At 60.7% G+C, this 115,343-nt stretch carries 95 protein-coding genes, 2 tRNA genes, 1 pseudogene and 1 riboswitch (2 of these 99 cut by a window edge); of the genes and pseudogenes, 46 read left to right on the top strand and 52 right to left on the bottom strand.

Going from position 1 to position 115,343, the window contains the following annotated elements; translation table 11 throughout:
- The 3 genes from OHL13_RS12125 to typA form a co-directional block, all read right to left on the bottom strand.
- A protein-coding gene (locus OHL13_RS12125; RefSeq protein ID WP_263410383.1) for an LOG family protein crosses the window boundary here: on the bottom strand, window positions 1-226 show its 5' portion. Its footprint begins 719 nt before the window's first position; only the first 226 of its 945 coding nucleotides appear in the window; the start codon lies at window positions 224-226; its stop codon lies off the left edge, out of view.
- An 80-nt stretch (window positions 227-306) separates the two neighbouring features.
- Window positions 307-609: a hypothetical protein gene (locus tag OHL13_RS12120; RefSeq protein WP_263410382.1), complete on the bottom strand. Its 303-nt coding sequence runs from the start codon at window positions 607-609 to the stop codon at window positions 307-309.
- 36 nt (window positions 610-645) lie between these two features.
- Entirely contained in the window at window positions 646-2,469 is a 1,824-nt protein-coding gene (gene typA / locus OHL13_RS12115) for a translational GTPase TypA (protein WP_263410381.1), read from the bottom strand.
- A gap of 133 nt (window positions 2,470-2,602) precedes the next feature.
- On the opposite strand from typA, the gene OHL13_RS12110 reads away from it, so the two are divergent.
- Window positions 2,603-2,980 carry a hypothetical protein gene (locus OHL13_RS12110; protein WP_263410380.1) on the top strand — a complete coding sequence of 126 codons (378 nt, stop codon included), beginning with the start codon at window positions 2,603-2,605 and terminating at the stop codon, window positions 2,978-2,980.
- A gap of 99 nt (window positions 2,981-3,079) precedes the next feature.
- Window positions 3,080-3,919 carry a manganese catalase family protein gene (locus OHL13_RS12105; RefSeq protein WP_263410379.1) on the top strand — a complete coding sequence of 280 codons (840 nt, stop codon included), beginning with the start codon at window positions 3,080-3,082 and terminating at the stop codon, window positions 3,917-3,919.
- 55 nt (window positions 3,920-3,974) lie between these two features.
- Here the strand turns inward: OHL13_RS12105 and OHL13_RS12100 are convergent, their stop codons facing one another.
- Both OHL13_RS12100 and OHL13_RS12095 read right to left on the bottom strand, forming a co-directional pair.
- Window positions 3,975-4,670 (bottom strand): lipid-binding SYLF domain-containing protein, encoded by a 696-nt coding sequence (locus OHL13_RS12100; RefSeq protein ID WP_263410378.1) that lies wholly within the window; start codon window positions 4,668-4,670, stop codon window positions 3,975-3,977.
- Between the two features lie 133 nt (window positions 4,671-4,803).
- The gene (locus OHL13_RS12095; RefSeq protein WP_263410377.1) at window positions 4,804-6,474 is read right to left on the bottom strand and encodes a hypothetical protein; all 1,671 of its coding nucleotides are present in this window, start codon (window positions 6,472-6,474) and stop codon (window positions 4,804-4,806) included.
- Between the two features lie 104 nt (window positions 6,475-6,578).
- Here OHL13_RS12095 and abc-f point away from each other — a divergent pair, with 104 nt between their 5' ends.
- Window positions 6,579-8,549: a ribosomal protection-like ABC-F family protein gene (gene abc-f / locus OHL13_RS12090; protein WP_263410376.1), complete on the top strand. Its 1,971-nt coding sequence runs from the start codon at window positions 6,579-6,581 to the stop codon at window positions 8,547-8,549.
- A 3-nt stretch (window positions 8,550-8,552) separates the two neighbouring features.
- On the top strand, window positions 8,553-11,351 hold the full coding sequence (ppc, locus tag OHL13_RS12085; protein WP_263410375.1) for a phosphoenolpyruvate carboxylase: 2,799 nt from the start codon (window positions 8,553-8,555) through the stop codon (window positions 11,349-11,351).
- A 53-nt stretch (window positions 11,352-11,404) separates the two neighbouring features.
- Here ppc and OHL13_RS12080 read toward each other — a convergent pair whose 3' ends face one another.
- Window positions 11,405-11,617, bottom strand: coding sequence for a hypothetical protein (locus tag OHL13_RS12080; protein WP_263410374.1), 213 nt, complete (start codon window positions 11,615-11,617; stop codon window positions 11,405-11,407).
- A 33-nt stretch (window positions 11,618-11,650) separates the two neighbouring features.
- Entirely contained in the window at window positions 11,651-11,872 is a 222-nt protein-coding gene (locus tag OHL13_RS12075) for a hypothetical protein (RefSeq protein ID WP_263410373.1), read from the bottom strand.
- A gap of 96 nt (window positions 11,873-11,968) precedes the next feature.
- On the opposite strand from OHL13_RS12075, the gene nadC reads away from it, so the two are divergent.
- From nadC to OHL13_RS12045, 6 genes are read left to right on the top strand one after another with little or no spacing between them, the layout of a single operon-like run.
- Window positions 11,969-12,862 (top strand): carboxylating nicotinate-nucleotide diphosphorylase, encoded by an 894-nt coding sequence (gene nadC, locus OHL13_RS12070; protein ID WP_317889924.1) that lies wholly within the window; start codon window positions 11,969-11,971, stop codon window positions 12,860-12,862.
- The gene (locus OHL13_RS12065; protein WP_263410372.1) at window positions 12,862-13,635 is read left to right on the top strand and encodes a biotin--[acetyl-CoA-carboxylase] ligase; all 774 of its coding nucleotides are present in this window, start codon (window positions 12,862-12,864) and stop codon (window positions 13,633-13,635) included. The genes nadC and OHL13_RS12065 overlap by 1 nt, the downstream gene beginning before the upstream one ends.
- Before the next feature lie 26 nt (window positions 13,636-13,661).
- Window positions 13,662-14,489, top strand: coding sequence for a type III pantothenate kinase (locus tag OHL13_RS12060; RefSeq protein WP_263410371.1), 828 nt, complete (start codon window positions 13,662-13,664; stop codon window positions 14,487-14,489).
- A gap of 2 nt (window positions 14,490-14,491) precedes the next feature.
- A complete protein-coding gene (locus tag OHL13_RS12055; protein WP_263410370.1) occupies window positions 14,492-15,208 on the top strand; it encodes a hypothetical protein in 717 nt (238 codons plus the stop codon).
- A complete protein-coding gene (gene rlmD, locus OHL13_RS12050) occupies window positions 15,205-16,491 on the top strand; it encodes a 23S rRNA (uracil(1939)-C(5))-methyltransferase RlmD (RefSeq protein WP_263410369.1) in 1,287 nt (428 codons plus the stop codon). Before OHL13_RS12055 ends, rlmD begins: the two co-directional genes overlap by 4 nt.
- 21 nt (window positions 16,492-16,512) lie before the next feature.
- Window positions 16,513-19,218 carry a DNA internalization-related competence protein ComEC/Rec2 gene (locus tag OHL13_RS12045; protein WP_263410368.1) on the top strand — a complete coding sequence of 902 codons (2,706 nt, stop codon included), beginning with the start codon at window positions 16,513-16,515 and terminating at the stop codon, window positions 19,216-19,218.
- Here OHL13_RS12045 and OHL13_RS12040 read toward each other — a convergent pair.
- Window positions 19,208-19,948 carry an SDR family oxidoreductase gene (locus OHL13_RS12040; protein WP_263410367.1) on the bottom strand — a complete coding sequence of 247 codons (741 nt, stop codon included), beginning with the start codon at window positions 19,946-19,948 and terminating at the stop codon, window positions 19,208-19,210. The two genes, OHL13_RS12045 and OHL13_RS12040, sit on opposite strands and share 11 nt — an antisense overlap.
- A gap of 13 nt (window positions 19,949-19,961) precedes the next feature.
- Window positions 19,962-21,290 carry an FAD-binding oxidoreductase gene (locus OHL13_RS12035; RefSeq protein WP_263411654.1) on the bottom strand — a complete coding sequence of 443 codons (1,329 nt, stop codon included), beginning with the start codon at window positions 21,288-21,290 and terminating at the stop codon, window positions 19,962-19,964.
- 139 nt (window positions 21,291-21,429) lie between these two features.
- Here OHL13_RS12035 and OHL13_RS12030 point away from each other — a divergent pair, with 139 nt between their 5' ends.
- A complete protein-coding gene (locus OHL13_RS12030; RefSeq protein ID WP_317889923.1) occupies window positions 21,430-22,023 on the top strand; it encodes a biliverdin-producing heme oxygenase in 594 nt (197 codons plus the stop codon).
- Between the two features lie 28 nt (window positions 22,024-22,051).
- Window positions 22,052-24,613: an ATP-binding protein gene (locus tag OHL13_RS12025; protein WP_263410366.1), complete on the top strand. Its 2,562-nt coding sequence runs from the start codon at window positions 22,052-22,054 to the stop codon at window positions 24,611-24,613.
- Between the two features lie 246 nt (window positions 24,614-24,859).
- On the opposite strand, the gene rplT is transcribed toward OHL13_RS12025, so the two are convergent.
- Window positions 24,860-25,234, bottom strand: a complete 375-nt coding sequence (gene rplT / locus OHL13_RS12020) for a 50S ribosomal protein L20 (protein WP_263410365.1) — start codon at window positions 25,232-25,234, stop codon at window positions 24,860-24,862.
- A gap of 185 nt (window positions 25,235-25,419) precedes the next feature.
- Window positions 25,420-25,617 carry a 50S ribosomal protein L35 gene (gene rpmI, locus OHL13_RS12015; RefSeq protein WP_263410364.1) on the bottom strand — a complete coding sequence of 66 codons (198 nt, stop codon included), beginning with the start codon at window positions 25,615-25,617 and terminating at the stop codon, window positions 25,420-25,422.
- 156 nt (window positions 25,618-25,773) lie between these two features.
- Window positions 25,774-25,912: riboswitch (cobalamin riboswitch) on the top strand.
- A gap of 170 nt (window positions 25,913-26,082) precedes the next feature.
- On the opposite strand from rpmI, the gene metE reads away from it, so the two are divergent.
- Complete coding sequence (gene metE, locus OHL13_RS12010; RefSeq protein ID WP_263410363.1) at window positions 26,083-28,344, top strand: 5-methyltetrahydropteroyltriglutamate--homocysteine S-methyltransferase; 2,262 nt, start codon at window positions 26,083-26,085, stop codon at window positions 28,342-28,344.
- 222 nt (window positions 28,345-28,566) lie between these two features.
- On the opposite strand, the gene OHL13_RS12005 is transcribed toward metE, so the two are convergent.
- Window positions 28,567-29,109 carry a GNAT family N-acetyltransferase gene (locus tag OHL13_RS12005; protein WP_263410362.1) on the bottom strand — a complete coding sequence of 181 codons (543 nt, stop codon included), beginning with the start codon at window positions 29,107-29,109 and terminating at the stop codon, window positions 28,567-28,569.
- A 152-nt stretch (window positions 29,110-29,261) separates the two neighbouring features.
- Between OHL13_RS12005 and gyrB the strand changes: the two genes are divergently transcribed.
- The 4 genes from gyrB to OHL13_RS11985 all read left to right on the top strand — a co-directional run bounded on the left by gyrB (window position 29,262) and on the right by OHL13_RS11985 (window position 33,960).
- Complete coding sequence (gene gyrB / locus OHL13_RS12000; protein WP_263410361.1) at window positions 29,262-31,889, top strand: DNA topoisomerase (ATP-hydrolyzing) subunit B; 2,628 nt, start codon at window positions 29,262-29,264, stop codon at window positions 31,887-31,889.
- Window positions 31,890-31,974: 85 nt separating this feature from the next.
- Window positions 31,975-32,757: a sulfite exporter TauE/SafE family protein gene (locus tag OHL13_RS11995; protein WP_263410360.1), complete on the top strand. Its 783-nt coding sequence runs from the start codon at window positions 31,975-31,977 to the stop codon at window positions 32,755-32,757.
- Between the two features lie 112 nt (window positions 32,758-32,869).
- Window positions 32,870-33,304 carry a DUF971 domain-containing protein gene (locus tag OHL13_RS11990; protein ID WP_263410359.1) on the top strand — a complete coding sequence of 145 codons (435 nt, stop codon included), beginning with the start codon at window positions 32,870-32,872 and terminating at the stop codon, window positions 33,302-33,304.
- The gene (locus tag OHL13_RS11985; protein WP_263410358.1) at window positions 33,283-33,960 is read left to right on the top strand and encodes a ferredoxin--NADP reductase; all 678 of its coding nucleotides are present in this window, start codon (window positions 33,283-33,285) and stop codon (window positions 33,958-33,960) included. The genes OHL13_RS11990 and OHL13_RS11985 overlap by 22 nt, the downstream gene beginning before the upstream one ends.
- 74 nt (window positions 33,961-34,034) lie before the next feature.
- Here OHL13_RS11985 and OHL13_RS11980 read toward each other — a convergent pair whose 3' ends face one another.
- The 4 genes from OHL13_RS11980 to OHL13_RS11965 are packed head-to-tail and all read right to left on the bottom strand — an operon-like array spanning window position 34,035 to window position 36,399.
- Window positions 34,035-34,859: a LytR/AlgR family response regulator transcription factor gene (locus OHL13_RS11980; RefSeq protein ID WP_263410357.1), complete on the bottom strand. Its 825-nt coding sequence runs from the start codon at window positions 34,857-34,859 to the stop codon at window positions 34,035-34,037.
- A gap of 54 nt (window positions 34,860-34,913) precedes the next feature.
- Window positions 34,914-35,447, bottom strand: coding sequence for a zinc ribbon domain-containing protein (locus OHL13_RS11975; RefSeq protein ID WP_263410356.1), 534 nt, complete (start codon window positions 35,445-35,447; stop codon window positions 34,914-34,916).
- Complete coding sequence (locus tag OHL13_RS11970; protein ID WP_263410355.1) at window positions 35,447-35,770, bottom strand: hypothetical protein; 324 nt, start codon at window positions 35,768-35,770, stop codon at window positions 35,447-35,449. The genes OHL13_RS11975 and OHL13_RS11970 overlap by 1 nt, the downstream gene beginning before the upstream one ends.
- Window positions 35,770-36,399: an RNA polymerase sigma factor gene (locus tag OHL13_RS11965; RefSeq protein ID WP_263410354.1), complete on the bottom strand. Its 630-nt coding sequence runs from the start codon at window positions 36,397-36,399 to the stop codon at window positions 35,770-35,772. The genes OHL13_RS11970 and OHL13_RS11965 overlap by 1 nt, the downstream gene beginning before the upstream one ends.
- Before the next feature lie 162 nt (window positions 36,400-36,561).
- Here OHL13_RS11965 and rlmB point away from each other — a divergent pair, with 162 nt between their 5' ends.
- On the top strand, window positions 36,562-37,347 hold the full coding sequence (rlmB, locus tag OHL13_RS11960) for a 23S rRNA (guanosine(2251)-2'-O)-methyltransferase RlmB (RefSeq protein ID WP_263410353.1): 786 nt from the start codon (window positions 36,562-36,564) through the stop codon (window positions 37,345-37,347).
- Between the two features lie 30 nt (window positions 37,348-37,377).
- Window positions 37,378-39,183 (top strand): M1 aminopeptidase family protein, encoded by a 1,806-nt coding sequence (locus OHL13_RS11955; protein ID WP_263410352.1) that lies wholly within the window; start codon window positions 37,378-37,380, stop codon window positions 39,181-39,183.
- Window positions 39,184-39,214: 31 nt separating this feature from the next.
- Here the strand turns inward: OHL13_RS11955 and OHL13_RS11950 are convergent, their stop codons facing one another.
- On the bottom strand, window positions 39,215-40,147 hold the full coding sequence (locus OHL13_RS11950) for a LysR substrate-binding domain-containing protein (protein WP_263410351.1): 933 nt from the start codon (window positions 40,145-40,147) through the stop codon (window positions 39,215-39,217).
- A gap of 116 nt (window positions 40,148-40,263) precedes the next feature.
- On the opposite strand from OHL13_RS11950, the gene OHL13_RS11945 reads away from it, so the two are divergent.
- Window positions 40,264-41,052 carry an SDR family NAD(P)-dependent oxidoreductase gene (locus tag OHL13_RS11945; protein ID WP_399255676.1) on the top strand — a complete coding sequence of 263 codons (789 nt, stop codon included), beginning with the start codon at window positions 40,264-40,266 and terminating at the stop codon, window positions 41,050-41,052.
- Between the two features lie 283 nt (window positions 41,053-41,335).
- Here the strand turns inward: OHL13_RS11945 and OHL13_RS11940 are convergent, their stop codons facing one another.
- The 7 genes from OHL13_RS11940 to OHL13_RS11910 form a co-directional block, all read right to left on the bottom strand.
- On the bottom strand, window positions 41,336-42,958 hold the full coding sequence (locus tag OHL13_RS11940; RefSeq protein ID WP_263410350.1) for an AsmA family protein: 1,623 nt from the start codon (window positions 42,956-42,958) through the stop codon (window positions 41,336-41,338).
- A complete protein-coding gene (lepB, locus tag OHL13_RS11935) occupies window positions 42,959-43,756 on the bottom strand; it encodes a signal peptidase I (protein ID WP_263410349.1) in 798 nt (265 codons plus the stop codon).
- Window positions 43,757-43,936: 180 nt separating this feature from the next.
- On the bottom strand, window positions 43,937-44,722 hold the full coding sequence (gene lepB, locus OHL13_RS11930; protein WP_263410348.1) for a signal peptidase I: 786 nt from the start codon (window positions 44,720-44,722) through the stop codon (window positions 43,937-43,939).
- On the bottom strand, window positions 44,715-45,473 hold the full coding sequence (gene rnc, locus OHL13_RS11925) for a ribonuclease III (RefSeq protein ID WP_263410347.1): 759 nt from the start codon (window positions 45,471-45,473) through the stop codon (window positions 44,715-44,717). The genes lepB (OHL13_RS11930) and rnc overlap by 8 nt, the downstream gene beginning before the upstream one ends.
- A 31-nt stretch (window positions 45,474-45,504) precedes the next feature.
- Entirely contained in the window at window positions 45,505-47,277 is a 1,773-nt protein-coding gene (locus OHL13_RS11920; protein ID WP_263410346.1) for a tetratricopeptide repeat protein, read from the bottom strand.
- 61 nt (window positions 47,278-47,338) lie between these two features.
- On the bottom strand, window positions 47,339-48,019 hold the full coding sequence (locus OHL13_RS11915) for an anti-sigma factor (protein WP_263410345.1): 681 nt from the start codon (window positions 48,017-48,019) through the stop codon (window positions 47,339-47,341).
- Window positions 48,016-48,699, bottom strand: a complete 684-nt coding sequence (locus OHL13_RS11910; RefSeq protein ID WP_263410344.1) for an RNA polymerase sigma factor — start codon at window positions 48,697-48,699, stop codon at window positions 48,016-48,018. The genes OHL13_RS11915 and OHL13_RS11910 overlap by 4 nt, the downstream gene beginning before the upstream one ends.
- Window positions 48,700-48,975: 276 nt before the next feature.
- Between OHL13_RS11910 and OHL13_RS11905 the strand changes: the two genes are divergently transcribed.
- A complete protein-coding gene (locus OHL13_RS11905; RefSeq protein ID WP_263410343.1) occupies window positions 48,976-49,278 on the top strand; it encodes a hypothetical protein in 303 nt (100 codons plus the stop codon).
- A 133-nt stretch (window positions 49,279-49,411) separates the two neighbouring features.
- Window positions 49,412-49,487: transfer RNA gene (locus tag OHL13_RS11900), tRNA-Ala, on the top strand.
- Between the two features lie 136 nt (window positions 49,488-49,623).
- Here the strand turns inward: OHL13_RS11900 and OHL13_RS11895 are convergent.
- Entirely contained in the window at window positions 49,624-49,899 is a 276-nt protein-coding gene (locus OHL13_RS11895) for a hypothetical protein (RefSeq protein ID WP_263410342.1), read from the bottom strand.
- A gap of 324 nt (window positions 49,900-50,223) precedes the next feature.
- On the opposite strand from OHL13_RS11895, the pseudogene OHL13_RS11890 reads away from it, so the two are divergent.
- Both OHL13_RS11890 and OHL13_RS11885 read left to right on the top strand, forming a co-directional pair.
- Window positions 50,224-50,550: pseudogene (locus tag OHL13_RS11890) on the top strand (transposase); the annotation flags it as partial.
- A gap of 275 nt (window positions 50,551-50,825) precedes the next feature.
- Window positions 50,826-51,818 carry a zinc-dependent alcohol dehydrogenase family protein gene (locus OHL13_RS11885; protein WP_263410341.1) on the top strand — a complete coding sequence of 331 codons (993 nt, stop codon included), beginning with the start codon at window positions 50,826-50,828 and terminating at the stop codon, window positions 51,816-51,818.
- Window positions 51,819-51,832: 14 nt separating this feature from the next.
- Here OHL13_RS11885 and OHL13_RS11880 read toward each other — a convergent pair whose 3' ends face one another.
- The 3 genes from OHL13_RS11880 to OHL13_RS11870 all read right to left on the bottom strand — a co-directional run bounded on the left by OHL13_RS11880 (window position 51,833) and on the right by OHL13_RS11870 (window position 54,223).
- Window positions 51,833-52,486 (bottom strand): response regulator, encoded by a 654-nt coding sequence (locus tag OHL13_RS11880; protein ID WP_263410340.1) that lies wholly within the window; start codon window positions 52,484-52,486, stop codon window positions 51,833-51,835.
- A 106-nt stretch (window positions 52,487-52,592) separates the two neighbouring features.
- Window positions 52,593-53,339, bottom strand: a complete 747-nt coding sequence (locus OHL13_RS11875) for a Crp/Fnr family transcriptional regulator (RefSeq protein WP_263410339.1) — start codon at window positions 53,337-53,339, stop codon at window positions 52,593-52,595.
- Between the two features lie 263 nt (window positions 53,340-53,602).
- Window positions 53,603-54,223, bottom strand: coding sequence for a TetR family transcriptional regulator (locus OHL13_RS11870; RefSeq protein ID WP_263410338.1), 621 nt, complete (start codon window positions 54,221-54,223; stop codon window positions 53,603-53,605).
- 147 nt (window positions 54,224-54,370) lie between these two features.
- Here OHL13_RS11870 and OHL13_RS11865 point away from each other — a divergent pair, with 147 nt between their 5' ends.
- From OHL13_RS11865 to OHL13_RS11845, 5 genes are all read left to right on the top strand, one after another.
- Entirely contained in the window at window positions 54,371-55,642 is a 1,272-nt protein-coding gene (locus OHL13_RS11865; protein ID WP_263410337.1) for an efflux RND transporter periplasmic adaptor subunit, read from the top strand.
- Between the two features lie 12 nt (window positions 55,643-55,654).
- Window positions 55,655-58,816, top strand: a complete 3,162-nt coding sequence (locus tag OHL13_RS11860; protein WP_263410336.1) for an efflux RND transporter permease subunit — start codon at window positions 55,655-55,657, stop codon at window positions 58,814-58,816.
- Window positions 58,813-60,546, top strand: a complete 1,734-nt coding sequence (locus tag OHL13_RS11855; RefSeq protein WP_263410335.1) for a TolC family protein — start codon at window positions 58,813-58,815, stop codon at window positions 60,544-60,546. The genes OHL13_RS11860 and OHL13_RS11855 overlap by 4 nt, the downstream gene beginning before the upstream one ends.
- Before the next feature lie 389 nt (window positions 60,547-60,935).
- Window positions 60,936-63,251, top strand: a complete 2,316-nt coding sequence (locus OHL13_RS11850) for a TonB-dependent receptor (protein ID WP_263410334.1) — start codon at window positions 60,936-60,938, stop codon at window positions 63,249-63,251.
- Window positions 63,248-64,417, top strand: a complete 1,170-nt coding sequence (locus OHL13_RS11845; RefSeq protein WP_263410333.1) for a PepSY-associated TM helix domain-containing protein — start codon at window positions 63,248-63,250, stop codon at window positions 64,415-64,417. The genes OHL13_RS11850 and OHL13_RS11845 overlap by 4 nt, the downstream gene beginning before the upstream one ends.
- 8 nt (window positions 64,418-64,425) lie before the next feature.
- Here the strand turns inward: OHL13_RS11845 and OHL13_RS11840 are convergent, their stop codons facing one another.
- On the bottom strand, window positions 64,426-65,478 hold the full coding sequence (locus OHL13_RS11840; protein WP_263410332.1) for a LacI family DNA-binding transcriptional regulator: 1,053 nt from the start codon (window positions 65,476-65,478) through the stop codon (window positions 64,426-64,428).
- Window positions 65,479-65,546: 68 nt separating this feature from the next.
- On the opposite strand from OHL13_RS11840, the gene OHL13_RS11835 reads away from it, so the two are divergent.
- Entirely contained in the window at window positions 65,547-66,368 is an 822-nt protein-coding gene (locus tag OHL13_RS11835; RefSeq protein WP_263410331.1) for a GDSL-type esterase/lipase family protein, read from the top strand.
- On the opposite strand, the gene OHL13_RS11830 is transcribed toward OHL13_RS11835, so the two are convergent.
- Genes OHL13_RS11830 through OHL13_RS11820 form a run of 3 tightly spaced genes read right to left on the bottom strand, consistent with a single transcriptional unit; the run spans window position 66,369 to window position 69,388 of the window.
- Window positions 66,369-67,301, bottom strand: coding sequence for an alpha/beta hydrolase (locus OHL13_RS11830; protein WP_263410330.1), 933 nt, complete (start codon window positions 67,299-67,301; stop codon window positions 66,369-66,371).
- A gap of 11 nt (window positions 67,302-67,312) precedes the next feature.
- Entirely contained in the window at window positions 67,313-68,065 is a 753-nt protein-coding gene (locus OHL13_RS11825) for an SDR family NAD(P)-dependent oxidoreductase (protein ID WP_263410329.1), read from the bottom strand.
- A gap of 30 nt (window positions 68,066-68,095) precedes the next feature.
- Window positions 68,096-69,388, bottom strand: a complete 1,293-nt coding sequence (locus OHL13_RS11820; RefSeq protein ID WP_263410328.1) for an MFS transporter — start codon at window positions 69,386-69,388, stop codon at window positions 68,096-68,098.
- Window positions 69,389-69,512: 124 nt separating this feature from the next.
- Here OHL13_RS11820 and OHL13_RS11815 point away from each other — a divergent pair, with 124 nt between their 5' ends.
- The 3 genes from OHL13_RS11815 (at window position 69,513) to OHL13_RS11805 (ending at window position 76,966) form a co-directional block, all read left to right on the top strand.
- A complete protein-coding gene (locus OHL13_RS11815) occupies window positions 69,513-71,507 on the top strand; it encodes a DUF4962 domain-containing protein (protein ID WP_263410327.1) in 1,995 nt (664 codons plus the stop codon).
- A gap of 48 nt (window positions 71,508-71,555) precedes the next feature.
- A complete protein-coding gene (locus OHL13_RS11810; RefSeq protein ID WP_263410326.1) occupies window positions 71,556-74,936 on the top strand; it encodes a TonB-dependent receptor in 3,381 nt (1,126 codons plus the stop codon).
- Window positions 74,937-75,103: 167 nt separating this feature from the next.
- Complete coding sequence (locus OHL13_RS11805; protein ID WP_263410325.1) at window positions 75,104-76,966, top strand: M14 family zinc carboxypeptidase; 1,863 nt, start codon at window positions 75,104-75,106, stop codon at window positions 76,964-76,966.
- A 21-nt stretch (window positions 76,967-76,987) separates the two neighbouring features.
- Here OHL13_RS11805 and coaBC read toward each other — a convergent pair whose 3' ends face one another.
- From coaBC to panB, 3 genes are read right to left on the bottom strand one after another with little or no spacing between them, the layout of a single operon-like run.
- A complete protein-coding gene (gene coaBC, locus OHL13_RS11800; RefSeq protein WP_263410324.1) occupies window positions 76,988-78,217 on the bottom strand; it encodes a bifunctional phosphopantothenoylcysteine decarboxylase/phosphopantothenate--cysteine ligase CoaBC in 1,230 nt (409 codons plus the stop codon).
- On the bottom strand, window positions 78,214-79,074 hold the full coding sequence (gene panC, locus OHL13_RS11795; RefSeq protein WP_263410323.1) for a pantoate--beta-alanine ligase: 861 nt from the start codon (window positions 79,072-79,074) through the stop codon (window positions 78,214-78,216). The genes coaBC and panC overlap by 4 nt, the downstream gene beginning before the upstream one ends.
- A 3-nt stretch (window positions 79,075-79,077) precedes the next feature.
- Complete coding sequence (panB, locus tag OHL13_RS11790) at window positions 79,078-79,986, bottom strand: 3-methyl-2-oxobutanoate hydroxymethyltransferase (RefSeq protein WP_263410322.1); 909 nt, start codon at window positions 79,984-79,986, stop codon at window positions 79,078-79,080.
- Window positions 79,987-80,109: 123 nt separating this feature from the next.
- On the opposite strand from panB, the gene OHL13_RS11785 reads away from it, so the two are divergent.
- Both OHL13_RS11785 and OHL13_RS11780 read left to right on the top strand, forming a co-directional pair.
- The gene (locus OHL13_RS11785; protein WP_263410321.1) at window positions 80,110-81,771 is read left to right on the top strand and encodes a rhamnogalacturonidase; all 1,662 of its coding nucleotides are present in this window, start codon (window positions 80,110-80,112) and stop codon (window positions 81,769-81,771) included.
- Between the two features lie 21 nt (window positions 81,772-81,792).
- The gene (locus OHL13_RS11780) at window positions 81,793-82,869 is read left to right on the top strand and encodes an FUSC family protein (RefSeq protein ID WP_263410320.1); all 1,077 of its coding nucleotides are present in this window, start codon (window positions 81,793-81,795) and stop codon (window positions 82,867-82,869) included.
- A gap of 29 nt (window positions 82,870-82,898) precedes the next feature.
- Here the strand turns inward: OHL13_RS11780 and OHL13_RS11775 are convergent, their stop codons facing one another.
- Complete coding sequence (locus tag OHL13_RS11775; RefSeq protein ID WP_263410319.1) at window positions 82,899-84,119, bottom strand: acyltransferase family protein; 1,221 nt, start codon at window positions 84,117-84,119, stop codon at window positions 82,899-82,901.
- A gap of 113 nt (window positions 84,120-84,232) precedes the next feature.
- Window positions 84,233-84,826, bottom strand: coding sequence for a KdsC family phosphatase (locus tag OHL13_RS11770; protein ID WP_263410318.1), 594 nt, complete (start codon window positions 84,824-84,826; stop codon window positions 84,233-84,235).
- Window positions 84,827-84,893: 67 nt separating this feature from the next.
- Here OHL13_RS11770 and OHL13_RS11765 point away from each other — a divergent pair, with 67 nt between their 5' ends.
- On the top strand, window positions 84,894-89,294 hold the full coding sequence (locus OHL13_RS11765; protein WP_263410317.1) for a DEAD/DEAH box helicase: 4,401 nt from the start codon (window positions 84,894-84,896) through the stop codon (window positions 89,292-89,294).
- 4 nt (window positions 89,295-89,298) lie between these two features.
- Window positions 89,299-89,448, top strand: coding sequence for a DUF5522 domain-containing protein (locus tag OHL13_RS11760; protein ID WP_263411651.1), 150 nt, complete (start codon window positions 89,299-89,301; stop codon window positions 89,446-89,448).
- On the opposite strand, the gene OHL13_RS11755 is transcribed toward OHL13_RS11760, so the two are convergent.
- Both OHL13_RS11755 and OHL13_RS11750 read right to left on the bottom strand, forming a co-directional pair.
- Window positions 89,445-90,338 (bottom strand): tetratricopeptide repeat protein, encoded by an 894-nt coding sequence (locus tag OHL13_RS11755; protein ID WP_263410316.1) that lies wholly within the window; start codon window positions 90,336-90,338, stop codon window positions 89,445-89,447. The genes OHL13_RS11760 and OHL13_RS11755 overlap by 4 nt on opposite strands.
- A 91-nt stretch (window positions 90,339-90,429) precedes the next feature.
- Window positions 90,430-90,888, bottom strand: a complete 459-nt coding sequence (locus OHL13_RS11750; RefSeq protein ID WP_263410315.1) for a MarR family winged helix-turn-helix transcriptional regulator — start codon at window positions 90,886-90,888, stop codon at window positions 90,430-90,432.
- Window positions 90,889-91,016: 128 nt separating this feature from the next.
- Here OHL13_RS11750 and OHL13_RS11745 point away from each other — a divergent pair, with 128 nt between their 5' ends.
- Window positions 91,017-91,421, top strand: coding sequence for a VOC family protein (locus OHL13_RS11745; RefSeq protein ID WP_263410314.1), 405 nt, complete (start codon window positions 91,017-91,019; stop codon window positions 91,419-91,421).
- A gap of 66 nt (window positions 91,422-91,487) precedes the next feature.
- Here the strand turns inward: OHL13_RS11745 and OHL13_RS11740 are convergent, their stop codons facing one another.
- The 3 genes from OHL13_RS11740 to OHL13_RS11730 form a co-directional block, all read right to left on the bottom strand.
- Window positions 91,488-93,671, bottom strand: a complete 2,184-nt coding sequence (locus tag OHL13_RS11740) for a VWA domain-containing protein (RefSeq protein WP_263410313.1) — start codon at window positions 93,669-93,671, stop codon at window positions 91,488-91,490.
- A gap of 46 nt (window positions 93,672-93,717) precedes the next feature.
- Window positions 93,718-97,164: a TonB-dependent receptor gene (locus OHL13_RS11735; RefSeq protein ID WP_263410312.1), complete on the bottom strand. Its 3,447-nt coding sequence runs from the start codon at window positions 97,162-97,164 to the stop codon at window positions 93,718-93,720.
- 96 nt (window positions 97,165-97,260) lie between these two features.
- Complete coding sequence (locus OHL13_RS11730) at window positions 97,261-98,034, bottom strand: DUF5666 domain-containing protein (protein WP_263410311.1); 774 nt, start codon at window positions 98,032-98,034, stop codon at window positions 97,261-97,263.
- 106 nt (window positions 98,035-98,140) lie between these two features.
- Between OHL13_RS11730 and OHL13_RS11725 the strand changes: the two genes are divergently transcribed.
- The 3 genes from OHL13_RS11725 (at window position 98,141) to egtD (ending at window position 101,198) form a co-directional block, all read left to right on the top strand.
- The gene (locus OHL13_RS11725; protein WP_263410310.1) at window positions 98,141-98,842 is read left to right on the top strand and encodes a VIT1/CCC1 transporter family protein; all 702 of its coding nucleotides are present in this window, start codon (window positions 98,141-98,143) and stop codon (window positions 98,840-98,842) included.
- A gap of 89 nt (window positions 98,843-98,931) precedes the next feature.
- Window positions 98,932-100,218, top strand: a complete 1,287-nt coding sequence (egtB, locus tag OHL13_RS11720) for an ergothioneine biosynthesis protein EgtB (protein WP_263410309.1) — start codon at window positions 98,932-98,934, stop codon at window positions 100,216-100,218.
- Complete coding sequence (gene egtD, locus OHL13_RS11715) at window positions 100,215-101,198, top strand: L-histidine N(alpha)-methyltransferase (RefSeq protein WP_263410308.1); 984 nt, start codon at window positions 100,215-100,217, stop codon at window positions 101,196-101,198. Before egtB ends, egtD begins: the two co-directional genes overlap by 4 nt.
- A gap of 175 nt (window positions 101,199-101,373) precedes the next feature.
- Here the strand turns inward: egtD and OHL13_RS11710 are convergent, their stop codons facing one another.
- From OHL13_RS11710 to OHL13_RS11680, 7 genes are all read right to left on the bottom strand, one after another.
- Window positions 101,374-102,549, bottom strand: coding sequence for a glycoside hydrolase family 27 protein (locus OHL13_RS11710; RefSeq protein ID WP_263410307.1), 1,176 nt, complete (start codon window positions 102,547-102,549; stop codon window positions 101,374-101,376).
- Window positions 102,550-102,636: 87 nt separating this feature from the next.
- Window positions 102,637-102,713: transfer RNA gene (locus OHL13_RS11705), tRNA-Pro, on the bottom strand.
- A gap of 114 nt (window positions 102,714-102,827) precedes the next feature.
- Window positions 102,828-103,625, bottom strand: a complete 798-nt coding sequence (locus tag OHL13_RS11700) for a DUF3108 domain-containing protein (RefSeq protein ID WP_263410306.1) — start codon at window positions 103,623-103,625, stop codon at window positions 102,828-102,830.
- A 27-nt stretch (window positions 103,626-103,652) separates the two neighbouring features.
- Entirely contained in the window at window positions 103,653-104,216 is a 564-nt protein-coding gene (locus OHL13_RS11695; RefSeq protein ID WP_263410305.1) for a methyltransferase family protein, read from the bottom strand.
- Window positions 104,213-105,226, bottom strand: coding sequence for a glycosyltransferase family 9 protein (locus tag OHL13_RS11690; RefSeq protein ID WP_263410304.1), 1,014 nt, complete (start codon window positions 105,224-105,226; stop codon window positions 104,213-104,215). The genes OHL13_RS11695 and OHL13_RS11690 overlap by 4 nt, the downstream gene beginning before the upstream one ends.
- Before the next feature lie 61 nt (window positions 105,227-105,287).
- Complete coding sequence (gene lpxK, locus OHL13_RS11685) at window positions 105,288-106,241, bottom strand: tetraacyldisaccharide 4'-kinase (protein ID WP_263410303.1); 954 nt, start codon at window positions 106,239-106,241, stop codon at window positions 105,288-105,290.
- Window positions 106,238-107,521: a 3-deoxy-D-manno-octulosonic acid transferase gene (locus tag OHL13_RS11680; protein ID WP_263410302.1), complete on the bottom strand. Its 1,284-nt coding sequence runs from the start codon at window positions 107,519-107,521 to the stop codon at window positions 106,238-106,240. The genes lpxK and OHL13_RS11680 overlap by 4 nt, the downstream gene beginning before the upstream one ends.
- A 58-nt stretch (window positions 107,522-107,579) precedes the next feature.
- Here OHL13_RS11680 and OHL13_RS11675 point away from each other — a divergent pair, with 58 nt between their 5' ends.
- Genes OHL13_RS11675 through OHL13_RS11660 form a run of 4 tightly spaced genes read left to right on the top strand, consistent with a single transcriptional unit; the run spans window position 107,580 to window position 111,167 of the window.
- Window positions 107,580-108,236: a hypothetical protein gene (locus OHL13_RS11675; RefSeq protein ID WP_263410301.1), complete on the top strand. Its 657-nt coding sequence runs from the start codon at window positions 107,580-107,582 to the stop codon at window positions 108,234-108,236.
- 17 nt (window positions 108,237-108,253) lie between these two features.
- Window positions 108,254-108,736 (top strand): GNAT family N-acetyltransferase, encoded by a 483-nt coding sequence (locus OHL13_RS11670; protein ID WP_263410300.1) that lies wholly within the window; start codon window positions 108,254-108,256, stop codon window positions 108,734-108,736.
- On the top strand, window positions 108,673-110,070 hold the full coding sequence (gene trmFO / locus OHL13_RS11665) for a methylenetetrahydrofolate--tRNA-(uracil(54)-C(5))-methyltransferase (FADH(2)-oxidizing) TrmFO (protein WP_399256079.1): 1,398 nt from the start codon (window positions 108,673-108,675) through the stop codon (window positions 110,068-110,070). Before OHL13_RS11670 ends, trmFO begins: the two co-directional genes overlap by 64 nt.
- Window positions 110,071-110,090: 20 nt before the next feature.
- A complete protein-coding gene (locus OHL13_RS11660) occupies window positions 110,091-111,167 on the top strand; it encodes a DUF7544 domain-containing protein (RefSeq protein ID WP_263410298.1) in 1,077 nt (358 codons plus the stop codon).
- Between the two features lie 47 nt (window positions 111,168-111,214).
- Here the strand turns inward: OHL13_RS11660 and OHL13_RS11655 are convergent, their stop codons facing one another.
- Together OHL13_RS11655 and serA are read right to left on the bottom strand one after the other, a co-directional pair.
- Complete coding sequence (locus OHL13_RS11655) at window positions 111,215-111,508, bottom strand: FmdB family zinc ribbon protein (RefSeq protein WP_263410297.1); 294 nt, start codon at window positions 111,506-111,508, stop codon at window positions 111,215-111,217.
- Window positions 111,509-111,511: 3 nt separating this feature from the next.
- Complete coding sequence (gene serA, locus OHL13_RS11650; protein ID WP_263410296.1) at window positions 111,512-113,119, bottom strand: phosphoglycerate dehydrogenase; 1,608 nt, start codon at window positions 113,117-113,119, stop codon at window positions 111,512-111,514.
- Window positions 113,120-113,334: 215 nt separating this feature from the next.
- On the opposite strand from serA, the gene OHL13_RS11645 reads away from it, so the two are divergent.
- On the top strand, window positions 113,335-115,212 hold the full coding sequence (locus OHL13_RS11645) for a fused MFS/spermidine synthase (RefSeq protein WP_263410295.1): 1,878 nt from the start codon (window positions 113,335-113,337) through the stop codon (window positions 115,210-115,212).
- Window positions 115,213-115,237: 25 nt separating this feature from the next.
- On the opposite strand, the gene OHL13_RS11640 is transcribed toward OHL13_RS11645, so the two are convergent.
- A protein-coding gene (locus OHL13_RS11640) for a hypothetical protein (RefSeq protein WP_263410294.1) crosses the window boundary here: on the bottom strand, window positions 115,238-115,343 show its final stretch. It continues 1,223 nt past the right edge of the window; 106 of the gene's 1,329 nt are visible here — the last part of the coding sequence; its start codon lies off the right edge, out of view — the gene reads right to left on this strand; the stop codon is at window positions 115,238-115,240.

Genomic DNA, 115,343 nt, shown 5'->3' with positions numbered 1-115,343 from the left:
TTTCCAGGAGCCGCATCTGGTGTTCGGCCGCCTCCATACCGACAAAGCGAGCCGAGCCGTAGAAGACGACCGTGTCCTGGATACGTTCCTTACGGAAACGCGCCAGAGGCTCAGAGTATTCGGCCAGAATGCGGAAGATGCGGCCATCCGGCGAGTTGATAAAAGACTGGTTCTCGTAAGCGAGGGAAGCAATTTCGAGCGCGTCGGGTTCCGGGCGAAGACTCATGGAACCATTTTGCACCGGGAGGCAGTTGTCAGTTCTCTGTTTCAGTTGAAACCTGAGAACTGACAACCGTGCACTGAGAATTATCCCCGATAATCCCGGTACTGGATCACTTCGCTGATGCCGATCCAGATATCGAGCAGGCCGATGCCGGAGATCAAGCCCTTGACCGCGCCGTTGCGCAGAATAGCGCCAACGGCGGGGTAGGCATTGAACAGGTTATTGTGGTCCCAGACGCGGGACCACCAGGGAAGAACCATGACCAGCACACCCAGGTACACGCAGAACAGCACCAGGATGAACAGCGAGATGCGCTGCAGCCAGACGGGGGCCGGGCGATCGTGATGCTGCCTTTCCTCGTGTGCTGCTTCCGGCTGTACTGCCATCGCCTCTCCGTGACTTAGGTCTTAGACGTAAGCCTACTACTCAACGTTCTGGTTGCGGCGAGGACGCTTATTGGCCTGCAGCACCTTCTTACGCAGGCGCAGGCTCTTCGGGGTCACCTCGACCAGCTCGTCGTCGGCGATGAACTCAATGCACTGCTCCAGCGTGAGCTGCTTGTACGGCACCAGGCGCAGGGCGTCATCGGCCGAGCTGGCACGCATGTTGGTCAGCTTCTTTTCGCGGACCGCGTTGACGTCCAGATCGTTGTCGCGCGAGTTTTCGCCGACGATCATGCCCTCGTACACTTCCACGCCGTCGCCCAGGAACAGAACGCCGCGATCCTGCAGGCCGTTCAGGGCGTAGGTGGTGGTGGTGCCCGAGCGATCGCTGATCAGCGCGCCCGAAGGACGCTGCGGAATCTCACCCTGGTATGGGGTGTAACCGTCGAAGATGGAGTTCATGACGATGGTGCCGCGGGTCTCGGTCAGCATTTCGCTGCGCAGGCCGATCAGGCCGCGCGACGGAACCTTGAACTCCAGGCGGACACGGCCCTGGCCGTGCATCTTCACCATCTCGCCTTTTCTCGGTCCAAGCTTCTGGATCACCGTGCCGGAGAACTCTTCCGGAACGTCGATGGTCACGTACTCCACCGGCTCCATCAGGGCGCCGTCAATGCGCTTGGTGACGATCTGCGGACGCCCGACCATCAGCTCGTAGCCTTCGCGGCGCATCATTTCGATCAGAACGGCAAGCTGCAGTTCGCCACGGCCCAGCACCTTGAAGGTGTCCGGCGACTCGGTCTCTTCCACGCGGATGGAAACGTTGGTCAGCAGCTCACGGTCCAGGCGATCGCGCAGGTTACGGCTGGTGACGTACTGGCCTTCGCGGCCGGAGAACGGCGAGTTGTTGACCGAGAACTGGATGGCAATGGTCGGCTCGTCGATGACGATCTTCGGCAGCGGCTGCGGATTCTCGATGCCGGTGATGGTCTCACCGATGGTGATGCCTTCGACGCCGGCTACGGCGACGATGTCGCCGATGGTGGTCTGCTCGATGTCGGTGCGCTTCAGACCGTTGAAGCTGAAGAGCTTGGTGATCTTCACGGGCTTCAGGCTGCCGTCGATCTTGGCGACGTTGACCATGTCGCCGGTCTTCAGCGTGCCGTTGAAGACGCGGGCAATGCCCAGGCGGCCCAGGTAGTCGGAGTAGTCCAGGTTCGTCACCAGGATCTGCAGAGCGCCGTCGGCGTCGCCCTTGGCGGGCGGGATGGTCTTGATGACAGTCTCAAAGAGCGGCTTCAGGTCGGTGCCGGGCTCGGCCAGGTCCATGGTGGCGGTGCCCTGCTTGCCGTTGGTGTAGACGACCGGGAAGTCGAGCTGCGACTCGTCGGCATCCAGGTCGATGAACAGGTCATAGACCTCGTTCAGAACCTCCTGCGGACGGGCGTCGGGACGGTCGATCTTGTTGATTACAAGGATCGGAGGCAGACCGGCTTCGAGCGCTTTGCCCAGCACGTAGCGGGTCTGGGGCAGCGGGCCTTCCGAAGCGTCGACCAGCAGGACGACGCCGTCGACCATCTTCAGGGCGCGCTCTACCTCACCACCGAAGTCGGCGTGGCCCGGGGTATCGACGATGTTGATCTTCGAGTGGTCGGTGTACTGCACGGCCGTGTTCTTGGCCAGAATGGTGATGCCGCGCTCTTTTTCGAGCTCGTTGGAGTCCATCACGCGCTCGGCCACAGCCTCATTCGCGCGGAAGGTTCCGCTCTGGCGCAGCATGGCGTCAACCAGGGTGGTCTTGCCGTGATCTACGTGGGCGATGATGGCGATATTGCGGATGGTCTGCGCGGTCGTATTGCTCACTGTAAAGTGGGTCCTGTCTTAGAAAACTGAATGTGTGGGGAAATCGGCAGAATTTGCCGCCTCGGATAGTTTATCAGGACGGCGAGGCGGGGTGTACCGCCGCTCTTGCTTCCACTAATCTTTCCTTACACCCATGGAACCCCGCTTCACCGCCGACCCGCGCTCCGTTCCCGGAGACTTCTATGTCATTCAGAATGAATGCCTGGGCTGTGGCATTCCGCACAGCATCGCTCCGGACCTGGTGAACTGGGTCGACATCTCCCAGCCCCACTGCGGCTGGATCAAACAGCCCTCCAGCAAAAAAGAGATCAAGCAGGCCATCCAGATCCTGCAAAAGCAGGACTTCGGCTGCCACCGCTACGCCGGCGCCGACCCCAGCATTCTGAGAGCCGTCCCCGAGTGCTGCGACTACTTCGTCGACCCCAACGTCGCCGCCCCCGATTTCACCGCCAGCGCCACCGCCCAGGAAAACTGGCTCCGCCGCCTGTGGCGCAAGCTCACCGGACGGTAGGTTTCCGGGCTCAGAAATTCCACGCTCCCTTACTGCTCCCAGCCGTCCGCCTGCATCCCATCCGCCAGCACGCATACCAAAGAGCTGAGGATTTCCCCCATGTATCACCACATCAAGAAGCTGATGTACACCGTCAACATTGACACTCCGGACGTCCGCTTCGGCAGGATGCTGCTTGAGCAGTTCGGCGGAGCCAACGGAGAACTGGCGGCCGCCATGCAGTACACCATTCAGGGCTGGAACTGCGTCGACGACATTGCACGCCGCGACCTTTTGCTCGATATCGGCACCGAGGAACTAAGCCACCTTGAGGTGGTCGGCACCCTGATCCGCATGCATCTGCGCGACCTGAAGACCGATCGCGAGGCAGCGGAGGCCGATCCGCTGGTCACCATTGCCGGCGGCGGAGGTGTTGCCCTGTTCGATTCGATGGGCAATGCCTGGACAGCCAATTACCTGAAGATCACGGGCGAGATCGATGTCGACCTGCGCAGCAATATTGCGGCGGAGGCTCGGGCCAAGATTGTCTACGAACGGCTGATCGACCACACCGATGACCCCGGCACCATCGACACGCTGCAGTTCCTGATGACGCGCGAGATCACCCACCTGAAGTCGTTCACGGCTGCCCTGGAAAGCCTGGAGAAGAAGCCTTTCTCCATTGGCCGTCGGAAGCCGACACCGGTCATTGTGGATGAGTACTTCAACGGCTCCACAGGCGACGGCGACGAAGGCGAGACGGATATGCGCGGCCCGTGGCAGTCCAGCTTCGGACTGAAGCCGGTCGAGTCCGAGATGGCAGGCGGCGAAGGTCTCTCCGTCGACACTATCGATGGCGTCCTCGGCGGCGAAGACCGCGGCAAACAGGATGCTGGACACCCGACCAGCACCGCGCCCGCAAAAAAAGAGTTGATTGGTGTAGCGGAAGCAAAGGTGTAACAGACAACAAAAAGCCTGCTCACAGAGCAGGCTTTTTGTTGCGTTTCGAGTGGTTCTAGCGTGTGGAGTGGAAGTAGCGGCTGACGGTGGACACGAAGGTCCGTGCGCTGCGGGGAGCAGGCGTTCCGCCCTTCAGGATCTTCTCGTAGGAGTTGTCCCCGCCGCCGTACAGCAGGTTGGTATCGTCGGTATTTTGTGAGATCACTGCGCCGTTGAGGTCAATGCCGGCAAACAGGCCCTTGGCGCGCGAGTAGGTCAGCAGCTCGGCATTCAGCAGAATGTCTGTTGCTACCGCTGCATTGCGGCCCACCGGGCCGGCTGCCGCGGAGGCGTCTCCGCCGATCTTGAACTTCGAGTTCAGCAGGTGCTGGAACCCTTTTTCATTCACCGCGACCAGGACGAGGTCCGTGGCCTGGCCGCCGATCTGGAAGCCGAAGCTTCCGCCCGCCAGGCGGATAAACACCGGTGCGCTCCATTTGCCCTGGTTGCGGCAGGTCACAACGCCCTGTCCATAGGAGGCTCCGACGATGAAAGCGCCCTTCTTAACGCTGGGAATCACGGCAATGCAGTTTGCTTTGCTCACAATCGCATCCGGAATTCCGCCGTCGGGGACGGATTCAATCTCACGGACCACCCGAGCCGCCGCGGAAAGACGAGCGTTCAGCTCTGACGCATTCTGCGCATGCATGGGGGTTACGGCAATCGCATTCGCGCTTAAAACAAAGGCACAAGCCCAGATCTTAAAGTTCATAGAAAAACTCCTTACGGGACCGAAATCCAAAGGAGTCTCACGATTGAGAAATTCTTGACCTTGGCCTTACTCGTTTAGATGCGGCGGATGCGTCCGCAACCGTACAGCGTGCAACAGATTTCCTGGTTCCGGCTTATTTCGGTGCTTCCATCCCCTTGCCCAGGTCTTTCGTGCGGTCGTCCTTGAAGTCAGGGCCAAAGTGCGGCTCGTCCTTGGTGCCATTGATCTTGATGGGGATCTCCGCTCCGGCGCCATGCTTGGAGAAGAACGGGTCAGCGGGCTTCAGAAGCCAGCCCTTCCATCCGCTGACCATCTGGCTCAGGTGGGCCTTGGTGCGCACCTTGCCCACGAAGTCGAACTTGTTGCCGTCCGTGGAGTACTCGCCCAGCATCAGTACCTGCGCTCCGGCCATATCGTAACGCAGCGAAGGAATGTGGATGATGCCGTTCTTCAGCTGGAAGCGCCCCCTCATATCGCTGGAGACGTCGAAGTCGGCCGTTGCCTCGGCGTTGGCCTGCTTTGGTTTGCCCTGCGCGCGCATGCTCAGCGCGTCGATCTTCTCCTGGATCTTGTCCGAGGTGAAGTGCGCCCCGCGAATCTCAAAGCTGCCGTCGGCCAGCTCAATCTTCTTTGAGATATCCACGTCGCCCGGCGGAATATGCAGCTTGGTCTTCATGGTGAAGGCGCCGGTCATCAGCGGGGGAGAGGTCTTTACGCCCAGCCGCAGCATATCTTCAATGCGCGCCTTGGGCATTACCACCTCCAGGCGGATGTCCTTGCCCTTGGGGTCTTTGTTGTTGATCACGTGGCCGACGCAGACGAAGTAGCTCCTGGCCAGCCATGCCTCGACCGGCTGCAGCAGAACGTCGCCGTTGGTGCCGTCAATAATGGCGTGGAACTTGGTATGCAGCGGTACCGGGTGCTCGCTCACATCCAACCGGAAGTCCGGGGTGTCGGTCTCGCCGTCGGCGGTAATGTTGTCCAGGGACCCGCCAAAGCTGCCCTTGGACGACAGAATGCCCCCAATGCCCTTGGTCGTCCTCAGGTCAGCATTGTCAAAGCTATAGGTGCCGTCCAGCGGTGTGGCGCCGGGGTCAAAGACGTTCCATGGCCCAAAGTGACCCTTGGAGGCGATATCGCCCAGTGGTTTGGGATTAACCAGCGTGGCCGTGTAATCAAAGGGACGGTCTGCGCCTACATCCACCAGCACCAGGTGGGCAATGTCCCATTCCAGAGGCAGCTTGTCCGGCTTGTTGGTCTCCATCACCAGCGCGGCGTGGTCCACGACGATGCGGTCGACGACGATGGACTCCTTGGGCTTCTTCTTCGGCTCCGGAGGTGTGATTTTGCGGTCTTCCCTGGGCGGCTTGCGGATATGCAGGCCGGTCACATGCACCTCGCCCACATGGGTGGGCGACTTGCGCAGGTCATTCAGCGTAGTGCGGAAGCGGAACTCGTCGATGGCGAGCATGGGCTCGCTGCGCTGCTGGCCCTGGTCGTTTACCTGCATCAGGTACATGATGCGGAGGCCTTTGCCTTCCACACCCAGTCCCTTGGCGATGGTGACGTGAAACTCGTCCAGCTCGACCGGTGACTTGAAGCGGGCTGAAAGCGTGTCAATGATTCGCTGCCGCATGATGGGCTCGGCATTGCGGGCCAGCCACCAGGTGGCTCCGCCAAGCACGAGGAACACCGCAAGTGCGGTGATGCCCAGCCATTTGAAGACAACAAACTTTTTTGAGTGGCGCTTCTTAGGGGCCGTCTCCGCCGTGCCTGCAGTTACATCGCGTTCCAGATCGTCCACGAGCTTTTGTCCTTCTACGCGGGTTGGATGCAGCGCAATCCACAGTGGCTGCTCCCGTTGGCGTCAGATCAAAAAAGCCCTGCACCTGCGAAAATAGAAGCTGAATGCTTCAACTTGCTGCCGCCGGAAAACGATTCGGCCCAAAACTGCTGTTTGACGAAGCCAACTGGCTGATTACCGCCCGCGAGCGTACCGGGCTGGTGGGTGGCAATGGCACGGGAAAATCCACCCTGCTGAAGACCCTGGCCGGCATGGAAACCCTGGATTACGGTGCCCTGCACCGCACCAAGGGCATGACGCTGGGCTACCTGCCGCAGGATGGACTGCACCTGACCGGAAAGACCGTCTTCAACGAGTGCCTGACCGTCTTCCAGTCGCAGCGGGAGATGGAAGCCGAGCTCGAGACCCTCACCAAATCCATGTCCGAGCTGGACCCTGCCGGCAGCGAGTATGCCGAGGTGGCCTCGCGCTTCTCTGAGATCAACGACATTCTGCACACCACCGATGCCTATTCCCTGGACGCGCAGGTGGGTGCGGTGCTGGGCGGCCTGGGCTTCAGCAAGACCGACTGGGCGCGTGACACCAGCGAGTTTTCCGGTGGCTGGCAGATGCGCATCGCCCTGGCAAAATTACTTCTTCAGAGGCCCTCACTGCTGCTGCTGGACGAGCCGACGAACCATCTTGACCTCGAATCCCGCAACTGGCTGGAAAACTATCTGAAGGGCTACCCGCACGGCTTTATCCTCATCTCGCACGACCGGTATTTCCTGGATGTCACCGTCGAAAAGATTGTGGAGGTGTGGAACAAGCGGCTGCACTTCTTTACCGGCGGGTATGAGAAGTACGTGCAGCAGAAGGCCGAGCGCAAGCAGCAGCTTGAGGCTGCCTACAAAAATCAGCGCGACCACATTGAGCAGCTTGAGGCGTTTATCGGCCGCTTCCGCTACCAGGCCACCAAGGCCAAGCAGGTGCAGTCGCGTATCAAGGAACTGGACAAGATCGAGCGGATCGAGATTCCCGAGGAGGAGTCGACCATCCACTTCACCTTCCCGCAGCCGCCGCAGTCCGGTCGCACGGTGTTGGAGGCCAACGGCGTCTCGAAGGCGTACGGGGCCAAGCAGGTGCTGGACAATGTGAGCTTCACCATCGACCGTGGCGACCGCATTGCGCTGGTGGGAGCCAACGGCGCGGGTAAATCCACGCTCATCCGCCTGCTGTCGCAGCTTGAGCCGCCGACCTCCGGCGAGATCAAGCTGGGCCACAACGTCGCTGCCGACTACTTTGCGCAGGACCAGTACAAGGTGCTGAACCCTGCGTCCAAAATGCTGGAAGATATCTCCGCCTCCGCTCCGAAGATTCCGGATGCCGACCTGCGCGGATTGCTGGGATGTTTTCTGTTCAGCGGAGACGATGTCTTCAAGCTGCTGGGCGTGCTCTCCGGCGGGGAGCGCAACCGCTACGCGCTGGCCAAGATGCTGGTGTCGCCGGCGAACTTTCTGCTGATGGACGAGCCGACGAATCACCTGGACCTGCGCGCCAAGGATGTATTGCTGGAGGCGATCCGCAGCTTTACGGGAACAGTGGTCTTCGTCTCGCACGACCGCTACTTTATTGACAATCTGGCAACCCGTGTCTTTGAGGTAGAGGGCGGTCACGTCCACGTCTACCCCGGCAACTACGAGGATTACCTGCGCCGCAAGGACGGGCAGGCTTCCGAGGAATCTGCTCAGAATGGGGTGTCCCACCCTCGCAACGCCAGGGTGGGTTCGGCACCACCCACCCCCACCCAACCGCAGGCCAACCAGCCATCCAGCACACCCTCCAACCAGCCAACCGGAGCGAAGCGCCTTAACCCCATCAAGCTGAAACAGCTTGAAGACCGTCTGGCGACGCTGGAAGAGGAGATTCCGCGCACGGAATCCGCGATTACGACGACGGAGACCGGGCTGGGCAACTTTGTCTCGGCAGAGGAGACGCAGCGCCAGACGGTGCTGCTGGCGCAGCTACGAGAGCAGCTGCAATCCCTCATGCAAGAATGGGAAGAGCTCTCTTTGACCTTAGAAACACAGGCATAATCAATGGCTTCGTTGTGGCAACCGAAGAACTGGAGCGAGCGTCTGGCCGAGATCGAGGCACAGACGGGCGATCTGAAAGAAGCGCCTCTGCGGCGCGATGTGCGCTCGCTGGGCAAGCTGCTGGGCGATGTACTGCGCGAGCAGGTGGGCGATGAACTGTTCCAACTGGTGGAGACGCTGCGTCTCTCCGCGATTGCACGCCGCGAGGCTGACGGCAAAGGCGACGCCGCGCTGGCCAACAGCGATCTGCAGAAGACGATTCTCGCCATCCACTCGCTCGACGAGAAGCAGGCCTACCAGCTTGCACGCGCCTTCGCGTTCTACTTTGAGCTGATCAACCTGGCGGAGACCAACCATCGCAAGCGCCGCCGCGTGGCGCATGAGCTGAACCCGGCCGGCATTCCGCAGCGCGGATCGCTGCGCGGTACCCTGCGCCGCATGAAGCAGGTGGGCTACACCGCAGAGCAGGCGTACGAGTTCCTGGGCAAGCTGCGCGTGACCCCGGTCTTCACCGCGCACCCCACTGAGGTGGCACGCCGTCTGGTCATGTTCAAGCAGCGCCGCATCAGCTACATCCTGTGGCGGCTTGACCGCATCCCCACCGCGCCGGAGCGCCTGGAAGCCCTGGAGCGCGAGCTCACCGCCGAGATTACCGGCCTATGGCAGACCAACGACTTCCGCACCGAGCGTCCCTCGGTCCGCGACGAAATCCGTATCGGCCTGGACTACTACGAGGCCTCGCTCTTCGCCACGCTGCCGCGCCTGTACAACGAGATCTCCGGAGCCCTGGCATCGGAGTACGGCTTGAAGCCTGCTCCTGCCGACCTTCCCATCGTGGTCGATTACGGCTCGTGGATCGGCGGCGACCGCGACGGCAATCCCTATGTCACGCCGGACGTCACCCGCGAAGCCATCACCATGGCCAGCAATCTGCTGCTGAAGCACTACGGCGGCCGGTTGCAGAACCTGTTTGAACAGCTTGGCAGCAGCACGCAGCAGGCTCCTGTTTCAAAGCCGCTGTCTGACCTGTTGGCCGGCTACGTAGCCCAGTTCCACGACGCCGAACATGCCTCACTGGAGCAGCGTTTTGCCCTGGAGCCGGTGCGTCTGCTGGTCATCTGCATCATGATCCGCCTCGGCGCTTCGCCGCGCTCGAGCGTGCCCTTCTCCGGTCTGCCGGTGCTGCCGCCGTACACCAGCGTGACCGAGTTCCAGAACGACCTCTGCGTTCTGCGCACCAGCCTGATGGAGAACCGCGGCTCGCGCCTTGCGGAGATGCTGCTGGATCCGCTGCTGCTGGAGGTCCGCACCTATGGCCTGCACCTGCATACGCTCGACATCCGCCAGCATGCGCGTGTTCACGCCGCTGCCGTGGCGGAGCTTGCCGACGTTCAGCGCGTCACAGACGGTGCTCTGCCAAAGGAACTCTCGCCGCAGACGCTGGAGCTGATTGACACCGTTCGCGCCGTTGCGGAGATCAAGCGCAAGTCGCCGCGTGCCATTCGCCAGTACGTCATCAGCGGAGCCACGGAGAAGGAAGATCTTCTGCGCGTCATCTGGCTGGCCCGCATGGGCGGCGTGGTGGTGGAAGGCCGCGAAGGCGATCCGGGGTTGAAGCCGGTGCCGCTGTTCGAATCGATTGAAGACCTGCAGAACGCACCGCGCATCTGCCGCGACGTGTGGACCAGCGAGGCCTACAAGCCCCTGCTGGAGAGCTGGAAGTACGAGCAGGAGATCATGCTCGGGTACTCCGACTCGAACAAAGACGGCGGCATGATTACCTCCACCTGGGAGATCTATAAGGCACACCGTGCGCTGCACGAAGTGGCCCGCGAGTGCGGCGTGAAGCTGCGCCTCTTCCATGGCCGCGGAGGCACGGTTGGCCGCGGTGGCGGACCAACGCACCGCGCACTGTACGCGCAGCCGTTCGACGGCTTCAACGGCCACTTCCGCATCACCGAACAGGGCGAGGTGATGAACTGGAAGTACTCGGACGTGGTTCTGGCCGAGCGCAACCTTGAGCTGATGCTGGCTGCCTCGCTGGACGCCCTGGCGCGGCCGGACGCAAAGCAGCAGTGCGACTCCTGCCTGACCGGGATCCTGACTCCGGAATGGGAAGAGGCGCTCAACGAACTGAGCGAAACCTCCTACGGCTTCTATCGCAAGAGCATTGTCGAAGACCCCGAGGTCTTCACCTACTTCGAACAGGCAACGCCCGTCGTTGAGCTCGAACACGCCAAGATCGGCTCACGCCCGGCACGCCGCAGCGGCAAGCGCAACTTCGCCGACCTGCGTGCGATTCCATGGGTCTTCGGCTGGATGCAGAGCCGTCACCTGGTTCCGGCGTGGTTCGGTGTTGGCCATGCGCTCGCGACCTTCGCGGAGAAGGGACCGGAGTCGCTCGCCTTGCTGCAGCAGATGATGAAGGAGTTTCCGCTCTTTATTGACATGATGCGCAACGTGGAGATGGCGCTGGTCAAGAGCGACTTCGGCATCGCCCGCATGTACGCCGGCCTGGTGAAGGACGAAGCCCTGCGTGAGCGCGTCTGGTCCAAGCTGCTGGCTGAGTTTGAACGCACGAAGAAGATGGTGCTGGCGGTAACCGGGCAGACCGAACTTCTGGCAACGAACCCCGTGCTGGCTCGTTCGGTTCGTCTGCGCAATCCGTATGTCGACCCCATGAGCCTGATCCAGGTGGAATTGATGCGCCGCAAGCGCGATACCGGGGAAACGGAAGAGTTGAATCGCGCTATCACGGCGACCATCAACGGCATCTCCGCCGGTCTGCGCAACACTGGCTGATACCTGCAGAAAAGCAAAGCAGAAGGCCCGCGCTTTGCGGGCCTTCTGTCGTTTTAGTCGCGTGATTTTCCGGTCCTGCCCTGGTACTCCGGCGCATGCATCTGTGCATTCTTATGCTCTGCCTTGCCATTGCCCGCACCGGCAATGCTCTGCGGGGTCATCGGTTGCATGCCATCGGTTCCGGTATGCGCTGCATAGCTGCGGTTATGGGTGGATTCCATTTTGGCGGGGCGTTGTTTGGGAGAGTGGGGCTGTTTGCTGCTCATACTGCCTCCTGCTTCGGTAACGGGCTGAGCCTGTCAGGCGGCCTCTGCGCGCTCGTCTGTGAGGGGTGGCGCCTTGGTGACTGTGTCACCGAAGTTCTGTGCAGGGCCAGAATCATACTCCCTGCCGCTGCCGTTGTCGCCTTTCATGCGTTCCTGTTCGAAGAGTTGCCAGCCCTGTTCGTGGGCATGCTCCCCGGCCAGGCCGCGCGTGCGTTCGGTGAAGCCGAGGGGTTCCGTGTGCATTGTCTCTGCCATCGTTCGTCACCTCCTTGCAGCGATGTGGGATGAGCCTTCCCGGGGAGAGGATGCCCGGTATCCCGTGTTTCCTCGGGGCAATCTGAAAGCCGTAAAATGAAGCCCATGGACTGGAAGAGCAAGCGCGTGACCGCACTTCTTGAGGCCGCGCTGGTGGAAGACCGCGCGACCGAAGATGAGACAACCCGGCTGACCATTGACCCCTCGCTGCGCGCCTCGGCATCGATCCTCGCCAAGGAGGACTGTGTTGTCTCCGGTCTGGGCTGCATTCCGGCGTTTCTTGAGATCTTTGCGCGCCTCAGTAAAAAGCCCGTCGGCCGCTTTGAGGTCATCAGCCACTCGGAGATCTTCGATGGCGTGCGCGTCAAGAAAGGCCAGGCGCTGGCTGTCATTCGCCACAATGCTGCCTCCATCCTCTCCTGTGAACGCGTCATCCTGAACCTGATGCAGCGCATGAGCGGCGTCGCCACGCTCACCTCGCAGTATGTGCGCGAGGTGCAGGGAACCAAGGTTAAGGTGCTGGACACGCGCAAGACGCTGCCCGGCATGCGCATGCTGGACAAGTACGCCGTCGCCTGCGGAGGAGGCACCAATCACCGGCAGGACCTGCATGACGGCATCATGATCAAGAACAACCACATCTCGCTGGGCGGCGGCATTCCCACCGTGCTGGCCAAGGCGCTGAAAGACCGTCGCGGCAGCCAGAAGGTGCAGGTGGAGGTCCGCAGCTTTGCCGAGCTGGACCAGGCCCTGGAAGGCGGAGCCGAGTCGCTTCTGCTGGACAACATGACGCCCTCCGAGGTCGCAAAGGCAGTCAAGATTATCCGCAAAAAAACTCCCGGAATTCCCATTGAAGCCAGCGGAAACATGAACCTGAAGACCATTCGCAGCTACGCGAAGACAGGTGTCGACTTCATCAGCGTGGGGGCTTTGACCCACTCCGCCGTGGCCGTAGACCTGAGCATGAAGATCACCGCGGACGTGTACTGATGTACGACCTGGCCGCGCTGGAGACGGCGCTTCGCGGATCGATCTTCGACGACAAGCTGGATTACTTCGCGACGATCGATTCGACGAACACCCATGCGTTGGCGCAGGCGCACGAAGGCGCTCCGCATGGCAGCGTGTACCTTGCGGGCGAGCAGACCGCCGGCCGCGGACGCGGCGGCCACCAATGGCACTCGCGTCCGGAAGACGGCATCTATGTCAGCATCCTGGTGCGGCCTCAGCTGCCGGCAGACCGCTCGCTTTGGCTTTCTCTGATTGCAGGCATGGCGGTGAAAACGGCGGTCGCGCAGGCGGCAAAGCTGGAAGCCGATATTCGTTGGCCCAACGATGTGTTGATCGGCGGGAAAAAGTGCGCGGGCATTCTGGTGGAGTCGGCCTTCGCCGGCAACGCCATGCGCCATGCCGTCATTGGAATCGGTCTGAACCTGAATCACGAAAATTTTCCGGAACCTCTTTCGGAAACAGCCACTTCGCTGCGGCTGGCCTCGGGTCATCTGCAGCTGCGGGAGCATGTACTGCTCAACCTGTTGACCGCGCTCGAGCAGGAACTGGCTGCGCTAAACAGCGGCGACGATGTGCTGGCACGCTTCACCGGGGCATCCACCTGGGTGCAGGGAAAGCCGGTCAGCGTGGCCGAGGAAGAGGGCTATACTGGGGTGACGTGCGGTCTGAATCCGCAGGGTTTTCTCCAGGTTGAGACAGCGCATGGCGTGCGCACGGTCCGCTCCGGCGGCGTACGACCCAGCGAACTATAAGAAGGAAAAGAGGCTGAGAGAGCGCAATGCTACTGGCACTCGATGTAGGTAACACCAACATTGTGCTGGGTGTGTATGACCGCCCGGCGGCTGCTGACCAGCCCTCACAACTCATCGCCGACTGGCGCATTACCACCATCCATCACCGCACGACGGACGAGATGAGCGTGCTGTTGCGCGCCCTGTTCGCCCTGCGCGGATTGAAGGTGGAGGATGTGACCGGCATTGCTATCTCCTCCGTTGTCCCTCCCGTGGACCAGGTGTTGCGCAAGGTCTGCGAGACGCTTTTCAAGCTGCGTCCGCTCTTTGTGGAGCCCGGCATCCGCACCGGCCTTGCCGTGCTGGTCGACCATCCCACAGAGGTTGGCGCGGACCGTATCGTCAACTGTGTCTCCGCGTTTGAGCGCTACGGTGGCCCCTGCATCGTGGTGGACATGGGTACGGCCACCACCTTCGACGTCATCTCCGCCAAGGGCGAGTTCCTCGGCGGCGCTATCGCTCCGGGCCTGGGGATCAGTGCCGATGCACTGTTCAACCTGGCCGCGCGCCTGTCGCGTGTGGAGATTCGCAAGCCGGCGAAGATCATCGGCACAAACACGACGGACAACATCCAGATCGGCCTCTACTACGGCTACATCGGCCTGGTCGATGGCATCCTGGAGCGCATGATCGCGGAACTTGGCGGCGAGGTGAAGACCGTCGTCACTGGTGGCCTGGGCAAGCTGATCTCCGGAGGATCGCGCTACCTGCATACCGTCGATGAGATGCTGACGCTCGAAGGCCTGCGCATCATCTATGACCGCAACCAGGAGCGCCGCCGCCGCCAGGGCGAGATTGTGAAGCCGCAGGCGTAGCTGTGCTGAATTACTTTAATTACTTCACTGAGATTGAGCAGCGTTTTCAGCAGCGGCGAGGATCGCTTCTGATGCTGTCGACGCTGGACTGGGCGCTGATTGAAAGCTGGCGCGAGGCCGGAATTCCCCTGGAAGCCGTGTTACGCGGGATCGACGATGCCTTCGACAAGTACGACGAGCGCCAGCGGAAGTCTCCACGCGGTGTACGCAAGGTCAACGGCCTGGCCTGGTGCGCGCAATCGATCATGGAAGTTACCGAGCAGATGAAAGAAGCTGCCATCGGCGCCGCTCCGCAGCTGAAGGAAGAGCAGGATTCGGGCTTCGAAGGCGAAGCGGTGGCGCGCTATCTTGAATCGAACGCAGCGATTCTTGAACAGGCGAAACTCACCGCACCTGCCGATGCCGTCTCGGTGGAGGTCGCAACCCGTCTGCGAACGTTGGCGGCAGAGTTGCGAGTGGAACAGAAGGCCGACATGGAAGGTCTGGATCGCACGTTGACCGTGCTCGAAGAGAAGCTCTTCGCCGGACTGATGACCGCCGCGCCCGAGGCTGAGATGACCGCTCTGCGCGAACAGGCCGCGCGCGAGCTTGCACCCTACCGCAGCCGTATGCAGTCCATGCAGATTCGCCAGGTGGAGCAGCAGTTCCTGCAAAAGCGCATGCTGGAAGCCCGCAATATTCCACGCCTCTCGCTCTTCTACATGACCCACGACCTATGAAGCTCCGCATCGACAAAGCGATCTACGGCGGCAACGGCCTGGCCCGCATGACCGAAGGCGAGCAGGCAGGCAAAGCTGTCTTTGTGCCCTTCGTGCTTCCCGGGGAAGTGGTGGAGGCCCACGTCCGCGCCTCGAAGAAGGGCTTTGCGGAGGCTGCGCTGCTCTCTGTTCCTGAGCCCTCGCAGGATCGCATCGAAGCGCGTTGCAAACACTTTACCTTTTGTGGCGGATGCCAGTATCAGCACGCGACGTATGATGCGCAGCTTGCCATGAAACGCGGCATCCTGGAGGAGACCATGCAGCGCGCGGGTGTTCGCGATCTGCCCACCATCCAGGTGCATGCGGCGGAGCCATGGGGATATCGCAACCGCATCCGCCTGCGTGTTGAAGCGAATCGCATCGGCTACAACCGCCGCGCCTCGCATGCCTTTCTACCTGTCGAAGAGTGCCCCATCGCCGCGCCGTTGTTGTGGCAGGCGGTGCAGGCATTGACGGAGCTTCCGCTGGAAGGCGTGGCCGAGGTGGAGTTCTTCACTGATGCCCATGAAAGCAAGTTGCAACTCACTGTACTTGCGGAGAAGCATCTCTCGCAGAAAAGACTGACGCGGCTTTGCGAAATGTTGCAGCAGCGTATTCCGCAGCTTGCCGGGGCAAGCGTCGTGCAGGCTGACCCGCGTCAGCGTGGGCATCGCGGCCAGCCGGATGAGTCCGTGGAAGGCCACGTGGCGGCGCACTGGGGAGAAGCCTCGCTGCCGTATCTCGCCTCCGGGCAAACCTATCGCGTGCAGGCTGGCGGCTTCTTCCAGGTGAACCGTTTCCTCATCGACACCATGGTGCGGATCGTCACCGCGAACCACAGTGGCGAGCGCGCATGGGATCTCTACGCCGGTGCGGGCCTCTTCACTGCCGCCTTGATGAAGAACTTCGCGCAGGTCACCGCGGTGGAGATCGGCGAGGCCAGCTTCCGCGAGCTCGCCGCGCTCACCACGCCGCCGCATCGCGCGATGCGCGCCACCACGGCGGAGTTCCTCAAGCGCGGCAAACTGGAAGCACCAGACCTCATCGTTGTCGATCCCCCACGCGCCGGCCTCGGAACGGAGGTCGTCGAACGGCTCATCGCGATCAGCGTCCCGCGGATTGTCTCTGTCTCGTGCGATCCCGCGACCTTCTCGCGCGATGCGGCCGGACTGCTACAATCCGGCTACACGCTGGCTGAGCTTCATCTCGTGGACATGTTTCCTCAAACCTTCCATCTCGAAACCGTAGCCGTCTTCACGCGATAGCCGCGCCATCGTGGCCTGTGCATGCGGCCCGCCTCCATTCTCGAAATTCTGTGGCCGCGCTGGGCCATGGAGCCTCTGCGCCTTGCGCGCATGCCCATGTTCGCCGCGGCGGCATGCTTCGCCGCGGGCATCGCGCTGGCAAGGTGGAACTGGGTTCCGGTCGGATGCCTTGTGTGGCTGCTGGTGGTGTGCGTGGTGCTTACCCTTGCCGCGCTGCGCCGCGCATTACGGTGTGCGCTTTTACCCTCATTGCTGCTGTGGTTTATCGCCGGCATGCTCTGCATGGAACTGGAGCCTTTGCCGTTACGGCAGCAGGCAGTCGTGCACGGCGCAGATCATCTTCGACGCCAGATCAGCGGCAGTATTGTGCGCGTGCAGCCGCTCACGGCAGAGGCCTACGAGCCAGCGACGATCGACCCCGAGACACTGGCCGATGACGCCACGCCACAGCAAAACCTCGTCGCCATTGACCTCGCGCTCGATCACGTGGAAGAGGTCACACCAGACCTGTCGCGCATGATGCCCGTAGAGGGCGGCATCCGGCTGTATGTGCGCGGGCGCGATGCCTCCGTTCTTCCGTCATTGCGCTGCGGGGATGCGCTCACGCTCGCGGTGCAGATGCGCGAGCCCGAACGATATCTCGATGCGGGTGTCTGGCAGTTCGCGGATTACCTGGAGCAGCAGGGCATTGCCGCGACGGCGCGCGTCGATGCTGCCGTACTGCATCCGTCTCCAGGGAAAGGCCGTTTTTCCTGTCGAGTTCATGCGTGGTCTACGTGGGCCGCAGGCCGTTTGCAGTGTGTTGTGGACTCACGCGCGAACCGCATGCTGCCTGCGGCCCTGCGGCTGACACGCGACGATGCGGGCATGCTCAGCGCCATGCTCTTCGGCGACCGCACCCTGCTGGATCACGGGCTGCGCCTTGGCTTTGAACGGACCGGCACCTTCCACGTTTTCGTGGTCGCGGGCATGCATCTGGGGCTGCTTGCCGCCATGGTCTACATGCTGCTGCCGCGCCGCCTGCCGGAAGGTCTGCGCGTTCTGCTCACCCTTGCGCTGGCCACACTCTATGCCTTGCTCACCGGCTTTCAACCACCAGTGCAGCGCGCCTTGCTGATGACCGGGGTCTTCCTGCTCACACGCTGGCTGGCGCGCAATCACAGCACGCTCAATGCGCTTGGGGTTGCGGCCATTGTCGTCATGGCCAGCGCACCGCATCTGCTGTTTGAAGCCAGCCTGCAGATGTCCCTGCTGGTCATCGTTGCCATCGGAGGCATTGCCGCGCCGCTGCTGAACCGCACCGTGCAGCCCTATCTGCGTGCGGCCTCGCGCTTGCGGTTCGTGCAACTGGACACCGGCTTCCCGCCGCACCTGGCGCAGTTCCGTGTGCTGCTGCGCATGTACGGCCGGCCGCTTGGATGGATCTTTGGTCGCTCCATAGGCCGATGGGCGCGCAGTCTGCCCGCCTGGTGCGTCCGCGTTGTGCTGCACGTTGTAGAACTTGCTTTCGTCAGCCTGATTGCGGAACTGGTTATGGCCCTGCCGATGGCCATCTACTTTCATCGGCTCACGCTGCTGTCAGTCCCGCTGAACCTTCTGTGCGTTCCGCTGCTTGGCGTGCTGATGCCGGTGGCGATTGTTACCTTTGTCGTCTCGCTGCTCTGGCCCTGGCTGGCCATGCTGCCCGCCGCCGCAACAGCGTTGCTGCTCCACGCCATGACCTCCCTTGCACAACGGGCAAGTTACGCACCGGCGGCGGATCTGCGCATTCCCCCGCCTCCTGTGCTCGCCATCGTCTTCGCCATGCTGGTGTGGGCTGCATGCCTGTGGTTGGTTCGCACACGCGACCGCTGGGTATGGACGGTTGTCGCTCTGCTTCCCCTGGCCATGCTGGCTGTTACGTATCCGTACGCGCGGCACATCCACCCGGGCCAGCTTGAGGTTACTGCCATTGACGTTGGCCAGGGCGACTCGATCTTCGTTACCTCTCCCGAAGGGCAGACCATGCTCATCGATGCCGGTGGCCCGGTCGGCTCTGCGCAGACTGCTGCCGCCAGCAAGTGGGATGTGGGTGAGGATGTCATCTCGCCCTACCTGTGGTCGCGCGGCATCCGCCGTCTCAACATCGTTGTGCTGACACACGCGCACAGCGATCACATGGGCGGCATGGCTGCGGTTCTGCGCAACTTCCATCCGCAGGAGTTGTGGATAAGCGTCGACGCCGGATCTTCGGCCTTCCGCGCACTTCTCGATCAGGTGCGTCAACAGGGCATCGTTGTGCGGCGCCTGCGTGCCCCATGTTTGTTTGCGTGGAGCCGCGTGAATCTCCGCATCCTCGCTCCGCAGCAGAATGTGCCCAACGGCTTCGCGCCCGTGAACAACGACTCGCTGGTGATGGAGATTGACTACGGACAATCGTCCGTCCTGCTGGAAGGGGATGCCGAGCAGCAGAGTGAGGCCACCATGCTCGCCTCGGAGCCGCTGCATCCCGTCACACTGCTGAAGGTAGGCCATCACGGCAGCCTCACCTCCACCACGCCCGCATGGCTGGCCGCGCTCCATCCGCATTACGCGGTCATCTCTGCGGGGCGTAACAACCGGTTCGGGCATCCGCGTATGGAGGTGCTGCAGCGGCTGCAAATGCAACAGGTCCGTACCTGGCGTACGGACCTGTTGGGCGTTTCTACGTTTCTGCTAAGTGAAGACGGCAGCGTAACTACAGATTGAGCTTCTTGAAGATCGACTCCGGGATATGCCGGATCACGAACATGATGATGGCCCAGATGCCCGGCACATACAGCACGTCCTTCTTGGCGCGAATGGCCGCGACGATGGTGGCCGCGACCTTGTCCACGTCGGCAAACTTCTCGCTGCCCTTCATGCCCATGGTCATCGCGGTTTTCACCGGGCCGGGCTTGATGGTCAGCACCGTTACGCCCAACCGGTCCACGCGATTGCGCAGGCCGTCGAGGAAGGCGCTCAGGCCCGCCTTCGAGCTGCCGTAGACGTAGTTCGACTTGCGTCCGCGCTCTCCGGCAACCGACGAGATTACGGCCAGCACGCCACGTCCCTGCTTCACAAAGTAGTTTGACAGCAGCGTGCACAGTGAGACCGGCGACAGGAAGTTGGTGTAGATCACCTGCGCTGCCGCGTCGAAGCTTTCTTCCGACTGCTGCTGGTCGCCCATGATGCCGTGGGCCAGGTAGGCCACGTCCAGCCCGCCCAGTGCGTTGACCGCGTCGGCAATCAGTTGCGGATGCCTGGAGGTCTCATCCAGGTCGCAGACCAGGGTTTCGACAAACTTTGCTCCGCGCGCCTTCAGGTCTCCGGCCACTGCGGCCAGCTTCTCACCACTGCGGCCTACCAGTACAAGGCTTGCGCCCTGCCGTGCCCAGACGCGGCACGTCGCTTCGGCAATCCCGGAGGTTGCTCCCAGTACAAGAATTCGTTCGCTCATCAGGTGTCCTTTTCTATGCTTCTCGTGTCACGCGCTCCCAGAAGCTGGAGGAGAGCAGAGGATCTTTGTACTTCAGGAACTGCTGCCACTGCGGATAGCTCGTCTGGTACTGTGCAGCCGTCATACGGGCGTCCTTGGCCGGATACAGCTTGCCGCCGAACTCCAGCGTCATGCTGGCCAGGCGGTCAAACAGAGGGAAGCTTTTGCCCGGTTTGATCGGGAAGTCCAGCGCCAGCGTAATGCCCGGTTGCGGGAAGCTGAGCATGCCCGGCGACGGTACATCGCCAAAGGCCTTCAGCACGGCCAGGAAGCTTGCCAGGCCGCTCTTGGCAACCTCATTCAGGATGGCGATAGTGCCTTCGCGTGCGTGCTCCCACGGAATGGCGTACTGGAACTGCAGCAGGCCGCTGGAGCCGTACATGCGGTTCCACTTCAGTACCTTGTCCAGCGGGTAGAAGAACGGCTCATAGTCCTGCAGTGCCGTCACACGCTTCTTCATCTGCTTGTGGAAGAAGACGGTGTTGAACGCCGCCACGGAGGCTGAGTTCAGCATGAAGCTGGGTGCTTCGATGGGGAAGACCAGCTTGGGCTCGGGCGATGGCTTCAGTTCGCCGGGATTGCGCGTGTGGTCGCCCTGCATGAAGACGCCGCGCGCAAAGTTCTTGCCGGTGGAGCTGCAGTCAATCCAGCTGACGGTGTACTCCACGTTCTTGCTGGCCTCGGTCAGCGCCAGGAACTCGTCCACGCCGTGGAACTGGATGCCCTCGTAATCGATCTTGCGGCTGACGATGGGTTTCATCTTCAGCTTGGCCCAGGTCATCACACCGGTCAGTCCCATGCCGCCAATTGTGGCTGCGTACCAGTCCGGGTTCTCCGTGGGCGAGCAGATCAGCTTCGTGCCATCGGAGCGCACCAGCTCGAACTCCGGCACGTGGCAGCCAAAGGTGCCGGCTACGTGGTGGTTCTTGCCGTGAATGTCATTGGCAATGGCGCCGCCCAGTGTCACGTACTTGGTGCCGGGGGTAACGGGCAGAAAATAGCCATGCGGAACGCAGAAATCCAGAATCTGCGCCAGCGTCATGCCGGCTTCCGCCTTTAAAATTCCGGTTTCGGGATTCCACTCCAGGATGCGGTTCATCCCGGTGGTCACCATCAGGTTGCCATCCTTCAGCAGGCACACATCGCCATAGCTGCGTCCCATGCCTACGGCCAGTGCGCCGTTGTGCATACCCCCGTTCCGGGAAACAATGGCCGGAAAATCACTTTGCCACTGCAGCGGAACCACCGTGGCGTTGTATTTCGGATAGCGGCCCCATGGCTCAAACGGTGGAGTCCCCGTCATTTGGTCTTCGCTATGGTCAGGTGTGCTCAGTTGGCGTTGTGAAGGTCCGGCAGCAGTGGCCATGAGGACAGCATATCCGATGAAGTTTACGAAATCGAAAAAACCTTCTGTGGCATACAACACTCTATGAGAGAAAAGAATGATGGACTTAAAGCAACTCCGGGCCGCAACAGAAAAAGAACACCGTGCAATTGAGGGTGTTATGCCCATCATGGCGGCCGATCTTTCCCTGTCAACGTACCAGTCCGTGCTGTCGGCGCTTTACGGCATACTGCGCGCCTGGGACGAATGGGCCGAGCGGCATGCTCCCCCGGACTTACGCCAGGAGACCCTCACGCGCCTCCGCTCGCCGTTGCTTGAGGCGGATCTCGCATATTTCCACCTGCCTGTGCCCCAGCAACGCGCCACGCTCGATCTCCCCATGTCCGAAGCCGGCTTTCTGGGCGCCATGTATGTAATGGAAGGCTCCACCCTGGGCGGCCAGTACATCGCCCGCCACGTGGAGCAGACACTTGGTTTGCAGCCGGGCAAAGGCGATGCCTATTTCATTGGATATGGTGAACACACCTCGGAACGCTGGAGAGTATTTCAAGGCATACTTCGTGACCTTCCGGAGCATCAGACCGCAGAAGTGATTTCCGGTGCGCGGGCCATGTTCACGCAATTCCGCCTCTGGATGGTGAAACAATTCGAGAAGGGAATACGCGCAGAACTGCAGACGCATGGGCGGTGAGAACCAAAGTTTCGACGAAAGAGCGCTGTTGAAGGATCTTCAGCACTGCGAGGATGAAAACATCCGCATCCCCGGGTCGGTGCAGCCGCATGGATTCCTGCTGGCGCTGGATGAGGACGATAAGATCGTCGTGGCCAGCGAAAATGCCGCGGATCTCCTCGGCAAGCCACTGAAGCTGATCCTTGGCGCCGGCATCGATGTCCTTTTCGACCGGGAGCTGCTGGCTGCGATCCGGCATCATGCCAGCAGGCCGCCCGCGGGAACCGTACTCTATCTCGGCTCCTTCCATCTGTGCGGTGAGTTGTACAGCGTGGTGACGCACATCGTTAACGGCCGCCGCGTCCTCGAGTTTGAAAAGCAGGATCGTCTTGTTGGCCCGGAGATGATGAACGCGGTCATCACCAACTTTGTCGGCACACTCTCCAAGCTCACCACCGAAAATGACCTGCGACAGTCCATCGTGCAGCAGGTGGCTGACCTTACCGGCTTTGACCGCGTTCTGCTCTACTCCTTTGACGAGTTCGGCCACGGCACCGTGCTGAATGAGGTGAACAACGGACGCCTTCCCAGCTACCTGGATCTTCGCTTCCCGGGAACCGACATCCCGCAGCAGGCACGCGCTCTCTACCTGGCCAACACCGTCCGCATCATTCCGGATGTGTCCTACAAGCCCTCGCCGCTGAGCGGTTTGCCCGGAGAGCATACCCGTTCCTTTGACATGTCCAGCTGCGTTCTGCGCAGCGTCTCTCCCATTCACCTGGCATACATGCGCAACATGCGCACGCTTTCGTCCATGTCGCTCTCCGTTGTTGTGGAGGGCCGCCTTTGGGGCCTGATCAGCGGTCATCACGCGGAGCCGCGCGCCGTGCCTTACCTGGTGCGCTCCGCCTGCGACATGCTGACCAAGATCGTCGGCAACCAGCTCTCAGCCTTCCGCACCTCGACCCAGTTGGAAGAGACCGTGCACTATCACGCCATCCAGCACAAGCTGCTGACGCGCATTGCCGCGACGGTGAACTACATGGACACCCTGGAGGGTGAGGCCGCCGAGCTGCTGGAGGTAACCTCCGCCGGGGGAGCGGCGCTGTGGATGGATGACCGGCTGACTTGCCACGGTAAGACTCCTACCGAGGAGCAGGTGAAAGGCATTATCGACTGGCTGGATACGCAGCCTGAGCTCGAGGTCTTCTCCACGCATTGCCTGGGGACACATCTGCCGTGGGCTGGCTCGATCGCGGATGCGGCCAGCGGCATGATCGCCATCCGTATCTCCGATGTGCGCCGCCGCTACATCCTGTGGTTCCGTCCGGAGATTGTGCAGACCGTAAAGTGGGCGGGTGATCCCGGGGAGAGCCTGGAATCCATCAAGCTGCTGGAACCGCGCCACTCGTTCGAGCTGTGGAAGCAGATCGTCCGTGGCCGCTCCGTCGAATGGTCCGGCATGCAGATCGAGTCCGCGCGCGAGTTCCGTTCCGCACTGATGACCATCAGCCTGCGCCGCGCTGAAGAAGAGGCGCAGCTTGCCGAGGCACGCTTTGACCAGTTGACCCACTCGCTGCCCACCAAGATCTTTACCGCCAATGACAGCGGTGAGTTGACCTATGTGAACCAGCAGTGGCACGACGCCGGCCTGAACGAGAAAGGCCGCTGGTTCGAAGGCGGCCGCCTGATTCCGGAAGACGAAGCCCGCTGCGCCGACGCATGGAGCAACGCCATCCGCGAAGGCATTCTGTTTGAAGAAGAGCTCCGCTTCCAGTCTCCGGATGGCGAACCGCGCTGGAACCTTGTCCGCGCTGTGCCCTTCCGTGGCCTTGGCGCCGTGCGTGCCGGCTGGGTTGGCATGTGCGCCGACCTGACCGAACGTAAGGAGCGCGAAGCCGCCATTCGTATGGCCGAGAAGCTGGCCATCACCGGCCGCATGACCTCCGTCATCGCGCATGAGATCAACAATCCGCTCGAAGCTATTACCAACCTGATGTACCTGCTGCGGCAGGAGGTGGATGAGAGCAACCGCTCGGCCACCGAGTACATCACGATGGTCGAGAGTGAGCTGATCCGCATCAGCGGCATTACCAAGCAGACCCTGCGCTGGACCCGCGAAAACCAGGAGCGCTTCGACTGGATGGCGCTCGACGAGATGTTCGAGGAGGTTCTGCGCCTCTTCCACGGCAAGTCGAACAATCGCCATGTCACGGTGCAGACGCTGGGCGACAGGGGACTGCGCTACTACGGCATGGTCGGCCAGATCCGTCAGGTCGTCGCCAACCTGGTCTCAAACGCCATCGATGCCAGTCACATCGGCGGAACCATCATGCTGCGCGCGCGGTCTGAAGCCAGGGGACTGGTTATTGAAGCCACCGATCATGGCGCCGGTATGGATGACCATGTCCGCAGCCAGATCTTCAAGCCCTTCTTCACCACCAAGGGCGACCTTGGCAACGGCCTCGGCCTCTACATCTCGCATGAGATTGTGGAGCGTCACGGAGGCCACATTGAAGTGGATACGCAGCCCGGTCATGGCACCACCGTCCGTGTGGTGTTGCCTCTGCTGGAGACGGACGTGATACTGCCAGTCAAAGGCCTGCAGTAAAGCAATCTTCAAACCTACACCGGGTGTCCCACCCTCGCGGAGCCAAGGGTGGGTTCGTGAGCCCAAACGCGGTAACCCCTTCATGCGAAGCATGGGGGAAGATCGCGCACAGCACGATCCGGGAGGGAGCACGGCCTTCAGGCCCCCTGAAATGAGACAGCAAGAAACGGAGCTTCAGCCCCGGAGGCGGTTAAAAGCAAAAGACGCGACCGGAGTCGCGTCTTTCACCTGATTTCTGCTGGAAGCTTACGCAGCCTGCTTGGCGGCGGCGTTGGCGTCCTTGGCCTGCTGCGCCAGGGCGGTGAAGCCCGCGGCGTCATGCACGGCGATGTCGGCCAGAACCTTGCGGTCCAGCTCAACGCCGGCCTTCTTCAGGCCGCTGATGAACATGGAGTAGCTCAGGCCATTCAGCTTGGCGGCGGCGCCGATACGGACGATCCACAGCGAGCGGAACTGACGCTTCTTCTGCTTACGGCCGGTGTAGGCAAACTTAAGACCACGCTCTACGGCTTCCTGTGCTGCCTGGTAGAGCTTCGACTTTGTAAGGAAGTAACCACTTGCGCGCTTGAGGATCTTTTTGCGCCGGTCATTCCGCTTTGTGCCACGTTTTACGCGGGGCATCGTGTTTCTCCTTTTGCGTACTGTTCTAGCGGCTGGAGGTGAGAGCACCTCTTCACACGCTTGCTGCTCCAGGTCTGGTATCGGCTTTGCACTGTGTGCTCACCGAGGGGCCGGTACGCTTTTCTTGGCCCGTTGCTGCTTCCAGCGGCTCGACCTGAAATCTACTTCCAGAAGTCCACTTACGCTCAGGCGTAAGGAATCATGCGGCTGACCTTGGCATGATCGCCGTCAGACACATAAGCCGGACCGCCAAGGTGGCGCTTCGTCTTGCTGGACTTCGAGGTGAGGATGTGACGGGTCTTGGTCTGGCCGCGCTTGATCTTGCCCGTGCCAGTCTTCTTGAACCGCTTCGCCGCACCGGAGTGGGTCTTCATTTTAGGCATGTTAATCCTAGAGAATTACTGCATTGAACAACGTTTTTCAGTATACCCCAGAATCGAATCAGGGCCTCCCCATTCCACTCGGTTGCACCATCCGTAGTGCAGCCACCCTCGCTGAGCGAAGGTGGGTTCATAAGCCACCGCTTCCTCGCGGACAAGTACACTAATCCATGTGCAGGTGTTGCCGCTCACGGGCGGCGCTTAATCGGGGAAGCTGGTGAAAATCCGGCGCTGTCCCGCAACGGTGATGGGAGCTCTCTCCCAAAGTCCGAGTACCGGCCTGCCGCCACCACCGAGGAGGAGCGGATCAACCCCTCTCCCACCCCGGCGTGCGTTTGCGAATGCTGGTCTCGTGGAGTGGACCCGGCAGACGATTCCTTTTGTTTTCCGCCGTTTACGGTGGGAGGCACAAGCCTGCGCACGGGTGGTTCCATAGGCGGCAAACCCGCCGGAAGGAACCTGTACCGCATGTCTGTTCTGAATAACGCAAAGCTGAATACTGCCAATCTGGGATTTCCCCGCATGGGCCAGAACCGCGAGCTGAAGTTTGCCCTGGAGGCCTTCTGGTCCGGCAAAAGCCCGGAAGACGATCTGCTCGCCGTCGCCCGCGACCTGCGCCGCCGTCATTGGCTGTTGCAGAAAGAGGCCGGCATCGGCGTTATCCCCTCCAACGACTTCAGCCTCTACGACCAGGTGCTGGACACGCTCGTTCTTCTGGGTGCCACCCCTGCCCGCTATGGCAGCGGCCCGGTCAGCCTGGGCCAGTACTTTGACATGGCCCGCAACAGCGCCCAGCAGCCGGCGCTGGAGATGACCAAGTGGTTTGACACCAACTACCACTACCTGGTCCCGGAGTGGTCCGCCGGTCTGCACCTGATCGCCGATCCGTCGAAGGCTGTCCGTGAGTTTGAAGAGGCAAAGGCGCTGGGCATCGTCACGCGGCCGGTTCTAGTTGGCCCCATCACCCTTCTGCTGCTGGGCAAGAGTGTGGATGGCAGCTCGCGGCTGGCGCTGCTGCCGCGTCTTCTGCTGGCGTACAAGGCGGTTCTGGAGGCGCTGATTGCCGCTGGAGCTGCGGACGTCCAGATCGACGAGCCGGTGCTGGTCACCGATCTTTCCATCGAGTGGAAGCGCGCCTTCGAGGCCGCCTACGCCGAGCTGGGGCAGCTCCCGGTTTCCATTACCGTGGCGACGTATTTCGGCGCTCTGGGCGACAACCTGCAACTGGCGTCGTCGCTGCCGGTTAGCGGTCTGCACATTGACCTGGTGCGCGCTCCGGGGCAACTGGACGAGGTTCTGGCGACGCTGCCGCCGGAAAAGACGCTCTCGCTGGGCGTGGTGGATGGCCGCAACATCTGGAAGTCGGAGTTTGCGACCGTTCGGTCTCTGATTGCTCGCGCCGTCGCCGTTCTGGGGCAGGATCGGGTCGTTCTGGCGCCGTCCTGCAGTCTGCTGCACGTTCCGTTTGACACCGCCGGAGAGGATAAGCTGCCCTCCGGGCTCTTCGAAAGGCTAAGCTTTGCCGTGCAGAAGCTTGGCGAGCTGCGCGACCTGGCGACCGGGGACGAAGCCGCGTTTGCGGCGAACGCCGCGCACTTTGCCGGTCAGCGTGGCGGAGCTTCCAGCCGCGTGCAGCAGAAGCTGGCTGCACTGACGGAGGACGATTTCGCCCGTCCGCAGCCGTATCCGGACCGCGCTCCGCTGCAGCGCGAGGCGCTGAAACTGCCGCTGCTGCCAACGACGACCATCGGCAGCTTTCCGCAGACCGCCGAGGTGCGCCGCCAGCGCGCGGCCTGGCGCAAGGGGCTGCTGGACGATGCAGCCTACGAGAGCTTCCTGGAAGCCGCGACCGAGGAGTGCATCCGCCGCCAGGAGGAGCTGGGGCTGGATGTCCTGGTGCACGGCGAGTTCGAACGCAATGACATGGTGGAGTACTTTGGCGAGCAGCTGGACGGCTTCGCCTTCACCCGCAACGGCTGGGTGCAGAGCTACGGTTCGCGCTGCGTGAAGCCGCCCATCATCTACGCCGACGTAGAGCGTCCTGCGCCGATGACCGTTCGCTGGTCGAAGTTTGCGCAGTCGCTCACGCAAAAGCCGATGAAGGGCATGCTCACCGGGCCTGTGACCATCCTGCAGTGGTCCTTTGTTCGCAACGACATCCCGGAGAGCGAGACCACGTTCCAGATTGCGTTGGCGCTGCGGAAGGAGATTGCCGACCTGGAGGCGGCGGGCATTGGAGTCATCCAGGTGGACGAGCCGGCTTTGCGCGAGGGGCTGCCGCTGCGCATGGGCGACTATGCAGGCTACCTGGACTGGGCAGTGAAGGCCTTCCGGCTGGCCACCAGCGGCGTCCGGGCCGAGACGCAGATCCATACCCACATGTGCTACGCCGAGTTTGAGACGATTCTGCCGGCGATTGCGGCGCTGGACGCGGATGTGATCTCCATGGAATCGGCGCGGTCAAAGATGGCTCTGCTGGCGGACTTCAGGGCGCACGGCTACCCGAACGAGATTGGTCCGGGCGTCTGGGATATCCATGCCACGCGCGTTCCGGGTGAGGAAGAGGTGCGCGGTCTGCTGCTCATGGCGCTGGAGTCTTTGAAAGCAGAGCAGTTATGGGTGAATCCGGACTGCGGCCTGAAGACCCGCCAGTGGCCGGAGACGGAGGCCTCGCTGCGGAACCTGGTGGCGGCGGCGAAGGCGGTACGGGAAGAGTTGGTGGGGAGGTAGTTGCAAAAACAACAGCAGGTCCTTCGCTACGCTCAGGATGACACCCTATATTTCGCGGTGACATCCGAGAGACAGTAAAGGACCTGTTCACCTTTTCGGTTCTTTCCGTAAAGTGTTTCGTTTCTTTCTCCACTGTTTGAGATCGCGCCGAGCCATGAGAACAAAGCCGATTCCGGTGCCAATCAGAACGCTTGCAACTTTCCAGAAGAGGTAGTAACGCATTTACGAAACTCTCTTTCTCATCTTCACAATCTCAATCGACAGGCCGTCGCCGATGGGGGCGTGGTGGCGTTCGGTTTCGACATAGCCCTTTTTCAGGTAGATGGGGTAGCCGGTGAGGGTGGCGCCCATCTCCAATTCGCGGAAGCCTTCGGCGGCCGCAGCGTCTTCCGCAGCTTTCAGGACAAGGGAACCGAGCCCCTGGCGGGCGTGGGCGGGGTGGACGAAGATGGCCCGAATTTTGGCTGCATCTACCGCAGGATCAAGCAGTTCCGGCTCTTTGGCTTCCACCTGGGCATCGCCTCCGTAGAGGGTCTTGCGGCGGCTCCATCCACCGCAGGCGGCGTAGCTGCCGGTCTCGTCTTCTGCGACGAAGTAGGTGCCGTCGGCGACCAGGCGCGTGTCCACAGTGAAGATGGTGCGGACGGCTGCGTCGATCTCGGCCGGGCCGTAGTCCGTGGCCTGCAGGTGACGGACGGACTGCTCGATGAGCTGCTGCAGGGCGGGGATCTCTTTCGGGCGAGCGGTGCGGAGCTTGTAGGGCATGGCTTAAAGTGTCCCATTTTGCACGGAAAACGGCACCTGGAGGCGCTGTTTAAGCGCTTAAACCCGTCTTCCGGACGTGCTAAAATAAGGGTGTAGAAGTCCCTTTAAACGCCCTGCATAAGGCAAGCAATTTCAGTAATTTACGGAGTCTGATGTCCACTCAGAACGTTCCCCTTGTAGAGAATCCCGGCAGCGCTGAGAGCGCGGCTTATACCAGCGACAACATCAAGGTACTGGAAGGCCTGGAGGCGGTGCGTCTGCGGCCGGCCATGTACATCGGTTCGACGACCGAACAGGGTCTGCATCATCTGGTGTACGAGGTGGTGGACAACTCTGTGGACGAAGCGCTGGCTGGCCATGCGACGCGCATCGACGTGGTGATCCACGTGGATAACTCGATTACGGTGGTCGATGACGGCCGCGGTATCCCTGTAGATGAGAAGACGCTGCCGGATGGCACACGTATGCCCGCGGTGCAGGTGGTGCTGACCAAGCTGCATGCCGGCGGTAAGTTTGACGCGAGCACCTACAAGGTCTCCGGCGGTCTGCATGGCGTGGGCGTAAGCTGCGTGAACGCGCTGAGCGAGGAGTTCGATGTCGAGATCTGGCGCGATGGCCAGACCTACGAGCAGACCTACTCGAAGGGTGAGCCAACGAGCCATGTGAAGAACACCGGTGTAACGAAGAAGCGCGGCACCAAGGTGCACTTCCTTCCGGACAAGACGATCTTCAGCGTGCATGAGTACAACTACGACATTCTTGCCAACCGTCTGCGTCAGCTTGCCTTCCTGAACAAGGGCATTGAGATCACGCTGACGGATGAGCGCACGACCGACTCCAAGACCGGCGACTCGAAGACACAGAGCTTCAAGTACAACGGAGGCATTGCCGAGTTCATCAAGCATTTGAACAAGGGCAAGCAGGTGCTGCACGACAAGCCGTTCTACATGGAAGCGGAGAAGGGCACGCTGGTGGTGGAGGCGGCGCTGCAGTACAACGACTCCTACTCGGAGACGGTGTTCTCGTTTGCCAACAACATCAACACGGTGGATGGCGGAACGCATCTCTCGGGCTTCCGCACGGCGCTGACGCGCACCATCAACGCAGCCGGCCAGTCGCTGGGATTGTTCAAGGACCTGAAGGAATCGCTGTCGGGCGATGACGTGCGTGAAGGTCTGGTTGCCGTGGTCTCGGTGAAGATTCCGCAGCCGCAGTTTGAAGGCCAGACCAAGGGCAAGCTGAACTCGGATATCGCAGGACAGGTGCAGGCGTTTGTGAACGAGCGCCTGGGCGCGTTCTTTGAGCAGAACCCGCAGGTGGCCAAGCGTGTGATCAACAAGGCGATTGAAGCTGCCCGCGCGCGTGAAGCTGCCCGCAAGGCACGCGATCTTACCCGCCGTAAGGGTGCGCTGGATGGCGGCGGATTGCCGGGCAAGCTGGCCGATTGCAGCGAAAAGGATCCTTCGCGTTGCGAGGTCTACCTGGTCGAGGGTGAGAGCGCAGGCGGTACCGCCAAGCAGGGACGCGATCGTAAGTTCCAGGCGATTCTTCCGCTGAAGGGTAAGATCCTCAACGTCGAGAAGGCCCGCTACGACAAGATGCTGGGCCACGAAGAAATCCGCGCCATGATTACGGCGATGGGCACGGGCATTGGCAAGGACGACTTTGATTCCAGCAAGCTGCGCTATCACAAGATCATCCTGATGACCGATGCCGACGTCGACGGATCGCACATCCGCACGCTGCTGCTGACCTTCTTCTTCCGCCACATGACGGAGCTGATCCAGCGCGGCCACGTGTACATTGCGCAGCCTCCGCTGTTCAAGATCAAGAAGGGCCGCTTTGAGCAGTACATCAAGGACGAGCGCGAGTTTGTGAAGGTGATGGTCAAGCGCGCCTCGGACGGCATGGTGATTCGTTATGGCGAGAACGCGCAGACGCTGGAAGGCCGTCCGCTGACCGACTTCATGGGCAAGCTGAACGACTACATCGGCTACTTCGACAAGGCGAACAAGCGCTTCCGCAATGAAGCGGTGACGGCTGCCTTTGCCAACCTGTTTGCGCATGAAGGCAAGGACCCGGCCAAGCGCGCGGACTTTGAGTCGCCGGAGAAGATTACGCAGCTGAAAGCGCAGCTTGAGAAGATTGGCAAGGAAGCCAAGTTCAAGGCTGTGTCAGAGCCCGTGCTGGATGAAGAGCACCAGACGTGGTCTGTCAGCTTTACAGACACCAACGGCCAGCAGCGCTGGATTGACTGGACGCTGGCCTCTGCTCCGGAGATGCGCCTGCTGCTGGGCAAGCATGCGCAGATTGCCGAACAGCTACAGCCGCCGTTCCTGATTGAGTATGTGCAGAAGGGCGCAGGCAAGGTTGAGGTGGTCGAGGAAGAGGATGTGGAAGAGCAGGAGACGGAGGGCGTAGCCGATGCGGCTGCTGCTCCTGGCACCGCGGCTGAGGCGAAGGGCACCAAGCGCAGCGCCAACGCCAAGCTTCCGCAGGACCCGGTGGAGAAGAAGAGCGCGCGTGACCTGTTTGAGTATGTGATCGAGCAGGGCCGCAAGGAATACCAGGTGCAGCGCTACAAGGGACTGGGCGAGATGACCGCCGAGCAACTGTGGGAGACCACCATGGATCCCGAACGTCGGACGCTGCTGGAAGTAAAGCTGGAAGACATTGCGGGTACGGAAGAGATCTTCACCACGCTGATGGGCGAGGATGTGGAAAGCCGCCGCAAGTTTATTGAAGAGAATGCGCTGGATGTGAAGAACCTGGATATCTAACAGCAGGGAAGAGCAGACAGGGAACAGCAAGCGGAGGCCTTTGGTCTCCGCTTTGTTTTGCGCTCGTAAGATAGAAGCAGACCTCATGCCTTCCTACCTGACAACACACGGTCACTACCTATGGCTGGTTGCTGCCTCTTTCATCGCCGGGGTGATGAACGCGCTGGCGGGCGGCGGGTCGTTTGTCTCGTTTCCGGCGATGCTGGCGGTGGGGGTTCCTCCTATCCAGGCAAATGCGACGAACACGGTGGCGATCTGGCCGGGGCAGTTGACTTCGCTGGCGGCGCTGAAGAATGACCTGCGGCGCGATGTTGCGTGGGTGGTTGTGCTGGCCTCCATCATTGGAGGCATTGGCGGGGCGCTGATTCTGCTGCGCACGCGGGAGGCGACTTTTCTGCGTGTGCTGCCGTGGATGCTGCTGGCGGCGTCGCTGATCTTTGGCGTGAGCGGACGCATCTCGCGCTGGCTGCGCGGCCGTACGGAACATCCTCACCTGGAGCGGAAACCGTCGGTACTGTACGTGTTGCTGGCGCTGCTGCCGGTGACCTTCTACATCGGCTACTTTGGCGCGGGTGCCGGTTTTCTGATCATGACGGTGATGGCGCTGTTCGGTGTGGAAGAGATGCACCAGTTGAACTCGCTGAAGGTGCTGGGCGCGTGCGTGTCAAACCTGGCGGCGGTGTTCACCTTCATTGTGCGGGGAGCGGTCGTGTGGCATTACTGCCTGGTGGCGATGGTCTTTGCCGGGCTGGGTGGTTGGCTGGGCGCCAGGTATGCGCGGCGGATGAATGGTGACGTGCTGCGGGTGGTGGTGGTGGTGACCGGGTGTGCCGTGGCGGGGTGGTTCTTTTATTTGAACAGCCGGTAGGAATCCTGCATTGCCCACCCATGCTTCGCATGGATGGGGCACCCGGTGTTGTGTTTGGAGAAACAGATCCGCTCAGGATGACAAGCGCGGTTTTGTGAAAGCATAGAAGGGTATGAGTCACGAAGGCATTCGCTTTATCAGCAAGGAAGAGGCACTGGCCGCGGCGGCGCAGGATGACCGTCTGCCGCGCGAGGCGGTAACACCGGCCAAGGTGCGCGTCCACATGACGACCGGTGAGGGCGTTGAGATTGAGTGGAAGGATGGCCATCAGAGCAAGTGGAGCTTCCCGTGGCTGCGCGATGCGTGTCCGTGCGCGACCTGCCATGAGGAGCGTCAGCACACCGGCCGCAAGCTGGGGGAAGCAAAGGCCAAGCCGGCGGAGATGTTTGCCATGTACCAGGCTCCGGCCAAGCCGATGTCGGTGGAGAAGGTGGGCAACTACGCTCTGAAATTCAAGTGGAATGACGGACACGAGGCAGGGATTTATTCGTGGGATCACCTGCGCCGTGTGTGCAACTGCGAGGCATGCCGGAGCAAGCAGGCATGATGACGGCGACGCTTGCCGAAAAGCGGTTGCTGAGCGAGGCCTCGCAGACATGGGAGCTTGTGTTTACGTGCGAGGCTCCGTTGTCGTACCAGCCGGGACAGTTCTACTCGTTTGTCACAGAGCGGGAGGGCAAGCAGGAGGTTCGTGCGTATTCGCTGACCGCCGCGCCTGCGGGAGAGCGCATGGTGCTGTGCCTGAATCGCGCGGGTTGGTTTTCGAACCTGCTGTGCGACCTTCCGATCGGCGGCACGGCGCAGATGCATGGGCCGTATGGCGCGTTTGTGTTGCGCGATGGGCCGGGCATTGTTGTGGCGGATGGCGTGGGGATTGCGCCGGTGGCGTCGATGGCCGACGCTCTGCTGCGCGGGCAGGGATATGTTGGTCCGCTGACGCTGTTGCACACGGCCACGGCGGATGGGGAGCTGTTCTACCGCGAGCGGTTTGAGCAGGCAGAGCGCGCGGTTGAGGGCTTCCGGTATCTGCCGCTGGCTGCGAGTGCGGTGGAGGCGGAGCTGGAGAGGCTGATTGCGGAAGCGGGCGAGCCGAAGCCGACGGCGTACATTGTGGGGCTGAATGCGTTTGCCGCGCCGTTGCGCCAGTGGTTCAAAGACCGAGGCTGGGACCGTAAGCAGATTGTGTTTGAGCGATACGACTGAAGTTGTGAGTTGGGTGTTCTGCGTTGTGTGTGGGGTCTATACCAACTCAGAACACGCAACGCAGAACGCGAAACTCACAGGTTGAAGAGCTCTTTCAGACGCTTGGTCTGGGCGCGGCTGACAGGGATTTCTGTCTGCTGTCGGTCGTCCATGCGGAGCTGGTAGCTGGACTTGAACCATGGCACGACTTCGCGGATGTGATGGATGTTGACGACGAAGCTGCGGTGGGCGCGCCAGAAGATCTCCGGATTGAGCTGGTCCGTCAACTCCTCGAGGGTGCGGCAGTTGGAGACGCCTTCGACATTCTGCGTGACGATGGAGATCTGTCCTTCGTCGATGGCGGCAAAGCAGATGTGCTTCTGGTCGACGAGCAGAAGGCGGTTCTGAGCGCGGACGACGACCTTGCTGCTGGCGCGTGCGGGAGGTGCGGCCTGCTGGGTCTGCTCTTCGAGCAGCTTCATCAGGGCGTCGAGCTTGGCGCTGTTGGGGTCGCTGGAGGCCTGAGGGGCTGCTTCGGCGGCGGCTACAGCGGCAACGCGATGGCGGGCCTTTTCGACGGTCCTCTCGACACGGGCCTGGTCAAAGGGTTTGAGCAGGTAGTCGATGGCGTTGACCTCGAAGGCGCGCACGGCGTACTGGTCGTACGCGGTGGCGAAGACGACCTGGGGCATGCGGTCGACCTTGCCGATCAGCTTTTTCAGCACGGCAAAGCCGTCGAGGCCGGGCATCTGCACGTCGAGGAAGACGACATCGGGATGGTGTTCGCGGATGAGCTCAACGGCTTCAATGCCGTTGGAGCCCTGCGCAAGCACCTCAATGTCGCCGGACTTCTCCAGCAGGTACTCAAGCTCCTGACGGGCGAGTGGCTCGTCGTCGATGATGAGAGCGGTCATTGCCATGGAACGTTTCAGTATAGATGCACGAGGAGAGCTTAGGGTGCAGCGGGGCGCCGGTTACTCGTCGTGATAGGCGCGCAGTCGGCTGGGAGCGCCGTCGGTGGCAAGATCGTGACCGCAATTGGAGCAGTAGACATCGGTGATGGCCACGCCGCGGTAGCACTGTCCGCAGACGGGAGCGGTCTGGAAGCGGCACTGCGGGCAGAAGTTGTCGCCCGACTGCAGCTCGCTGCTGCAATGCGGGCAGCGGGAGACGATGGGCTGGCGTACCAGGAAGTAGACGATGGCTCCGATGCCGGCGGGCATGAGGAGGACCATCAGGATCCAGAGTGCGGCCGACATGTTGCGGCGCTTGACGTCGCGGCTGACGTAGCCGGCCAGAAGAGCGTAGCTGGAGAGAGCCGAGCCCCAGAAGAAGCCCATGGCAATGCGCATCGGCAGCAGTTCGCCGTGGCGATGGGGCATTTTGAAATGGAACAGATACTGCAGGCCCACGAAGAGAACCGCAGCCAGAGCGATGGACCAGGTGGGAACCAGGCTCAGGTCGTATTCCGCGGTGCTTTGGTCTTTGCGCTCGAAAACGTCAGCCATTAACGCTTGCCTCCGCGATCAGCCTTCCCACGCTTGTACCACACCACGCCGATAGCTGCTGCGGAGACAGGGATCAGCCACATGAGCAGAACGAAGATCTGCTCACTGGCATACGGAAGACTGCCTTCGCCATCAGCGTCTGAGGCGAGGATAATCGCCGTGGTGACCACGGCAGCAAACAGCAGAACACCACCGAAGATAAGGGGCAGATAAAGACCGCGCACCTTGTTCTTCTGTTCCTGTTGCTTAAGGGCCTGCGCGCGAATCACGCGGTGCGTGCGATTGACGACGCGCGATGGAGCGGGGGGAGTCATGGTTGCCATCACCGTAATCCTTCTGCTGGGAGCCTGCGAAGGGCTTCGACCTGCGGCCGGAGGGCGGCAAGGCCACGATAAAGGCGGGACTTCACGGTCGACAGGGGAGCGCGGGTAACGGCTGCGATCTCCTCCAGCGACATATCTTCATGGAAGCGGAGAGTCAGGACTTCGCGGTAGCTCGGCTCCAGCGTCAGCATGACGGCGGCAACCTCGGCGGCGTTTTCGCGCTCGCGGAGCTGCTCAAAGGGCGAAGGTGCATCCATCGCGATTTCAAAGGGGCGCTCGTCGTCGCCGCCTTCGCTCATCTCGTCCAGGCTGGCCATGGTCTTGCGGCGGGCGTTGTCGATGACGAGGTTGCGGGCGATGGTGAACAGCCAGGTTTCAAAGCGGGCCTTGCCGTTGTACTGCGATCCGCGGACGAGAACACGCATCCAGGTCTCCTGGAAGAGGTCCTCTGCCATCTCACGGCGACCGGTCAGGAAGGTGAGGTAGCGCATCAGGCGGTGCTGGTACTGCTCAATCAGGGAGTCGAGAAGATCCGGATCCTGCCGCTTCAACCCGCGCGCAACGGCGGCGTTCTCCTGTGCCTGATCCGCAATGGCGGCATCGGTTCGGACTAGGGAGAAGCGTGGCATGGTTCCTCAGACGGGTGTCTTTTGTTTAAAGACGCAGGAATGCAAATTTTTTTAAAAATTCGCGTGCAACCAGTATAGGGTGGGGCCGCATCTTTCCGCGGCAATCTTTCTGCACTGTTTTTGGTGCAGAAGACGAGGTGCGGGCGGTTCTACACTGGAGAGATGGAAGTTCTGTACGGTATCCATCCGGTGGAAGAGGCGGTTCGTTCGGGCAGCCGTCCTTTGGACCATGTTCGGTTTGCCCGCGATCGTAAGGATGCGCGGCTGGAGGCGGTGCTGGAGCAGTGCCGCAAGGCCGGGGTACGCTGTTCACCCGCGACCAAGGATGAGCTGACCCGGATAGCCAAAACCGACATGCACCAGGGCATTGTGGCCCAGGTGAAGGAGCGCAAGTTGCTGGCGGTGGAAGACCTGCTGGCCGCGCCTCCGCGCAATGGCGAGCACTACTTCTTTTTGGCCTTGGATGGCGTTGAGGATCCGCATAACCTGGGCGCGCTGCTGCGGACGGCAGACGGCGCGGGTGTGGATGGTGTCCTGCTGCCGGAGCGGAGATCGGCCCCGCTGACGGCGGTGGTGGCGAAGAGTTCCGCCGGGGCGAGCGAGCATGTGCGGATTGCCCGGGTGACGAACCTGACGCGGGCGCTGGAGCAGTTGAAGGAAGCCAATGTGTGGGTGGTGGGCCTGGATGAGCGCGGCACGCCGGACTACAGCGATTACGACTTCAGGACGCACACGGCGCTGGTGCTGGGGCGCGAGGGCGCGGGTCTGCATGACCTGGTGAAGAAGACCTGCGACCATCTGCTGCGGATTCCGATGGCGGGTTCGGTGAGCTCGTTGAATGTGTCGGTAGCGGGCGCGGTGGTGATGTATGAGGCTGTGCGGCAGAGGGGCGCGGCTCCCGTCGTGGCGGCGAAGCCGTCCAAACCGCGTAAGGGTTTAGGTTCCTAGATGGTGTTTTCAGGCAGGTGGAGTTGGGCGGTGGTTTTGGCCGCCGGTGTGGCGTGCGCGCAGCAGCAGCCGGAGGTGATTTACCACCGCGACGAGCAGACGGTGCAGACGGAGGCCCCCGGGCAGAAGCAGGGGGAACAGGCTCCGTTTGAGGTGGCTGATGCGTTGCGTTCGTCGCTGGTGTTTACGGCATATGACCTGGACGTGCACCTGAATACGACGGAGAGCGGGCTGTCCGTGCGTGCGCTGGTGACGGTACGGAATGCCGGCGACAAGGCGATTGCGGAGCTGCCATTGCAGATCAGCTCATCGCTGCACTGGGAGACGGCGCGGCTGGTGGAAGACGGCAAACCGGTTGCACTGAAAATGGTGCAGCATGCGGTGAAGACCGACCTGGACCATACGGGTGCTATGAGCGAGGCGGTGTTGACGCTGCCGAGGCCGCTGCCGGTGGGCGCGGCGGTGACGGTGGATGTTTTTTACTCGGGCAAGGTGGAGCAGGTGGCCGGAGCGGAGAGCTCGTCGGCTGCGGCCTCGGCCGAGTGGGATCGCGTGACGGATGAGTTTACCGGGCTGCGCGGCTTTGGCAATGTACTGTGGTATCCGGTGAGTGAGCCGCCAGCGTTTCTGGGCGATGGCAACCGGGTGTATGACCTGGTGGGGCGCAACCGGCTGGCGACGCAGGCGGCGAAGCTCAGCGCGCGGCTGACAGTGGAGTATGCGGGCGATCCGCCACGGCTGGCGTTTTTGTGCGGCCACCAGGCGATTCTGGAGAGGCACCAGGACAATCCGAATGAGCCATCGGCCGCGGCGACCGGGGTAGCGACGGCCAGCTTTGAGCCGTTTTCGCTGGGGTTCCACCCGGTGAGCCTGTTTTTGACGAAGGACCAGCCGGAGATGGTGGGCGGAGGGTACCTGGGGGTGATCTCAGAGGACGACGACCGTCCGCGGGTGCTGAACCTGGCGGCGCTGAAGGTGCTGCCGCTGCTGACGGCGTGGCTGGGCGCGCGGCCCAACGGGCCGTTGACGCTGCTGGAGGTGAACACCGGGGTGCAGCCGTTTGAGTCGGGGCCGTTTCTGGCGGGGTATCTTTCCGGACGTCCGGCGGAGGATGAGGAGGTGCTGGTGCATGCCTTTACCCATGCGTACACGGGCAACCAGCCGGCGTGGCTGGATGAGGGGCTGGCGCGGTTTATGGAACTGCTGTGGATTGAGCGCAACGAGGGCCGCGAGACCGCGCTGAGCGCGCTGGAGGACGGACGCGGCGCGCTGGCGCTGCTGGAGCCGGACTTCGGGCAGACGGACGCGGGCGAAGGCGAGCCGCTGGAGCGGGCGCACAGCAGCCAGATCTATCGCAACAAGGCGGCGTACGTGTTCTGGATGCTGCGCGGCATCGTGGGCGATGCGGCGCTGCAGCAGGCGCTGACCGCGCTGCGGTCGCAGCCGTCGCCGGATTTGGCGGCCTTCCGCCGGCTGCTGGAGAGCGCGTCGGACAAAGAGCTGGGATGGTTTTTTGAGGACTGGGTGGAGCGGGACCGGGGTCTGCCGGACCTGTCGATTGTGTCGGTAACGCCGCGCGAGATTGAACGGGCCAGCGGCTACCTGATCTCAGTGGAAGTGGCCAACGATGGCTCGGCGGTGGCGGAGGTGCCGGTAACGGTGCGCTCCGGTACGCTGACGACGACGGAGCGTTTGCGGATTCCGCCGCACTCGCACCGCACGACGCGGATTGTGTTCAACGATAAGCCGCAGCAAGTGCAGGTGAACGACGGGACGACCCCGGAGCTGCAGCAGACGACGCATGTGTTGAATGTGAATTTGAAGACGATGCCGTAGGTGGAGTAAGTCAAGAGAAGCCGACTTGTCGTTATTGATCGCCTTTGTGATTCGCGATCACATCGGCAGTGAGTTCGTTGACGCGAGATAAGAATACCTTCAGAATAGGCGACGGATTCGCCTTGCGATAGCCGAGTGATAGATCGATCTTTGGACCCACGCCTTCGAGCGGGCGAGTGGTCACAGTGTCCGGAAGGAATACCTTGGCGTAAACCGGCAAGAGGGCAATTCCATGCGTAGAGACGATGAGAGATACAACGCCGCCGAGATTGTCTACTTCGTGGCTTGGTTTGATCATGACGTCATTTTCATGAAGGAATTTGTCGATGGCGCGACGTAGCGCAGGCTGCTTTCCTGACAGGCTGAGTGCAGTTCCTGAAACGCTGATAAACGTTTGATTCGCCATCTCTGAAAGAGTGATGAAGGGCTTCGCCGCGAGAGGGTGATCGGCGGGTAGGAAGACCTCGAACGGCTCATCGACTAGAGTTCTGAAAGCCAGGTCTGCGCTCCCATCTTCTCTGCGGAGAAATGCCACGTCGATACCACCATGCAGGAGAGCACTGGCGAGTTGGGGAGAATTTTGCGTGGAGATGACGATATGGATGTTGGGCAGATCGTCCCGCAGAAGTCGGAGAGCTCCAGGAAGCCAGGTCATGTCATGCCCGATCATGAATCCCATAGCAAAGGAAGGTTTGGTGGGATAAGCGATTTGGCGCGCTGACTGTACTGCCACTTCGGCCTGAGAAAGCATCACGCGAGCGTGATCCAGAAAGACTCGACCTGCGGGGGTCAGTTCAACACCCTTCGCTCCCCTTACGAAGAGTGGAGCACCTACTTCCTCTTCAAGATCGCGTATCTGGCGACTTAAAGACGGCTGTGTGGTGTGCAGTTTGTTTTCTGCCGCAAGCTTGAGACTTCGTGCTTCCGCCGCTGCGACGAAGTAGCGAAGATGTCTAAGTTCCAAGGGTCACCTCTGCACGAAAAGCATATCCCCTAAGCCTATAAAGCAATTTATTACGCATCTATTCGCCGCTATCTTGACGAGACAAGCTTCGCATGACGGCACAGGTGCCCGTCTGCATGCGATCTGGAACGCATCCCTCGATAAAGAAAGGTAAAAAGACAATGTCTCATTCTCTGACAGATAAGGTCGCACTGGTAACGGGCGGATCCCGCGGTATCGGCGCTGCAATCGCAAAACGTCTTGCTGCAGATGGAGCCAGCGTAGCGATAACGTATGCGAAGGACTCTAACGCCGCGTCAGCCGTGGTGAAAGAGATTGAAGAAGCAGGTGGAAAAGCTCTGGCGATTCAGGCAGACGCGGTGAGTCCTAAAGCGATCACCGCTGCGGTGGAGAAGGCCGTCGCCGCTCTCGGCAAACTGGACATCCTTGTAAATAATGCCGGTACGGCGATCCCGAAACCGTTCGAAGAAACCACTCTCGAAGAGATGGAGCACGTCATCAACCTCAATATCCGGGGCGTATTTGTCACGACCCAAGCAGCACTGAAAAGCATGAACAATAAGGGGCGCATCATCATGATCGGTTCATGTGTCGGCGAGCGTAACCTGACGCCGGGTCTAGCCGCTTATGCAGCAACCAAAGGGGCGGTGAAAATGTTTACGCAAAGTTTGTCCAGAGAGGTTGGTGGCCGTGGCATTACCGTGAATAATGTGCAGCCCGGGCCGATCGATACAGACCTGAATCCTGCCGCGGGCGATTGGGCTACTCCTCAAAAAGCAGTGACGGCACTGAATCGGTACGGGACTGTGGATGAAGTCGCAGCATTGGTTGCATTCGTGGCCCGTCCGGAGTCCTCCTACATTACCGGAGCCAATCTGACTGTAGATGGTGGAACGAACGCATAGTGAAAGGGCGGCCTTTCGGATTGAATCGAGAAGGCCGCTGAACTATATTGAAAAATTTTCTAAATCCGGTCAGCTTCTCCTTGGCCCTGGGGTTCGATTGCGAACCAAATTTAAGGGTACTAAGACAAGAAAAGAAAAAGCAGATTCTTCCTGCTTTGCCGGCGGAATGACAAAGCAGGAAAAGCGGATCTCGTTGCGTTATGGAATGACAAACAAGAAAGACGAAAGCACGAGACCATGTCCGAGAGGACAGATAGGTGGCGCCCGGCTCCGTTCTGCTGACTTATTTGCGGTGCGTGGGGCGGGCGGGGGTGGGGGCGTTGTTGTTGCAGGTGATGGCTGTGGAGTTGGCTGTGTGTTCGCAGGTCAGGTTGAGCTGGGTTTCGCCTTCTTTGGGGAGGAGGGTGTCGATCTGGTCGTGGACCGGGGTCATGCTGGCCAGGGTGCGGGTGCGGGCGCTGTCGGCTTCGCCGAGGATCTGCACCAGCTTCAGGTGGCCGTCAAAGTGGCCGTGGGCTAGGGCGGGGTTCTTTGCGCCGAGGTCGAGGGGCAGCTTCTCAAAGGAGAAGGCGTAGCTTTCCAGGCCCTGTGGTTCGCGCCTGGAGCCGGGAAGGCGGCGGAAGAGGACCGGTGTGGGCGTGGCCTGGGTCAGCTCGATGGTCTGGTCCATAATGACGGCCTGGTTCTGCGCGGAGAGGCCGAGGTGGTTGGCGGTCAGTTTGCCCTGCCAGCCTTCGGCCTGGTTGTAGGTCAGGCCGGCGTCCAGGTTGCCGGTGGCGTTCCACAGCGGAGAGAGGCGCGAGGAGGCGACGCGGAGCCAGTCCAGCAGCGTGCTGGCCGGAAGCTGGTGTAGGCCAACCTGCATTTCAGCCTCGTCCGGTTCGCGGACGTCGCGGATGCGGCCGGACAGGGCGATGTTGCCGCCGTCGACGGGAGCGTTGCACTTGACGTCTTCAAGCGTGAGGAAGCGGTTGTTGGCGCGGAGGCCGCAGCGCATTTCCATGGAAAGGGTATGCGGCGGGAAGAACTCGGCGCGACGCAGGTCCTCGATCTTGATCCAGGTCTGGACGTTGGATTCGGCGAAGGTTCCGGTGACGTTTGCGCCCCATTCCAGGGTGCCGCGGAGGCCGGCGTCGCTGCCGGTCATCAGCTTGCTGGTTTCGCCGAGCTGTGCCTTGGTCCAGACGCCATGCAGGTCAATGGGCAGGTGGCTGAAGCTGTCGGCGTGTTTGAGGCTGCCTTCAATGCGCAGGAGGCCGGTGTCGCTGGCGTCGGTGTCGGTGCGCGCGGGGTGGGCTTCCATGCGGAGCCGCCACTCGTCGGGGTTGGGCAGCCAGAGGGCGAACTCGGCGTCGGTGAGGGAGAAGGGCGTCTTCTCGTGGCCCAGCTTCAGGTTGACGCGGGCGCTGGTGGCCTCAATGTAGGGGAAGCGCGGTGCGCTGCCGGCTTTGGGCTGGGCGGTGGGCGCGGCGTCGACCTGCGAGGCGTGCATCAGCAGGCTTTGCAGGTTCCAGTGGCCGTTTTCAGCGCGGACGATGTTGACGCTGGGCTCAGTGAGCGAGATGGAAGAGGCTTCCAGCCGGCGGCGCCAGAGCGAGCTGAGGCGCAGGGTGACGTGGACCTGGTTGGCGCGCATGACCGGCTCGGCGCCGAACTCGGGGTCTTCGCTGACGACGAAGTTTTCGAGCGTGAGGCCCGGCGTGGGCAGCATGGTCAAGGTGATGTTGTCGATGTGGACGGGGCGCCCGATGGCGTCGCTGATGCCCTGGGCCACCCGCAGGCGGTAGCGGCCCACGTTGATCATAGGCATGATGAAGATGGCCAGAAGGACCAGGGCTACCAGGCCCACGGCGATGGCAACGCGCCGCCGGAGCGAACGCTTCGGTTGTGCGTTGTACTCAGACATCTACTTCACCAGGTGCAGCGTGCGCTTCCAGCGCGTTTCATCGAAGAAGTGCAGGATGACGTGGCCGGCGAAGCCGAGGCGGTCGCCCACGGTCTGCTTGTTGATCTGGTCGGCGGGGGTCTGGAAGGACCAGTAGACGAACATGGGGCGTCCGACGATATTTTCCTGCGGAACAAAGCCCCAGTAGCGGCTGTCGAGCGAGTCCAGACGGTTGTCACCCATGGCAAAGACTTTGCCGGGAGGGACGACGAGGTCCTCGCCCTGCAGGTGCGAGGGCAGGTCCTCACGCCAGACGCCGGGAACGTCGTCGGCGGAGTAGTAGCTGGGCGGCGGATAGAGCGGGAAATCGTCGCGGAACTCGTTGTACTCGCGGAGGTTGCCGTTCTCGTCCTTATCGCCGGGCTTGGAGATGTAGGGCTCGTCCTGCTTGACGCCGTTGACGAAGAGGATGCCGTTGCGCAGGTGGATCTTGTCACCGGGCAGGCCGACGAGACGTTTTACGAGGAAGAGATCGGGCCAGCCGGGCTTGAGGAAGACGAAGACGTCGCCGCGTTTGGGCTGGCGGTAATGCACCAGCGGCATCCACTTGGTCTCAGGCGCGAGGGTGACGCGGTCGACGAGGACGTGGTCGCCGATGAGCAGCGTCTTGACCATGGAGGCCGAGGGAATCTCAAAGTTCTGGAAGATGAAGGTCATCACGAAGAGGCCCACGGCCAGAACGCTGGCGATGGAGGCAATGCTCTCGAGCAGGGTCTCTTCGCGCTTGGGTTCTACAGGTTGCTGCTCTTCGTTTGGCAAAGGAACTTTTCTCCTCTGCAAGTGTAACTGCTCCGGGCTGGAATGACGTTTGAACAGAACGTGATACCAGCCAGGATGAGAAAGAGGGCTTCAGCTCCGGGTATTTTCGCAAAGTACCCGGGGCTAAAGTCCTTTCTTTTTGAGGGAACAGGCCGGAGGAAGGGCTCTATGCGGTACTTCCTAGCGGGGAACGGTGAGCATGCGGCTCCAGCGGGCCAGGCCGTGGATGCCGCGCTGCTGCTCTTCCGGCATGGGGACGGAGAAGTAGACGAGCATGGGCATGCCTTCGGCGAAGTCGCGGGGCATGAAGCCCCAGTAGCGGCTGTCGCGGCTGTTGTTGCGGTTGTCGCCCATCATGAAATAGTGCCCGGCGGGGATGATCAGGTCGCCGTTGTCGATCAGCGTGCGCATCTGCATCCACCATTGAGCGTCGATTTCGGGGTCGGCGTCGTGCAGGGTGGGGAAGTTGTCGCGGAAGTGGTCCGGGCGGGATGGGATGTAGTAGGTGTAGGGCTCGTCGAGGGGGCTGTCGTTGACCAGGACGCGGCCGCCGCGCATGCGAAGGCGTTCACTGGGCAGGCCGATGGTGCGTTTGACCAGGTGATCGTTGGCGTCCAGGGGATTGTGAAAGACGATGATGTCGCCGCGGTGCGGTTCACGGTAGGGCATCAGCCAGTGCCAGCCGCCGCCGGGGGCGTAGATCTGCTTGTTGACCAGGAGGAAGTCGCCGACCAGCAGAGTTTTTTCCATGGAGCCGGAGGGGATGCGGAAGGGCTGCGCGAGGAAGGTGATGATGAAGATGGCGACGGTGATGATGGGCAGAAGGCTGGTGAAGGCTTCCAGCGGACCGTTGCCGCGCTCGTGGGTGTGGATGACAACCGTTTCCCGGACGATGGTCTCGGACGGCGTCTCGACGACGACGACTTCGACAGCGGCTTCAACGATCTCGTCGTTTGGCTCAGACATCGGAGGCTAGCAGTCTCTCATACGCGACGCGCGCGGCGGCCTGCTGGGCTTCCTTTTTGGTGCGGCCCTCGGCTTCGGCGGCGTCGCCGGTCTGTTCGCGGAGCAGAACCTGCACGCGAAAGCGCTTCTTGTGGTCAGGACCGCTTTCTTCCACGACGGTGTACTTGGGCTGGCCTTTGCCGCGGGCCTGCAGAAACTCCTGCAGGGCGCTTTTGTAGTCGCCGATGGCTCCGCCGAAGCGTGCGCCCTCGGTGACGGCGGTGGTCAGGTCGGCGATCTTGGGGGCGATAATGTGCTGTTCGACAAAGGAGCGCGCCGGGGGCAGGCCGCCGTCCAGGTACATGGCGGCGATGACGGCCTCGAGGGCGTTGGAGAGGAGAGCGCGCTTCTGCCGGCCTCCGCTCTGCTCTTCGCCGCGGCCAAGGCGGAGGTATTTACCCAGGTCGATGGCTTCGGCCATCTCGCCCAGGTGCGACCGGCTGACGAGAAGGGCGCGCATGCGGGTGAGTTCGCCTTCAGTGAGAGCGGGGAAGCGGGTGTAGAGGGCTTCCGCGACGATGAGGCCGAGCACGGCATCGCCGACAAACTCAAGCTGCTCGTTGTCACGGGTGGGGTCTTCGTTGGCGCTTTCCGCAGCCAGCGAGCTGTGGGTGAGAGCGGTTTCCAGCAGTCCGGGACGGTTGAACTGGTAGCCCAGGATGTCCAGCAATGAGCTGATCTCCGCCGGGCCGGTATGTTTCTTTCCTCGCATCAGGGTTTCATCCAACAGCGAACGGCAAGGCTTATTGCTTTGGCCGGTAGGCGTCTTTTTCTTTCTTGCCGGTGGGGTCAATGGGTTCGTTATTGTCTTCTTCGTCGCTGGTGGAGTGCTCGCGTTTCGGAGCGGCGAAGGGCTTCTTCAGGCCATCTTCGGCAGCCAGCTTCGTGTCGGGACGTGCATCGCGAACGGCGAGCGCGGCCTTGTACTCGCTGATGGCGCGGCTGCGGTCGGGGTCGCGCTGGGTGTCATACATACGGCCCAGATAAATGTGCGTCCAGGCGAGCGTGCGCGGATCCTTGGAGAGCTTGAGCACCTGCTGGAACTCGTCCAGGGCGGAGTCGGGGTCGCGGTCAAGAAGCGCGATGCGGGCGACCAGATAGTGCGCCTGGGCGTCGTTCGGGTTGACCTGCAGCGCCTTCTGGGCCATCTCGTCGGCTCCGGCGCGGTCGCCCTTCATCAGCTTGATCTCGGCAAGATCAAGGCCCTTGGGCTGGCGGACGGGAGTGCGTCCGACGAACTCGCGCGTGCCCTGGGGGAAGAACTGGATGTTCTTGGCGATGCTGACCTGGTGCTGCACATCCATGCCGTAGACGATTTCGCCGATGTTGTCCTTCAGGGCTTCGCTGCTGTGCTCCAACTGGGCGAGACGGCCGTAGAGATAGTCGGTGAGCACATAGCCGAGACGCATATCGCGGTCGACCAGGCCTTGACGAACGACCTCGGCGCGGCGTTCGTAGTCGGCCAGTTCGGCCTCATACTTCTCGATCTCGCTGCGCTGCCTGATCTGGGCTGGGCGCTTGGGCCTGGGGAAGCCGACATCCATCATGTGGGCTTCGATGGCCTTGATCATGCACTCGGCGGTGAGCGCGACCATGTCGTTCTTGTAGATGAACTCGAGCGGAGCGTCCTGCACAGTCTTGAGGATCGGCGCCAGGCGGTCAATGGACTGCGGGCGGGCGTAGATCATTGGCTCCACCAGGTAGTGGAGATACATGTGGCGCACATCGTCCAGGCGCACTTCAGCCGACTTGCTGGGCGAGAAGACGACGACGTAGTCCAGGCCGTAGACGCGGGCGTTGACAGCGGCCGGAGCGAAGAGCGGCTCCATGAGGACCAGGAAGCGGCGGCCGTCGTAGCTGGAGACTGGCTGGTGCAGGTAGATGTTGGCGTCCAGGATGTTTTTGGTCAGCGGATCGTGGATGCGGCCGATGAGCTCTTCGTACTCGGTGTGATGCTGGACCCAGATGAGGTGGAGCTGTGCGGTCTCGGCGAAGGTGCGCAGCAGCGGCAGGATTTCAACCACCTGGGTGGCGTCCGGCGGCATGTCGGTCAGCTCGGCGATGGGAGAGAGGTCCGGCGGAGGATTGAGGTAGATCCCCAGCGAGACGAACTGCGACAGGTTGCGTGTGGAGTCGCCCAGATTGTGGCTGGCGATGTAGGCGCAGACCTTGTCCCGCGCGTCGCGAGCCTCGGCGCTGTTCTGCAGGGCGGCGTTGAGGTCTTCGCGGATCTTCTGGCGGACCGGGGCGGAGTTATCGAGGTCGGCGTCGTACCCGCAGGCGTTGAGAGCCACGCCGATGTCAAAGAGAGATTCACTGGGCTCGAGCTGGATGCCGGAACCGGCACGCTCGACACCGCCGAGGCGGAGGGGGGCAGCCTGCGCCGGCTGGGGCGCTTCCTGCCTGGAGCCTGAAGAGGAGCTGGAGGAAGATGACTCCTGCGCCGCGGCCGCGAGGGGCAGAGCGAAGAGCAATCCAAGTGCGGCAATACGAGCTGGGATACGGGTAAGGGACACGGCTTCTCTGTCTGACGTACCGGAATAGTCTACGTCAGCAGGCGGGGTGCTGTGATGGGGGCTAGCCCCTGACCGAAATGCCGGAGAAGGTGAGAATGACGCGGCTGCGTACCGGCGTGCCGAAGACCTTGGCTGGCTCGTAGACGCTGACCAGCAGACGCTGCTCCAGGTTGCGGCGGGACTCCGCCGATAGGGTGCCGGAGACGACGTTGTAGTCGTAGACCTGGCCGCGGGAGTTCAGCAGGGCCTCCACAACCACGGGGTTTTCGGTATCGACCACCATGGCGTCCACATTGGCTGCGGAGTATTTGAAGTGGGGCTGAGTGTAGGCTCCCAGGTCATCATCCGCCAGTACGGACTGGGCGGTGGGGGTGAAGGCCGTGAGCATGCCCATCATGCCGCCAACGACGACGGTGGCCGAGGCCAGACCGGCGGTGGCGCGCATGGCAAAGGGACGCACGGAGTTGGCCCAGACAAGTTCCAGGCGGTCCTTCCAGGTAAAGGCGTCCTTGACCTTCTCCCGGGAAATGGCAAGGCGGAGCTTCAGGCCCAGGTTCTCCGGAGCCTTGGCTGTGCCGATCATGGCGAGGTTCTGCTGCATGACGCGCCAGGAGGCAAATTCCTGGGCGCAGTCGGAGCAGCTCTCCATGTGGGAAGAGATGTCCATCATTTCGTGGCCGGTGAGAGCGCCGTCGAGATAGTCCGAAAAGAGAGAGCGCACATGGTCACAGCTCTGGTTCATCGCGCAGCCTCCATCCTTTTGTCCATTGCTCGTTTGGATGCTTCTGTGCGGAGCTGGGATTCGAGAGCTTCGCGGGATTGCAGAATCTGCCGCATGGCGGCGCGACCGCGCATCAGGCGGCTTTTGACGGTGCCCATGTTGATGTCGAGGATCTCTGCGATCTCGTCATAGGCAAAGCCTTCGATCTCGCGCAGGATGAGCACGGTGCGGAAGGCCTCCGGCACCTGCTGCAGGGCGGCTTCGACGCGGACGCGCGTCTCGCTCTGGATGGCAAGGTCGAAGGGAGAGTCATCCTGTGAGGCGAGGGTGTCTTTCAGATAGAAGCTGTCGCCTGGATCGTCGGACTCAAACTCTCCGTCGATGGTAATTTCCTGCTTCTTGTGGCGCTTCCACCAGCGGCGCTGGTTGCTGGCCTCGTGCAGGGCGATGCGGTAAATCCATGTACGCAGGGAAGAGTCGCCGTGGAAGCTGCCGATGTTGCGGAAGACCTTGATGAAAACGTCCTGGGTGATGTCGGCGGCGTCGGCGGGGTCCTGCAAGCTGCGGGCAATGACCGAGTAGATGGGCTGAGAGTACTGCCCAATGAGCTGCGCGAAGGCCTCCTCTGAGCCGGCCTTCAGCTCAGCGACCAATGCCGCATCCTCGGCCCGAATTCCAATCGCACTTACCAGGTTTCCCATTGTTGATCCAACTTGCATCGGGGGGTGTCCTCTAAGGTACGACGTCCGGGAAATTGAAGGCAAATCGCCCTGTTCCCGGGGAATGGTGCGAAACTGCGCCGCCGGCGGCCCGAGTGCTCGCTCACTCTGCGTATACAGACACCGGAAGTTGCCTGAAATGTTCCCGTTAGCGCAACTTTATTTAAAGAATTTTGCAGCGGGCAGACCACGACTTTCCTGGAAAACCTCGATCTAAGCCTGACAGTCGGGCGGTAAAGAGCCCAGAGGAGAATAAGGATGAACAGGAAACTGATGCTCGCAGTCTTTGGCGCCGCGCTGGCCGTATCGACGGCGGCGGCAGAGGCGCAGGTATATGTCCGTATCGGTCCGCCGCGTCCCCCGCGCGAGGTTGTGCCGGTGCGCCCGATGGGGCATCCGGACTGGGTTTGGCAGGGCGGGTATCACCGCTGGGATGGACAGCGGTATGTCTGGGTTCCGGGCGCCTATATTGCTCCACCGCGTCCGCGTGCTGTGTGGGTGCCCGGACACTGGGTGCGCCGTCCGCGTGGCTATGTATGGATGGATGGCCGCTGGAGATAAGCAGGCCACTGGAAGGGGCTGTATGGATTGAGGTGTCTTGATCGGTCCGTTCAGCCCTTCTGCGTTTCTCACAAGCTCTTGGTTTGACTTAGCCGCGGAATCACGAGAAAATAAAAAAGTCCTTCCGAGGAGTGGGCCTGTGGCGCAGCTGGGAGCGCGCTTCCATGGCATGGAAGAGGTCACCGGTTCGATCCCGGTCAGGTCCACCAATCAATTCAACAACATAGCGGACACCCCCAAAACAGTTTGGTAGCAACTTGGTAGCAAATTTCAATTTGCTTCGTTGCGAAACCATGCCAGTCATCGCTGATCTCCCTTCTGAAGCGTCTCGCTTCGAGTCAATGTCTAACAATTTCGCCGCGCTAGTTCACCAGCGCGGACGCTGCCGAGTCGGTCGGCCCGTCGCACCTTGCCGGCCAGTTTCTTCATCGTGCCGTTGAGTTCGTCGTGGATGGAGTCGACGGTTGCGCGTACCCCCTCCGCAATCTCCTGCATGTAGATGTCGGTCGTTGTCGCGACGTGGCTATGCCGCATGACTCCCTGGACATCTTTGACCGTGCCCTTCTTCTGAGCCAGTGTCGCGATGGTTCGGCGGATGACCTGGAAATTGAGCTTGGGCAAGCCCAGATCCCACTTGGAATCTGAGTCGGTCCTGAAGGTTCGGCGGAAACACCAGCATCGAACGGTTATTCCATGAATCACCTCGCGAATCGATCAGTCTTGAGCGTGAGTGATTGCTCTGCTTTAGGTCCAATATTTCTTCTCGATTCCACCCCAGTTTTTATCGATGTCTCTTGGGTGGATGGTCACCACAAGGTAACCGGATTCTTAGAGGTGCCTAGAAACTTATTGGACTCCGGATACCGTGCGGAACCTTATTGACACCTTGGAGTGCCCGGCTTGAACTGTGCCAGTGGATAAGAGAGAACTGGACAAGGCGAGCCTATGGGACGGGGCAAGAAGTACCAGCCTGAGCAGGTTGTGAATCTGTTGCGGCAGATCGAAGTAGCGGTGGCGAACGGCAAGACGACGGCGCAGGCATCGAAGGAAGCGGGGATCGTGAAGCAGACGTACTTCCGCTGGCGTAAGGAGTATGCCGGTCTGCAGGTGGACCAGGCGAAGCGGCTGAAGGAACTGGAGCAGGAGAACGCCAAGCTGAAGCGTCTGGTGGCGAACCTGAGTCTGGATAACCCTCGTGTTGAAGGACTTCGCCTCGGGAAACTTCTGAGCCCTGAGCGACGACGGATCGCTGCAGTTCATGCACAACACAAGCCTTCACCCGCCCCGGCCTCGCGTTCATGATGGTGACTATTAAGGACAATACTCTCCCAGAGGACGTACCGCACTCTACTCGGTTGAGGCTCGCGTCCTCCAAATCGAGCACTGTTGTTTGAGTGTAGGGAGGGAGTGATGAAAGAGTCTCTAAAAAAGAGAACACTTTCGCGGAAGAACTCAGGAAGACGCCAGCCTAAGGAGACGATATGTTGATAAGGACAATGCTGGATGTTTTAGCAAGGCTGATCCGTATGTTGAAGAGGTGACTTGTGATGAAAGCGGCGATCTTTGATCCCGGAATGAGTAGCGCGCCGCGCTACCTTCGCATTGAGGATGTTCCATGTCCCGAGGTAAGCGCGGGATACGTGTTGTTGCGGGTGCTTGCGTGTGGGGTTTGTCGGACCGATCTTCATATTGTTGAAGGTGATTTGCAGGCGATCCTCCCTCGGCTTATTCCTGGCCACCAGATTGTGGGAGAAGTTATTAAAGGCGCCAGTGCGAACTTACCGTTGGGAACACGTGTAGGCGTGTCATGGATGGGGGGCGCCGACGGGGATTGCTTCTATTGCCGGCATGGCATGGAGAACCTGTGCGATCAGCCTGTGTTTACCGGGTACTCTGTCAACGGAGGATATGCTGAGTACGTTCTTGTTCGGGAGGACTTTACCCATCCATTGCCGGACGGCCTGGATGCGATGCATGTTGCGCCTCTACTCTGTGCAGGTATTATCGGTTTTCGAAGCCTGAGGGTAGCGGGTGTGAAGCCAGGCGAGCGCATAGGGCTTTTTGGTTTTGGAAGTTCCGCAAGGCTTTCGATGCCAGTTCTGCAATCCTGGGGATGTGAGGTCTATGTCGTTACGCGTGGAGAGAACCACAGGGCTACCGCACACACGCTGGGAGCGACATGGGTGGGCGACGAAGATGCCAGGGTTCCTGTTCCACTGGACAGGGCCGTAACATTCGCTCCAAGCGGTAAAGTCGTTGTCGATGCGCTATCCAGCCTGCGAAAAGGTGGTGTGGTAGCGATCAACGCAATTCACCTTGACCAGATACCTTCTTTTGATTACGACAAGCTGTTGTGGGGAGAACGCCAGATACGCAGTGTCGCAAACATGACGCGAGCGGATGCACGCGACTTCCTGGAACTTGCGCAGAAGCTCAACATACAACCACGCGTTTCCGTGTTCCCGCTTGATCGAGCGAATGAGGCGCTGCTTGCTGTCAGAAATGAGAGTGAGGACGGTTCAGCCGTGATTGCTCCATGAAGGAGAGAGGGCTTTTATCGAGACACTTGAGAGCTTAGAGCTTCTGAAGACATAACTGGCCTGCTCTTATCGATTCCGAACTTTAGCGGTGGCTGGATCGCCAATGCAATGGCGTAGGGAACCTGGCCGCCGCAGTAGCGGCAGTTGGTGGTGCGGACGTCGGAGTTCACTTCTTCAATGGTCTGACGGAAAGCGCGCATGCACTGGGGGCAATTAATCAGGACGTGGTTGGAGTCAGAGGCTGCCTCGGGTTCGAGATCAACCCATAGAGTTGTGGGCAGACGTTTTGAGAAGATTGAGTCGGACTTGGCGTCTGCGACCTTCTCCAGCAGTTCAAACAACGGTGTGAGTCCCGAAGCTTTTTCGTAGAAGGCGTCTGCGGCGATCCCCATAGGTACCTGCGTTCCGGTGTAGGCACCGCTCGTTGCAACCACACGAATCTCCGGGTAAAGGCGTCGCACCACGGACAGCAGTTCAAAGCCAGACATGCCAGGCATATTGAGGTCAGACAGCAGAATGTCTGGAAGCGAGGATCGCATCATCCCGAGAGCCTGAAAGCCATCCTCAGCGGTGCGGACCTTGTAGCCTCGCGTGGCGAGTATTTGCGAAAGCAGGAACCGCGTTTCAACTTCATCTTCGACGATGAGCAGATTCAAAAGATTCGGCATGATGCATTTCCTCCATCACAGATTTTGCTGAGTGAATATAGGTTGCCATGGTCAGAAAAAATAATCTGTTCCATTCAGACCGCGGAAGAAAGAAATCAGTACAGCACTATTTGCTGGCTTTGGCTGTTGTGGAAGGAGCTTTCTTTGCGCGCTTGGAGATGCTCACCGGCGGCCGTTGCGAATTGTGGCCACTGAATTGATCGTGGAGGACAACATTCAGCAAGGACTTGTGTACGTGGATCCGGCCGTTGTAGTCGATGTACCCAAGCTTGCGAAAACGATTCATGAAGTAGCTGACGCGGGAGCGTGTGGTCCCAATCATGTCCGCGAGCGATTCCTGTGTGATGGCGGGAATGAGGGTAACGGGCTCACCAGGCTTGCCGAAGGAAGCCATCAGCAACAGGGTGCGGGCGAGCCGCTTCTCACTGGAGTTGAACAATTGGTCCACCAGGTCAGCCTGCGTTCGCATGCCACGAGCGAGAAGAAAACGAACAAACAGTTCGGAGAAATCCGGCTCATCGTGAAGCACACGAACCATCTCCTCCCGGTTTATCTGCATGGCAGTGCAGGGCGTGATTGCCGAAGCAGTGGCCATACGCGGGCCAGCATCGCCGGATACGGACTCCTCGCCAATGAAATCTCCCACACTGAGCAGAGTGATCGTAGCCTCCTTGCCTCGCTTTGAGACAACGGTAAGCTTTGCTCTGCCTGTCAGAAGATAAAGGACGAAGGAGGGTGCGCTTCCCTGTGAAAAAAAGACCCCGCCGGCTTTGAGCTGGAGCAGCTTGCGACCCGGGCCTTCGGTCTTTAAGAAATCCGCACTCGAGAAACTCGAATTACCTGCGGTTTTCATAGCTCTTCCTTTGTTCGTGAAATCTACATGAAACGAAGGCTTTCCGAAAGCCAGCCTGTCGCCCTTTCACCATAAGTCAAGCAGCCAGCTACGGAAAAGAAGGGACCTCCTATCAATATGGCACCGTGCCGAGCGACATACTGGTCAAAATAGCTCATCACCCTTCACTGAAAGACAAAGAAGCAAAGGGTCCCTGGTGTTCTCCACACAGCCTTTGAAGTTTCTAAGCATTAGGAGACTGTGGTCAGTCAGAAGTCCTGTGGTCAGCGTTGTTTTGCATCCGGGCAGAAGGCCTGGGTCAAAGAGGAAAACGCCTGATCGACGACGTTCTCAATGGGACCACGTTGCTTCTGCAGCCATCGCGTGACGCTCAATTGCGTTACGGAGAGGGTGACGCGGGCGAGGAGATGGGAGGGAAGGTGATCCTCCGGGTGGCCTCCTCTGCGGGCAAAGGCTTTGCCTAGTTCATCTTCGATGCGCGGGAATTCGAGAATCTGCGCCTTCCGGGCGTCGTCACTTTCCATCGCAATCTTCAACAGCCGCTCGGCATAGGGAGAACCTGCCGCCAGCCTGGCGACATGCCTGACGACGGCCTGGGCTGCTTTGAGAGGTGTCAGTTCTTTTGGCTGATCCTGCAGGGCGCAGACCAGCGAGGCTCCATAGCCCTTCATCGCCGCAGCCATGACATCTTCTTTCGAAGAGAAATAGCGGAAGAAGGTACGGCGCGAAACATTGGCCGCCGTTGCGATCTGGTCGACCGTTGTTTCATCAAACCCCACCGCGGAAAACCTGTCCATGGCCGCCACCCAGATCTCGTGGCGCACAAACTCCTGCTTCTTCAGGTGGATGGATTCCTTGGGCTGCTGGAGGCGAGCTCTGGGCATAAGACCAGTCTAAACCTTTGTGGCAAAGATGTCGCAAGATGTAAAAAATGGCAATATGTGTAGACAATGGCACTGTGTGCCATTAGTCTGATTTTGCAAACACCCGATTGTATGGATTACGAGATCGAGAGACGAATGAAGACAAAGATGACTGCTGTTCTGTGCATCGGTTCAGCCCTGCTGTTCGCAAGCTGCTCCCGCAAGAAAACACAGGAGGGCGATACGCTGACGGCGCAGGCAGTCGTTGTGGACACTGCGAGAGCGGAGAGCCGGATGGTGCCGGTATCGCTTTCGGAGACAGGTTCTTTTCTGGCGGAAGAGGCGTCCAATGTCGCTCCTCCGGTGGCGGGACGTGTTCTGAAGACGCCAGTGTCGATTGGAGCGTTTGTCAAAGCCGGCCAGGTGCTTTGTGAGCTGGATCATCGCGACGCGGAGCTGAAGCTGGCACAGATGAAAGCGCAGCTGGAAGAGGCGACGGCAGGAGTTCGTCAGGCGCAGTCGCGCATTGGATTGGGAGCGGGGGCTTTCGATCCGGCCAAGGTGCCTGAGGTTGCTGGCGCGCGCGCCAACTTCGAGTCGGCGGAGGCCGAGGCGCGGCTTGCATCCGCGGATGCGAAGCGCTATGCGAACCTGGTTACCTCCGGCGATGTATCGCAAAGCGTGTATGAAAAAGCGCGGACGCAGGCGGATACGGCCAGTGCGAAAGCCAACGCGGCGCGGCAGCAGTATGAAGGCGCTGTCAACACGGCGCGGCAGAGTTACCAGGCGGTTTCGTCTTCGCAGGCATCGCTGGATGCAGTGCGAGCGCAGGTTGCCCAGGCGGAAAAAGCGCTGGCGGATACGACGATTCGCGCACCGTTTGATGGCTATGTGAGCGCACGTCCAGTTTCTGTGGGCGAGTATGTCGCAACGACCAACACGGTGGCGACGGTGGTGAGAGTTGATTTGCTGAAGCTGCAGCTGCAGACACCGGAGAAGAGTGCAGCGGGGCTGAAGGTTGGGATGCCTGTAACCGCGCGGGTTGCGGCGTATCCGAATCGCGATTTCCAGGGAGTGACCTCGGCTGTGAATCCCGCGGTGAATCCTGACTCGCGGGCGTTCATTCTCGAGGCCCACTTCAACAACCAGGATGGAGCGTTAAGGCCGGGCATGTTCGCTACTGCGAAGGTTGTTCTGCCGGGACAGGAGAACGCTGTTTTCGTACCAAGATCCGCGGTCGTGCGCGACAGGACAACGGATTCGAACCAGGTGTATGTGCTGGATGGAGGGAAGGCGCACCTTCGCATTGTTGTGGTGGGCGATGCGGATAACGTAACGGTCCGCCTGCTTTCGGGGGTCGCTCCCGGTGAGATGGTTGCCCTTAACAAGCAATCGGAGCTTTATGACGGCGCCGTTGTTGACGCGCGAGCCAAGCGGTAACGGAGCTAACCCATGCATGCTTTAGCAAGATTGTGCGTACGCCGCCCGGTGTTTGCCACCATGTTGATTCTATCGCTGGTGGTGGTGGGAGCGTTTTGTTACTTCAGTCTCGGCGTTGATCTGTTGCCGAAGGTGGATGTCCCGACGGTCGCTGTGATTGTGGCCGATCCGGGAGCTTCTCCTGAAGAGATTGAAACGGAGATCAGCAAGAAGATTGAGGACTCAGTCAATACTCTGAGTGGTGTTGATGAGTTGCGTTCGAACTCATCTGAGGGACAATCGCAGGTCATCATCACGTTCGATCTGTCGAAGAACGGTGACGTAGCGGCGCAGGAGGTGCAGAACAAGATCAACCTCATCCGCAATGATCTGCCGCAGAATGCTAAGTCTCCGGTGGTGCAGAAGTTTGATCCGGATGCGACGCCTGTCATGCAGTTGGCGGTTTCGGCGCCGCGCTCGTTGCGAGACCTGACACTGATTGCAGATAAGCTCATCCGGCAAAAGCTTGAGAATGCGAAGGGCGTTGGGCAGGTGCAGTTGCTTGGCGGCGCCAAGCGGGAGATTCATGTGGATGTTGATCCCGATCGCCTGCATGCGTATCAGCTGACCATTACAGATGTGGTGAATGCGGTGCGGCAACAGAACCTCGAGTTGCCGGGCGGATCGTTGAACGGAGGTACGCGGGAGTTCACCATTCGAACGATGGGCAAGCTGGTGAATGCTCAGCAGTTCAATGAGATTGCGATTGCCACACGCAAGGGCTATGTCGTCAAGGTCAGCGACATTGGTATTGCCGAAGACAGCTATGAAGAGCCGCGGACAGCGACACGGCTGAATGGTGTCCCCGCGATCACGCTGGTGATTTCGAAGCAATCGGGAGAGAACTCTGTTGCGACCGCGAACGAAATCAAGGCGCGTCTGGCCGAATTGAAAGATACGCTGCCGAAGGATGTGAAGGTTCAGGTTGTGGCGGACCAGTCCATCTTTATTGAAGCGGCGATCGAGTCAATTAAACACCACCTGATCGAAGGCAGTTTCTTTGCCTGCCTCATCATCTACCTGTTCCTGGCAAACTGGCGCACGACTCTGATCGCGGCTATTGCAATTCCAACATCGATTATTGCGACCTTCGCGCTGATGGCTGCGATGGGATTCACGCTGAACCAGATCACAATGCTGGCTCTCACGCTGATGGTTGGCATCGTGATTGATGACGCCATCATTGTGCTGGAGAATATCTACCGGTTTATTGAAGAGAAAGGAATGAGCCCGTTTGAGGCGGCCATTGAAGGAACGCGCGAGATTGGCCTGGCCGTGATGGCGACGACGTTGTCGTTGCTGGCAGTTTTCCTTCCCGTGGGATTCATGGGAGGCATCGTCGGGCGGTTTATGAGTTCCTTTGGGTTCACGTCGGCGTTCGCGATCGCCGTCTCGCTGCTGGTCTCGTTCACGCTCACGCCTATGTTGTGCTCGCGCTTCATCAAGCCGCGAGCAGAGCACAGTGCCACGGAGCAGACGGGCGCGGAACACAGTTCGAAGGACTCGCGTCTTTTCCGGACGATCAGCGGGCAGTATATGAAGATGCTGCAGTGGTCGATGGGCCATCGACGGGCGGTCCTGATTCTGTGCGGATGCACCGTGCTCAGCCTTATTCCTCTGTTCATGCTGGTTGGCAAAGACTTTACTCCGGCGGATGATCAGTCACAGTTCAACGTGCTGGTGCGCACTCCGGAGGGGACGTCGCTTGCTTCGACCGCGCAGGAGCTGGAGGCGATCTCGCAGGCGATTCGCAAGCTGCCTGGCGTAAGTGCGACGTTGACCACTGCCGGTGGCGGCAGCGACAAGGCCGTGAACAGCGCCTCGATCTTTGTAAAGCTGGTGGACGTGTCAGAACGCAAGGACACGCAAACCGATGTGATGCAGAAGACCCGCAAGCTGCTGACGACCTTTCCGAGCAACCTGCATACCAGCGTTGAACTGGTGAGCAGCGTTGGTGGAGGCGCAAGCAATGCCCAGGTGCAGTACTACATTCAAGGACCGGATCTGGCGAAGCTGTCGCAGTATTCTGATGAGCTGCTTGCACGGATGAAGAAGATTCCAGGCGTGACCGATGCCGATACGACGCTGCGCAGCGGCAAGCCGGAAGTTCGACTTGAGATTGATCGTGCGCGGGCGGCGGATCTTGGTGTGTCGGTCAACAATATTGAACAGGCTCTGAATACCTTGATCGCCGGTGAAGTGGCCTCCACATTCAATGCGGGGGATGACCAATACGATGTGCGGGTAAGAGCCTCAGAACAATTCCGCAGCAGAATCGAAGAGCTGAAGAAGATCACCGTGTTTTCGACGCGGCAGCTTGGGCCCGTTGGCCTGGATGAGGTGGTCTCAACGCAGTCTTCCACGGGGCCGTCCTCCATCAACCGTATCGCGCGCCAGAGGCAGGTCACCGTCAGTTGCAATGTGCTGCCCGGGCACTCGCAGTCTGACGTTCTGGCGGCTATCCAGAAAGCAGTGGCTGAGATGCACCTTGAGGCAGGCTATGAGACCGGGCTGGCGGGAACGTCAAAGGAGCTTGGACGAACCGGCTACTACTTCCTGCTCGCGTTCGCGTTGACTTTTATCTTTATGTACATCGTTCTTGCGGCGCAGTTTGAATCGTTTATCCATCCGGTGACGATCCTGCTGACGCTTCCGTTGGCAGTGCCTTTCGGCATTTTGTCGCTGCTGCTTACCGGGCAGACGGTCAATATCTTTTCGGCGTTGGGCCTGTTGTTGCTCTTCGGTATCGTCAAGAAGAACGCCATTCTACAGATCGACCATACGAATGGGCTGCGTGCTGCCGGCATGCCTCGTTATGAAGCAATTATCCAGGCGAACATGGACCGGCTTCGTCCCATTCTGATGACGACGCTCGCGCTGGTGGCGGGTATGCTTCCGCTGGTTCTATCCAGCGGTACCGGAGCGGCGACGAACCGTTCAATTGGTGTGCTGGTTGTTGGCGGGCAAGCGCTGTGCCTGCTGCTGACGCTGCTGGCAGTGCCAGTGTTCTATTCCGTGTTCGAGGACATCAGCAATCATCCCGTCTGGCGCAAGCCGGCGATGGCGGTGCGATCGATGGCGAATCGTCTGCGCCGCAAACCAGCTCACAATCCCGTGGAGGAACCAGCGGCGTGAAGATTCTGGCCTGTCTTGTATTTTTCCTTCCTCTGTCGGCTGTGACGCAAACCTCCGTGGGGATTGCCTCCGTTCCGTCTGCTCCTGCGGTGCCGCCACCGGCGCCATTGCAGGTGCCAGCCCGTATTGGCATTACGCAGGAGGTGGACCTTGCCTTACCCGATGCGATTCGTGCTGTGCTGGAGAACAACCGCGATGTCGAGGTTTCGCGGATTTCGCGGCAGAAAGCGACGCTGGGCCTGCGCGCGGCCAAGGGATACTTTGACCCGGTGTTTGGCGGCAGCGCTTACAAGCTGCGGACAGTTTCTCCGGTTTCGTCATCACTGGGCGGAGCCACCAACGGAAAGCTTTCGCAGAAAGAGCTGTATGCCGATCCTCAGATCAGTGGGAACTCTCCCTGGTTTGGAACGACCTACAAACTGGACTTTGCGTCTTCGAAACAGCAGAGCAGCAGTACGTACAACACGCTGAACCCAACGTATCCCACGTCGGCCACATTGAATCTTGTACAGCCGCTTTGGGGAGGATTGCGCTTTGACCAGAACAGGGAACGGCTGGCTGTTGCACGCAAGAATATTGGGCAGACGCAGGAGCAGTTCCGGCAGAAGCTGATTGAGATTACGACGCAGGCGATTCGCGCTTACTGGGAGCTGGACTACGCTCGCCGCAACCTGGATGTGCAGATTGAAGCCGTGCACCTGGCAGAGCAGCAGGATGCCAGCAATCGCCGGCAGGTGGAACAAGGCATGCAGGCCCCGGTCGATGTGATCCAGACGCAGACGCAGATTTCTACGTACCAGCAGAATGTCTTCAATGCGCTGCAGCAGCTTACACGGGCGGAGAACACGCTGAAGGCGCTGATGTTGCCAGATCGAACGGATCCGCTGTGGAGTGCTGCGCTTCGTACCTCGGTTGAGGTGGATCGTTCGCGTGTGTTACCAGAGCTGCAGGAGGCATTGCACCAGGCGCTTGCGGAGAGGCCGGATCTTGCGGCAGGTTTGCTCGGTATCCAGGTGAGTGAGTTGGATGCCCGGCTTGCGCGGGAACAGGCGCGGCCGCAGATCAATTTGACGGCCCAGCTTGGCAGCCAGGGACTTGCGGGACAGGTTGCTTCGCAAGCCGCGGATCCGTTCGGTTCGTTGTTCAGCCCCTTCATCGATCGCATCAATGTTCTTTCCGCGACAGCCGGACTACCCCCTTTGTCGCTGGGAGGCACGGGCTCAGGAAGCAGCTCGGTGCCCGCAGTGTTCAATGGCGGATATGGCCAGTCGCTTTCCAACCTTCGTGCGGGATCGTTTCCAACCGTGAAGGTCGGTCTGCAGGTTTCCATTCCTATTCGCAATCGAACAGCGCGGGCCCAGGCTGGTATTGCGGAGGCCAACAAGCGGCAGACCATGACGCAGCAGCAACAGCTTGAGATGACCGTTGAAAGTGATGTGCGGAACAGTCTGCAACAATTGGCGAACTCACGGATGCTCCTGTCCGCGGCACAACGGGCACGCCAATTGGCAGAAGATCAGTTTGCCAGCGAGCAGCGTCAGTTCAAGGCTGGGACATCCTCCGTGTTCCTGGTGCTGCAACGGCAAAACGAGTTGATCAACGCAAGGCTTCGAGAGATTCGAGCGACAGCGGACAGCGGAGAAGCCGAGGCAGACTTTGACCGTGCCACGGCGAACACGCTGAAGCGGCAGAATATCGAGATTGAAACGACGGTTCCGCGGGTTCCATGAGCTGGTGCATACGATGGGTTCGTTGCATCTCTCGATGAGACTGTTTTGTGGACGAGTCGCGTGAGAATGCGTGCATCGTGTTAATTAATTGCGCTCGGAGTGATCTAGGACAAAATTTGTCGTATATTGGTTTCAGGCCCTGATCAAGGGCGAAAAGCCTTGCGATCGTCTCTGGCAGAGTGCTCGCAAAAGCTTTTGGAAACTGACAACCCCGAGGCTGGCGCATGTCTCCCCTGTAACAAAATAGGGCACGCCTGTCTGTTTTTCTGAAAGGCGAAATCCTGATGTTGCCACGTTGCTGGCGCGGCGCACCCGTGTGCGCGAACGCATTGTTGTCTGCTGGTTTAATTTGCGGCGCATCCATTTGTGCTGGAGCGCAGGAGTGCCATGTGGACCATGGGCGGGCTCCGGTGCTGGTGTATGGAGAGGTGACCGATCCATCGGGCGCGGCCGTTGCGGGAGCCCCGGTCGAGTTGGGATGCGGAACGGAGCATGTTTCTGCTGCGACGGACAAGGCGGGACACTACAGCCTGCGCGTTGCTCCTGGAGAGTGGACGGTGCAGATTCATGCGGCAGGATTTGGCGAGGTGAGCCGCGGATTGAATGTGGCTGCCGGCAACGATCTGCAGGTGGACTTCCCGTTGCAGGTGGTCTCGGACAAGACACAGGTAGAAGTGCATGCAGGCGCGGAAGGCTATGTGTCGTCGGACTCTGACCTGGGGACGCATACCAATACTTCAATCATGGAGATTCCGCAGGCGGTGTACGTGGTGCCACAGGCGGTGCTGCGCGATCAGCAAGTGGTGCGGTTGACGGATGCAACGCGCAATGTAAGCGGAGTATCGTTTGCGAACGATTCGGGTGGGCGCAACGAGAACATCGTGATGCGCGGCTATACCAGCGGCATCCTGTTCAAAGACGGCTTCCGCAACGACGGGCAAAGCACACGCACGTATGCGGAGATGTCGAACGTGGAGCGTGTTGAGATTCTCAAGGGGCCTTCGTCAACGGTCTTCGGCAGGCTTGATCCTTCGGGTGTTGTGAACCTTGTAACCAGGCAGCCGCTGCCTGCGCCGCAGATGAGCGTGCAGATGCAGGGGGGATCGTTCCAGTTTCTGCGGCCGACAGTGGATATTACAGGTCCGCTGACGCGCAGTGGAAGGCTGCTGGGCCGCATGATTGGTTCCGGACAGGACAGCAAGAGCTTCCGGGACTTCAATGTGCAGCATCGTTTGTTCCTGTCACCTACGCTGACGTGGACTCCAACGAAGTCGACCAGCGTTCGTTTTTACTCGGAGTTTCTTGGCGGATCGGGCATGAGCGATCGCGGCTTGATCGCGCTGGGGACCCGCCCTGCGAATCTGCCAATCTCACGTTACCTGGCGGACCCTGCGTTGCAGTATCCGTTCCGGGAAGGGAAGGCCGGTGTGAGCGTAGACCAGGCGCTGAGGCACGGGTTTACCTTCCGCAGCTATGAGCGGTCATCGACTGGATATGCGCTGTACAACGCTCGCATTGCAAACTCGCTGAACGCAGACGGCGTGAGCGTGCGTTTGAATGACATTACGTCGGACCAGTACTTCCAGTCGCATTACTGGATCAACGAGGTGACGGGCCGTGTGCGGAGCGGATGGCTGGAGCATACGTTGCTGGCGGGAGCGGAGCTGAACTACGAGATCTTCGACACGAAGACGCTGCGGCCTACCTCCGCCAATGCCGCGCGGCAGAACCTGAATATCTACAACCCGAACTATGCCGCGCTACCGGTACGCGCCCTGGTGTTGAACCGGGTTGACCAGTCGCGCAACGGCTTTGGCGGCGGCTATGTGCAGGACCAGATCCGCCTGAGCCGCAAGCTGACCTTCACGGCGGGCATACGGTATGACATTGCAAAGATGAAGACGGTGGGCTACCTGTCGACGGTCAGCTCGTCGGGAAGAAATACTGCGTGGTCGCCACGGCTGGGATTGAGCTATCGCCCGGTGGATTCGCTGGCTTTCTATGCAACCTGGAGCCGTTCATTCCAGCCGCAGTCGGGGCTGGATGCCGGTGGCAACCCGTTTTCGCCGGAGCGCGGCAAGCTGCTGGAAGCTGGTATGAAGTATGACGCCTTTGGTCATCGGAGTTCGGGGACGGTGTCGATCTACCAGATTGACAAGCAGAATGTGCTGACCACGGACCCGAACAACACGGCATACCAGATCCAGGTGGGAGCGCAGCGGAGTCGCGGTATTGAGTGGAACCAGACGACTCGCGTTGCGGGAGGATGGAACCTGATCAATGGCTATGCCTTCAACCAGGCAATAGTGTCGAAGGACACCGTGTACGTGGTGGGTACGGGACTGATTGCAGCACCCCGGCATACGGGCAATGTGTGGCTGCAATACCAGCCGAAGATAGCCTGGGCGCGGCGCAGTTCGTGGGGTGCAGGTGTATTTGGCGCGAGCAGGTCGCAGGGCCAGCTGCGCACGCAGGCCGCTCCGAATACGTATTTTCTGCTGCCGGGGTATGCCCGTTTCGACATGGGCGCTTCGTATGAGTTCGCGCAGCGTGGCGCGTGGAGCTACCGCTTTGCTGTAAATGCCAACAATGTGCTGGACCGGCGTTACTTCACAGGATCTGGCGGGCGCTTTGCCGTTTACCCCGGCGCGCCGCGCAATCTTGTTTTCTCAGTCCAATTGCTTCGTTCCGGAGAGCGGCAATGAGCCTTCGTAAGATCTTCTTTTGGTGCCACCTTACGGTGGGTATCGGTGTGGGTTTGGTGGTGGCATTTCTGGCCGTGACTGGTCTGCTGCTCAGCTTTCAGAATGAAGTAATTGGTTACGCGGAACGAGGCTACCGTTTGCCGCAGGCGGCTGCCACAACAGGATGCGCTGCGCCCTCCGAGATGCTGGTGACGGCGGAGACTGTCGCACGGCGCAGGGCGACATCGCTGATTACCTTTGCCGATCGCGCGCGGCCGGCGGAGGTTGCGTTTGGCCACGAGAGGACGGTGCTTCTGCACCCCTGCACGGGTGCGCTGCTTTCCGCTACGGGGAGTAGTCTTCGTCTCTTCTTCTGGGAGGTACGCGATGCTCACCAGGCGGTGACACTGCAGGGGGTGCGCCATCAGACGCTGCGCCAAATTAAGAACGCAGCGAATGTTGGCTTCGTTTTCCTGATGGTGAGTGGCCTGGTGATCTGGCTGCCGCGTAAGTTTACCTGGCAGCACACGCGCCCCGGGCTGGTGCCACGATGGAAGGCGAAGGGGCGCGCCTTCAACTGGAGCTGGCACAACGTTGCGGGCATCTGGTTTGTGGTGCCGCTGCTGTGCATTGCCGCCTCCGGTGCGGTGCTGGCCTATCCGTGGGCGAATGCCTTGTTGTACCGCGCCGCGGGAGAGGTTCTGCCGCCGCGGCAGGAGCGTGGTGAGGTACGCGAGGCCGAGCCGCTTGCAGTGAAGCAGTATGGGTTGCTGAATGCCGCGATGGTCACTGCCCAGCAGGTCGATCCCTTGTGGAAGAGCGTCGAGATGCGTATTCCCACATCAGCGGATAAGAACATTGCCTTCACAGTGGAAGAAGGAAAGGGCGGCAAGCCGTGGGAGCGCGTTCGCGTCCAGGTGAAACGCAAGAGTGGAGAGGTTGGGAAGATTGATCGGTACACGGACAACACCCGCGCACGCCGGTGGCGTTTGAATGCACGGTATCTGCATACGGGAGAGCTGTTCGGTGTAATAGGCAAGACGATTGCCGCACTCTCGATGATCGCCCTGCTGGCGCTGGTTTGGACGGGCTTTGCTTTATCCCTGAACCGCTTTCGCAACTGGCGCAAACGTAAGGCCGCCGCACACAAGAAGGCGCCTGTGCAGGAGTTGCAGGCAGCCCGATAGTGTTTCTTCTATGGAAGAAGAACGCTTGATTCGCGAACGATGAGGCGACACGCCATCATGGCGTTGCGTGCAGGCAGGTCCGGCTGTTCGATCCGTTCGAGAAGGAAGCGAGCGGCCTGCTCGCCCTGCGCATGGATGGGCTGCTCCACGGTGGTGAGCGGTGGGGCTGCAAAGGCAGCGAGAGGAATATTGTCGAAGCCGGCGATAGCAATGTCATGCGGAATACGAAGGCCGAGTGTGCGGGCAGCATGCATGGCGCCGAGAGCGGTGAAGTCGTTTCTTGCGAAGTAAGCAGTTGGTGGCCGGCGTAGTCCTGCCAGTTGAAGAAATGCTTCGTAACCGTCCTTCTGGGTGGAGAAGGCGAGACTTTCCGGCGGGCCGGCGGTGTAGTCAGACGAAGGCTTGATGCCTGCCTGCTCAAGCGCGGCAAGGTAGCCCTGATAACGCCGCAGCGAAGAGCCCTCTCCGGCTGCGATGCCAAGAAATCCGATGCGGCGATGGCCTGCCTTGACCAGGTGCTGCACTGCATCGAAGGCTCCCTGGTAGTGGTTTGCTGTGACGGAGTCGATGCCGGGTGAGTTGATGGGCCTTCCGATGTTGACCAGCGGAACCTTCTGTTGCGCGATCTTCTGCAGCACCTTGTCGCCCATGGTGGTGCCGCGTGTGGCCACGATCAGGCCATCGACACGGTGGTCGATGAAGGACTGAAGACTTGCCTGCTCTTCATCCACGGAGCGGTCACTGGTGGCGATGAAGGTGGTGAAACCCTGTTCGTCGCATACCTGCTTGATGCCGCTGACCAGTTCTGACGAGAACGGGTTTGCAATGTCGGGTAGCAGGATGCCGATGGCGTTCAGCTTTCGCCCCTTGAGCTGGCGTGCCAGCATGTTGGGGCGGTAGCCGAGCTTGGCGGCGGCTTTCATGACGCGCCGGCGGACCTCGTCGCTGACATAGCCACTTTCGTTGACGGCACGGGACGCCGTCATGGTGGAGACTTCAGCAAGGCGAGCGACGTCGGCAAGCGTGGTGGGACGTTTCTGCGAGGTGGACGAACGTTTCATCAAAGTAATGCCGTTGACAATATCACACGGCAGACCTAATGTGATAACGCTAACCGAAAGGCGTCCCCATGCGTTCTCAATTGCTCGTCGTCCTGTGTCTTGTTTCGGCCCATGCCATGGCGCAAAGCCCAGCCCCCGCGGTAACGGACCGCACGCCGCCTTCCGCCTCCGGTGTTGGCGAGGTGCAGCGCATGGAAGAGGACGTGCAGCATCTTGCAGCGGATGTGCAGCGTTTGAAACTGCGGTTGCCGGACTGGGCGGCTATCTCCTGGTATGCGGAGGAGAATGCGAAGCTGGCTGCGAGTACGTCCACCAAGCCGCGCGTTGTTTTTCTTGGCGATTCGATTACGCATAACTGGGGACAGGCGAAGTACAGCAGCTACTTCCAGGGGGAGCATAAGGATTTCGTGCCGGTGAACCGCGGTATCGGAGGCCAGAATGTCGCGCAGATGCTGGTGCGCATGCAGCCGGATGTGATTGCACTGAAGCCGGCTGCCATGGTGATCTTCGCCGGAACCAACGACCTGCCCACCTTCAAGGTCCCGGATCTGCTTGGCTTTATCGAAGGCAATTTTCAGAGCATCTTCGATCTTGCGCAGGCGCACCATATCCGTGTGATTGTCTGCTCGGTCATGCCGGTCAATGATGTTTACCGCGCTCGCACAGAGACGCGGCCGCCGGAGAAGATTCTGCAGTTGAATGCGTGGCTGAAGCAGCAGGCAAAGGATCGCGGCATGGAGTATGTGGATTTCTATGCTGCCGTGACGGATGGGAAAGACCGGCTGCGTAAGGAGATTACGCAGGATGGGCTCCACCCCACTGCCGAAGGCTATGTGTTGATGGAGCCGCTGGTGAACCAGGCAATTGCAAAGGCGCTTGCCGCCAGATAGCTAACGCGACGGCAGCAGGTGATTCGCCTTGAGGAAACTGCGCAATGCATCGCCGATCTGGAGCGATTGTTCCTGGGTGAATTTGCCGTGCTGTCCTCCTGGAACCGTGAACAGTGTGACAGGCACCTGCTGTTGCCGGAGTGCCGTGAGCAGGCGCTGTGACTGTGTGTAGGGAACAACAGGATCACTGTCTCCATGCACGATGAAAGTAGGCGGCAGGCCTGCGCGAATGTAGTTGAGCGGCGACATCTGCTTGGCCAGCGCGGCGGCATTGGGCCCATCCCCGATCCACCGGGAAGCACTCTTCTGCAGTGTGAATCCATCGTGCAGAAGTTCAGCGACATCGCTGATTCCATAGAAATCAAGAATGGCAGCAACGCGTGGCTGACCGGCACATTCCGGCAGCTCGATATTGTTTGAGGCAGGAAGCATGCCGGCCATCAATGCCTGATGGCCGCCAGAGGATGTGCCGAAGGCAATCACTTCGCTGGTATCGAAGTGATAGGTTGCCGCATTCTTCTTCACCCAGGAGAGTGCGCAACGTGCATCCTGTATGGCTGCGGGAGCGGGGGCGACACCGGTCAGGCGATACTCCACCATGACGAGCGAGAAGCCCATGGAGAGCAGAGAATGAAAGCTCGCGGCGGACTGGGGACGTGCGTTCTTCCACCATGCCCCGCCGTGGAAGTAGACGATGACTGGAGCCGGCTTGCCCCCGGGCTGCTCATAGACATCCAACTGCAGATCGGTGCCACTGGCATGCAGGTAGGGAATGTTTTTGTGCTCGATTGGGACGACGGGCGTGGCTGTTTCAGGCAAAGCGATGAACTCCGTCGTCACCGGCGGGTGCTGCAGATCAGTCTGCGGCGCCTGCGCCGGTGCGGCGAGAGTTGAGGTGAGAAGCCCAAGAGCGATGGGCAGAGTGAGACGCATGGAAACGCTCCTTAGCTGAAGAGGATGCCGCCGTTGATGTCGACATTCGTGCCGTTGACGAAGGCCGCGTCTTCGCTGGCGAGGAAGGCGACCAGGGTGGCGACCTCTTCTGCCTTGCCTTCGCGGCCGAGCGGCGTCATGCCGGCTACGCGCTGGCGAACCTCGGGCTTGGTGAAGTCGTCATGGAACTTTGTGGCGATCATGCCGGGGCATACGGCGTTTACGCGGATGCGACGTGGTCCCAGTTCCTTTGCAAGGCCGCGCGTCATCGACATGAGCGCACCTTTTGAGGCTCCATAGGCGATGCCGCCCGGGCCGCCGCCATCGCGGCCAGCCTGCGACGCGACGTTGACGATGGCACCTTCATCGCTCATTACAGGCAGTGCGGCCTGCGTCGCGGCAAAGACGGAACGGACGTTGAGAGCGAGTACATAGTCCCAGAAGTCATCGTCCATCTCTTCCATTTTTTTGCGAGCCACGAGACCGCCGACAACATTGACCAGCACGCCGACCGGGCGGGCGAAGTCGTTGGCTGCGCTGGTGATGAAGCTGCGCACCGCGGCGGTGTCGAGTGCATCCACCGGATAGGCGCGGCAGATTTTGCCTTTTGCTTCAATGGCGGCAATCACCCTGGATGGCTCAGAGCTGTGATAGCTGAGGGCAACATCTGCTCCGCGCGAGGCCAGCTCAATTGCGATCGCGGCGCCAATATCGCGGCCGCCGCCGAAGACGATTGCCAGTTGATTGTCCAGTGTTGCTGCCATGAAGAAAGGTCCCCTTTTTGTGGAAGTTCGTTATGCGTGTTGAATGTGTTTGATTGGGCCGATGAGAAGGAACAGAACGATGGCACCGACTGGCCCAAGAACGCCGGCGAGCGTGAGTACGAAGCCGTAGCCAAGGTGTGTGACCAGCCATCCGGTGCAGAGGTTAAAGAAAAGACTGCTAAGGCCCGCGGCGGTTCCGCCCAGGCCAGCAACAGAGCCGACGGACGAGCTTGAGAAGAAATCGCTCGGCAGCGTTTGCACGTTGGAGATCCACATCTGGAAGCCGAAAAGCACGACGGCGATGCATGCCAATGCTGCCCCGGTGCTGTGAACGTGTGCCGCCAGGATGCCGAAGGGCATCAGGCATGCGGCGGCTCCGATGACGATTTTGCGTGCGGTATTTACGGAGCGGCCGCGGGTGATGAGTCGTCCGGCGAGCCATCCGCCGAAGAGCGATCCGATGGCCGCGCATAGATAGGGTGCCCATTGAAAGGCACCGATGTCTTTCAGCGAAAGGTGATGCACATCTTTCAGATAGGTGGGAAGCCACAGGATATAGAGCCACCAGATGGGATCTACCAGCAGGCGCGCTGCGAGGATTCCCCATGTCTGGCGGTGGCGAAGAATCTCTTTGAGAGAGGGCGCCACGAGCGTGGGCTGTGCTGTGCGGCCGTCAAGGATGAGCGTGCGTTCTTGCGCGGAGAGACGTGGATGGCTGCTGGCGGGACGATAGATCATCAGCCATGCCGCCAGCCAGAAGAAGCCGAGAGCGCCGAGAATGACGAAGGTGGTGCGCCAGCCGAAGAAGGGCTCAAGGACGGCTGCGACGAAAGGAGGACCGATGACTCCTCCCATAGAGGCTCCGCCATTGAAGATGGCCATGCCAACGGCGCGTTCGCGTTGAGGAAACCATTCTGCTACAACCTTTGCGGCTCCGGGCCAGTTGCCAGCTTCTCCAAGTCCGAGAAAAAACGACGCTGCCGCGAAGCTGGCGAAGCCGGTGATAAGAGAGTGACCCATTGCCGCGATGCACCATATGACGATGGAGAGCGTGAATCCCACGCGCGCGCCGTAGCGGTCATAAATGCGGCCGGAAACGCTTTGGCTGACGGTGTAGGCGAGCAACAGCATGGCGCCAACCCAGCCGTAGGCCTCGCGCGAGACGTGGATTTCCGCACCGAAGCGCGTGAAGAGGAGTCCGATGCTGCTGCGGTCAATGTAGTTGATACAGGTAGCAATGAAGATCAGGCCGATGATGTACCAGCGCAGACCACGGATGGGACGGGTGGCGCCGTTCGATAAGTGCGTGGAATGCATAGACATGTTGGCGTTTCCGTTCCCCATCGGCATCACTGCATAAATTTGGACTTGTCTTCCGCGCACAAACTCATGTAGTGTGCTTCGGGTGATAACGATAACACATATTCGCGGTGCGAAGGCAAGCACAATGATGATGCTTCGATGGACAGCGGCGGCGGCGCTTATCGCGGGCGTGGCAGGGGGCGCAGTGGCGTATGGGCAAAGCGCGGAGGAATCCCTGGGACCCAAGGATACGGGCGGGAAAAAGGCCTACCTGGTGGACGAGATGAAGCAGTTGCACTCGTCCCTGAAGCCAGAGCTTTCCGATGTGCATCCGCGTGTCTACTTCACCTCGCAAGAGTTGGATGCACTGCGCACCAGGGCGCATGGTGATCAGAAAGAGTTCTGGCAGCAGCGTCTTGCGAACCTGCGCATCTTCAAGGGTGATCCTCCTCCTCCGCCTGCAGAGAAGCGCCGTGCGCAGAACGATGTGGCGTTCGCGATTGCCGAGGCGGCGTTCGTGTATTCGATCGAACATGACCCAAAGGTGCTCGCCGGGTTGCGGCGTTATATGGATGCGGCGGTGAGCTACAAGATCTGGGGTTATAGCTGGAGCAAGCCGAATGTCGATCTGGCCGCAGGTCACCTGCTATACGCGATGGGCCTCGCCTATGACCTTCTCTACAACGAACTGACGCCGCAGGAGCGCGCAAAATACCGCGACTGCCTTGCCGAACATGCGCGTCCGCTGTATGACTACTTCGCACCGAAACCGGGTCGCACGTGGAGCTATAGCCAGAACCACACATTTATCCCGATTGCAGGCCTGGCCGTAGCGTCGTATGCGCTGTATGGCGAGGTGCCGGAGGCGCAGCAATGGGCCGCGCTTTCGCGCGCCATCTATGACCGTGTGTTGAAGACCTATTCAAAAGACGGCTATTACTTTGAAGGCTTCGAGTACTGGGTTTTTGCAACGCCATGGATCATTCATTACCTGGACGCGCTGCGTCATGCCACCGGCGAAGACCTGTTTGACCAGCCCGGTCTGCGCCAGACCTACCTATACGCTGCGCACAGTCTGACGCCCGGCGGCGAGATGATGTTCGACTTCGGCGATGTGTTCGAAGGCGGAGTGACGCGTTCGCGTAAAGGCGAGGACTATGAGCGTAGCCATCCCGAGGGAAACTTCGAGAGTAACTACAACCTTCTGTATGATCTTGCCGCGCGTTTTCACAGCCCGGAGATCCAGGGCGTTGCCGATTGGATGAAGAGCCAGGGACACACCGGCCAGGAAGAGTGGTGGGACCTGGTATGGCGCGATCCTTCCCTGAAGTCTGCGCCAATGGAGAGCATCCCCACGTATCACTGGTTCCGCGATCACGATGTTGCCTACTGGCGCAGTGACTGGGGAAAGAATGCAACGGCTGCCGCATTCAAGAGCGGTCCGGCGGAAGGCCATGCCGCGGCTGACTTGAAGAAGCAGCTTCCCGACTGGCACTTTGAGCAGGGCCACGCGCATCCGGATGTGAATAGCTTCATTCTTTGGGCGCATGGAGCCTATCTGACCGGCGACTCAGGCTACGCAGGCGTGCCGAAGACGATTGATCACAACACGCTGCTGGTGGATGGACATGGGCAGGGCACGGATGGTGTTGGGCATGATGCGTGGGCGAAGTATGACTACGACCGTCTGAACCAGGTGCGAATTGCCTCGGCGAACTTTACGAAGAACGGATTCACGGTCACGGGGGAAGGTGCGGCTGCATATGTGCCAGCGCTGGGACTGAAGCAGTACAAGCGGACCTTCCAAGTGACATCTACAGGTACTGCAACTGTGCACGATGAGATTGTGGCTGACGGCGACCACCTGTACACGGAGGCCGTGCATGCCGACGGAAGTATTGATGCCGTCGCGAAGAACCGGTTTGTGCTGCATCCCGTGCTTTCTTCCACGGTCAAACTGACGGCGACCTTGCTTGCCCCCAAGGATGCCGAGGGACAGGTGAAGCCAAACATTGTGATGGGGCCTGGTATTCCCGGATCAGTGGACAAGGGGCAGCTTGAGAAGCGCGGAGAGCGTATCGAAGCAACGACAACACATCCGGCCAGCAGCACGACATTTGAATGGAAGCTTCAGTTTTAAGCACGACAGGTAAGGCGCACGCGTAGTTGCGCAGCGGAGGGTCTGACAATGGCAGTACGAATCAGTAAATTTCTTCTCCTGGTGACTGTGGTTCTTTTCGGAACCGCACTGTATGGGCAGGTAAGCACGACAACCGTTGTTGGCACGGTGACGACCGTGGCGAATGATGCGGTGCCTGGAGCGACCGTGGTGCTGACACAGACCGATACCAACTTCACCCGAACTGTAACGACGAAAGAGGATGGTGTCTTCCGCGCGGAGTTTCTGCCGGTTGGTCCTTACTCGATGAAGGTGACGGCGACCGGCTTCAAGGAGTTCAAACGCGAAGGCATCACGCTTCGCATCCTGGACACGGCTACGCTGGACGCTCAGCTTGCCGTGGGTGAGGTGACGGAGGTGGTGACGGTGACGGGTGATCTGCCACAGGTCAATACCACCAATGCCACACTGGGGCGAACGATCGACAATCGTGAGGTGGACAACCTTCCGCTGGTCGGACGCGATGTGTACCAGCTGCTGACGCTGACGCCCGGTGTGCAGTTGACGACGAACGTGAACAACACAGGCTTTCCGGAACAGCACACGCTGATCAACGGATCGACGGATGGCACGGTTGGCCAGATCAGCTATTACCTGGATGGCGGCACGAACATGACCGGTCTTCGCAACACGGGTAATATTCTGCCGAACCCGGATGCGATCCGCGAGTTCACGGTGCAGACCAGTAACTTCAGCGCGCAGTATGGCCGTTCGTCAGCCGGCTTCGTAAGCGTGATTACGAAGAGCGGAACCAACCAGGTGCATGGATCCATCTTTGAGTTTGTAAGGAACACTTCGCTGATTGCGACGACACATAACGGTATTCCCAAGAGCCAGACCCCATATCATCGCAACCAGTTTGGCGCGACGCTTGGCGGTCCTATTCTGCATGACAAGCTCTTCTTCTTTGGCAGCTATGGCGGACTGCGGCAGAGCACCACCAGCACACTGAGCGCTCTGGTTCCCACGGCGGCGCAGCGTGCGGGCGACTTTAGTGCGAACCTGCCAACCTCCGGCAGCCAGAGCACGTGCCGCGTTGTGAATGCGAACCAGTTTGTGCTGTGCAGGCCTGACCGCAGCGGAGCATATGCAGGCAATATCGTTCCGGTGGCCAGTTTCGATCCAGTCGCCAAGACGATTCTGGATCGCTACGTTCCTTTGCCGAATCCTGTTGGCCGTTCTACAGACACGGTGAATACGCGCACCGACCCTTTGAAGCTTGCGTATGTTACCGACGAGTTCCTGATCAAGGGGGACTATCAGCCAGTGGCTTCGCACCGTATTACGGCGAGCTACTTCCAGAGCAACGGCAACAGCCAGCAGAATCCCGGATCGACGATTGCGGGCTGGTCGATGCAGAATTTCAACTGGCGTCAGCAGAACGCCAACATCAGCGACACCTGGATTCTGTCAGCAAGCACGGTGAACCAGCTCTGGCTTGGGTATACGCGCCAGATCGGTGGCCGTGTGAACACGCCTGCCATCAGCCTGGGAGACCTGGGTTCTACCTTCCAGATTCAGGGAGCCAAGCAGCTTCCGCAGATTGCCGTGGCCAACTGGTTCACGCTGGGGCAATCGATCTCCGGTCCGCTGGCCGGAGCGAATGTTTACCAGTTGCGGGATGTGGTGAGCACAACGAAAGGGAAGCACACCCTCGCGGCAGGCGGCGAGATCTCGCTTGAGAAGGACATGCTGCAGACGCTGCTGAACAACTACGGTGTTTTCGCGTTCACCAGCACTGCGAGCGCGCGTACGGGCATCTCGCTTTCGGATTTTCTGCTGGGCCGTCCGAATACGATGAACCAGGACTCCACCGTGTATGCCAATGCGAATTACTGGAACTACGGCTTCTTCGCGCAGGATGACTGGCGCCTGATTCCGCGGCTCACGCTGAACCTGGGTCTGCGCTATGACGTGCAGACGGCTCCGACGGATTCACTGCGCCGTCAGTCAAACTTCAGGGCAGGTGTGCAGAGCGTTGTTGTTCCTTCTGCGCCTACCGGTCTCTTGTTCCCGGGCGATCCGGGTGTGCCTGAGACCGGAGCTCCGACGCCTTACAACCATGTGTCGCCGCGCTTTGGTTTTGCCTTCGATGCCTTTGGCAATGGCAAGACGGTTGTTCGCGGTGCGGCTGGCCTCTTCTTCGGAACGATTGGTGGCAACGAGTGGCAGTATCCTTCGAACAACCAGCCGTATGCGATCCGCCAGCAGTACAACAAGGTAGTTTCGCTGGCGAATCCGTATGCCACGGATACGGCAGAGTTTCCCGGTGGGGTATCGCCATACCCGTATACGTTTGATCCGAAGGCGCCGCGTTTTACCAAGCCTGCCGGTCTTGTGACGATGGACCCGAACTACAAGTGGCCGTATAACTACCAGATCAACTTTGGCGTGCAGCAGCAGATCAGTCGCTCGACGGCGCTGACGCTGAGCTACGTGGCTTCGCTGAGCCGCAAGCTGCCACTGTTCTTTGACCACAACTACCCGGTGTATAACTCCGCGGCCCCCAGCTCGAATACGACCTCAAATGTGGACAACCGCCGTCCGCTGCAGCCAGGAGGTTCGGCAACGGACCCGACGCTGAAGTCGGTGTACGTGGTTGAGTCGGGACAGACTTCAAACTACAACGGCCTGCAGGTAACGCTCGACCAACGCATGACGAAGAACATCAGTCTGCGCAGCTTCTACACGTGGTCAAAGACGATGTGGAGCGCGTACATGGCAAACAACACGCTGCAGAATCCGCTGGAGGACTTCAATTTTCCGCAACTGGAACGGCAGCGGGCCGACTCGGATATCCGGAATGTCAGCGTGACCTCGATCGTGTGGAAGACCGATTACTTCGGCCGCTATAACCGGGCGGTGCGCGGTGCGTTGAACGGGTGGACGATGTCGGCGATTGTTACGCTGCAGTCGGGTGCGCCCTTCAACGTGACGACCGGTTCTGACACCAATGCGGACGGGAATAACAATGACCGTCCAAATGTTCTTCCGGGCAAGGTAGCGCGGGTGGTGGACAATGGTTCTTCACGGGTTGCCATGATGAACCAGTGGTTCGATACCAGCGCCTTCTGCGTCTTTTCTCCGGGAGCGACCAATGGAGCCTCAACCTGCCGCGGTGCGGGCGATGCCGGACAGACGGGAACCTTCCGCTATAACTCGCTTGACGGCCCAGGAGTGCGCAACGTGGACGCGTCCCTGTTCCGCGACGTGGGGATTGTCGAGCGTGTGAAGCTGCAGCTTCGTGCCGAGGTGACGAACGTCTTCAACCTGACAAACCTTGGTCAGCCGACGGGAGCTGTTTCGAATGCCAACTTCGGCAAGATTCTGGGCAGCAACAGCTACTTCCCGAATCGCCGTATCCAGCTGGGAGCAAGACTGCTGTTCTAGATCGATAGAAAGACGCATGCAGGGGCGGTCCGGTGGTTTACGGGCCGCCCTGCTGCTTTTTGGGAGAGGATTGCTCGATACTTTGAGGGGAGACGTGTGACTGGTTGCGTCCTGATGGCTCCCGTCTTCGTCCTTAGAGTCAAACAAGATCTTCAGGAGAACCCGTTATGCGCACCCGCAGTCTTGCCGCGCTTGGCCTTTGCCTTGCTTTTACCCCGGTTTTTGCCCAGCGCGAGGCGCTGGCGCCGCACTCCGCGTATGAGCCGCCCATGGCCAAGGAGGCAGCCACGTTGACCGCCAGCACCAAGGCAGCCTCGGCCGACTGGCTGACCACCGGTGAAAAGACCGACTGGCGGCAGACCGGCCTCTATGCCGAGACGATTGCCATGTTGCGGAAGTTTGAGAAGAGTTCACCGTATGTGAAGGTGGTGCAGTTTGGCACCACGGCTGAGGGTCGCCCGATGTATGCGGCGATTGTCTCGTCGGACAAGGCGTTTACCCCTGCTGCCGCGGCAAAGACAGGTAAGGCGGTCATCCTGATTCAGAGCGGCATTCACTCCGGTGAGATTGAAGGCAAGGACACCGCGCTGATGCTGGTGCGCGACATGGTAATTACGAAGCGCGAACACCAGGCGGCATGGCTGAAGAAGGCGATCTTTGTGGTGATTCCGGTCTTCAACGTCGATGGCCATGAGTATCGCGGCAGCTTCAACCGTGCGAACCAGAATGGTCCTCAGATTACCGGCACCCGTCCGAATGCGCAGTTGCTGAACCTGAATCGCGATTATGTGAAGGCGGTGACTCCGGAGATGAAGGGATGGCTTTCGCTGTACCACGCATGGATGCCGGACTTCATGTTCGACAACCATGTGACCGATGGTGCGGACTATCAGTACGACGTGACCTGGGATATGGCGCACCACGGTGAAATGGGCGAGCCGACGCGCGACTGGGTAAATAACAGCTATATTCCTGAACTGAACAAGCGCATGGAGGCGGGCGGTCACATGGTGTCGCCGTATGGAGCCCTGCGCCGCTCGCCCGATGGCAAGCGCGACTTCTTTGTGGAAGTCTTCTCTCCGCGTTACTCACACCTGTATGCCGCTGCATTGAATCGTCCGGCGCTGCTGGTGGAGACGCACAGCCTGAAGGATGCGAAGACGCGTGCGTGGGCGGACTTCGACATTATGGTGGATTCGATCGACATTGTGACCGAGAACCCCACGGCGCTCAAGGCATCGATCAAAGCCGCGGATGAGAAGTATGCCGCAATGGCCGGGGACCGCAATGCTCCGCCGGTGTACCTGGCTGGTAAGACGGCGGCGGGGTCGCATCCGCTGGTGTATCACTCGCTGAAGACGGCGACCTTCAACTCGGAGATTACCGGGACACCGGTGATCCGCTACACCGCCGAGAAGGACGACGTGGAAGTTGCCATGCATGACGGCGTGGATACCACGGCCGAGGCACAGGAGCCGCTTGGCTGGCTGATTCCTGCCGCATGGAAGGAGATTGCCGACGAACTGAAGCTGCATGGCGTGGTGATGGAGAAGACGACGAAGGACATGGACCAGGAGTTCGACACCTGGCGCTTCAGCGACGTGAAGTACTCCACCGCGGCGATGGAGGGCGGCATGATGGTGGACTACACCATGAAGCCGGTGAAGGAGAAGGTGCATATCCCGGCGGGCTCATGGTACGTGCCGATGAAGCAGCAGCGGGCGCGTTTGATTATGGCGCTTCTGCATCCTGCAGCGCCGGATGCGCTGGTGCGCATTGGCTTTGCCGGATCCATCTTCCAGACGATGGGACGCATTGGAGCCGCGGCCTACCTGACTGTTCCGATTGCCAACAAGGTGGCTGCCGAAAATCCGCAGATGCTGGCCGAGTTCCAGCAGAAGGTGGCCTCGGATGCTAAGTTCGCGGCAGATTCGCAGGCTCGCCTGGACTGGTGGATCACGCGGTCCAACTACCAGCCGTCTGCGGTCAACCGGTATCCGGTGGTTGAGGTGTGGGAGAAGACCTGGTAACTGGTACGGGCTGCAGCGTGTCTACGAGATGCGTTGCAGCCGATCCACACGCAGCGTGGCGAGTTCATGCAGAATGCTCTCCGCCATCTTGCGCTTGGTGGAGAGCGGTAGTGTTACCTCTCGGTCTGCGAAGAGCATGGTGCCGCCGTTCAGGTCAGCGCCAATGCCGGATTCGGTTCCTGAAACATCGTTCGCGACAATGGCATCGACGTCCTTCTCACGCAGCTTGCGGCGGCCTTCTTCGGAGACGTGCCTGGTTTCCGCAGCGAAGCCGATGATCAGCGTACCTGGAAGACGTAGCCGGGCAGCTTCAGACAGGATGTCGGGCGTGCGTTCGAGTTCCAGCGTCAGGTGCTCGCTGGACTTCTTAATCTTTTGTTCCGAGGGCGTAGCCACGCGGTAGTCCGCGACGGCGGCGGCCATGATGAGTGTTGTGGCCTGCGGCAGATGATGGAGCACGGCCGTACGCATCTGTTCCGCGGATTCCACCTGGATCTGTTTACAACGAAGTGACGAGACGCGGCCCGTTGTGGTGATGAGAGTGACCTCAGCTCCACGTGCGAGGGCTGCCTCTGCCAACGCAATGCCCATCTTGCCGCTGGAGCGATTTCCGAGATAACGCACCGGGTCAACGGCCTCGCGTGTGCCGCCTGCGGTGATGAGAATGCGTTCGCCGGCGAGGTCGCGAATCGGATTGGCTGCGTGCAATATTGCGGAGGCAATTTCGCCGATCTCTGCAAGCCGGCCTTCGCCCACCATGCCGCAGGCCAGCTCGCCGCTGGCAGGTTCCACAAGGTGCACGCCACGGCTGCGCAGTGTTTTGAGATTGGCCTGTGTTGCCGCGTTATGCCACATGTTCACGTTCATGGCGGGAGCGACGACGATGGGAGCCGTGGTGGCCAGCGCGATAGTCGAAAGCAGGTCGTCGGCCATGCCGTGCGCCAGCTTCGCCAGCATGTGAGCGGTTGCGGGAGCAATGACCAGCACGTCCGCCCACTGTGCGATGTCGATGTGTTCGATGCCGAAGGGCTGTGGCATTTCTGCCGAAGCGCTGTCGCTGACGGCGGGATTCCATAACGAGGTCAGCACCTGGCGTCCGCTGAGCGCGGCGAAGGTGAGCGGCGTAATGAACTTCTCCGCTCCTTGCGTGAGGACGACCTGCACCTCCGCTCCCTGCCGCTGTAGCTCGCGCAGCAGCTCGGCAGCTTTGTAGGCGGCAATGCCGCCGCAGACTCCAAGAAGGACCTTCATGGCTGCACCTCGCGTGCGGGAAGAAGCAGGTTGTCGATCAGCCGCGTCGTGCCGACCCATGCAGCGACGGCGAGCAGTGTTTCGCGCGACAGGTCATCGGCATCGAGCAGTGTTTCAGGGTCGACAACGGCAGCGTAGTCCACGCGCACGCCGTCGGTGGAGGTGAGCGTGTGCAGCATTGCTTCGCGCAACGTCGCGGGTGTTGCCGCAGCCTGTTGTGCGAGCGTCTTTGCAGTCTGTAGCGTACGTGACAATGCAAGCGCCTGTACGCGCTCTTCGTTGCTGAGGTAGCGGTTGCGCGAGCTCATGGCCAAGCCGTCGGCCTCACGCACGGTAGGGCAGACGACCATCTCCAGCGGAAAGTTCAGGTCGCGCACCATGCGGCGAAGCACGGCGACCTGCGCGGCGTCTTTCTGTCCGAAGAAGGCGAGGTCGGGCTGCGTGATGTGCAAGAGCTTGCTGACGACGGTGGCTACGCCGCGGAAGTGTCCGGGGCGCGAAGCTCCGTCGAGACGGTTGCCAAGCTCAGGCACATCGACCAGCGTCTGCGCTCCCTGCGGATACATCTCCTCCGCGCTCGGGGCGAAGAGATAGTCGACGCCTTCCTGCATCAGCAATTCGGTATCGCGTTCGAAGGTGCGGGGGTATTTGGCGAGATCTTCGTTCGGGCCGAACTGCAGCGGGTTGACGAAGATGGTGGCAATGACATGGCTGCAATGGGCGCGTGCCGTGCGGACGAGAGAAAGATGGCCTTCGTGCAGAGCGCCCATGGTGGGCACCAGGCCAATGGTCGTGGACGAGGTCTTTGCGGCGCGCACGATGGCCTGCATCTCGCGGATGGTGGGAATGGTCTGCATGTTTTAGTCGCTACAGGTTGCGAGCTCGGGCTCGGCTGGTTCTGGCAGATGGACGTTGGCGGGCAGGTGATAGCTCTCGGCGTCCGACGGAAAGCTGCGGTCGCTGACGGCGTGGCGATATTCCTCAAGCGCCTGCCGCATGAGCGCCGCAGCGTCTGCAAAGGGACGGACGAACTTTGCCGGCGTGCGGAAGCTCATGTTGAACAGGTCGTGCCAGACGAGGATCTGCCCATCGCATTCAGGGCCGGCGCCGATGCCGATGGTGGGTACGCGGACCTCGCGTGTGATGCGGCGGGCGAGCTCTCGCGGAATGCCTTCGAGGACGATCGCGATGGCTCCGGCGGCTTCCAGTGCGAGGGCATCTTCAATCAGCGCGGCTGCTGCGGTGTCGCTACGTCCCTGCACGCGGTAGCCCCCCATGCGATTGATGGCCTGCGGTGTAAGGCCAATATGTGCGACAACGGGAATCTCGGCTGCGGTAAGCGCCTGCACCCGGCTGGCCATGGAGGCTCCGCCTTCCAGCTTGACGGCGTTGGCGCCGGCTTCTTTCACCATCCGCAGACTGTTGCGCACGGTGTCTTCCACACTGACCTGGTAGCTGCCGTAGGGCAGGTCAACCACCAGAAGGGCACGCTGCGTGGCGCGGCGCACGGCGCGGGCATGGTGCAGCATCTCCTCCATGGTCACGGAGAGCGTGTCCTCGTGTCCAAGCACGGCCATGGCCAGCGAGTCGCCTACAAGCAGCAGGTCGATACCGGCTTCGTCGGCAAGACGGGCCGTGGGATAGTCGTAGGCTGTGAGTGCGGTGATAGGCGCCTGCGCGCGCTTTTGCGCCAGCAGGCTCGTGGGCGTAACGGCTGTGGCCGCGCCCAAAGGACGCGCGACGGCATCCCGGAATCCGGTCAGACTCATATTCTCTCCAGTGCTACTCCCCCATCGATTCCAGGGGATGCAACCCGAATGTCTTCAGTATAGTCCTCCAGGAAATACAGGAGATGAAACGTTTCGTTTCCGGCTGCTATGCTGGTTCGCATCATGCAACGCCGCGATCTTTTAAAGCTCTCTCCGCTTGCCCTTGCCGGAGCTGTCGGCCATGTGTCGATGGCGGAAGCCCAAACCGAAACACAGAATGCCCCGGCCATTTATAACGTGCGCAGCTTCGGCGCCACCGGCGATGGCAAGACGGTGGATACACCAGCCATCAATCGCGCTATTGAAGAAGTGGCGAAGGCGGGCGGCGGAACGCTGGTCTTTCCGGCAGGCACGTACCTGTGCTTCACCATCCGGCTGAAGTCAAAGGTGGATCTGTACCTGTCGCAAGGCTGCACGATTCAGGCGGCAGATTCGCCGAAGGTGGGCGAGACGACGGGCTACATGGGCGGTGTGTATGACGCGGCTGGACCGGCGGAACCCTGGTCGCCCTACCAGGACTTTGGACACGGGCATTGGAAGAACTCGTTGTTCTATGCGGAGAACGAACATGACTTTGCGGTAACCGGGCCGGGGCTGATCTTTGGCAAGGGGCTCTCGCATGGCATTGCACGCGAGGTCCGCGGCGGCTATACGCCCTTCCGCGCTGAGCAGGAGGGCGTGGGCAACAAGACGTTTGGCCTGCGCAACTGCCGCAACGTTCTGTTGCGTGACTTCAAACTGCTGAAAGGCGGCCACTTTGCGGTGCTGGCTACAGGCGTGGATAATCTGACGCTCGATAACCTGCTGGTGGACACCGATCGTGATGGTTTTGACATTGACTGCTGCCGCAACGTGCGCGTGTCGAACTGCACGGTGAACTCGCCGTGGGACGATGCCATCTGTCCGAAGTCGAGTTATGCGCTGGGTTATGCGCGCCCAACGGACAATGTGACCATCGCTAACAACTATGTGACCGGATGCTATGTTCTGGGCAGCGTGATTGACGGCACGTGGAAGCGCTACTCCGACAGCGTGACCGACACGAATGTGACGCAGCAGGGCCGTATCAAGTGCGGAACCGAGTCGAACGGCGGCTTCCGCAACCTTACCATCACGGGCAATGTGATCGAGGGCTGCAAAGGCATCTCGCTTGAGACCAGCGACGGAGCGTTTCTTGAGGACGTGGCCATTACCGGCAACACAATGCGCGATATTGTGGACGCTCCCCTGTTTTTGCGGCTGAATCGCCGCAACCGCGGGCCGAAGGAGACGATGCGCAAGGGCACACTGCGGCGGATAGTAATTTCAAATCTTGTCAGCTACAACTCGGCGGCGGCAACGTCTTCCATCTTCTCCGGTGTGCCGGACAACATGATTGAAGATGTGAAGATCTCGAACTGCTACTTCGCGCACGAGGGACTGCCGAAGCGTATGCGTGTCCACTGGGGCGAAAAGTATGAGCCCATGCCGGACTGGCGCACCATCAAGGTTCCGGAGAAGGAAGATGCGTATCCGGAGCTGCTGCAGTTTGGCCCTACGCCCTCTCACGGGTTCTTCATCCGCCATCTGAAAAACCTGGAGATGTCGCATGTTGAGATTGCTCCGCAGACGGCGGACCCGCGTCCGGCCTTCTGGCTGGAAGATGTGAACCGCGCGGACTTTTTTGCCGTTACCGCGCCGCAACAGAGCAACTTTGCACTGCACAACGTTACGGACTTCCGTTTGCTGTGGTCACGTGCTGCGAAAGATACCACCCTGCCCCGGGCAGACAACCAGGTGATTTAGCTCCACATACAATCAAAGGCTGTGGCGAACGAAGAAGTCATCCGGCTGGCGCACTTTGAGTGGAAAGAAGCTGAGCCCCTGCATGCATTGATCTGCCTGCCTGCCATGCTGCTGGTGATGGCGGCAGGTATTCTGCTGGACCAGCCAAGCTGGGCGGCGATGGCCGTTGGCGGGGCCATGTGCGTGGGCTTCGGATCGTTTCAGGCGCCGATCTTTTATCGCTATGGACCGATGCTGGCCGCTGCGGTGGGGATCACTATCTCCACCTTTCTTGGGGCATTCTTCGCCGTGAATACCGCGGCGCTGACGTTGGTGTGCGTGGTGTGGGCATTCCTCTATGGCTTGACGCAGTCGCAGGGAACGGCGGCGTCGTGGGTGGGCGCGCAGTGCTGCGTGTATCTCATTATTTCGTCCGCGGCGCCGGATACCCATGGCCGCCTGCTGGGGACCTTTCCCCAGGCAGCGCTGCGTGGCGTGGCTACGCTGATGGGCGCCATTCTGCAGTTTGTCGCGATCCTCTTCTTCTGGCGATTTGTGCCGCGCATTCGCGCCAACCTGACAGACCCGCACTTCGATCCGGCGAAGTTCCGCACGCGGTATCTTCTGGAGCAGTTGACGCCGACCAGCGTTCACTTTCACTTTGCCGTGCGACTGGCGGTGACGGCCTGCATCACCATGCTGCTCTACCGGGTGTGGTGGCCGTTCGCCAATGGATATTGGATCGCGATGACGGCGGTACTGGTCATCAAACCGGAGTTCTACCTCACCACGGAGCGCACCATCCTGCGGCTGTTGGGAACCTATCTCGGCGCGGGCGTGGCCACGGTCATTGCCACCCTGTTGCGGCCCAACCCATGGATATTGGCTGCCCTGGTGCTCGCCTACCTGTGGGCCTGCTATGTGTTCATGAATGTGAACTACGGTATCTTCTCGGTAGCTATTACGGGCTACATTGCATTCATCCTGGCCTTCAATCACTTGCCGGAGCAGGCCGTTCTGCTGAACCGTATCCTGGCAACCACGGTCGGCGGTGCGGTCGCGCTTGCCATCCACGCGGTCTTCCACGTCTTTCGCAAGCGCTGGCCGCTGCCATTATGAAGCTGGTTGGATACTTGAATATTGCGGGATCAGCTTTTGAGCGACCCATCCCCTTGACCCATTGGGGCTGTGTGTGCGCCTTCTGTAAAGCGGTCTTTTAGCTTGAGCAGCGGTCTCTCAAATCCGAGGTAACTGATGGTGGCGATGCATAGGGTACCGGTAAACGCGGTAAGCATCGTCATGGAATAGCTGTAGGACGGAAACAGGCGGTGGGCAAAATCAGCAAAAAAATCATGCAGCAGGTCGTGGTAGATGTAGAAGCCGTAGCTGATGATCCCGAGCGCACGCAGAGGTTTCCAGCTTAAGACCTTACCGAGAAGGCTCCCTGAGTGAATGCACTCAAGAATCAGTCCGGCTGCAAGAAGATCGATGAAGCTATACCCAAAGATGCTGACCCAATCCGTGGCTGAACCGTTGTAAGGTTTCCCCATTACTTTTACCGCGACCCAGGAAAGGCCAGTGATGAGTCCTGCCGAAAGAAAAAGGAGAGGCCGCCGGACTCTGTCAACGAGGTTTTTCTCTTTACCGCGAAGTGCTAAAGCGATCAGCCCGCCAAGCAGAAGTGCATCCAGACGAGTCAGTAGTCCCCGATAGAGAATCTCCATCTGCAGCAAGTCGGGAGGCAGGAGCCAGGTAAGCAGACTACGGAAGATCGGGCTTAGCAGAAGGACTGCCAGGCAGACTTTCATTAAGGTCTCTCTGCGTCGAATCCGGAACACGACGAATGGCCAGATGAGATAAAACTGTTCCTCGACACATAGCGACCAGAAGTGACCGATGTAGAGATGTGCGTTGTAACCAAGCCACGCATTTGCCGACGGTCCGAAGGCGAGCTTATCGAAGCGGTAAGGATCTCCTGGTGTGTGCAGAAAGAGAAACCGCGCATAATTTCCCAGGTACGACGGCCAGAGCGCCCAGCGCCAGTTCCATTGGCAGTGGACCAGTGGCGTAAGCAGCAGAACGGCGCACCAGATCAAGTAATAGAGCGGGAAAATTCGAAGTGTTCTGCGGATGTAGAAGTTACGGTAACGATGTTCCTTGTGCCGGCTGTCAAACAAAATACCGGTGATAAGGAAACCGGAGAGGACGAAGAAAATATCCACTCCAGTCCACCCCCAGCCGAAAAGATAATTTCGTCCCGCCCCGTAATGCTGGAAGAAGACAAGGATGACGGCGATCGCCCGTAATCCATCCAAGGCCACGTAGTACGGAGATCTTGTTTTCACTACCTCAGCAGTCTGAGAACTCATCCGTGGAGCTTTGTCCTTTCCGCCGTTTACAGCGCAGACATCACCTGGCACGTATATACAAAAGGATCCAGTCGCTAACGGTTGAAACACTAAAGTTCGAAATCGTGTTGCAACTACATGCCCCCCTGTCCAATGTCAGAGAGCTTGCCTTCGTTCGATTCATCCAGATACGCGGTCATCGCAGGTGCGAGCTTGCCCTGGGCTTCCAGGATGAACTCGATGGCGTCGCGGCCGGCGCCGTAGCCGGGGAGGCAGGGCGTGGTCCAGTGGGCCATCTGCTTGACCTGTGGGCGCGCATTGGCCACGGCGATGGCCAGGCCGACGTGGTTCATCACGGGCAGGTCAATGATGTCGTCGCCGACGTAGGCTACTTCGTCGAGCGTGATGCCTTCCTTGGCGCAGATCTCCTGCACGGCGCGCATCTTGTAGTGCTGGCCCTGGTAGACGTAGTCCAGCTTCAGGTCGCGCATGCGCACGGCTACGGTGTCAGACTGGCGCTTAGTGACGATGGCCAGCTTCAGTCCGGCGGTGCGGGCAATGGCCATGCCAAGGCCGTCATGCGCGGCAAAGCCCTTGGTCTCCACGGCGATGGGTTGGCCATTGGCATCCTTACCGGTGGGGATGAACCAGAGGGTGCCGTCGGTGAGAACTCCGTCGACGTCGAAGACAAGAAGCTTAATGCGGGAGGCGCGTTCGGTAGCATTCATCCTCTTTAGAATAACGGGCTTGTCTCTGGAGGCGAACAAACCGCGAAGAACAGGGGTAGAATGACGCATGGCCACCGCGACCCTGATGCCCGAGGATACCTTCACTGACCCGGCGATGGAGTGGGCGCATCCAGTGGTGCGCGAGTGGTTCCTGCGCAAGTTTGGATCACCCACCGAACCGCAGATCGCCGGCTGGCCGCAGATTGCGAAGGGCGGGCCGGTGTTGATCTCCGCACCGACCGGTTCGGGTAAGACGCTGTCGGCCTTCCTGGTCTGTATTGATGCGCTGCTGCGGCAGGCGATCGAGGGCCGGTTGGAGCCATACACGCAGGTGGTGTACGTTTCGCCGTTGAAGGCGCTGTCGAACGATGTGCAGAAGAACCTGGACGGCCCGCTGCGCGAGATTCAGGCTCTGGCGCTAGAGCGCGGTTATCTGTGCCCGGAGATCCGGACCGGTGTGCGTACCGGTGACACGCTGCAGAAGGACCGTGCGGCAATGCTGAAGCGCCCTCCGCATATTCTGGTCACCACGCCGGAGAGCTTGTACATGATGCTGACCGCATCGAAGGCGCGCGAAAACCTGCGCCGCGTGCGCACGGTGATTGTGGATGAAATTCATGCCGTCGCTGATGACAAGCGCGGGGCGCATCTTGCCCTGACGCTGGAGCGCCTCGACGCTCTGGTGCGCGGCGAGAACAAGCTGTGTGCAGGCGGCATGCTGACGGGGTTGGCCGAAGCTCCGCAGCGCATTGGCCTGAGCGCAACGCAGAACCCGATTGAGCTGGTAGGGAATTTTCTTGCGGGCGAAGCGGGCAAAACGACCATTGTGCAGGTAGGTCAACGCAGGCAGCTCGATCTTGCCATCGAGGTGCCGAGCGAGGAGCTGGGCTCGGTCACGTCGAACCGCATGTGGGACGAGATCTACGACAAGCTGGCTGCATTTACGGATTCGCATCGCTCGACGCTGGTTTTTGTGAACACGCGGCGGCTGGTGGAGAGGCTTGCCTTCAATCTTGCCGAGCGGCTGGGCGCGGAGCATGTTGCGGCGCATCACGGCTCACTCTCGCGGGCGCTGCGTCTCGATGCCGAACAGAAGTTGAAGGCGGGTGAGATCAAGATCCTGATCGCTACCGCATCGCTGGAGCTTGGTATCGACATTGGCGATGTGGATCTGGTGTGCCAGATTGCCACCACGCGCGCCGTAGCCGTAGCGATGCAGCGCGTAGGCCGCGCGGGACACTGGCGAGGAGCTATTCCCAAGGGCCGCTTCTTCGCCACCACGCGCGATGACCTGATGGAGCAGGCCGCCCTGATCCGCGCAATGCGTGCGGGCGATCTGGACAAACTGGAGATTCCTCCTGCGCCGCGCGATGTACTGATGCAGCAGATTGTTGCCGCCGTGGGCGCGGAGCCGTGGCGTGAGGACGACCTGTTCGCCGTCTTCAAGCGCGCGTGGCCGTATCGCGATCTCTCTCGCGAGACCTTTGACGAATTAGTGGCGCTATTGCACCAGGGAATCGAGTCCTCGCGCGGACGCTATGGCGCGTACCTGATGCGCGATGGCGTCCGCGGTGAGTTGCATGCCCGCCGTGGCGCGCGGATGACGGCCATCGGCAATGGAGGAGCGATTCCCGATGTGGCGAGTTATGCGGTCATGCTGCAGCCGGAGAATGTGCAGATTGCGACGCTGGACGAACACTTCGCGGTGGACTCCGGCCCGGGCGACGTGGTGCTGCTGGGCAATACCAGCTGGCGCGTGCTGCGCGTGGAGGCGGAGGGTCGCGTTCTGGTGGAGGACGCGCAGGGCGCTCCGCCCACAATGCCTTTCTGGGAGGGTGAAGCTCCGCAGCGCACCGAGGTGCTGAGCGAGGGCGTTGGCCGCCTGCGCGAGGAGATTGCCGATCGCGTTCCGGATGTGTTGCCGGGTCCGTCGCTGATGACCCATGTGCAGGCCATGGATGCAGCCGCGTGGCTTGCGGAAGAGTGTGGCGTTTGCGAGAGCGGAGCGCGGCAACTGGTGACCTACATGGTGGAGGGCAAGGCCGTGCTGGGCGCTGTGCCCACGCGGCAAACCATCATCGCTGAGCGCTTTTTTGATGAAGGCGGCGGGATGCAGTTGATTCTGCATGCTCCGTTTGGCGGCCGCGTGAACAAAGCGTGGGGACTGGCTCTGCGGAAGCGTTTCTGCCGTGGCTTCAACTTTGAGCTGCAGGCTGCGGCGACCGACAATGGCATCAACATCTGCCTGGCGGAGCAGCACAGCTTTCCGCTTGCCGATGTCTTCCACTTTCTGACGGTCGAAACTGCGAAGGAACTGCTGGAGCAGGCGTCGCTGGCGTCGCCTATTTTCAAAGCGCGCTGGCGCTGGGCCGCAGGCCGCTCGTTGCAACTGCTGCGGTTTGTGAAGGGCAAGCGTGTGGCTCCGCAGATTCAGCGCACGCGTTCGGAAGACCTGCTGGCCAGCGTCTTTCCGCAGGCGGCGGCGTGCTTTGAAAACATTGAAGGCGACATCCAGATTCCGGATCATCCCCTGGTAGGCGAGGTGATGCAGGATGTGCTGCACGAGGCGATGGACCTGGATGGCTTGATCGATGTGCTGCGCGGCATTGCCGACGGTACGATTCAATGCCTTGCTGTGGATACGCCGGCGCCGTCGCAGTTCGCGCATGAGCTGATCAATGCCATGCCGTATGCCTTCCTTGATGAAGCTGGCCTGGAAGAGCGCCGCGCGCGTGCGGTTTCGCTGCGTCGCGGCATTCCGGACGCTGTGCTGGCGGAGGAAGGTAAGCTCGATCCACTGGCGATTGCCGAGGTGCGCAAGGAGTGCTGGCCCGATGTGCGCGATGCGCATGAGTTGCACGATCTTTTGTTCCAGCTGGTTGCGTTGCCGGTGGAGAGGATGCTCCAGTGGGATGCGCGGCACTGGCCTGCATTCTTTGAGTCGCTGGCCGTGCAGGAGCGGGTAAAGCAGCTTCGGCTTGCGGGACGTGAGTGCTGGGTGGCAGCGGAGCGCTTGCCGTTGGTGGAAGCTCTGTGGGGTGACGGAACAACAAACAAGGAACAGGCAGCAGCAAGTAAAGAAGAGGCGTTGAAGCCACTGCTTCAAGGCTGGATGCAGCTCCTCGGCCCCGCCACTTCACGCAGCATCGCAGAAACCTTCGGCCTCGATGCAAACGACATCTTCACGCAGATGGTCCTGATGGAATCGCAGGGCGTGATTCTGCGCGGTGTCTTTGAAGGCGGACGCGCAGCGCAGAGCGACACAGAGATCGAGTGGTGCGAGCGCCGTCTGCTGCAGCGCATTCACCGCCGCACCGTGGGATCGCTGCGGCGCGCAATCGAACCGGTTTCGCAGGCCGTCTACATGCGCTGGCTGCTGGAGTGGCAGCATCTTGCGGGCACAAAGCTGACGGGCGAAGAGGGGTTGCTGACGGCTCTGGAACAACTGGAAGGCTTTGAGGCTCCCGCCATCGAGTGGGAGCGCGCTATTCTTCCATCGCGCCTCGCGAACTACGATCCGCGCTGGCTCGATCATCTGTGCCTGTCCGGCGTTATCGGCTGGGGCCGCGTCTCGCCGCATCCGGCATGGGGCGATGGTTCGGCGCCCCGCCGTGTCATCCCAACCAATATGGCACCCATCACGTTCTATCTACGTGAGACCGCCGACTGGCTGGGCTGGGCGCTCGAACAGAAGCAGGTGGATGAGACGAAGCTTGCCGTTGCGCTGAGCGATGAAGCCAACCGCGTGCGTAACCTGTTGCGTGAGCGTGGCGCCTGCTTTGCCGCCGACATCCAGCGCGTGCTTCTGCTCAGCAAACAGCAGACGCAGATGGTCCTGTGGGAGCTGGCCACGGCAGGCCTTGCTTCTGCGGATGGATGGGACCAGTTGCGCGTGATGATGGACCCGAAGAAGAAGCCCGCGGTGATGGATGCGGGACGCCGCGGTGTCCGTTCGCACGCCGGCCGGTGGAGCCTGCTGACCGAAGATGCACCGATGGTTCCGGAGACGGCCATCGAACGCGCGCGGCGCATTGACGCAGCGCATGAATCCGCCGCGCGCATGCTGCTGAACCGTTATGGTGTGCTCTTCCGCGAGCTGCTGGCGCGGGAGAGCAATGCGCCCAGGTGGCGCGACCTTGTCGGCATGCTGCGGCGGATGGAAGCTCGGGGTGAGATTCGCGGCGGACGGTTTGTGATTGGTGTGGGCGGGGAGCAGTTCGCGCTGGCGGAAGCGGTCGACTCTCTGCGGCAGATGAAGAGCCGCGCGATGGATGATCGTGAGATCGTTGTCGCTGCTGCGGATCCAATGAATCTCGTGGGGGTGGTCATGCCGGGGGAGCGGATCGCAGCCATGCCGCGCAACGTGGTGCGCTATCGCAATGGGATTTGCGAGAACACGCGGGAGCCTGACCCGCAACCCGCAATGCCAGCACAGCAAGCGCCGATCCAGAATGTGGGGTTGTTCTAACGTGATGGATGAAAAAGAGCCACTTCCGGCAGAAAATCTTCAGTCAGGCGATACCTACTTTGAGGATGGCCTGATGGTCTTTACGGCACAGTACCTGCTGCGCCGTGGCTACTGTTGTAACAACGGCTGCAGGCACTGCCCGTATAAAGATTAGTTGGCCGGCAGAGGTGGCGGAGTCGCCGCATCAGCGGTCGAAACTGGTTCAGGAGTGGCAATCGCGGCCAGGAAAGCGCGTGTATCGCGCACCAGAAGAGCCAGTTGCGGTTCCTGCAGATACTTCCGGAAGACCTCATCGGTCTGTACGGCGGTGCTTACATCCAGACCGTTTTCGGCTGCCTTGGCCAGGTAGCGGTACATGGTCGGCTTATCGCCGTTGCGCGCATAGACGCGCGCCAGCTCAAAGCAGAAACGCGCGCGGTCAGCGGCGGAGATAACATGCGTCGCCACGCCGCCCGATCCGCGATGTTCGTACATGTGGGGATCGAGCTTCAGAGCAATCTGAAACTCCTTTTGTGCCGACTCCATGTCTTTGCGGCTGAAGTAAGAGGCGGCAAGGTTGGCATGAAAGACGGCCGACTTCTTGTCGAGCTTGATGGCCTTTTTGTATTCACCGATCGAGCTTCCGAAGCTCTGGTCCAGATAGTCCACTGTGCCCAGGTTGTTCCATGCCTCGGCGTACTTCTTGTTGATTTTGGTGGCCAGTACGAAGCTCTGGCGGGCTCCGCGGTTGTCATTGATCTCCAGTTGCACCAGGCCGATCTTGTTCAACAGCCGCGCCCGGTCGCCGCCACGCTGCAGAGAGTAGCGGTAGTAGTCCATGGCATCCAGGGGATAGCGGCGAGCGCGCAGGATGTCGGCGGAAAGCTCCAGCTTCTCGTTGGTGGAGGACTTCGGGTCCGGCAGATGCATGGAAATCTGGCGCCATTCATCGGTCTCATGCTGCCGCACGTCGGTGGCGACACGACCGGTGGTTAACTGGGCGGTGGCCACGCAGGGGGTGGCGAGGCACAGCGTCAAAAGTAGGGAAACAGAGTGTACGCGCATGGGCGCACCTCCTTCGGTGTGGCTGCGATTATTGCGCGTGAAGATGGGCGCGTCAATCACGGAAATGAAAATCTTTACCGGCGCCTTCCCGCTACTCTCCCGGATCAGAAAGCACGGCCAACGCGGCGCGCAGAGCTTTGGGAGACGCAAGCTTTTTTTCTATTTCCTCATGGTGCCGGGTCCAGATCGGCAATGCCTTCTGCAGTGCGGCATGGCCTTCGGCGGTCAGCGTCAGCAGGCGCGACCGGCGGTCGCTGGGGTTGGTCGCAGAGCTGACCAGGCCGCGCCGCTCCAGGGGCTTCAGCGCGGCCGTCAACGTGGTGCGATCCATGGCCAGAAGCTCGGCGACGGAGGCCATTGAAGCGGGTTTGGGCCGGTTCAGCGACATCAGCAGGGAGAACTGGCCATTGGTCAGCCCGGCGGGCTTGAGTGCGATATCGAACCGTCGAGCCAGGGCGCGGGCGGCGCGCTGGACGTGCAGGCACAGGCAGGTGTCGCGGACGTGAATCGTCGTTTGGAAGGGAACCGGAGCAGATGTGGAGGTTGACACTGTCTCTATTATGTTGATATCAACATATCGCAGTCAAGAAGGAGCTCGACCATGAGTTTTCCGAAGCGGCACGACGAGTATGAAGACAAACCGAAGGCAGCCGCCTGCTGCCATGGAGCATAACGACGATGAAGCTGAATGCGTATCTGAACTTTGGCGGTAACTGTGGTGAGGCGTTTGCCTACTATGAGAAGCACCTTGGCGCGAAGATTCTCTTCAAGATGACCTTTGACCAGTCGCCGGAGCCAGTCAACATTCCTGTCGACCCGAAGGGTGTGATGTATGCGAACCTGGCGATTGCGGGCACGCAGATCATGGGCAGCGATGTGCCGAACTATGAGCCGGTGCGCAGCTCGTACCTGAGCTATGCGGTCGACACCAAGGAACAGTTCGACCAGGTGTGGAAGGCACTGACCGACGGCGGCGAGATCCTGATGCCGGCCAGCGAGACCTTTTACGCACATGACTTCGGCATGGTGCGCGACCGCTTCAAGGTGCTGTGGATGGTGATTCGCGAAAAGCCGATGCAGTAAGGAGCAAACGGAGGGAGCATCCACGATGGCCTTTAGGCCCCGTTTCCCTCCGGAATAACAAGCTGGTTATTGCCCTGGCTTTGCCGTAGATGTTGCCGGCGCTGCAGCCGGAGCCGCGGCGGGTGGAGCGGTGATCATCATGGCCGTGCGGGGGAAGGTGAAGGTTCCGCCCGCGTCGTCAATCACATTGATCTGGCAGATGTAGCTGCCCGGGGCAAGCTGGCTGAGAGGCACATCGAACTGGAAGCCGACGGCGTTGCGGTCAGGAATATTGACGGCGTTGGCTTCCACCAGCGGCGTCTCAAAGACCTTGCTTCCGGCGGCGTTCAGAAACTCAATGGAAGTGAGCACATGGGCCGCGGGATCGGGCCGGCGCTTCATGCCGGGAGAGGGTGCGGGAGCAGTTGCCGGCTGGCTGCCGGCCGGCTTGGCCGGGTCATAGACCTCGTACAGGAAGTAGAGATGCTGGTCCTGGCGGAAGACATGTGGGATGTTCGGCACATACTGCTGGCCATCGCGAACAAGCAGGCTCTGGTTCCGGCGGTCGTTGTTCGGCGTGCGCTGGTTGGCGAGCAGGACCGAGGAGACCTTCAGCGGAACCTTTTTCAGGTCGGGCACGTTGATGTCGGTCTCGAAGGAACCCATGTTGCCGCTCTGGTTTTCGCGCACCACAAACTTCAGGTGATAGCGTCCAGGGGCAAGGCTGAAGCCGGTGGAGTACTGGATGTTCTTGCGCTGCACCTGCTGATTGGCGTCCAGTTGCAGCTTGACGGTCTCGCGTGCGGAGCCGACCACGATCTGCTGCGCGTTCTTCACATTGCCAATGATGTCGATGCTTGCTTTGGACTGGTCCTTTACCTGGGTAAAAGGAATCTGCGATCCGGGCACGATGAGTGAGACCGGAACGAAGAAGCGGTTATCACTCTCGCGGAAGTAGAAGGACTGCAGGTATAGTGCGACATCGACCGCTGGAGCATCCGAGCGCAGCTGGTCGTTGAGCACCATCTCGCGGTCTTCGGTCTTCTGGTGCTGGAAGTCTGCCGGGGCGTAGTAGCCGGGGCGATACTCCAGCTTGATGTCCGGGCGGTTGATCTTCACCTGCAGCTTGCGGAAGCTGCCGTCGCGGCGTTGATCAGTGGAGCGGAAGCCAAGAATGTAATACGCCTCGGTGTCGTGTTGAATCTGCTGGAAAGCCGGGCCGAAGTCGTTGGAGTCAAAGAAGGCTTTGCCGCCGGTGTCGGACGAGAGCGAGGCCAGTGTCTCCTGCGAACTGAAGTTGGCATCAAGGCGCGACTGCATCGCTGCTCCGTTGTAGGCCGAAGTGCCGCGCGTTGATCCGGTGGAGGCATCGCCCACGGGCGGCAGAGCCTGCAGGCCGCGCGTGTCCACCGAGTAGATGCTCATGTTGGCCTTGGTGGCGGCGTTGGTGGCGGCGCGCAGCGAGGCCTGGTTCTCAATGCCGTTGCGCGTCAGTCCGCCGGAGAAGTAGAGCAGCGACTTGCGCTGATCGACCTTTTCAAGCGACTTGCTGATCTGCAGGATGGCGTAGAGCGAGCGGTCGGTGTTCAGGTCGTTGTATTCGGAGTCATCGGCAACGAAGCTGGAGGCGTCATCGGCCGTGCCTTCGCTGTCACCGTTGCCTCCGTTGGCAAAGCCGTTGCCCTCGGTACCGTTGAAGCTGCCCACGGCGTTCAGCAGAGACTGCTTATCCGAGGTGAAGTCATGCACCAGTTGCAGCGAGGTGGAAAGCGAAACGACCGAGACCAGGTCAGCGGGAGCCATCTTTTTATTGATGTAGTCCTTGGCCGAATCGACACCGCGATCAATGTCAGACTGCTGCATCGACGAGAGGTCGAAGAAGAGCACGATCAGGCGATGATCGCGCAGAGACTGCTTGTCTTCTCCGATGGAGCGCTCCAGCATCTTGGCAATACTGGGCGCGGCTCCGGAGACAGTGGACTGCTCCTTCAGTGCTGCCGCAAGGTCAACGTTCTGGAAATCGAAGGTGGAGACCTTCTGCGGCTTGCCGTTTTCAAGAACGGCGAAGTCGCTGGCCTTCAGGTCTTTGACGACGTTGCCCTTCTTGTCCCGTGCGACGACGTTTGTCAGCACGATCTCTGACCGGACGGAGATCGTGAAGACCTGGTTCTGGTTGGAGGGCGCCTGCGCGATTGTGGCCGTGGTGAAGCATGCCGTCAGGGCGAGCGCGATTACCCGCTTTGTAAAGCCAGATTGTGCCTTCAGTGTCATACCCGTCTCTATGCCTTTCCCATCATCCAGCTATCACGCGATCTAACTAGAACCGGTATCGTGCCATGAAGGTGATGCGCCGCATGTTTGCCGCGCCTGTGACCTGGCCAAAGGTGGGTGAGTTGACCGTGGTGTTGATGCCCGAGTACTGCAGGGTATTGAAGACGTTGGTTGCCGAGAAGCGTGTCTCGAGTCCGCGCGTTTCGCCAAAGCTGAAGTTGCGTGCCAGCGCCATGTCATTGCTGACGGTGCCCGGGCCGCGGATGGAGTTGCGCGAGGAGTTGCCAAAGTGCGTCGGGTTCGACTCGCGGAAGAACGCTTCGGTGTTGAACCACTTTGACAGCGTGCCGGGTCCGGCAGTGGACTGCGAGAAGTCACGGTCCGGGCGCAGCGTGTAGTTGCCGCCGGTGGAAGTCTGCGCGGTGGTGCCGGAGTACTGCGGCGTGTAGTACGTTCCGGTGGCAAAGGTAAAGTTGCCGGAGACGTTCCAGTTATTCAGAATGTGCGACCACACACCGCCGTTGGCCAGGAAGGCGCGATTAGGACCGAAGGGGAACTCAAAGACATAGTTGCCGGTGACCTTGTGGCGAACGTCGAAGCTGGAGTTGCCTTCTTCCAGGTCAAGCCGCTGATCGTTCTGCGCGATGGTAGCGGAGCCGCCTCCGATGGAGCTGGCGTTGTCGATCGAGTGACCGTACTGGTAGGTCGCACCCAGGCTGATGCCCTTCTGCATGCGCTTGCGCGCATTTACGGTGAGGGCGTTGAAGCGGGAATAGCCGGAGGAGTCTTCGTAGGTGAAAGCCTGCGCTCCGCTGGTGGTCAGCCCGGTGGCCGTGCGGTTAGGAGCGCGGCGCATATCCAGGTCGCCCGCGGTGGTGCCGTTGTAGCCCACGTTCAGCACAATGCCCATGCCGAAGGTGTGCTGGATGTCCAGGTTCCAGATGTTGACGCGCGCCAGCCTGTAATCGCGGTTCACGGCGAAGTTGTTCTGCACAACGGCGGTGGAGCAGTTGAAGGCGTTGGCCAGTTGCAGCACGCCGCAACCCTGCTGGTTGGCTACGTTGGTCTGCGTAATGGCGAAGGGTTGCTGGTTCGACAGCGAGTTGGCGAAGCTGCCGTACTGGGTCGTGTTGTAGTTCATGCCGTAGCCCGCGCGGACGACGGTCTGCTTCACGAACTTGGGACGCCATGCCAGGCCGAAACGCGGAGCGAACATGCCGCGATAGGGATTGACCAGAGAACGTGGAAAGTTGCCGGTGTAGGGGCCTGAGGCTCCGGGCAGAACCACGGAGACCTGACTGAAGTCAGCATTATGGTCCAGGTTCACCAGGTGGTTGTTCTTCTCCACGTAGGGCGCGAAGTACTCATAGCGGATGCCGTAGTTCAGCGTCAGGCCGCTGGCCAGGCGATAGTCATCCTGTACGTAGCCGTCGTAGACCCACTCGCGGAGGTAGTTCTTGTAGAGGCCGGCCTGGATCTTCGACTGCTGCGGCAGCCCCAGCAGCAGGTCGGCAAAGCCCGCGCCGCCGGTGGTGGTTCCGGGAGCCTGGGTCGCATAGCCGCTGAAGGTGAACGAACCAACAGTATTGTTGCCGCCGATGGAGTCGGCATGAACGCGGCGGATATCGAAGCCGAAACGGAAGTTGTGCTTGCCGTGGTTCCAGCCCACAAAGTCAGAGAAGGAGAAGGTCTGGTTGACTTTGTCTGAGGGCGAGGTGCTGCTGAAGCCGGTGAAGTTGGTGATGGAGAGCGAGGGCAGGCCGTAGTACAGCGGGTTGGACTGGATGGCAGAGGTCCCCACCTGAATGCCCGCCGCCAGCGCGGGGTTTGACTGGTTGGTGTACAGGTTCGCGGTAAAGGCATGGCTGCGGTTCCAGGTCAGCGTGGCGTTGTTGTTCAGCCTGCCCTTGCCGATGGTGTAGCCAAGCGTCAGACCATAGCCGGTAGAGGTGCCGGAGGTATTCAAAGCAGAGAAGATGTTGGGCGTCGTCGAGTCGGAGTTCGAGTAGTTGAAGCCGACATTGATGTTCTGCCGCAGCGCCTGCTGCTGTTGCCGGCGGCTGGCTGCGGTGCCGGCCTGTTGCCGTCCGCCCGCTCCGCCGAAGCGTCCGCCAAAGGGACCGCTGGCCTGGCCGAAGTTCCGCACGAAGCGCGTGTTCAGGGTCCACTGGTTCTGTTCCGAGGTGGCGATAGTCTGATAGTTGAAGCCGCGGGAGTTGGTGGTGGCCAGGTTCGGCGCCGGGTAGTAATTCAGCAGCGCCGCTGCCTGCGAGGTAATGCGGTTGCCGCAGATGACATTCGCCTGTCCATTGCAGGTGAACTGCGATCCGGTCTGCGGGTCATAGATCGGTACGACGGCCGTCGCTCCGCTGGGCATATAGCCAGAGAAGTCGCCTGTCCGCTGGGCCATCGTCGGAACCGTGCCGTACAGGTTCTGCGGTGTCGTGTTCCGTGTGCCCTGGGCGTTCAGGAAGAAGAACTGCTTGGTGCTTGGTTTGAACAAGCCCGGAATATAAGGCGACCCGGTAAGCGAAAGGCCAAACGCGTTATTGGAATAGGAGGGTTTGACCGCATTGCCGGTCAGCGAGAAGCTGGTGGCATCCAGAGCACCGTTTCCGCCGCGGTAATACAGGGAACCGTGCAGCTGGGTGGGATTCATATTACGGAAGCCGCCGCGTCCACCGCCCCCGGCGATCATCATGCCACCGCCTCCGCCGGGGCCTCCGCCACCGGGCCCACCGAAGCCACCACCACCGCCTGGACCGCCGCCGGCCATCATGCCACCAATCATGCTGACCACGGCATTGATCTGATCTCCCTGCCCGCCGCCCTGTGTGCGCGCCTGCGCCATGGCGTCTTCAATGCGGTTACGGATCTCGTCTTCGTTGAAGTTCGCCAGTCCGTTTGTCTGGCCCATCTGCCCGGTCACGGCAACCGACTCAGTGGCGGAGCTGTCGCCAAAGCCGGAGATCGTAGGCATAGAGACGCCTGTGTTGGCTGTGCCGGTTGAGGCATCAGCCGTATTGGCATCGCCCATGCCCGCCACGGCCAGCGACTGCAGGCCGTTCTGAACGCGTGCTGCGGTGGCGGTCTGCTGCTGTTCGGCGGCTGCAACACGGCTGGCCAGTTGCAGCCCGAACTCCGCGGTCGCTTCGCGCGGAGAGGTAGCGTTGAACAGCACTTCCTTGGTGTCTGCGGCGAAGGCAGCAAGCTCTGCCTTGATGACGTAGCGACCGTTGCGCGGAATCGCCATCTGGAAAGCGCCCGTAATGTCGGTGCTGGTGGTGTACTTCTTGCCGGTCAGCGTATTGGTGGCGGTAATGGCGACGCCGGGCAGCGGTGTGCTGCCGGTCTTTACCGAGCCGCGGACCGTGCCACCCTGCACCTCGGCGACGGCCGCGGCGGATGGAGCGGGCGCGGCGGGTGTGGCCTCCTGCGCTGTGGCTGAGGTCAGAAGCACCAGCGACACCATGGCGATGCATGCCGTTTGCACGATATCGATCTCCAGAAAAACGTGAATGCGGCGATTAGAAATGCCGGGTTGGCCTGCGGTTAGCAGCCGGAAGTCATCATGGTTCCAAAGCCGGGTTTACTGCTGCGGAGGGGCCTGTTGGTTGTCGCCACCGGGCCGGGGACCGCGACGCCCTCCCTGGGGCAGAACATTCAGTGTCTTGGGGACGAAGGTATTGCCCTTCAGAGCTCCCTGCGCGGTGATGTTGTCGCCTACCTTGATGTCGGCCAGGGTAATGGCTTCACCTTCAGGCGGAGGCCCCTGCTGCTGGTTGTCCTGGTTGCGGCGCATGCCCATGCCGCCGCCCTGGCCGCCCATTCCCATGGCCATCATGGCGCCACGTCCGCCGCGATGCATGGAGGTATTCTCGTCCAATTCGATGACCTGGGAGACCTTGTCCGGGCGTTCGATGGTCAGCCTGGCCTCGTCCATCGCGGTGATCTTGCCGGTGATCCAGGTCTTTCCGAGGCTGGCCTGCATCTCTGCGGCGCGCGCCTTGGCCTGTGCCGCCTGCTCGGCGGTCATCACCATCACCATGCCAGCGTGGACTTCCTTGGTCGCCTCATCGGTCTGCCCCATGGCGACGATATACTCGCCTGCCTTAATGTCGGCCGCTTTGACCGGTTCGCGCTGCTGCAGGATGCGGGTGTTATTGGTGACCACGACCTTGTAGCTGGCGCCGTCATCGCCCTTGATGGAGATGCTGTCAGCAGCGGTGGCAGTTACGGTGCCACGCACGGCCTGGCCGCCACCGGGACCGCCCATTTGCCCCATCATCTGCGCGGGCAAAGTGCTAACCGAGAGAACGGAAAGGCCAATGAGCGATAGAAACCGGGCTGCCAGACGTGCCATGTTGGTCATACCTCTTGTGGGAATGTCTACACACAGAGACGGTTTTTTGCGCCGAAAGACTCGATTGGCGAGAGTAATTTTTTGTCCCCGCGATACACTCCTACCGATGAACTCTGCTGTGCACGATGAGCAGCACTTCCAGTCCGGCGACACGGTCCGCGATGTCGTCATCGGTCTCTCCGATGGTCTGACCGTCCCCTTTGCCCTGGCCGCCGGTCTGAGCGGCGCGGTGGCGAATACGCATGTCGTTGTTCTGGCGGGACTGGCGGAGATAGCCGCCGGATCGCTGGCCATGGGCCTGGGCGGTTACCTGGCCGCGCGTGGCGACTCCGAACACTACGCCAGCGAGCGGCGCCGTGAAGAGGACGAGATTGTGACCCGCACGCATGATGAAGAAGAGGAGATTTACGAGATCTTTGAGCAGTATGGCGTTACCCGGCAGGAGAGTGAGCCGGTACTCGCTGCCCTGAAGCGCAATCCGAAGGCGTGGGTCGACTTCATGATGCGCTTCGAGCTTGGGTTGGAGAAGCCTGACCCGAAGAGAGCCATTGTGAGCGCTGCGACGATTGCGGGCTCCTATATTGCCGGAGGCATGGTGCCCCTGCTGCCCTACATTCTGCTGCCGGATGCGGCGGAGGCTCTCAGAGTTTCCGTAGGCATTACGCTGCTGGCGCTGGCCGTCTTCGGCGGAGTGAAGGGCAGGCTTCTGGGGACCCCCTGGTTGCGCAGCGCCGCGCAGACGGTACTGGTGGGCGGACTGGCCGCGGGTGCGGCTTATGGCCTGGCAAAGTTGTTCAGCTCCGTGTAACAAATTTCAGGGCAAAATTAGGTCTGTTTGAAAAAGAGCAACAAGCTCGCCGCCTGCCGCATCTGAACCCATTACCAGCGAGGAATACGATGCCGATTGGACATGCCGCAGGGGAGCAAGCAAATGCTGGCCTTATGCGTGTGCGCTTTCGCGAGGTGCGAAGCGCGACGGAGGAGCTTTGTCGTCACCTGACGGCAGAAGACATGATGGTGCAGTCCTGCGAGGAGGCCAGTCCCACCAAATGGCACCTGGCGCATACCAGCTGGTTTTTTGAGACCTTTGTCCTGCGAGAGTTTGTTGCGGGCTACCGGCCCTTCGATGAGCGATTCGTATGGCTGTTCAACAGCTACTACAAGGCTCTGGGCGAGATGCCCGAGAAGAAGCTGCGTGCCTCCTTTTCGCGTCCGGGTCTGAGCGAAATCCTCGCCTTCCGCCAGCATGTGAATCAGGCAATGGACCGCTTTCTGGAAGCAGGAGCTCCTGAGGATGCCCTGGACCGTATCCAGCTAGGTCTGCACCACGAACAGCAGCACCTGGAACTGATCGCCACCGACATCAAGCACGCTTTCTTCACCAACCCGCTGCACCCGGCCTTTGCAGAGGGTAGATTGCCTGCCGCCGAGATGCCCGCGCCACCCATCAACTGGGTGAGCTTTGAAGGCGGCCTGGTGGAGATTGGCGATGACGAAAGCGAGTTCTGTTTCGATAACGAAACACCCCGCCATCGCGTCTTTCTGGAGCCGTATCAGCTGGCCTCGCGCCTGACCACCTGCGCCGAGTACCTCACTTTCATGGAAGACGGAGGCTATCTGCGTCCGGAGCTATGGCTGAGCGAGGGCTGGGACACGGTGGAGCGCGAGCACTGGCAGGCTCCGCTGTACTGGCGCAAGGACGAGGCGGGCCGCTGGCAGATCTTCACCCTGCGTGGCTGGCAGCCCCTGGAAACCCTGTCGGAGACGCCGGTCTGCCACGTCAGCCTGTTTGAAGCCGATGCCTTTGCCCGCTGGGCAGGAAAGCGGCTGGCCACAGAGTTTGAGTGGGAGCATGCCGCCAGCTCGCTCGCTATTGGCGGCAACCTATTGGAGCACGGAGTTCTGCATCCCACTTCCGCAGCCGCCGGTCCGGGGTTGCAACAGGTCTTCGGCGATGTGTGGGAGTGGACCGCCAGCGCCTACACGGGCTATCCCGGTTACAAGCCGCTGCCCGGTGCACTGGGTGAGTACAACGGCAAATTCATGAGCTCACAGATGGTGCTGCGCGGCGGGTCCTGCGTGACTCCGGCCAGCCACCTGCGCGCCAGTTACCGCAACTTCTTCCAGCCGGCCACGCGCTGGCAGTTCTCGGGCATTCGCCTGGCCGATGGAGCATCTGAATGAGTGCTGCTGCTTCCGTTCTTCCTGTCTGTATCACCCCCGAACTGCAGGACGCGATCGCATGCGAGGTCCGCAACGGATTATTCGTGGAAGGGCAGAAGTCGCTCTCGCCATGGCTGTTTTATGACGAAGCCGGCTCGGCCCTGTTTGAACGCATCACGGAGCTGCCGGAGTATTACCCCACGCGCACCGAGCGCGCTCTGTTTGGGCAGCACGGCGCGGCGATGATTGCCGCTGCCGCCGGAAGGGAGCAGCTTGCCGTTCTGGAGCTTGGCGCAGGCACCGCGACCAAGACCGGCATCCTGCTTGAGCAGGCCGTGGAGCAGCAGGGAAGCGTGCGCTACATCCCGGTGGATGTGTCTGCCTCGGCGCTGGACGAGGCGTGTGCCTTGCTGGAACGCGACCTGCCGGGTGTGCATGTCGTGCCGATGGTGCGGAACTATGTGCTCGACCCGCTGCAGCGGCCGCAGGTCGAGGGTCGTTTGCTCGCGCTCTACATCGGTTCTTCGATCGGGAACTTCTCCCCGGAAGAAGCGCGTGCGATTCTACGCAATCTCGCATCCATTCTTCAGCCCGGGGATGCCCTTCTGCTGGGCACCGACATGGTGAAGGATGAGAAGACGCTGATTGCCGCCTATAACGATGCAGCGGGTGTGACGGCGCAGTTCAACCTGAATGTTCTGCACCGCCTGAACCGTGACCTGGGTGCAAACTTCGATGCCAGCAGTTTCCGCCATATCGCCACCTGGAACCCCCGTGAAAGCCGCATCGAGATGCACCTGCAGGCGCTGCGCCGGCAGACGGTGGCCTTCCCGTCGCTGGGCACGGTGGAGTTTGAGGCAGGCGAGACCATTCACACGGAGAACAGCTACAAGTTCACGGAGGAGAGCCTGGGATCGTTGCTGGCCGATGCGGGCTTCCATGCCGAGCAGCAGTGGCGCGACCGCCGCGACTGGTTCGCCGTCACACTGGCGCGTTTGTAAGGTTTCTCGCAGGGAGCAGTGGCCTTCAGTCCGCAGAATCCGCCAACAAAAGTTGGGCCTTTAGGCCCGGGCTGAAGCCTCCGTCTCCCTCCGGTCGGGATGACAACTCTTCCTGAGTAAATAAGAAACCCCACCCTTCGCGAACAGCGCGAAGAGTGGGGCAATGAGCATTTCGTTACTCCAGCTTCAGCAGAACGACGCCGTGCGCCGGAATGGTGGAGGTGTAGCTGTCCTTCAGGGCACCCAGGTCCTTATGCGCCCACAGGTCGCGTGCTTTTGCTCCGGACTTAGCGCCGACATCGGAGAGCTTGAAGCTGACCGGAGCGGCCTCAAGGCTGCGATTAAACAGGCCCACGGCGACCTTGCCATTGCTCAGCGGCTTGGCCCAGACCTCCAACGCACCCTTGGCCCAGACACGGTCGCCCTGCTTGCCCAGCGGGTCCTGATCGAGAGCAATGGCTTCCTTGTTCAGAAGGATTGACTTAGTCTCATCGGTCATCTTGCTCAGGTCGTTGCCGGCCAGCAGGGGAGCGGCCAGAAGGCACCACAGGCTCATGTGCGTGCGATACTCCTCGGCGGTCATCAGGCCGTTGCCAATCTCCAGCATGTCGGGGTCGTTCCAGTGGCCGGGACCGGCGTACTTGGACAGGCCTGCCTGCGAGAAGCCGATCTGCGACATCGACAGATAGCTATCGCGAATGTCATCGGTGGTACGCCACAGGTTGCCTCCTACCTCCGGACCCCACGTCCATACGTCGTTCCAGCCGTATTGGCACAGTGAGAGCACGATGGGCCGTCCGGTGGCCTTCAGCGCCTTGCTCATCTTGTCGTAGGCTTCCTTCATCAGCTTGAACTTGATCTCCTCGGCGTGTTCAGGGTCTTTGGCCGCGGCGGCGTTCATGATGGGTCGGAAGCTGCACAGGTCGTACTTCACATAGTCCACACCCCACTCAGCCCAGGTCTTCGCGTCCTGTTCTTCGTGCTGGTAGCTGCCCTCATAGCGGGCGCAGGTCTGCGGTCCGGGGGAGGAGTAGATGCCGAACTTCAGCCCCTTGGAGTGGATATAGTCGCCCAGCGCCTTCATATCCGGGAATTTTTCATTGGAGTGGATCACGCCCTGGGCATCGCGCTTACCCTCCCAGGCGTCATCAATGTTTACGTACACGTAGCCGGCATCTTTCATTCCACTGGCGGCAATGGCGTCGGCGGCGCCGCGCACATCGGCCTCGGTCACGCGGGTGGCAAAGTGGTTCCAGCTGTTCCAGCCCATGGGCGGGGTCAGCGCGACACGCTGCTGCTGTGCGGCAAGCGGCAACGCGAGAAAGAAGGGAAGTAGGCGCAGAATTTTCATCGCACGCCATCCTAGCGGAAGGAGGTTAAAACGCGCCAGTCTGACCTGTTTTCGCAGGTGGAGTGGATAAAAACTTGTCTAAGTGAATGGTCGGGGAGAGAGGATTCGAACCTCCGACCCCCTGCTCCCGAAGCAGGTGCTCTACCAGGCTGAGCCACTCCCCGATTTTCTGTGAAGGGTGTCAGTTTTCATAAGCGAGGGCCTGGAACACACGCGAAAACCAACTTTTTAAGCATACCAGAGGATGACCGGTTCCGGGGATACCGCTGGCAGGAAAGCTACTTTGTCTCCGCGGACTGCAGGCGGAAGGTGATGGTTCCGAAGACCAGCGGCAGGTGCGCGCGAATCTGAACAGGGATATGCCGCGCATCGTCCGTATACCAGACCCAGATATTGCCGCGATTTTTCACAATACCGGCATCGGCGGTGGGCTGCATGCGGATGGTCTGGAAGGTTCCGGCGGGGGTCTTGATCTCTTCCCTGGCCTCGGCCTTCATGGTTACGGGAACTACGCGGGCGGAGTCGGCCAGCAGCAGCGTGGTGCTCTGGCCAACAGCAATGGGCTGCGAGGCGACGTAGAAGATAGCCGAGAGCGAGTCGGTAACGCAGGCTGGGATCGGGGTCTCCTGCTGCTTGGTGTTGCCCTTGATCAGGTTGCGTTCGAACAGCATCTGCTTACCAGCCGGATAGTTGAAGGTCAGGTCGGTGTTGACCTTGCGGCGGCCTTCCTGGATCTGCTTGGAATAGTTTGAGGAGCAGCCGGTGCGCGCGTCGAAAGTGGACTGGTACTTGTCGGCGACGGGGTAGAGCATGTTGACCGCGCCCAGGGTGTCGGCGGTTGCGTTGATCCTGATCTGGCCGTTGACATTCTCCAGGCGGAAGACCGCCTGGCCGGCTGTAAAGACTCTCCAATCAACGCTATAGGTCAGGGTCTGGGGGCTGGCGGCGAAGCTGAATCCAGGTTGCGGAGCAGCCATGGAAGGCGCGGCCGGGGGCACTGCCTGCGGCTGCTGGGTGCTGCCGGTGACGGAGAGCGCAAGGGCGGCGATGGCGATGAATCGTCTGGTCAGAAGCAAACTGCAGCCCATTCTCTCAGGAAAAAATCAGCGAGGCCAGAACAGCAGCCGCGCTATCAGGGCCGCGTAGATCGCCGACGCACCCATAAGGGCATTGTACTCACGATGCTTGCGGTAAAGCTCGGGTGAGAAGCTGCCCTTGCTGGCGGTGGTCTTAGCCGGGGTCAGCCGGGGCAGCAGGCGAGGCACGCGGCTGGCGTAGGTGTCGAAGTCCGCGAAGTGGGCGCGCAGGAACTCTTCTTCCGAACGGATGGTCGGCAGATAGATGGCAAGGAACATGGCCACCAGGACCACGGCCATCGGCCAGCTTCGCGCGGCGACGGCGAAGCCTACCGCAATCAAAATCGATCCGAGGTAAAGCGGGTTGCGTGTGTGAGCGTAGGGGCCGGTCTGGGTCAGCTCGGCGTTCTTCTTCACGTAGCCGGCGGCGTATCCGCGCAGCCACAGACCGCAGCCCACAACGGGGATGCTGGCTGCGAGCGTGGCAAGGCTGGGGCGTGCGAGATACAGGAAAATCGCGGCGCAGACAAAGCCCAGCGGGACGCGGATGCGGCGGGCGATCTTCTGCCAGGTGGTGCGCTGGGCGCTCATGCGTGTGTCTCCAAAAGTTCAAGTGCGGCAGCGTAGACCTGGTCGACCGTGATGCGCAGCAGGCCAGCCTCCGGCGCGGCGTGGCGGCGGTGATCGCGCACGCTGGACGGGTCGCGCAGAACGCGGCTCGTGGTGTTGTAAGGGCCGTTGCGGGCCGGGTCCGTAGGGCCAAAGATGGCCACCACTGGCACCTGCAGCGCGGCAGCCATGTGCAGCGGGCCGGTATCCCCGGCCACGACCAGCTTCATGCGGCGGGTCAGGGCGATCAGTTGTGCGATGCCGGCCACCACCGGGGTTGCGATGCCATCACTGGCACGCACCACGGCCTTGGCCAGCGGGTCCTGTGGATGGACGGCGTTCACTAAGACAGAGTATCCGTTTGCGGCCAGCCTGCGCGCCAGTTCGCCATAGCGGTCGGCGGGCCACTGCTTGGCTCCCCATCCGGCAGAAGGCGCAAGGAAGATGCTGTTTTCGCAGGGAAGGGAAGCGGCCCAAATCTCAGCGTCCTTATCGAGCGGCAGGGAGACGGTGGCAGGTGCCAGGGGAATCCCGAGGGCGCCGGCAATCTCGCAGGCCTGCGGAATCACATGTTCGCTGTGCGTGGCTACCTTCGTGCGGTAGAGCCACGCCGCCTGTTTTTCGCGTGGCGCGGCGGGTCCGAGGATCTGCTTCGCTCCGCTGAGCTTTGCGAGGATGGCCGAGCGGATGGAACCCTGCAGGTCAATCGCGATGTCGTAGTGTTCGGCGCGAAGTTCGGCGCGCAGGTCGAGAATGCTTTGCAGCGTCCGGAAAGAAAGGGGCCTCTTGCTCCAGCTGCGGGTTTCGGCAAAGTGGACGCGGTCGACCAGAGGCATCTGCGGTGTGCGCGGGAATGAAGTTCCAGAGGCCTGCAGCAGAGGAGACCAGTGCGGCTCCACGACCCATCCGATATGGGCATCCGGAAGGGCGTGGCGCAGCGCCGTGATGGCAGGCATACCGTGCAGGATGTCGCCCATGGCGCCGGTGCGCACAACGAGAATCCGCGGACTGGATGGAATCTGAGCAGCCAAACCTTGATTGTCGCAGAAGCTGCTAGCCCAGGTTCAAGAGCTGCTGCAGGTCGCCCCATACGGTAGCGGGGTCGGTAAAGACGGCGTCGAGATATGCCACGCGCAGCCGTGGCATATCCGCGGGCAGCTTTACGGCGTCTTTCTCCGTGGTGAGAATTGCGTCGCACATGGCCTGTTGCGCGCGGTCCCGAAGGGCCGCAATCTCGGTTTCCGTGTATGCGTGGTGATCGGGAAAGACCTGCTGCGCCACCAGCGGTACGCCCAGTTGCTTCAGCATGGTGAAGAAGCCATCCGGCCGTGCGATGCCGCAGAAGGCCAGGGCGCGCTCCGGCAGCGGCCCGTCCAGCCGCAACTGCCTGCGGATGATCCAGCGGCGTGCCATGGGGGAGTAATGGTGTACGGCCAGCGAGAGCGCCGCGGCTTCCTCTTCGCGCATGACGACGACGTGCGCCCGGCGCAGGCTTTCCAGCGGCTCGCGCAGGTTGCCGGCGGGCAGCAGAAGGTCGTTTGCGTCCTCGCGGGTAAGCAGGGCGATGTCCAGGGCGCGGGCAAGCTGGCGGTGCTGCATCCCGTCGTCCAGCAGGTGGACCCTGCTGCCTTGTGTCTGCTGCTCGGCCAGTACGCCGGCGTCAAAGCGCTGCGGGGCGACGAAGACCGGCCAGCCGCGCCGGGCGATCATCAGCGTCTCATCGCCGAACTCCGTGGCAGGTCCGTTGGCCTCCACTTGCAGGGCGGTCTTCAGCTCCCGCCCATAGCCGCGAGAGAGGACATCGGCAGGGATGCCGTGCTGCTGCAGAAGGTCCAGGAGCGCCAGAACAACGGGGGTTTTTCCTGCTCCCCCGGCAGACAGGCTGCCGACCGAGATGACCGGCTTGCCCAGCCGCCAGACCTTGGTGGTGCCGCGGTCGAAACGGCTGTTCTTCCAGCCGAGTCCGGCGGCGTAAAGAGGAACCAGCGGCTTGAGGAAGGGTCTCACGGCAGGTGCTCCACTGCAGGGGACATCATACGAGCAATGGCAGTGACTGTGCGCGCGGTTGCTCCAGCCTGGGAAACAAAGACCTGCCTCGCCCGTTCGCCCATGGAGGATGCATGTTCGGCATCGAAGAGCAGCGCCTGCAGCGTCTCGCAGAGCTTCTCTACCGAGGAAAGTGTGATGGCATCGGCCGCCAGCAGGGCATCGACCGGGCCGCGGAAGTTTTCATACGACTCTCCCTGGATGACGGAGACTCCCCATTGCGCCGGTTCCAGAGGGCTGTGACCGCCCTCGCCGAAGAGGCTGCCGCCGACAAAGGCCACGCGCGCGAGGGAGTAAATGGAGGCGAGCTCTCCGATGGAGTCCAGCAGAAGCACCGTGCCGGGCACGACCGGCTGTGGCGATTGCCGCCACGTGCTGAGCCGTTGCCAGGGAAGGTCACTCTGTCCCAGCAGGGAAGCGACGCTCTCAAACCTTTCAGGATGCCGCGCCGCAAGCACCATGACGGCGGGGGGCATCTGCTTCCAGCAGGAAAGCAACGCCTCTTCCTCCCCGGCCAGCGTGCTTCCGGCAACCAGCAGCGGTGCCTGCGGCAGATGCTGGCGCAGAAGGTCCGTGATGGGCATTCTAGCTGCGGCGCGGATGTCGTACTTCAAATTGCCGCTGGTGGTTACCTGTTCCGGCTTCGCTCCCAGGGCCAGCAGGCGCCCTGCGTCTTCCTCGCTTTGCGCGACAAAAAGCGTGACCTTTGCCGCCATGCGCTTCCACAGGGCACGCAGCGGCAGCGTCCGGCGGAACGAGCGGTCGGAGACGCGGGTGTTGGCGACGACCACCGGGATGCCCATGCGGCGGCACTCTTCCAGGTGCGCGGGCCACAGCTCGCTCTCCATCAGCACCATCAGTTGGGGTCGCAGCGCCTGCAGGTAGCGGCGGACGGCCAAGGTAAAGTCCAGCGGGAAGTAGAAGACCCGCTCTGCGCCGAACCGTTGCTGTGCCAGCGCCTGTCCTGCCGCCGTTGTGGTGGAGATGGCGACCGTATATCCCGGCATGGCCTGCTCCAGCTCTGCCACCAGCCGCGTTGCGGACAGGGTTTCGCCCACGCTGACGGCGTGCAGCCAGATGATCTTTTTCCCCGCAGCGAACCGAAGCAGTGCCGCGGGCACAATGCCCAGCCGCTGCCGCAGGCCGAGAGCGTATTTTTTCTGCACGAGCATACGCACCAGCCAGTACGGCGCGCTTAGGATCAGCGCCGCGGTAAAGGTCAGTCTGTAGAGGGTCATCATTCGCTGGATATTTACGTCTAACAGCGAAGATGATAATGGTTTGGAACCGATGATGCCTGTGCGCCGACTCTTCGCGATTACCCTTCTGTGTGCTCTTCCCGCCGTTGCGGCTGATAAAAAGCCACCCGCGGCCGATCCTGCTACCTCGTATCCGGCGAAGGATGCGCATGAGGCCGAGAAGGTCGTAGTTGCCGCCGACGTCTGCGATACCGACGAGAAATGTCCGTTCTTCCGCATCAAGTACGTGGCGAATGACCTGCTGCCTATCCGCGTCATCGTGACAAATAACTCAGACAGCACTCTCTCGCTGGACGAGGCACGTATGCAAATGATGACCGAGAATAACGACAAGATTCCCGCAGCCATTGAGGAAGAGGTGAACCGCCGTATGTTCACCTACAAGAACGCCAAGGGGACCAAGGTGCCGCTGCCTGCGCCGCTGCCACCGATCACGGTGCATCATCCGGTCGACAAGAAGATTACGCAGGACTTCAACGAGTTTGGCTTTCAGACGACTACGGTGGCGCCGCACAAGACTGTAGCCGGTTATCTGATCTATGACATCCGCGATGTAAAGAATCCCATCGACGGCAGTGATCTTTACATTCGCAAGGTGATGGCGCGTGCTCCGCAGGAGACGGAAAACCACGAACTCTTCGCCTTCCAGATTCCCCTGAAGCTGAGTTATCGCACCTCGCACGCGCAGAAGCCGTAAACTGGTTTCTGCGCTTTATGCTGACGATTCGCCCCGCCACACCCGCCGACGTGCCCGAGATGCTCGCCTTCATTCGTGAACTGGCCGAGTACGAGCGTGAGCCCGATGCCGCCATTGCTACCGCCGAAGACCTGCTGCGCGACGGTTTTGGTGAACGGCCCGTCTACGAGTGCCTGATCGCCGAGTGGGACGGCCAGCCCGCGGGCATGGCGCTCTATTTCCCGTTCTATTCCACATGGCGCGGTAACGCGGGGATTCACCTGGAAGACCTGTTCGTCCGCCCGCCGTTCCGCCGCAATGGCATCGGCAAGGCGCTGATCTCGCATGTCGCGGCGATAGCGCAGGAGCGAGGAGACCGCTTCCAGTGGCATGTGCTGGACTGGAACGAGCCCGCCATCAAGTTCTACGAATCCATTGGCGCACAGATGCTGCACCCCTGGCGCATTATGCGCGTCGACGGTGCCGCTCTGCCTGCGCTGGCAAAGAAGTTTCCCTCATGAAGAAGGTTCACGTTATCGGCGGCGGTCTTGCCGGCCCCGAAGCCGCACTGCAGGCTGCCGCAGCCGGCTGCGAGGTCACGCTCTACGAGATGCGTCCGCATCGCTCGACCGAGGCGCACCAGACCAGCGACTTCGCCGAGTTGGTCTGCTCGAATTCGCTGAAGAGTGAAAGCGAAAACACCGCGCCCTGGCTGTTGAAGCAGGAGATGCGCCGTGCCGGATCGTTCCTGTTAAAGGAAGCCGACGCCACGGCTGTTCCTGCTGGCCACGCCCTGGCGGTGGATCGCGTCGAGTTCTCGCGTCGCGTGGCGGAGGCGATTGCCGCCAACCCGCGCATCACCGTGGTGCGTGAGGAGGTTATTTCGCTGGACGAGAGCGGGGACCACATCACCGTGCTGGCCACCGGTCCACTGACCTCGCCCGCGCTTGCGGCGGAGTTGCAGCGGCTTACCGGCAGCGACCAGCTTGCCTTCTACGACTCCATTGCGCCCATCGTCGACGCCAGTAGCATCGACATGGAGAAGGTCTACTTCGCCGCGCGCTGGGACAAGGGCACCGCCGACTACATCAACTGCCCGTTCACGAAGGAAGAGTACGACACCTTCCTGGACGCTCTGCTGACCTCAGAAAAGGTGGAGCTGAAGGAGTGGGAAAAGGGTCAGTATTTTGAGGCCTGCCTGCCGATTGATGAGCTTGCACGCCGTGGTCGCGACACGCTGCGTTTCGGGCCTATGAAGCCTGCGGGGTTGACGAATCCCAAGACCGGCCGCTGGCCGTACGCCTGCGTGCAACTGCGGCAGGAGAACCTGCGCGCCGACAGCTACAACCTGGTCGGCTTCCAGAACCACATCAAGTATGGCGACCAGGCAAAGGTTCTGCGGCTGATTCCGGGCCTGGAGAACGCAAAGTTTCTGCGCTATGGGCAGATCCATCGCAATACCTACATCAACTCGCCCGCTGTGCTGAACGGCACGCTGCAGTTGAAGGCGCATCCTTCGATCGTGATCGCCGGGCAGCTTTCCGGCGTTGAGGGGTATACGGAATCCATCGCCGGCGGCCTGCTGGGCGGGCGTTTTGCCGCTCTGCTGGCGCGTGGCGAGGAGCCTGTCGCTCCGCCACGTCAGTCGGCCCATGGCTCTCTGCTGCACTACATCACCCACGCTGAGGCCAAGCACTTCCAGCCGGCCAACATCACCTTTGACCTGCTGGTGCCGCTGGAAGAAGAGCTGCGGAAGAAGATCCGCGACAAGAAGGAGCGTCATCGCCTCCAGTGCGAACGCGCCCTGGAGGCGTGGGGCGCATGGCTTGCGCAAAGTGCTTTGCCTGTTGGCTAACGTAAGGTACGCTGAGGGCCATGCAGATGTTATCCGCCGCCGAAGCAGTTGGTCCTGCCTGGGAACGCACGAAAGAGGTTCTTTTCGAGCATCGAAGCTGGCGGCTGTACTTCAAGCTGTCAGCGGTGGCCACGCTGGCCGCGCTGGGCAACGGCTTTAACTTCAACCTGAACGTTCCGGCGCGCACTCTCAACAACTCCGGCAACGCCGGGCATGCGGCTGCGGCTATGATCGCTGCCGCTGCCGCCGCCTTCTTCCTTATCTTCCTGATCGCGCTGGCTATCTTCCTTGTGCTGTTCTATGCGGGCAGCCGCATGCAGTTTGTGCTGATTGACGTGGTGGCGCGGCGTGAGACAGTCATCCGTCCGCTGTGGGACCGCTATGGCGCACCCACATGGAAGTGGATCGGGGTTAAGGTCGCGTTGTTTCTCGCAATGCTGGCCGTAGTGGCTGCACTCATGGCTCCCTTCCTGTTTGCCATCTTTCGTCAGGCGAAAAAAGGGCCGCAGTCGCAGATGTCAGCCGGTGCGGCGCTGTCGCTCTTTGGGGCCATTGCGTTGCTTTTCGTTGTGATTGTGGCCTTCTTCGCCATTCTCTATCTGCTGCGTGACTTTGTGCTGCCGGTCATGGCGCTGGAGAATGCTCCCTTAGGCGAAGGTGTGCGCCGCCTGCGGCTGATGCTGCGGCATGAGCCGGGTCAGATGTTGCTCTACCTCTTCCTGCGCTTCATCCTGGGCATCATGCTCGGCATTGCGGCGATCATCGTGCTGATTCTCGGCATGGCTATTGTTGGCGTGCCGGTAGTGGGCGGCTGCTGGGCGCTGTGGCACACCATTGCCGCCCACGGCTCGGCGGGGGCAAAGATCCTGGTTGTGGCCGCGTGCATCGTCGGGGGCCTGGTAACGCTGGGCTGGACGGTGTTTGTCTACATCTGTTCGGCGGGGTTCGTGACGACCTTCTTTCAGGCCTACGCCCTGTACTTCTTTGCTGGTCGTTATCCGCTGCTGGGAGAGGTGCTGGAGCCCAGCGGGCAAAGCTGGTGGAATCTGCCACCGTCGGAGCCCTTCAACCCGCCCTCGACTGCTCCGGAGCCGTAGACTCTATCGACGCGCAAGAAAAAGCCCGCCGGGTTGGCGGGCTTTTCTTATTTCTTGTCCGTGGAAGTACTTGCGGCTGGAGCCGGTGTGCTGGAAGAGGAGGATGAGTCCGAAGAACTGGAACTCGATGACTCGCTCTTTGCCGCTCCGCCGCCTTTCTTGGCCGAGGAGTAAAGATCCGCGTACCAGCCGCCGCCCTTGAACTGCACTGCGGGTGCGGTGATGGTCTTTTCCAGACGGCCGCCGCAGTGTGGACACACGGTCAGCGGCTCGTCAGAGAACTTCTGAATCTTCTCCAGGTGCCGGTGGCATTGCTGGCACTCGTATTCGTAAAGCGGCATACCTTAGATTTTACCCAGTTCCACCAGGCGGACGCTGACAATCGCTTCCACCTTGCGCAGAGCGGCGATGACATCGTTGGCTGCCTTGGCGGTCGGCACGTCGATCTGCACCACGGCCAGCGCCTGGCCCTGCGGTACGTTCTGCGAACGTACGTTGCGGCCCAGAGCGAAGTTGGCGATGTTGATCTTGTGTTCGCCCAGGATGGTTCCGATGCGTCCGATGACGCCCGGTACGTCCTGGTTGCGGATGACGACCAGCGTGCCGGTCAGCGGAGCCTCGATGTCGATGCCGTCGTAGCTCAGCAGGCGCGGCGAGTTGCCGTGCAGCACCGTGGCCGAGGCCGACGAGTCACCCGAAGCCGAGTGCAGCGTCAGTTTCAGCACCGATCCTGCGCCGCCGGAGGCGAACTCCTTCTTCTCCTCCATCAGACGGATGCCGCGCTCCTGCGCAACGGAGGCCGCGTTGATGCGGTTCACGTTTTCGCTGTCGGCCAGAACGCCGCAGATGGAGGCGTTGCGGATCAGTTCCGTCTTTCCGCTGGCGATACGGCCGGCGTAGTTGATCTGGATGTTTTCCAGGTTGCCCGGCGTGGCGTGCGACAGGAAGGTGCCCAGGCGCTCGGACATCTCCACATAGGGAGCGACCTGCTGGTACTCCTCATGCGTGAGCGAGGGGACGTTGACGGCGTTCTGCACGACGCCCAGCTTCAGATAATCGCGTACCTGGTGCGCCAGCTGGATGCCGATGGCCTCCTGCGCTTCGTCGGTCGATCCGCCGATATGTGGCGAAAGGATGACGTTCTCCAGTCCGTGGTATGGAGACTCCTTCAGCGGCTCCTGCGCGAAGACGTCCAGAGCTGCTCCGCCAATGTTACCGGCCTTGATGGCCTCGGCCAGGGCTGCATCGTTGATCAGCTCGCCGCGGGCGCAGTTCACAATGCGCACGGTCTTCTTCATGGTGGCCAGCGAAGTGGCGTTGATCAGGCCTTCGGTCTGCGGCGTCAGGCCGACGTGCAGCGTCAGGTAGTCGGCCTTGCGCAGAACCTCGTCCAGAGGAGCCAGGCCAACGCCGTTTTCGCGAGCGATCACCGGGGCGACGAACGGGTCGTAGCCGATCAGGTCCATGCCGAAGGAACGGGCGCGCTTAGCCACTTCCTGTCCAATGCGGCCCAGGCCGATGATGCCCAGCGTCTTGCCGCGCAGTTCCTGGCCCTGCAGGTTCTTCTTGTCCCACTTGCCGGCGTGCATGGTCGCGGTGGCGCGGGGAATGAAGCGCGCCATGGTGATCATCAGGCCGATGGTCAGCTCGGCCACGGCGATGGCGTTGGCTCCGGGGGTATTCATGACCACAATGCCGCGGTGAGTGGCAGCATCGGTGTCAATGTTATCCACGCCTACTCCGGCGCGGCCAATGATGCGCAGCTTCGGAGCGGACTCCAGCAGCGTGGCATCTGCCTGAACGGCGCTACGGACAATCAGCGCGTCAGCGTCGGCCAGCTCTGCAGCCAGCCCGTTCTTGATCTGGTCCGGCGTGACGATCTGCCAGTCCGGTTCCTGTTGAAAGACAGCAAGGGTTGCAGGCGAGACTTTTTCAGCAAGGACAATCTTCATGTTGCGACCATTTTACTTGTCCAGCATGTTGGATCGCAGTGATAGCCTTGGACTCGCCGTCCGCGACACTCCTGTCAGACCTCATGAATAAGCGTCCGCTTTTTGCTCTCACCATCTTTCTCGGTGCTTTTCTTCTCTTTCTGGTCGAACCTTTGGCCGCTCGGCAGCTTCTTCCCGCTTTGGGAGGAAGTTCAGCCGTCTGGATCACCTGCCTTGTGGTTTTCCAGCTTCTTCTGCTGTTTGGCTATAGCTATGCCCACTGGCTGACCCGCTTCCGTGCACAACAAACAGTGCAATTGGGTCTGCTGGGAGTCGCCGTGCTGCTGGCCTTTGTCTCCACCACGCCCAGTTCTCCTACCGCTTTCCAGCGGCCCGTTTTGACCATCTTCCTGTCGCTTGCAACCAGCATCGGTCTGCCGTTTCTGTTGCTTTCGGCGACAAGCCCCCTGCTACAGGTGTGGCTGGCGCAGACGGAAGGGGCTGGTGTGCGCTACCGGCTGTTTGCGTTGTCGAATGTGGGCAGCCTGCTGGCGCTGTTCGCATACCCGGTGCTGATTGAGCCGTATATGACCATCCACGCGCAGCGCATGGCGTGGGCCGTTGGATTCGTTGTCTACGCTGCTCTTTGTGGGTTGTTGGTCCCGCGCGGTGTCCAAACCGTTCAGGACCAGCCATCCAGCCATCCAGCCAACCAGCCGTCCCGGAGCAACCGGCTCCTCTGGTTCCTTCTGCCGTTTGCGGCGTCCATGCAGCTTGCGGCGGTCACGGCGCACCTGTCGCAGAACATCGCTCCCATTCCGCTGCTCTGGATTCTGCCGCTGGCGGCGTACCTGCTCAGCTTTATCGCGGCCTTTGAGCTGGGGCGGTTCTACAACCGTGGGCTGGTGATCCGTTTTCTGGTGGTGTTTCTGGCGGCGCTGGCCTACACCCTGACGCAGGAGGGTGTGACCTTCCCTATCTGGCTGAGCATCAGCTTCTTCCTGATTGAGCTCTTCCTGGCCTGCTACTTCTGCCATGCGGAGCTGTATACGCATCGTCCGGAAGATCCGCGCCAGTCGACGGTCTTCTATCTCATGCTGTCGGCTGGCGGAGCGGCGGGGACCTTCTTCATCGGTATCGTCAGCCCTCTGGTGTTTTCCGCGAACTATGACCTTTCAATCTCGTTTTTTGTCACAGCGACGGTCGCCGTCTTCGCCTTGTGGAACCTTGGATGGGCGCAAAGGGCATTATGGGCTACGGCTTCCGTGTTGCTGCTGTTTCTCATCGGCAAGGAATACCAGGCATTCAACCTGGCCAGCATGGCGCAGATAAGGAACTTCTATGGTCCGCTGCGTGTGACGCAGGGAGCGTTTCCTCCGGCCAGCACACTGCGCACGCTCTATAACGGCACCATCAAGCACGGTACGCAGATCTTTACGCCGGACCATGCACGCGTACCGGTCAGCTACTATGCGCCGGAATCGGGCATCGGGCTGGCCATGCGCTATTGCTGTGAAGGACGGCCGAAGTCAGTGGGTATTATCGGCCTGGGAGCAGGCTCGCTGGCGGTGTATTCGCAGCCCGGAGATCGTTTCCGCTTCTACGAGATCAACCCGGCAGTCGAGCCCGTCGCGCGCAACCTGTTTACCTACTTCCGCGATGCTCCGGTGGCGATTCCCGTTATCGCGGGTGATGCGCGTATCTCGCTGGAGCATGAGGCGCCGAACAACTTCGACATCCTGGTGATCGACGCCTTCTCCGGCGACGCCATCCCGCTGCACCTGATCACCACGCAGGCACTGGCGCTTTACCAGAAGCACATGGCTCCCGGCGGCATCATCGCCTTCCATGTCTCCAACCAATTTATTCACCTTGCGCCGGAGGTCAAAGCACTGTCCCAGACCGCGGGGCTGGATGCGGTGCTGATCAACAGCCCGAACGATGAGAGCAAGGGCTACTACAGCTCCACCTGGGTGCTGCTGACCAGGCGCAAGGACTTCCAGCAGCAGACGGACGTGGTCATAGCCCGCTCCAGCTTTCCGGAGATGAAGGCAAAGGCGTGGACGGATGATTATTCGAGCATCCTCCCGCTGATGAACTGGGGAAAGCGGTGAGTTGTTAGTTGCTAACAACTTGCAACTACTGGGTCGCTCCCGTCTCAAACACCTTCGTCGCCTGTGCGCCGATAACGCGGTAGAGGGCAAAGGAGCGGGCCTGCTGGCCTCGCAATTCCATCAGAAGGCTG

The sequence above is a fragment of the Terriglobus tenax genome, from assembly GCF_025685395.1.
GTDB classification, from domain to species: domain Bacteria; phylum Acidobacteriota; class Terriglobia; order Terriglobales; family Acidobacteriaceae; genus Terriglobus; species Terriglobus tenax.
The sequence above is the reverse complement of the archived record's forward strand: the minus strand, read 5'-3'. Positions and strand labels throughout refer to the sequence as shown.

What these genes read in the sequence shown, in the direction of transcription:
- OHL13_RS11805 (WP_263410325.1), top strand. Translation starts at nt 75,104, where the DNA reads ATGCGCACCCGCAGTCTTGCCGCGCTTGGCCTTTGCCTTGCTTTTACC.
- OHL13_RS11825 (WP_263410329.1), bottom strand. Translation starts at nt 68,065, where the DNA reads ATGGCAGCAACACTGGACAATCAACTGGCAATCGTCTTCGGCGGCGGC.
- OHL13_RS11970 (WP_263410355.1), bottom strand. Translation starts at nt 35,770, where the DNA reads ATGGCAACCATGACTCCCCCCGCTCCATCGCGCGTCGTCAATCGCACG.
- OHL13_RS12120 (WP_263410382.1), bottom strand. Translation starts at nt 609, where the DNA reads ATGGCAGTACAGCCGGAAGCAGCACACGAGGAAAGGCAGCATCACGAT.
- OHL13_RS11975 (WP_263410356.1), bottom strand. Translation starts at nt 35,447, where the DNA reads ATGGCTGACGTTTTCGAGCGCAAAGACCAAAGCACCGCGGAATACGAC.
- serA (WP_263410296.1), bottom strand. Translation starts at nt 113,119, where the DNA reads ATGAAGATTGTCCTTGCTGAAAAAGTCTCGCCTGCAACCCTTGCTGTC.
- OHL13_RS11885 (WP_263410341.1), top strand. Translation starts at nt 50,826, where the DNA reads ATGAAAGCGGCGATCTTTGATCCCGGAATGAGTAGCGCGCCGCGCTAC.
- OHL13_RS11775 (WP_263410319.1), bottom strand. Translation starts at nt 84,119, where the DNA reads ATGAGTTCTCAGACTGCTGAGGTAGTGAAAACAAGATCTCCGTACTAC.
- coaBC (WP_263410324.1), bottom strand. Translation starts at nt 78,217, where the DNA reads ATGAAGGTCCTTCTTGGAGTCTGCGGCGGCATTGCCGCCTACAAAGCT.
- OHL13_RS11865 (WP_263410337.1), top strand. Translation starts at nt 54,371, where the DNA reads ATGACTGCTGTTCTGTGCATCGGTTCAGCCCTGCTGTTCGCAAGCTGC.
- panB (WP_263410322.1), bottom strand. Translation starts at nt 79,986, where the DNA reads ATGAGTCTGACCGGATTCCGGGATGCCGTCGCGCGTCCTTTGGGCGCG.
- OHL13_RS11845 (WP_263410333.1), top strand. Translation starts at nt 63,248, where the DNA reads ATGAGCCTTCGTAAGATCTTCTTTTGGTGCCACCTTACGGTGGGTATC.
- OHL13_RS11875 (WP_263410339.1), bottom strand. Translation starts at nt 53,339, where the DNA reads ATGAAAACCGCAGGTAATTCGAGTTTCTCGAGTGCGGATTTCTTAAAG.
- OHL13_RS11945 (WP_399255676.1), top strand. Translation starts at nt 40,264, where the DNA reads ATGCGATCTGGAACGCATCCCTCGATAAAGAAAGGTAAAAAGACAATG.
- OHL13_RS11815 (WP_263410327.1), top strand. Translation starts at nt 69,513, where the DNA reads ATGATGATGCTTCGATGGACAGCGGCGGCGGCGCTTATCGCGGGCGTG.
- OHL13_RS11835 (WP_263410331.1), top strand. Translation starts at nt 65,547, where the DNA reads ATGCGTTCTCAATTGCTCGTCGTCCTGTGTCTTGTTTCGGCCCATGCC.
- OHL13_RS12105 (WP_263410379.1), top strand. Translation starts at nt 3,080, where the DNA reads ATGTATCACCACATCAAGAAGCTGATGTACACCGTCAACATTGACACT.
- OHL13_RS11870 (WP_263410338.1), bottom strand. Translation starts at nt 54,223, where the DNA reads ATGCCCAGAGCTCGCCTCCAGCAGCCCAAGGAATCCATCCACCTGAAG.
- OHL13_RS11680 (WP_263410302.1), bottom strand. Translation starts at nt 107,521, where the DNA reads ATGATGACCCTCTACAGACTGACCTTTACCGCGGCGCTGATCCTAAGC.
- OHL13_RS11745 (WP_263410314.1), top strand. Translation starts at nt 91,017, where the DNA reads ATGAAGCTGAATGCGTATCTGAACTTTGGCGGTAACTGTGGTGAGGCG.
- OHL13_RS11830 (WP_263410330.1), bottom strand. Translation starts at nt 67,301, where the DNA reads ATGCGTCTCACTCTGCCCATCGCTCTTGGGCTTCTCACCTCAACTCTC.
- OHL13_RS12045 (WP_263410368.1), top strand. Translation starts at nt 16,513, where the DNA reads ATGCGGCCCGCCTCCATTCTCGAAATTCTGTGGCCGCGCTGGGCCATG.
- ppc (WP_263410375.1), top strand. Translation starts at nt 8,553, where the DNA reads ATGGCTTCGTTGTGGCAACCGAAGAACTGGAGCGAGCGTCTGGCCGAG.
- OHL13_RS11730 (WP_263410311.1), bottom strand. Translation starts at nt 98,034, where the DNA reads ATGGCACGTCTGGCAGCCCGGTTTCTATCGCTCATTGGCCTTTCCGTT.
- OHL13_RS11695 (WP_263410305.1), bottom strand. Translation starts at nt 104,216, where the DNA reads ATGAGCGCCCAGCGCACCACCTGGCAGAAGATCGCCCGCCGCATCCGC.
- OHL13_RS11820 (WP_263410328.1), bottom strand. Translation starts at nt 69,388, where the DNA reads ATGTCTATGCATTCCACGCACTTATCGAACGGCGCCACCCGTCCCATC.
- OHL13_RS12060 (WP_263410371.1), top strand. Translation starts at nt 13,662, where the DNA reads ATGCTACTGGCACTCGATGTAGGTAACACCAACATTGTGCTGGGTGTG.
- OHL13_RS12035 (WP_263411654.1), bottom strand. Translation starts at nt 21,290, where the DNA reads ATGACGGGGACTCCACCGTTTGAGCCATGGGGCCGCTATCCGAAATAC.
- OHL13_RS12075 (WP_263410373.1), bottom strand. Translation starts at nt 11,872, where the DNA reads ATGGCAGAGACAATGCACACGGAACCCCTCGGCTTCACCGAACGCACG.
- OHL13_RS11785 (WP_263410321.1), top strand. Translation starts at nt 80,110, where the DNA reads ATGCAACGCCGCGATCTTTTAAAGCTCTCTCCGCTTGCCCTTGCCGGA.
- egtB (WP_263410309.1), top strand. Translation starts at nt 98,932, where the DNA reads ATGCCGATTGGACATGCCGCAGGGGAGCAAGCAAATGCTGGCCTTATG.
- OHL13_RS11660 (WP_263410298.1), top strand. Translation starts at nt 110,091, where the DNA reads ATGCAGATGTTATCCGCCGCCGAAGCAGTTGGTCCTGCCTGGGAACGC.
- OHL13_RS12080 (WP_263410374.1), bottom strand. Translation starts at nt 11,617, where the DNA reads ATGAGCAGCAAACAGCCCCACTCTCCCAAACAACGCCCCGCCAAAATG.
- OHL13_RS11905 (WP_263410343.1), top strand. Translation starts at nt 48,976, where the DNA reads ATGAACAGGAAACTGATGCTCGCAGTCTTTGGCGCCGCGCTGGCCGTA.
- rpmI (WP_263410364.1), bottom strand. Translation starts at nt 25,617, where the DNA reads ATGCCTAAAATGAAGACCCACTCCGGTGCGGCGAAGCGGTTCAAGAAG.
- panC (WP_263410323.1), bottom strand. Translation starts at nt 79,074, where the DNA reads ATGCAGACCATTCCCACCATCCGCGAGATGCAGGCCATCGTGCGCGCC.
- OHL13_RS11985 (WP_263410358.1), top strand. Translation starts at nt 33,283, where the DNA reads ATGCCGGAGCAAGCAGGCATGATGACGGCGACGCTTGCCGAAAAGCGG.
- OHL13_RS11940 (WP_263410350.1), bottom strand. Translation starts at nt 42,958, where the DNA reads ATGTCTGAGTACAACGCACAACCGAAGCGTTCGCTCCGGCGGCGCGTT.
- rnc (WP_263410347.1), bottom strand. Translation starts at nt 45,473, where the DNA reads ATGCGAGGAAAGAAACATACCGGCCCGGCGGAGATCAGCTCATTGCTG.
- abc-f (WP_263410376.1), top strand. Translation starts at nt 6,579, where the DNA reads ATGCTTCAACTTGCTGCCGCCGGAAAACGATTCGGCCCAAAACTGCTG.
- rlmB (WP_263410353.1), top strand. Translation starts at nt 36,562, where the DNA reads ATGGAAGTTCTGTACGGTATCCATCCGGTGGAAGAGGCGGTTCGTTCG.
- egtD (WP_263410308.1), top strand. Translation starts at nt 100,215, where the DNA reads ATGAGTGCTGCTGCTTCCGTTCTTCCTGTCTGTATCACCCCCGAACTG.
- OHL13_RS11965 (WP_263410354.1), bottom strand. Translation starts at nt 36,399, where the DNA reads ATGCCACGCTTCTCCCTAGTCCGAACCGATGCCGCCATTGCGGATCAG.
- OHL13_RS12040 (WP_263410367.1), bottom strand. Translation starts at nt 19,948, where the DNA reads ATGAGCGAACGAATTCTTGTACTGGGAGCAACCTCCGGGATTGCCGAA.
- metE (WP_263410363.1), top strand. Translation starts at nt 26,083, where the DNA reads ATGTCTGTTCTGAATAACGCAAAGCTGAATACTGCCAATCTGGGATTT.
- OHL13_RS12005 (WP_263410362.1), bottom strand. Translation starts at nt 29,109, where the DNA reads ATGCCCTACAAGCTCCGCACCGCTCGCCCGAAAGAGATCCCCGCCCTG.
- OHL13_RS12030 (WP_317889923.1), top strand. Translation starts at nt 21,430, where the DNA reads ATGATGGACTTAAAGCAACTCCGGGCCGCAACAGAAAAAGAACACCGT.
- gyrB (WP_263410361.1), top strand. Translation starts at nt 29,262, where the DNA reads ATGTCCACTCAGAACGTTCCCCTTGTAGAGAATCCCGGCAGCGCTGAG.
- OHL13_RS11770 (WP_263410318.1), bottom strand. Translation starts at nt 84,826, where the DNA reads ATGAATGCTACCGAACGCGCCTCCCGCATTAAGCTTCTTGTCTTCGAC.
- OHL13_RS11710 (WP_263410307.1), bottom strand. Translation starts at nt 102,549, where the DNA reads ATGAAAATTCTGCGCCTACTTCCCTTCTTTCTCGCGTTGCCGCTTGCC.
- rplT (WP_263410365.1), bottom strand. Translation starts at nt 25,234, where the DNA reads ATGCCCCGCGTAAAACGTGGCACAAAGCGGAATGACCGGCGCAAAAAG.
- OHL13_RS11990 (WP_263410359.1), top strand. Translation starts at nt 32,870, where the DNA reads ATGAGTCACGAAGGCATTCGCTTTATCAGCAAGGAAGAGGCACTGGCC.
- OHL13_RS11915 (WP_263410345.1), bottom strand. Translation starts at nt 48,019, where the DNA reads ATGAACCAGAGCTGTGACCATGTGCGCTCTCTCTTTTCGGACTATCTC.
- OHL13_RS11760 (WP_263411651.1), top strand. Translation starts at nt 89,299, where the DNA reads ATGGATGAAAAAGAGCCACTTCCGGCAGAAAATCTTCAGTCAGGCGAT.
- OHL13_RS12100 (WP_263410378.1), bottom strand. Translation starts at nt 4,670, where the DNA reads ATGAACTTTAAGATCTGGGCTTGTGCCTTTGTTTTAAGCGCGAATGCG.
- OHL13_RS11670 (WP_263410300.1), top strand. Translation starts at nt 108,254, where the DNA reads ATGCTGACGATTCGCCCCGCCACACCCGCCGACGTGCCCGAGATGCTC.
- OHL13_RS11880 (WP_263410340.1), bottom strand. Translation starts at nt 52,486, where the DNA reads ATGCCGAATCTTTTGAATCTGCTCATCGTCGAAGATGAAGTTGAAACG.
- OHL13_RS11840 (WP_263410332.1), bottom strand. Translation starts at nt 65,478, where the DNA reads ATGAAACGTTCGTCCACCTCGCAGAAACGTCCCACCACGCTTGCCGAC.
- OHL13_RS11860 (WP_263410336.1), top strand. Translation starts at nt 55,655, where the DNA reads ATGCATGCTTTAGCAAGATTGTGCGTACGCCGCCCGGTGTTTGCCACC.
- OHL13_RS11740 (WP_263410313.1), bottom strand. Translation starts at nt 93,671, where the DNA reads ATGACACTGAAGGCACAATCTGGCTTTACAAAGCGGGTAATCGCGCTC.
- OHL13_RS11810 (WP_263410326.1), top strand. Translation starts at nt 71,556, where the DNA reads ATGGCAGTACGAATCAGTAAATTTCTTCTCCTGGTGACTGTGGTTCTT.
- OHL13_RS11765 (WP_263410317.1), top strand. Translation starts at nt 84,894, where the DNA reads ATGGCCACCGCGACCCTGATGCCCGAGGATACCTTCACTGACCCGGCG.
- OHL13_RS12110 (WP_263410380.1), top strand. Translation starts at nt 2,603, where the DNA reads ATGGAACCCCGCTTCACCGCCGACCCGCGCTCCGTTCCCGGAGACTTC.
- OHL13_RS11755 (WP_263410316.1), bottom strand. Translation starts at nt 90,338, where the DNA reads ATGCGCGTACACTCTGTTTCCCTACTTTTGACGCTGTGCCTCGCCACC.
- OHL13_RS11980 (WP_263410357.1), bottom strand. Translation starts at nt 34,859, where the DNA reads ATGGCAATGACCGCTCTCATCATCGACGACGAGCCACTCGCCCGTCAG.
- OHL13_RS11910 (WP_263410344.1), bottom strand. Translation starts at nt 48,699, where the DNA reads ATGGGAAACCTGGTAAGTGCGATTGGAATTCGGGCCGAGGATGCGGCA.
- rlmD (WP_263410369.1), top strand. Translation starts at nt 15,205, where the DNA reads ATGAAGCTCCGCATCGACAAAGCGATCTACGGCGGCAACGGCCTGGCC.
- OHL13_RS11725 (WP_263410310.1), top strand. Translation starts at nt 98,141, where the DNA reads ATGAACTCTGCTGTGCACGATGAGCAGCACTTCCAGTCCGGCGACACG.
- lepB (WP_263410348.1), bottom strand. Translation starts at nt 44,722, where the DNA reads ATGTCTGAGCCAAACGACGAGATCGTTGAAGCCGCTGTCGAAGTCGTC.
- OHL13_RS11995 (WP_263410360.1), top strand. Translation starts at nt 31,975, where the DNA reads ATGCCTTCCTACCTGACAACACACGGTCACTACCTATGGCTGGTTGCT.
- OHL13_RS11655 (WP_263410297.1), bottom strand. Translation starts at nt 111,508, where the DNA reads ATGCCGCTTTACGAATACGAGTGCCAGCAATGCCACCGGCACCTGGAG.
- nadC (WP_317889924.1), top strand. Translation starts at nt 11,969, where the DNA reads ATGAAGCCCATGGACTGGAAGAGCAAGCGCGTGACCGCACTTCTTGAG.
- OHL13_RS12065 (WP_263410372.1), top strand. Translation starts at nt 12,862, where the DNA reads ATGTACGACCTGGCCGCGCTGGAGACGGCGCTTCGCGGATCGATCTTC.